The organism is Pseudomonas sp. JQ170C (assembly GCF_035581345.1).
Lineage (GTDB): Bacteria > Pseudomonadota > Gammaproteobacteria > Pseudomonadales > Pseudomonadaceae > Aquipseudomonas.
Window position 1 is genome coordinate 2,807,759 of the sequence record NZ_CP141608.1, and the last position, 115,343, is coordinate 2,923,101.

Sequence of the window (115,343 nt, forward strand, 5' to 3'; positions counted from 1 at the left end):
GAAAGGTACTACATGTTTTCGTAGGCGCATTAAATGGGGCGCCACGTCTTGCGTTGAGCGGCTTCCTGGGGGAGGTCGTTGTTGTGCTTAATGTAATCGGTAAGTTGAGGTGGTTGGCTTGTTTACTATCAATGCCGTACTTGCTTTGCCTACAGCGTTTTTCGGTTAGTGTGAATAATGAAGTTTGCAACCTGATCGACCATGGCGTTAATTCTCAGATGAATGAAGGTGTTTAAGGGACTCCTGCAGGGTTGGTAACAGCCCTGCTGTGCACAGGACGCCACTACGTTTGGCACCCCTGATCTTTCCCTTCCCACCACCGAAAACCCCGTGCGTTTCGCCAAAGCTTGAGTACAATCATCGGCTTTTTCCCGGGCCCGCGCAGTGCCCGGTTTCAAGGGTTGTGGAAGGCCTTATGCTGAACGGTAGTTACTCTTCTTCGCTGGTGTTGATTTCCCTCTTCGTGGCCATTCTTGCCTCCTATACCGCACTCGACCTCACCGGTCGCATCGCCACGGCCAAGGGCCGTGCGGTGTATTTGTGGATGACCGGCGGGGCGCTGGCGATGGGGGTGGGGATCTGGTCGATGCACTTTATCGGCATGCTCGCTTTCAGTTTGCCGATCCAGCTGGGGTATGACCTGGGCCTGACCTTGTTGTCGCTGCTCATCGCCGGCCTGTCTTCGGGCTTTGCCTTGTGGCTGGTCAGTCAGCCAAGCCTGCCCTGGATGCAATTGGCGCTGGGGTCGCTGGTGATGGGGACCGGTATCAGCAGCATGCATTACACCGGGATGGCCGCGTTACTGATGCAACCCGGTATCGACTACGACCCGCAATTGTTTGCGTTGTCGCTGGTGATTGCAGTGGGGGCTTCGGCCGCGGCGTTGTGGATCGCCTTCCGGCTGCGCCAGCAAACCCTCTATGTGCGGCAGATCCGCGGTGTTGCTGCCGTGGTGATGGGGGTGGCGATTGTCGGGATGCACTACACCGGCATGGCGGCGGCGAATTTCCCCGAAGGCAGTTTCTGCGGTGCGCTGGGCAGCGGCCTGAGCGGTGATGGCCTGGATTACCTGGTGTTGATCACCACCCTGTCGGTGCTGGCGGTGGCGTTGCTGACCTCGGTGCTCGATGCGCGCCTGGAGGCGCGCACGGCGGCGCTGGCGCAGTCGTTGACCCTGGCCAACCAGGAGCTGACCCAGTTGGCCCTGCACGACACCCTGACCGGATTGCCCAATCGCACGTTGCTGGCCGATCGCATCGAGCAGGCAATCAGCAAGGTGGCGGAGCAGGGCGGTTACTTTGCGATGATGTTCATCGACCTGGACGGCTTCAAGCCGGTCAACGATGCCTTCGGCCACCACATGGGCGACCTGCTGCTCAAGGAAGTGGCGTTGCGCTTGCGCGGTCACCTGCACAGCCAGGACACCCTGGCCCGTATCGGTGGCGATGAGTTCGTGTTGCTGGTGGAGTTGCAGGAGCCCGACGACGCCGTGGGGGTCGCGGCCAAGCAGGTCAACCTGATCTCCCGCGCGTTTCGCGTGGCCGAGCAGAACCTGCAGATTTCCGCGAGCATCGGCATTGTCCTGTACCCGGGTAACGGCACAGACCAACATGAGCTGTTGCGCAATGCCGATGCGGCGATGTATCACGCCAAAAGCGCGGGCAAGAACGGCTACAGCTTCTTCGATGTGTCGATGAACAGCAACGCGCGCCTGCAACTGCAACTGCTCCAGGACCTGCGCGTGGCGTTGGAGCAGGGCCAGTTCCGCCTCTATTACCAACCCAAGTTCGATGCCCAGAACTGCCAGCCCATCGGTGCCGAGGCGCTGCTGCGCTGGGAGCATCCCCAGCATGGCTTGCTGCTGCCGGATCGCTTTATCGTGCTGGCAGAGAAGACTGGCTTGATCATCCCCATCGGCGAATGGGTACTCGACGAAGCCTGCCGGCAGATGCGTGCCTGGATTGACCAGGGGCATGCCGACTGGCGCATCGCGGTCAACCTCTCGGCCATTCAGTTCTGTCATGCCGGGCTGGTGGAGAGCGTGGCGCGGGTGTTGGCGCGGCATCAATTGCCGGCCAACAGCCTGACCCTGGAAATCACCGAAACCACGGCCATGCGCGATGCCGATGCGAGCATGGCGGTGTTGCAGCAGCTGTCGGACATGGGCGTGGACCTGTCGATCGACGATTTCGGCACCGGCTATTCCAGCCTGATGTACCTCAAGCGCTTGCCGGCCAACGAGTTGAAGATCGACCGTGGCTTTGTGCGTGATCTTGAGCAGGACAGCGACGATGCCGCGATTGTCTCGGCGATTGTCGCGCTGGGGCAGGCCCTGGGCTTGCGGATCGTGGCCGAGGGTGTGGAGACCGACCGTCAACAGAACTTCCTGACGCGCCTGGGTTGCGACTCATTGCAGGGGTATTTGCTCGGCCAGCCCATGCCGGCCGAGCGCTTTATTGTCGATGTCGAGCGTGCGCGCACAGCAATGGCGGTGAGTTGATCGCTCAGCCGGCCGCGCGCAGGTTGCAGGAAGGCTCGAAGGCATCGAGTTCGGCTTCGACCGCCTCGATGATGCGTTCGACATCGGCTGCCGGCATGACGGTGGCGCAGGGGATGCCGGCGATGGCGAGCAGCGTTTCGCCGGTGGCACGGTCGAACAGGCGGGCGACCATGCTGCGCGGGGCGTCCATGCTGGCCTCGAAACCCAGCGGGTGAAAATGCCAGCGCATTACCTGGCAAGCGTTGGGAAACGTAAGCTTGTTCATGCCGGCCTCCTTGTAGGGTGAACAACAGGGTGATCGGGTCGAGGTGGTGCAGGCCGTCGGGCCTTGCGAGAACCCTAAACATAGCACCGCTGACGTCAGTGTCTGCCCGCGACAATGACGGTTTTGCGATTCTTTGAACCAGGTCTCGGTCACGGTGCAGCAGGCTCGGATCACCGCTCGGCAACGGCAAACGTTTGCCGGCAAAGTTTCCCCCCGTAGGCCTGGGCCGCTCTGCTACTTTTACCGGCAGTCGGCTGGGATGCTTGCCTGGGAGACTTTTAGACCAACGGCCAAACACACGGCCAGACAACCGCTCAGTCCATCGGCGCACCAGGTTCAGTCAAGGAGACCCGCCATGCGTTATTCCGCGCTCACCCATCGTATCGCCGGTGACGGCGCTGCTGCCTGGAACATTCACTACCGCGCGGTCGAGCTGCAAAGCCAGGGGCGCGAGATCTTTCTGCTGTCGATTGGCGACCCGGATTTCGACACCCCGCAGCCGATTGTCCAGGCGGCCATCGACAGCCTGCGTGCCGGTCATACCCATTACGCCGACGTGCGTGGCAGCCAGGGGTTGCGCCAGGCCATCGCCAGCCACCAGACCCGCCACAGCGGCCAGCCGGTCGATGCGCAGAACGTGGTGGTACTGGCGGGGGCGCAATGTGCGCTGTACGGCGTGGCGCAGTGCCTGTTCGATCCGGGTGACGAAGTGATTGTGGCCGAACCGATGTATGTCACCTACGAGGCGGTGTTCGGCGCCTGTGGTGCCCGGGTGGTGCCGGTGGCGGTCAAGCCCGAGCAGGGTTTTCGCGTAGACCCGGCCGATGTCGCCGCACGGGTTACGCCGCGCACCCGCGCGCTGTTGTTCAACAGCCCGCACAACCCCACGGGGGCCAGCCTGCCTCGGGCCACCTGGGAGCGCCTGGCACAGATCTGCATCGACCATGACCTGTGGCTGATCAGCGACGAGGTCTACAGCGAACTGCTCTACGAAGGCGAACACTTCAGCCCCGCCAGCCTGCCGGGCATGGCCGAACGCACGGCGACCATCAACAGCCTTTCCAAGTCCCACGCCATGTCGGGCTGGCGGGTGGGTTGGGTGATCGGACCCCAGGTGCTGGGCGAACACTTGAGCAACCTTGCGCTGTGCATGCTGTATGGGCTGCCGGACTTTATCCAGAATGCGGCCCAGCTGGCGCTGGAGCAGGACCTGCCCCAGGTGCGGCAGATGCGCGACACCTACCGCGAGCGACGCGACCGGGTCTGTGCGAGCCTGGCCGATTGCCCCGGCGTGCGGGTACACACGCCAGACGGCGGCATGTTCGTGATGATCGATATTCGCGAAACGGGGATGGGCGCCCAGGCGTTTGCCGAGCGCCTGCTGGAGGAGCATGGGGTGTCGGTACTGGCGGGCGATGCCTTTGGGCCCAGCGCGGCCGGGCACCTGCGCCTGGGCCTGGTGCTCGACAGCGAGCGCCTGGAGCAGGCCTGCCGTCGCATCGCCCGGTGCGCCATGCAGGCGCTCGAAGGTCAGGCGTCAGTTGAGCAAGGCCGCCGCCATGTTGATGGTAAAGCCCAGTATCGCGGTGTTGAACACAAAGCCTACCAGTGAATGGGCCAACACCACCCGGCGCATCTCGCGCCCGGCAACCCCCACATCGGAGGTCTGCACCGCCACGCTCAAGGTGAAGGAGAAGTAGTGGAAATCCCAGTAGTCGGGGTGGCGTTCACCGTCAGTGAAACGCAGCAGCGGCGCCTGCGCGGTGGCGGTGTAAAACAGGTGGGCGTAGTGCAGGCTGAAGATGGTGCCGATCAGCAGCCAGGAACCGGCCACGGTGAAACCGGTAAAGGCGTAGTGCGCCAGGGTAGGGCCGTCGTTCAGCTTGGCGCCGGCCACCAGTTGCAGGGTGACCGCCGCCAGGCTCGCTATCGCGGCAATGCTCACGGTAAACAGCACCAGGCCGGCGTTCTCATCCTCGATGCTGGCGACCTTGCGTACCTTGTCGGGGGTGGCGGTCAGGCTCAGCCACAGGATCAGCAGCAGGTAAAGCCACACCCCGAGGTTCCAGCCCACCAGCAAGTGTTCGATCCAGTCGTTCGCCGGTATCAGCCAACCGCCCAGCACGCCGGCGAGGGCGGCGAGACTCAGGCGTGGGTGGCTGCGGGACAGGCGGTGAAATGCCATGGGGCCTCTGCGCAAAAGGGACTCCGGCAACTGTAGCCCATCCGGCTGCGCACCGGCTCAACCCGGCTGGCCATCGACCCGCGCCGCGCAGAGGATCGGCGCGTAATGGCGCACGAACAGCGCGAACGCCAGCACCCAGCACAGTGCCGACAGGCTCAGCCCCCAGTGACTGAAGGGCGCCACGCCGATCCGCAGCATGGCCGCCAGTTGCACCAGGACAAAGGCGCTCACAATCGCCCCGGGCACCTGCAGCGGCCTGCCGGTATGGCCCAGGCTCACCCGCGCCATCATCGCCACGATCATCGCGCTCATGGCGCCGACACTCAGGGCATGGCTGGCCAGGCTCTGGCTCAGGCCCAGCTCCAGGTGCCAGGCCGCCATGCCCAGGCTTGCCAGCAGCAACCACAAGTAGGCCAGGTGCAGCGACCACAGCAGCGGTACCTTGCGTACCCCCGGTGTGTACCAGCGCCACAGCCGCAGCCCATGCAGAACGCACAGCAGCACAAAGACGCCGGCCATCGGCAGCGAGGGCGCATCACTCAGCCCGGCTGCCGTCAGTACCGCCACGCCAAGGCTGCTGACCAGTGTCAGGCGTTCAAGCCAGGGGTTGGCCGCCGGCTGTGCGGCCAGGCCGAGCCCGCGCTGGGTGAAAAACGGAATGACCCGCCCGCCCAGCACGGTCATCAACGCCCCGATCAACCACAGCGCCGCCAGCGCACCGCGCCGCTGCAGCGCCTCATCGCCCTTCACCAGCCCCGCCAGGGCGAGCCACTGGCAACCGGCAAGCAGCAGCACCATGACGACAATCGGGTAATTGTTGCGCAGCTTGCGGCGGATGATCGGCCTGGCCAGTGCCAGCGCCACCAGCGGCAGAAACGCCGCCTGCACGACCACCAGGGCGGGCAGGGGCAGGGGGCTGAACCACGCCAGGCGGCCCAGCAACCACAGCAGCACCAGCGCCAGCAGCGGCCGGCCCTTGAGCCCTGGCAGGCCGCTCCAGTTCTGCACCGCCGTCAGCAGGAAACCGGCAATGATCGCCGCGCCAAAGCCGAACAGCATTTCATGCCGATGCCAGGCGAGCATGCCGCCCGTGGGTTCAAGACGAATCGCGCCCGCCAGCCACAGGGCCCAGAGCAGGATGGCCAGCAAGGCAAAAGCGCTGCCAGCCAGAAAGAACGGGCGAAAGCCCAGTCGCCAGAGTGGCAATTGTTCAAGCCAACGCATGGGCGCACTCCTTGTGCAGTTGATGGTGAGCCACCAGGCGCAGCACGTAACCCACTTTGAGCAGGGTCGGGCCGAGGATCACCAGGCTGTGGCCCAGTACCTGAGTGGCGATAGTCAGACGCGCCTGCAAGCCGTAGGCAAGCAACAGACCAACGGTCAACAGGGCAAGCCCGCCCAACAGCAGGTAGCTAGACAGCAGCAACAGGTGACGGGGGTGACTGAACAGGGTGGCCATGATTTTGCCCTCATTCGATTCCGGTAGGACTGATGAGGTACCATCACGAAACGTGCCAGGTATAAACCGCTTGCCTATCAAGGGCCTGGTCATGATGTGGGTCATATTGACCCTGGTTGATTCGAGTCAAAATGACCTTATGCAGTCATTTTGACTCAGCGCTACAGGATGTCCGGTTTGTCCGATTCACTGCACAACCCCTTGCTGCAATACCTCGCCCGCCTGGCGCCTTCCAGCCAGCTGACCATGAAGTACATCCTCCAGGATGCCGCCGACCGGCTGGGCTTCGAGGATTGCGACATCGCCGAGGTGCCCTGGCACCAACTCGAACCGGGTCATGTCACCGCCCTGGTGGCGGCCTTGCGCGCCGACGGCTATGCCCCCAACACCTCGTCGCTGTATGTCAACGCCGTGCGCGGGGTGATGAACGAAGCCTGGCGACTGGGCCTGATCGACCAGGAACAGTTGCTGCGCATTCGCACGGTCAAGCCGACCCAGGGCACACGCCTGCCCACCGGGCGCAACCTCAAGCGCAGCCTGATCCGCGAACTGATGGATGCCTGCGCCGCCGATCCCCGGCCGCAGGGATTGCGCGATGCCGCCGTGATCGCCTTGCTCTATGGCACCGGCATGCGCAAGTCCGAGTCGGTCAACCTGAGCCTGGCCCAGGTCGATTTCAACGAGCGCAGCCTGCAGGTGCTCGGCAAGGGCAACAAGCAACTGATCAAGTACGCCCCCACCTGGGCTTTCGACAAGCTCAATGCCTGGCTGGCCTTTCGTCGCGAGCACCTGCCAGAAGGCCAAGCCGACGACGACTTCCTGTTCAACCGGATTCGCCGCGGCAGCCACATCACCCGCGAGCGCATCACCAAGCATGCGATCTACTACATTGCCCGCCAGCGTGGCACCCAGGTGGGCGTCAAGATCATGCCCCACGACTTTCGCCGCTCCTTCATCACCCGGGTGATCGAGGAGCATGACCTGTCGATTGCCCAGAAGCTGGCCCACCACACCAACATCCAGACCACCGCCAACTACGACATGCGTGATGACAACGAACGGCGTCGCGCCGTAGACCGCTACGACTACTAGGGGTTGTGAACGCAATTAGCGCATCTGCACGCCGTGCTGGGCCCGCCAGCTGGCCGGCGGCATGCCGAACTGGGCGATGAACCAGCGGGTGAAGGAACTGGGCATCGAATAGCCGAGCATGTCGGCAATGCGCCCCAGTGAATAGTTGGGGTTCTCCAGGTAACGGATCACCAGGTCGCGGCGCACGCCGTTGACCAGGTCGCTGAAGGTCACGCCAATTTCCTCCAGGCGCCGTTGCAAGGTGCGCACATTCATGCCCTGGGTCTGGGCCACCTGTTCGATGGTGGCGCGGCCCATGGGCAGCAGCAGGTAGATGGTCTTGCGCATCTCCAGTTCCAGCGACAGCTTGCCGCCAGCCTGCAGGGTGTCCAGGTAGCGCTGCGCCAGCCGTGCCATGGCCTGGTTGGCCAGTGGGTTGGCGGTGTCGAGGTCGGCCGCCGGGCAGACGATGCCGTTGAACTCACTGCCAAACACCAGCTTGCAGCCAAAGATGCGCCGGTGAATCGACAAGTCGGCCGGGGCGGTATGGGTGAAGTTGGCGCTGATCGGATGCCAGTGGGCCCCCAGCAGGGCAGCGCACAGGCGCAGCATCACGCCGATGGCCAGTTCGATGGACTGGCGCCCCCGGTGAGGCAGGTCGCTGACCACCTCTTCGCGAATGATTACGGTCTTGCCGGCTTCTTCTATATGAATGGCCAGGGCGTCGTTGAGTAAATGGCGGTACTGGACGATGACTTGAAGCGCATCGCGCAGGGTGCGCTGGTGGCTGAGCAACAGGCTGATTTCACCGAAGTCCGACAGTTGGCGCAGCTCGGCCATGCGCAGGCCGAAGGTCTCGCAGCCACTGGCCTGGGCCGATTCTTCCAGCAGGGTAATTACGCTGGCCACCGGCAGGCGCTGGTTGGGGTCGTCCAGGAGTGCGGCGCTCAGGCCTACATGGGCCAGCAGGGCATGGGGGTTGAGCCCCAGGTGACGGGATACTTCGAGGTAGTTGGTCAAGCTTGCAGCACGTACGAGGGCGGTCATTTTATTGTTTTCCACGTAGTCTCATCAGGTGACCCGCTGGTGCGGCGGATTACTTTTGTTCTTCTCGGATTTACGGGTTTTGATGTTCTTTGTGGCTTGTGGCTTGTGGCTTGTGGCTTGTGGCTTGTGGCTTGTGGCTTGTGGCTTGTGGCTTTCTGGCTTGTGGCTTTGAGCGCTGGGGGCTTATCCATTTGCCAAGGCGGCGCCGAGTCACCTTTGCGCCCTTACGGCGCCTTACTTTTTTTCAGTCGAAAAAAAAAGTAAGCAAAAAATTCTCGCCCCACCAGGGGCCCTACGCTCCGCTCCGGGTCCCCTCACTCCGGTGTCGCTACGGGGTATCGCGGCCTACGAGTTGCAAGCAACTCTACGTCTCGCGACTTCGGCTAACGCCGAAGGTGCTTCGCACTCACCCCTCCACGACACCTCCGCTCGGCCCTTCTGGTTAACGGGGCAGGTAGATCAAAAGCAAGATCAAAAGCAAAAAAGCAAAAGCAAAAGCAAAAGCAAAAGCAAAAGCAAAAGCAAAAGCTGTGTTTACTGACCCACCGGGGTCCAAAAGCAAGAGCGCAGCGAATTGTGCTCTTGATCTTGATCCACCCGCCCCGTTACCAGAAGGGCCGAGCGTAGGTGTCGTGTAGGGGCTAGCGCGAAGCGCCTTCGGCCGTGGCCGAAGTTGCGAAGCGTAGACTTGGCGAAGCAAGTCGTAGCTCGCAATGCCCCGTAGCGACACCGTAGCGAGGGGACCCGGAGCGAAGCGCAGGGCCCCTGGTGGGGCAAGAATTTTTTGGCTTACTTTTTTTTTCGACTGAAAAAAAGTAAGCCGCCGTAAGGGCGGAAGGGGCCAGTGGCGTCACCACACAAAATGGATAAGCTCCCCGCTGCCACAGCCACAGCCACAGCCACAGCCACCACCACAGCCACCACAGCCACCGCTCAATCCAAACTTCCCCGACAACCCATGAAGAACCTTTTTATAGCTGGTGTGTCGTGAAATGAAAAGTCATTTTCTGCCCCGTGGTACGGCCAAAATGACGTGTGCCCTGGCGGTTCGGTCGCCTGCTCTGACCCTTGTCACCAAATGAAAAGTCACTGACGCGCAATGTGAAGCTTCCCGCAGGAGGGGTGATTACTGTGGCCTCACAAACGCTCGACCTCACTCGCGAGCGGACTGTCCTGAAGCATAGGTGTCGACGTGGAAAAACTGCATACCGCCGCTACTGTCCTGATCGTTCCCGGCCTGCGTGATCATGTTGCCGAACACTGGCAGACCCTGCTCCAGGCGCGCCTGGCCAAAGTCCGCTCAGTGCCACCGCTGCAGGTCAACGGCCTCGACTGCACAGCACGGGTCGAAGCGATCCAGCACGAAATCGAACAGATCGAGGGCGATGTACTGTTGGTCGCGCACAGCGCCGGTGTACTGATGGTCGCCCATTGGGCCGCGCGTTATCAGCGACCGATCAAGGGCGCACTGCTGGCGGCACCGCCGGACCTCGAGGCGCAGTGGCCCGCCCACTACCCAAGCCCCGACAGCCTGCGCGCCAATGGCTGGAGCCCGCTGCCGATGACGCCGCTGCCGTTCCCGAGCATTGTCGCCGCCAGCAGCAACGATCACCTGGCAAGTCTTGAAGCCGCCAGCGCCATGGCCCGTGGCTGGGGCAGCCAGCTACTGGAGCTGGGCGAAGTCGGTCATCTCAATCCTGCCGCGGGGTTCGGTCCCTGGCCCAAGGCCGAAGCCCTGATTCACATGCTCGACCGCTAACGCCGGCCTTACCGCACGGATGCTCGACTAACACCCGCACACGACGGGTGTAGCAAAAAAACAATAACAATATGTGGAGTCATCGCAATGTCAAAACATCGCACCCACCGTGCTGTGAAGCCACAGCGCTGTCTGCTGGCCTGCGCCATCAGCCTGCTCGCACTGCCAGGTGCCCAGGCGTTTGAAGTCGATACCGGCAGTGAAGACTGGGCCGTGCGCCTGGACAACACCGTCAAGTACAACTACGGCGTTCGCACTGAAAGCGCCGACAAGCGCATGCTCGCCACGCCGAACAACAACGATGGCGACTACAACTTTCGCAAGGCCGGTACCAACATCACCAACCGGGTAGACCTGCTCACCGAGCTGGACGTGATCTACCAGGGCAATATGGGCTTTCGTGTCAGTGCCGCCAGTTGGTACGACAAGGCCTATGACAACACCGGCTCCAATTCCAACCCGTTCGTCAACGGCAACGGTGACACCTCCGGCATCAACCCGAGCCTCAATGGCCTGCCAGGCACCGGCACGCCACTGGGCAGCCCGCACCTGAGCAACTACGCCCAGCGCTACTACAGCGGCCCGTCCGGCGAAGTGCTCGATGCATTCGTGTTCATGCGCACCGACATCGGCGAGAACTCGCAACTGAGCGGCAAGCTGGGCCAGCACAACCTGTTCTGGGGTGAGACCCTGCTCAACCCGGTGCACTCGCTCAGCTATGGCCAGTCGGGCCTGGACCTGGCCAAGCTCGCGGCCTCGCCCGGCACCGAAGCCAAAGAGTTGTTCGTACCGCGCAATCAGCTGTCCACCTCGTTCCTGGTGAACTCGGAACTGACCGTCGGCGCCCAGTACTTCCTGGACTGGGACGCAGCCCGCTTGCCTGAAGCCGGCACCTACTATGGCGGCTCGGACCTGGTGGGCGAGGGCGCCCAGAGCTTCCTCCTCGGCCATACCGGTACCCCCGGGCTGATCCCGGTGCGAGGGGCATTGACCACCATTCGCCGTGGCCATGACCTGACCCCGGACAAGCGCGGCGACTGGGGCGTAATGGCCAAGTGGTCGCCCGAGTGGCTGGGCGGAACCCTGGGCTTCTACTACCGCAAGACCTCCGAAATCCTCCCCCAGGCCTGGCTCGACGCCCGCGGCCTGACGGTATCGCGCGGCCCGTTCGGCGCGCCGCCCGCCAGCTTCCAGGGCGCGGTCGGCAACCTCTACAACTCGCTGCAAACCCCGACCTATCAGTTCGCCTACGCCGACAACATCGACGTGTATGGCCTGAGCCTGTCCAAGGACGTGGCCGGCGTCAGCGTCGGCAGCGACCTGAACATCCGCCATAACATGCCGCTGGCGAGCATTCCGGCGATTGTCAGTGCACCGGGTACCGGCGGCCTGGGCGGCGGTTTCGGCCTGTTGCCGCCGCGCCTGGCCAGCAGTGGCGTGGTCTACGACGTGCCCGAGGACGGCGACGGCATGGGCGCCACGGGCCAGACCCTGCACTGGACCCTCAACGGCCTGATGACCATCGGCGATACGCCGGTGTTCGACAGCGCCACCCTGCTGGGCGAGCTGTTCTACAGCAACCTGCTCAAGCTCGATGGCCACAACGAGGCCTTGTACAAGGGCAAGAGCAGCTACCGCGGCATCGACAAGCCCACCCGTGACAACTGGGGCATCGCCGTCAACTTCACCCCGACCTGGTACCAGGTGGTACCCGGCGTCGACATGAGCATGCCGCTGTCGATCAACGTGGGCCTGGACGGTGTGTCACCCGTGCAGGGCGGCGGCGCCGAGGACACCGGCAACTACGCCGTGGGCGTCAGCGCCGCGGTGTTCAACCAGTATTTTGTCGACCTCAAGTACGTCGACGGCTTTGGCAAGACCCAGTCGTGCAACAACGGCCAGACCGATGGCACGACTCCCAATGCCCTGGACGGCGAGCAGGACTACACCTGCTACGGCGGCGGGTACGCGTCTTTCTCTGGCGGCGCAGCCACTACCGAAGACCGTGGCGCGCTTTATCTGACCCTTAAGACCACATTCTGAGCCCGTCTTCCACAGACCTAACAGGAAACCAATCATCATGAACTACGTGCACACACTGTTGGCCACGTGCCTGTCGCTGGCTGCCCTCAATACCGCCCAGGCGGCCGTTTCCACCGAACAGGCCGCGCGCCTGGGCACCAGCCTGACCGCCATCGGCGCCGAAAAGGCGGCTAACGCCGACGGCTCGATTCCGGCCTACCAGGGCGGCCTGGTGACCCCACCGGCCAGCTACAAAAGCGGCGAAAGCATGCGCCCCGACCCGTTTGCCGGCGAAAAGCCGCTGCTGGTCATCGACGGCAAGAATGCCGACCAGTACAAGGGCCAGTTGACCGCCACCACCCTTGAACTGCTCAAGCGCTACCCCAGCTTTCGCGTCGACGTCTACCCGACCCACCGCACCGTCGCCTTGCCGCAACCGGTGCTGGACAACACCCGCAAGAACGCCGTCGGTGCGCGCAGCCAGGAGGGCGGCACCGCCGTCGACAACGTGCTGCCGGGCATTCCGTTCCCGATTCCGCAAACCGGCGCCGAAGCCATGTGGAACTTCCTGCTGCGCTACCAGGGCGTGAGCATGACCGCCAAGTACGACTCCTGGAACGTCGACGCCAGTGGCCGGCCAACCCTGTCTACCACCGGCCAGGCCAACATCAGTTACCCAATCTACGAGGACATGAACAAGCTGATCGGCGCCAAGGACACCTACTACCAGATGAAGCTGAGCTACACCGGGCCTGCCCGCCGTGCCGGCGAAGCGATGATGCTGCGCGATGCCGCCAACCCGCTGGTGCAGCCACGCAGCGCCTGGCAGTACCTGCCAGGGCAGCGCCGGGTCAAGCTGGCACCGAACCTTGCCTACGACACGCCCAACCCGGGTACCTCCGGCTCCGGCACCTACGATGACGTGTTCGTCTTCAACGGCGCGCTGGATCGCTACGACTGGACCCTGGTGGGCAAGCAGGAAATGTACGTGCCGTACAACACCTACCAGCTCACCTACCACACCGACGTCAAGCAACTGACCACGCCCAACCACCTGGCGCCGCAGTTCGTGCGCTGGGAGAAACACCGGGTGTGGGTGGTGGAAGGCAAGCTCAAGGACGGCGCCCGCCACATCTACCACAAGCGCCGCTTCTACCTGGACGAAGACAGCTGGATCGCTCTGGCATCGGACCAATACGACGCCCGTGATCAACTGTACCGCGGCTCGTTCGCCTTCCTCAGCCAGAGCTACGACAAGCAGACCCCGGATGCCACGCCCTTCATGATCTACGACCTGATCGGCGGCACCTACAACCTCAACGGCGTGGTCGGTGCCTATGGCGGCATCCGCTACATCGAGCCGCTGTCGCGTACCCAGTGGTCGCCCGAGTCGCTGGCCGGTGCCGGCATTCGTTAAGCCCATGAACGGCCCGGCGTCGATACCCGACGCCGGGCCCCTGGTTGAGCGATCCGGAGGATCGGGTATGTATTGTTTGAAGCGATGGACCACGCTGATGGTGGCGTTGCTGGCCCTGCACGGCACGGCCCAGGCAGCCACTTATGTAGACGTGCTGGACCTGCCGGCCATGCCCAGTGCCCTGGCCAGCAACAGCGCCTTGCGCGATGTGACCACGGCCGGGGCACGGCTGGTGGCGGTAGGACCGCGCGGGCACATTCTGTATTCCGATGACCTGGGCAGCCGCTGGCAACAAGCGCGGGTGCCGGTCAGTGCCGACCTCAATGCCGTCACGTTCCCGACCCCGGAGCTGGGTTGGGCAGTGGGCAATGACGGGGTGATCCTGCACAGCCGCGATGGCGGCCTGAGCTGGCAAAAGCAGTTGGACGGACGAGTGCTGGGCGAGCAGGTCGTAGCCTGGTACCGCGCCCAGGCCCAGGCCGCGCCGGCTGACGAACGCTGGACAACCTGGGTGGCGGAAGGCGAGCGGCTGGTGGCCGAAGGCGCCGACAAGCCGCTGCTGGACGTGTGGTTTCGCGATGCCGACAACGGCTTTGCCGTCGGCGTGTTCAACCTGCTGCTGCACACCACCGATGGCGGCCAGCACTGGACGCCGTGGCTTGATCGCACCGACAACCCGCAAGCCTTGCACCTGACCAGCCTGAATGAAGTCGACAACACGCTGTACATCACCGGCGAGCAGGGCCTGCTGCTCAAGCTCGGCGCCGATGGCCAGCACTTCGAGCGCCTGGTCACTCCTTACGCCGGCACCTACTTTGGCGCGCTTGGCAAACCGGGCGTGCTGCTGGCCTACGGCCTGCGCGGGCATGTGTACCGCAGCAACGATGGCGGTCAGCAGTGGCAAGCGGTGCCCACCGGATTGTCCACCAGCATTACCGCCGCCGGCCTGGACCGTGCCGGGCAACTGTGGCTGTCGAGCCAGGCCGGTGACGTACTGGTCAGCCGTGATGACGGCGCAAGCTTTACGCCGGTGACGCAAACGGCCCGTACCCCGGTCAGCGGGGCGACCTTCGATGCCGCGTCCGACCTGGTACTGGTAGGCGACCGTGGTGTGCGCACCCTGGCCCACGAATAACGCTGCAGCCATAACAAGAGAACAACCTGATGGCCAACATCCAACAAGACACCCTGCCGGTGATCCGCAACCTCAGCGACTTCGATGCACGCTCCGGCAACCTGCTCGAACGCCTGGTGTTCAACCATCGGCTGCCGTTCGTGGTGTGCATGCTGCTGGTTACCCTGGTGCTGGGCTTCATGGCCCTGACGCGCCTGGAGTTGCGCCCAAGCTTCGAGAAGATGATTCCCCAGAGTCATCCCTATATTCAGAACTACCTGAACAACCGTGAGTCGCTGCGCGGCCTGGGCAACTCGCTGCGCATCGTGGTGGAGAACACCCAGGGCGATATTTTCGACCCGGCTTACCTGCAGACCCTGCGCCATATCAACGACGAGCTGTTCCTCGCCCAGGGCGTGGACCGCGCCTGGATGAAGTCGCTGTGGAGCCCGGCGGTGCGCTGGACCGAAGTCACCGAAGAGGGCTTCCAGGGCGGGCCGGTGATGCCCGACAGCTACCAGGGCTCGCCCGAGGATATCCAGCAACTGCGCCAGAACATCGAGCGCGCCAACATTGTCGGCAGCCTGGTGGCCCGCGATTTCAAGTCGAGCATGCTCATCGTGCCGCTGTTCGACCGCGACTCGGCCACCGGCCGCGGCATCGACTACCACGCGTTTTCGCAAAAGCTTGAACAGCTGCGCAGCCAGTACGAAGCCATCGGTGCCGAAAACGGCGAGGGCCACTACAAGATCCATGTGATCGGCTTTGCCAAGCTGATGGGCGACCTGATCGACGGGCTGATCCAGGTCATGCTGTTCTTCGCCCTGGCCGTGGTGACCACCCTGGTGATCATCTACCTCTATACCCGCTGCGTGCGCAGCACCTTGCTGGTGGTGGTGTGCTCGCTGACCGCCGTGGTGTGGCAGTTGGGCATCGTCGCCTGGCTGGGGTATGCCATTGACCCGTATTCGATCCTGGTGCCGTTCCTGATCTTCGCCATTGGCGTGTCCCACGCCGCGCAGAAAATGAACGGCATCATGCAGGACATCGGCCGTGGCACCCACCGCCAGATCGCCGCGCGCTACACCTTCCGCCGCCTGTTCGTGGCCGGTGTCACGGCGCTGCTGGCCGACGCCGTGGGCTTTGCCGTGCTGATGCTGATCGACATCCCGGTGATCCAGGACCTGGCCGTGACCGCCAGCATCGGCGTCGCGGTGCTGATCTTTACCTCGCTGCTGCTGATGCCGGTGGCGCTGTCGTACATCGGTGTCGGTCGCAAGGCGGCCGAGCGGGCGCTGCGCATCGACTCGCGGGCGGCCGACCATCGCGGCTTCGGCAAGCTCTGGGACCTGCTCGACCGCTTTACCACACGCAAATGGGCCACCGCCGCCGTGGTGATCGCCGCGCTGATGGGGGCAGGGGGCTTCTGGGTCAGCCTGCAACTGAAGATCGGCGACCTCGACAGCGGCGCCCCCGAGCTGCATGCCGACTCGCGCTACAACCGCGACAACGCCTACATCACCGGGCACTACGCGCTGTCCAGCGACACCTTCGCGGTGATGATCAAGACCGCCCCCGAAGGCTGCCTGCGCTACCAGACCCTGGTACTGGCCGACCGCCTGGCCTGGGAGCTGCAACAGTACCCGGGGGTGCAGACCACCCTGTCGCTGACCAACGCGGTGCGCCAGATCACCGCCGGCACCTACGAGGGCAACCCCAAGCTCAACAGCATCCAGCGCAACCAGGACGTGCTCAACTACGCGGCGCAGCAGGCCTCGGTCAATGCCCCGGAGCTGTTCAACAACGATTGCTCGCTGATGCCGGTGATCGCCTACCTCAAGGACCACAAGGCCGACACCCTCAATGAAGTGGTGGCCATTGCCGAGCGCTTCGCCCAGGCCAACAGCAGCGACGACCGTCAATTCCTGCTGGCCGCCGGCAGCGCCGGTATCGAGGCCGCCACCAACATCGTGGTGCACGAGGCCAACCGCACCATGCTGTTGCTGGTGTACCTGGCCGTCACGGTGTTCTGCCTGATCACCTTCCGCAGCTGGCGCGCCACCCTGGTGGCGGTACTGCCACTGATGCTCACCTCGGTGCTGTGTGAAGCGCTGATGGTGATGATGGGCATCGGCGTGAAAGTCGCCACCTTGCCGGTGATCGCCCTGGGCGTGGGCATTGGCGTGGACTACGCCTTGTACCTGCTCAGTGTGCAGCTGCATTACCAGCGCAAGGGCATGTCGCTGTCCCAGGCCTATGAAAACGCCGTGGCCTTCACCGGCCGGGTCGTGGGCCTGGTCGGTATCACCCTGGCCGCCGGTGTGGTGGGCTGGGCCTGGTCGCCGATCAAGTTCCAGGCCGACATGGGCATCCTGCTGACCTTCATGTTCCTGTGGAACATGCTCGGCGCGCTGATCCTGATCCCGGCGCTGTCGTATTTCCTCTTGCCCGACCACAAGGCCCGGGCCACTGCCGCAAGCCCCGCACCTGCCAAGGGGCAGCCTCTAACCACTAAAGCAGTCGAGTGTTCGCAACATGTCTGATTACCGTCCACCTTTGCGCGACATGGAATTTCTGTTCAACGAAGTTTTCGACATCCCGTCCCAGTGGGCGCAGATGCCGGCCCTGGCCGAGCAGATAGATGCCGACACCGCCCGGGCGGTGCTGGAGCAGGCGGGCAAGGTCATTGCCCAGGTGGTGGCGCCGCTCAACCGCAGTGGCGATGAGCAGGGCTGCCGCTTCGACGCCGGGCAGGTGACTACCCCCGACGGTTTTGTCCAGGCCTACCGTACCTACGCCGCCGATGGCTGGGTGGGTGTGGCCGGCGCGCCGGAATTCGGCGGCATGGGCATGCCCAAGGTGATCGGCGCCCAGGTCGAAGAGATGCTCAACGCCGCGAACCTGTCGTTTGCCCTGTACCCGATGCTCACTGCGGGCGCCTGCCTGTCGCTGCTCAACCATGCCAGTGAAGCGCTCAAGGCCCGCTACCTGCCGGCCATGTACGAAGGGCGCTGGACCGGCTCCATGTGCCTGACCGAGCCACACGCCGGCACCGACCTGGGGCTGATCCGTACCCGCGCCGAACCCCAGGCCGATGGCAGCTACCGGGTCAGCGGCACGAAGATCTTCATCACCGGCGGCGAGCAGGACCTGAGCGAGAACATCATTCACCTGGTGCTGGCCAAGCTGCCCGATGCGCCCGCCGGGGCCAAGGGCATCTCACTGTTCCTGGTGCCCAAGGTGATGGTCGGCGACGACGGCGCGCTGGGCGAGGCCAACGCGGTGAGCTGCGGCTCCATCGAACACAAGATGGGCATCAAGGCCTCGGCCACCTGCGTGATGAACTTCGACGGCGCCACCGGCTACCTGGTCGGCGAGCTGAACAAGGGCCTCAACGCCATGTTCACCATGATGAACTACGAGCGCCTGGGCGTCGGCATCCAGGGCCTGGCCCTGGGCGAACGCTCGTACCAGAACGCCATCGAGTATGCCCGCGAGCGCCTGCAGAGCCGCGCGCCCACCGGCCCGCAAGCGACCGAGCAGGCGGCCGACCCGATCATCGTGCACCCGGACGTGCGCCGCATGCTGCTGACCATGAAGGCGCTGAACGAAGGCGGGCGAGCGTTTTCCACCTACGTGGCGCAGCAACTGGACCTGGCCAAGTACAGCGAAGCCGCCGAGGCGCGTCGCCAGGCCGAAGCCCAGGTGGCGTTGCTGACACCCGTGGCCAAGGCGTTCCTGACCGACATGGGCCTGGAAACCACCGTGCATGGCCAGCAGGTGTTCGGCGGCCACGGCTACATTCGCGAATGGGGCCAGGAGCAGTTGATCCGCGACTGCCGCATCACCCAGATCTACGAAGGCACCAACGGCATCCAGGCCCTGGACCTGATGGGGCGCAAGCTGGTGGCCGATGGCGGCCGAACCTATGCGCTGCTGTCCGAGCAGATCAAGGCTTACGCCGCCGGGCTGCCAGCGTCGCGTGCAGAGTTCAGCGCGCCGCTGCTGGCCGCCGTGGCCAACCTGGACGAATTGACCGCCTGGGTGCTTGACCGCGCTCAGGGCGAGCCGAGGGAAATCGGCGCGGCGGCCGTCGAGTACCTGCACGTGCTGGGCTACACCCTGTATGCCTGGTTCTGGGCACAAATGGCCGACGTGGCCCTGGCCAAGCAGGAGCAGGGCGCCTACTACCAGAGCAAGCTGGGCACCGCGCGCTTCTACTTTGCCCGTCTGTTGCCGCGCATCCACTCCCTGAGCGCCAGCGTCAAGGCCGGCAGCCACAGCCTGTACCTGCTCGACGCCGAGCAACTGTGAAGGACACGCACATGATCAACACCCGCGTCATACCGCCAGCCCCCGGGGCCTATAGCTACCCGTTACTGATCAAGCGCCTGCTGCTGTCGGGCGTGCGCTACCAGCCCGGCCAGGAAATCGTCTACGCCGACAAGCTGCGCTACACCTACACCACCCTGAACGAGCGCATCCAGCGCCTGGCCAATGTCCTGACCGAGGCCGGGGTCAAGCCCGGCGACACCGTGGCCTTGCTCGACTGGGACAGCCATCGCGCCCTGGAGTGCTTCTTTGCCGTGCCGATGCTGGGCGCGGTGCTGCACACCGTGAACGTGCGGCTGTCGGCGGAACAGATCCGCTACACCATGAACCACGCCGAAGACCGCCTGGTGCTGGTACATGACGACTTCCTGCCGCTGATGGAGCAGATCAAGGGCGAGCTGAACACGGTCGAACGCTTTATCCGCTTGAGTGACGGCGGCACCTGCACCGCCGACCTGCCCGTACTGGGCGAGTACGAGGCGTTGCTGGCCGATGCCCCTGTCGGGTACGAATTCCCTGACTTCGACGAAAACTCACTGGCGACCCTGTTCTACACCACCGGCACCACCGGCAACCCCAAAGGGGTGTACTTCACCCACCGGCAACTGGTGCTGCACACCCTCAACGAACTGGGCACCTTCGCCGCCTGCGCAGCGGAGCCGTTGCTGCGTTCGGGCGATGTGTACATGCCGATCACCCCGATGTTCCATGTGCATGCCTGGGGCGTGCCTTACGTCGCCACGGCGTTGGGGATCAAGCAGGTGTACCCCGGCCGCTACGAGCCTAACCAGCTGGTGCGCCTGTTCCGAGAAGAGCAGGTGACCTTCTCCCACTGCGTGCCGACCCTGCTGCAAATGATGCTCGACTGCGAGGAAGGCCGGCGCACCGACCTGGTCGGCTGGAAAATGCTCCTGGGCGGCAGCGCCCTGACCCAGGGCCTGGCGGCGCGCGCCAATGCCCGGGGCATCCGGGTGCACTGTGGCTACGGCATGTCCGAGAGCTGCCCGCTGCTGAGCCTGACCTGCCTGAGCGCGGAAGACCTTGCGCTGTCCATGGAGCAGCAACTGCCCCTGCGCATCAACGCCGGCGTGCCGGTGCCCCTGGTCGACCTGCGCATCGTCGACGGCCAGGGCAAGGACGTTGCCCATGACGGCGAAAGCCTGGGCGAAATCGTCGTACGTGCGCCCTGGCTGACCCAGGGCTACCTCAATGCACCGGAGCAGGGCGCCGAGCTTTGGGCCGGTGGCTGGATGCACACGGGTGACATGGCCTGCATCAACGATCGTGGCGTGGTGCAGATTCGCGACCGGATCAAGGACGTGATCAAGACCGGTGGCGAATGGATCAGCTCGGTGGAGCTGGAAAGCCTGATCAGCCAGCACCGCGATGTCGACGCCGTAGCCGTCGTCGGCATTGCCGACGCGCAATGGGGCGAACAACCCTTGGCGCTGGTGGTGTGCGTGGCCGGAGCGCGGATGGAGCAACCGGACCTGGCGCGGCACCTGCAGCAGTTCGTCGACAGCGGCCGCCTGAACAAATGGGCGATACCCCGCCAGGTACGTTTTGTGAGCGAGATACCCAAGACCAGCGTGGGCAAGATCAACAAGAAATTGATCCGCGAACAACTTGGCACCGTGTAGCCGCTGATGCTGTGTAAGCGTAATCACGACCGCTACGCGGCCGATCGCAGGCTGTCGCCAGCGGCTACGGGTCTGGCTTGCAACCGTAGCCGCTGCCGAGGTACGAGGCTGCGATCGACTGCGCAGCAGTCGCCATGGTGTCAGGCATATCGCATCGCGGGGCAAGCCCGCTCCTACCTACCCGGTAGGAGCGGGCTTGCCCCGCGAGAGGGCGGCCTTGTCGCTCAGAGCGTACGCGCCGTCAACCCCGCCCAGAACCCTTCGCTGCCCGCCGCAATCGCCGCCTGGCCCAGTACCTGGGCCCAGTGCGCATCGCTGCCGAATTCATCGCGCCACGACCACAAGCGGCGGGTCGCGAAGTGGAGGCGGTGCTCCTGGGTAAAGCCAATGGCACCATGCACCTGGTGCGCCACCGAGGTCGCTAGGCTGGCGGCTTCGCCCGCGCATACCTTGGCCACGGCCACATCGAACGCCAGGCTGCTGGTGCTGCCAGGCTCGGCCTGCATGACCTGGCTGGCGCTGTACAGGGCCACTTCGGTGGCGGTACGGGCCGCGCTGATGGCGCCGGCCATGTGTGCCAGTTGCTGCTGGATGGCCTGGAAGGCGCCGATGGCCTTGCCGAACTGCACCCGCTCGTTGGCGTACGCCACCGCCTGGTCGAGGCACGACTCCAGCGCGCCGACCAACATGCACGCGCGCACCAGGGCGCCGAACACCCACACCGGCTGGCGCACATCGGCCAGTTGCAAGCTACCCAGCGCATCCACGGGCGCCGCGCTGAACTGCAGCGCATCGCGTTCCTCACCGGCAAAGTTGCTGCCCGCTTCGACGCTGACCTGGGCCTGCCGCAGATCCACCAGGGCAACACGCCCATTGTCGTCGGCCACTGCCGCCCAGCGGCAACTGCGCGCCCACGGCACATTGGCACAGCGGCCATTGAGCACCCCGGCTGCGGTCAGTTCCAGCTCCGTCGCGGCACCGGCCTGCAGCACCGTCAGGGCACCCTCGGGCACCTCGATACCGGCCCGGGACAACAGCAGCCCGGCCAGCAGGGTTTCGTTCAGCGGCACCGGTGCCTGCCAGTAACCCACGCCCCGCAGCACCGGGCTGACATCGAGCCAGGTGGCGGCGTTGTCGTCGGATACCGGTGCCACCAGGGCCTGGGGCAAGCCGTGCTCGACCAGCTGTCGCCAGAGCACATGAGCCGGCACACCGGCATCGAATTGCGACAGCACCTGGGGTGTCACGTGGTCGTTGAACAGACGCTCGACGCTGTCGGCGATCAGTCGTTGCAGTGACGAAGGCGCGCTGTCGTGCCCTTCGTTGTGATGGAGTGCCTGGTTCATCGCAGTCCTAATCCTCTGGCAATGATTCCACGAAGAATTTCGCGTGTGCCGCCGCGCAGGGAAAACGACGGGGCAGTCTGGGTCAGGTAGCGCATTACCTGGTCGAGTCGGGAGCCGGGCGTGCGCGTATCGCCGAACAGTGTGTGGGCAAGGTCGGGCATGGCCTGTTCGAGCAGCGCGCCCTGGTCCTTGACCAGCGCCGCCGGGGTTGCCGGGTTCTCGCCCCGGGCAAGCATCCCGGCGACCCCCAGCGACATTTGCCGCAAGGCGGCATAGCGCGCTGCCACGCGGCCCAGGCTCACGGTATGGTGCGGGTTGCCGGCGTCGGCGGCGTCGAGCATTTCCAGGTACAGCTGGGTGCAGCTGAGGTAGCGTTCCGGGCCGCTGCGTTCCAGGGCCAGCTCAGCGCCGACCTGCTTCCAGCCATCGCCGGGCTGGCCGATGAGAAAATCGTCGGCAACGAAGACATCCTCCAGGAACACCTCGTTGAAATCATGCTCGCCAAGCATGTTGTGGATCGGGCGCACGGTGACGCCGGGGGCTTTCAGGTCGATCAGCAATTGCGACAGGCCGCCATGACGATTGCCGGGCTCCTTGGGCCCGGTACGCAGCAGGGTGACCATGTAGTCGCAGCGCTGGGCGCCGGTGGTCCACACCTTGCTGCCGTTGACGACCCAGCCGCCCTCGGTCTTCACCGCACGGGTGCGCACCGAGGCGAGGTCGGAGCCGACATCCGGTTCGCTCATGCCGATGCAGAACAGCAGCTCACCCCGGGCAATGGCCGGCAGCAGGCGCGGGGCGAGCACCTCAGGGGAAAACTTCATCAGCAACGGGCCCGACTGACGCTCGGCAATCCAGTGGGCGTTGACCGGGGCGCCGGCCGCCAGCAGCTCTTCCAGCACCACATAGCGCTCCAGCGCACTGCGCTCATGGCCGCCGTAGCGCTTGGGCCAGGTCATGCCCAGCCAGCCGCGCTCGCCGAGCTGGCGGCTGAAGGCGCTGTCGGCCCCGTTCCAGTTTTTGGCCCGCTCGGCGGCGGGAAGGTCTTTGAGGGCCTGGGCAAGAAAGCGGCGGACCTCGACGCGCAAGGCCTCGGCCTTGGCGTCCAGGTGACAGGGTCGAATATCGAGTGCCTGCATAACAATGTGCTCATGTGATTGAAGGGGCAGGGCTCTTGTTTTTAACTTGCTGAACGCCCAACAAGTAAATACGCTAGCAGCATCCCGGGCCGTGAAGCAATAGCCGCCCACTTACCCCCTGTGATCTTTTGGAGCCTGCATGTCGATCCCGAGCACGTTTACTCCAGGCCGCGGCCTGACCCTGGAACTTCAAGGGCATGTCGCCACCTTGAGCTTCAGCCGCCCGCCGCTGAATTTCTTCGATGCCGAGCTGATCAACGACCTGGCCGAGACCCTGGACTACCTCGATCAGTTGCCCGCCTGCCGGGTGACGGTACTGGTGGCTGAAGGCAAGGTGTTCTGCGCCGGGGCCGATTTTTCCGGGGCCGACCAGCGCGACCCGCAGTACCCGCGGCGGGTCTACAAGTCGGCGGTGCGCCTGTTTCGTACCCGCAAGCCGCTGATCTGTGTCGTCGAGGGGGCCGCGATAGGCGGCGGCCTGGGCCTGGCGCTGGTCGCCGATTTTCGCGTTACCAGCGAAAAAGCGCGCCTTTCGGCCAACTTCAACCGCCTGGGGATTCATCAAGGCTTCGGCATTTCGGTTACCATGCCGCGCCTGGTGGGCCCGCAGATGGCCGCCTTGCTGATTGCCACTGGCCGCCGTATCGATGGCCGCGAGGCCGTGCGTATCGGCCTTGCCGATGTGCTGGCCGAGCCCGGCCAGGAGCGTCAGGCGGCCCGGGCCCTGGCCGAGGAAATTGCCGCCAGCGCGCCCCGCGCGGTGATGTCCAGCCGCGAGACGTTGCGCATGGGCCTGGCCGACGCCGTCGACACGGTCATCGACCGCGAGGCCAGCGAGCAGGAGTGGCAGATCGTCAGCGCCGACTTTGCCGAGGGCACCCGCGCCATGGCCGAGCGGCGCCAACCCGTCTTTACAGGTGACTAAGGAACGACCCGATGGAACCGGCAGAAAAAACACTCCACGGCGGTTCGCGCCGCACCCAGGCCGAGCGTCGAGGCGAGGCTGAACAGCGCTTGTTGCAGGCGGCGCGGCAGATTGTTGCGCGCAAGGGCTGGGTCGGCATGACCCTGTCCGAGGTCGGCGAGGAGGCGGGCTACAGCCGGGGCCTGGCGACTCACCATTTTGGCAGCAAGGCCGGGCTGCTGCGGGCCCTGGCGGCGTACGTCAACAGCAACTTCATGAGCCTGGTGCAGGTCGAGGCGCCCAAGTGGCGCCCTGGCCTGGATGCGCTCAAGGGCTTTGTCAGTGTTTACCTGGGGCGCAACGACAGCGACTGGGTCAACAGCCGCGCGCTGTTGTCGCTGATGGCCGAGGCAGTCACCCAGGATTCGGAAACCGCGCCGATCCTGGCGCAGTACAACCGCACGGTGCAGCAGCACCTGGCCGATTGCATCGAGGCGGGCATTGCCAACGGCGAGATCCGCGCCGATGTGCAGCCCCAGGCCAGCGCCGTGCTGATCCTGGGCACCTTGCGCGGTTCGATGCTGCAGTACCTGCTTGACCCCAGCGGCATCGACCTGGCGGCGTTGCACCGCCAGTTGCTCGATCTGATCGACGCGGCGCTGGCGGCCTGAGCCGGCGCCTCAGTCGAGCAGGCCCTGGGTCCTGGCAATCGACACCGCTTCGGTGCGCCCACCGGCGCCGAGCTTGGTGTTGATCTTGCGCAAATGCGACTTCACCGTCAGCTCGGACAAAAACATCTTCTCGGCGATTTCGCGGTTGCGATACCCCAGGGCCAGCATGCGCAGCACCTGCAGCTCGCGGTTGGACAACGCATTGGCCGGGATGTCCTGAGCCTTGGCCTCCTGCGCCGGGCTGCTGTGGCAGCGCTGCAGTAAATGGGCGACGAAGCGCGGTTCGATACCCAGGGCGCTCTCCTGGCCGTGGAAGGTCACCGACCAGCGCTCCAGCAACGCCGCCAGCGGTGCCCCCTCATCCAGGAAGGTACGAATGAAGCCGACCGGGCTGGCGATGCCCAGGGCCAGGGTCAGTTGCTCCAGCGCCTGCTTGGGTTGCCTGCAGGCCTCGAGGGCCATGGCCAGCAGCAGGCGCAGCTTCAGGGCACGGCGGTGTTGGTGAAGTGCCAGGGCCTGGTTCATGGCCTGCAGCAGGTCATCCGGGTCGACAGCACCCTGGGCAATCGCCAGGCGCTGGCGGGCAATGTAGGGGGTGTCGACATCGTTGGCGGTCAGCAGAATGCCCGGCCGGTCCCAGTCATTGTGTTGCTCGGCCGAACGCATGGCATGGTCGGCGGTGTCCAGGCGGTTTTCCAGGGTGGCCACCCGCGCCCGTTCCAGCCAGCTGGAACACAGGATGCGCGACGAGCCCGACACCCGGCCCAGCTGATCAAGCTCGGCCAGGTAGCGCATCCAGCCCTGGCGATCGCCATGAAGGTAGGTGATGCGCGCCAGCAGCACGTGGGTGGTGATCAGTGAGTCGGGGGCGGCATGTTCGCGGGCATAGGGCAGCAGCTCGGTGAGCCGGTGCTGCGCCTGCTCCAGTGCATCGGATTCGTACATCACCAGGCACAGTGCGGTCTGCAGCACCGGGAAGCCCACCGGCGGTGTGCCGGTCAGGGTCTCGCGGCTGCGCCGGTTGGCGGCGAGCAAGCGGCTCATGCCGCTGTCCAGTTGGCCCTGGGTGATGTCCAGCAGCGCTTCCAGGCTGTCGGTGACATCGCGCAGGTAAGGCGACTCGCTCTGCACCTGGCGCAAGCGGTCGCTGCCCAGCAACTGCCGGGCTTCGTCGTAGCGACCGCTGTAGTACAGGCACGTGGCGCGCACGTAGGCGGTCACCCGGTAGGGCGATCTGCTGTCGTCCGCCAGGCGCGGCAGCAGGTCCTCGCTGCTGCGCAGCGCTTCGTCGACGCGGTCGTTGATCAACAGCAGCAGGCAGTGCAGGTGATGCTGCAGGCCCGCCAGCGTCGGGCTTTGCATCACCTGTAGCGCCTCCTTGTAGCGCCGCGCGTGGATCAGTGCCCAGGCATAGGCCACGCCCAGGCCCGGATGCAACTCGCGCACCGACTCGGGGATGCGCGACAGCCAGCGCATCATCAGGCTGGCATGGCCGTTTTCCACCAGGCGATCAACCTGCGACACCAGCTGGCTGGCCGCCTCGTCGATGGCATTGGCGGCGAACAGATGCTCCAGGGCCTCTTCGCTATGGTCGGCGGCGGTGTACCACTGGGCGGCCGCGCGGTTCAGCTGCGCGACCCAGTCCGGGTGGCGCCGTGCCAGGCTGTGGCGCAGGAAGTCGGCAAACAGGCTGTGGTAGCGGAACTGCTGGCGTTGTTCATCGGTGGCAGTGATGAACAGGTTGGCCTGTTCCAGGGCCTGGATCATCGCCGCGCTGTCGGTGCGCCCGGTGACCGCGTCGCACAGGGCTGGGCAGAACTGCGTCAGTACGCAGGTCTGCAGCACAAATCGCTGGCTCGGCTCGTCAAGCCTGGCCAGGACATCCTCGGCCAGGTACTCGCTCAACGCCGGCGTGGCGCCGCTGAAGGCGTTGATGAATGCCGGCGGGTCGTCATGGCGCTTGAGCGACAAGGTGGCCAGGTACAGCCCAGTCAGCCAGCCTTCGGTGCCGTGGTAGAGGCGGGCGATGTCATCCTGGGTGAGCGTCAGCTGATGGCACTGGCGCAGGTAGTGGCTGGTTTCGTCGAGGCTCAGGCGCAGGCCTTCGCTGTCCACTTCATGCAGTTGGCCCAGGGCGCGCAAGCGACCGAGATTGAGCGCGGGCAGGGTGCGGCTGGCGAGGCCCAGGGTGGCCTGGGCGGGCAAGGCCTTGAGCAGTTGCTGGATGAACGCCAGCGCGTCGGGGTGGGTGATGATCTCGAATTCGTCGCACAGCAGGGCGAAGGTTTCGCTGCACCCGGCAAGCTGTTCGAGCAGCCATTGCGGCAGCTGCCCGAAGGCGGGGGCGTCGGCGCTGATGATGCCCCGCTCCCGGAGCCCGCTGAACAGCGTGGCGGCCAGTTGCCGGGGATCGTTGTCGGCAGGGTCCAGGTTGCACCACAACACCCGCCGGCCCTGTTCCAGGCACTGCGCCTGGTAGTGCGCCAGCAGAGTGGTCTTGCCGGCACCGGCACAGGCGCTGATCAACAGCAGGCGCAGCCCGGGGTGGTGCTCGCCGGGGGGGAGCAGTGCGCTACGGTCCAGCAATCCGGGGAGGGTGGCTGGCACCAGGAATTTTCCTGGGCGTACAGGCGGGGCTACTCCCTGCTCTGGTCCGTTGGAACTACGCAAGAAACCTTCCATGCATCCTACCTTTGGTTGTCGTCGGGTGGTCCCGTCCTTCTTAGTATCGGCTCACTGGAATACCGCTCCAATCGTGGCACGTGCCCTGAGTGTAACGGCCTGCCGGCCGATTGGAAGCTCCCCAACAGCCACTTGAAAGGAAGACCCAACCACATGAGTGCCAATGAAAACCTGCGGGGTGCCGAAGTGCGTGTCGTGCTGGAGAAGCAACGTGCGGCGTGGCTGGCCAGTGCGCCCTGGACCGCCGAGCAGCGCTGCGAGCTGATCGACCGCGCCATCGGCCTGCTGGTGGATTATCAGGACGATATCGTCGCGGCCCTGGCCGCCGACTTCGGTCATCGCAGCGCTGACTTCTCGCGCCTGTTCGACGTGCTCAGCCCCTTGGCGTCGATGAAGTACACCAAGAGCCAGGTCGCCACCTGGATGCGCGACGAACCCCGCCATACCGACCGCGGCGAAGCCTGGGTGCGCTACCAGCCATTGGGCGTAGTGGGCATCCTCACCGCCTGGAACTTCCCCGGCAACATGATCTTCAACGGCCTGGCCGGCGCCCTGGCAGCCGGTAACCGGGTGATGATCAAACTGTCGGAGTTCAACCCGCACACCAGCGCGCTGATCGCGCGCATCTTCCCCACGGTGTTTGCCGACGATGAAGTGGCCATCGTCACCGGCGGCGCCGAGGTCGGCCAGGCCTTCTGTGCATTGCCGTTCGACCACCTGCTGTTCACCGGCGCCAGCAGCATCGGCAAGCACGTCATGCGCGCGGCCGCCGAGAACCTGGTACCGGTGACCCTGGAGCTGGGCGGCAAGTCGCCGACCATCATTTCGCGCTCTGCCGACCTGGCGGCGGCGGTGAGCAAGATCATCACCGGCAAGCTGCACAACGCCGGGCAGATCTGCCTGGCCCCGGACTACGTGTTCGTGCCCGAAGAGCACATGGCCGAATTCATCAGCCTGGCCAAGGCGACGGTGGCCAAGCTGTACCCGACCCTCAAGGACAACCCCGACTACACCTCGGTGATCAACGCCCGTCACTTCGAGCGCCTGCACGACTACCTGGCGCAAGCGCGCGACGCCGGCGTACACACCGTCGAGCTGAACCCGGCCAATGAAGACTTCAGCGGCCAGCCCCACCACAAGATCGCCCCGACCTTGCTGCTCAACCCCGATGACAGCCTCAAGGTCATGCAGGACGAGATCTTCGGCCCACTGTTGCCGGTCAAGCCGTACAGCGACATCCAGGCGGTGGTGGCCTACATCAACAGCCATCCGCGTCCGTTGGGCCTGTACTACTTCGGCAGCCACGCCGAAGAGGAAGCCTTCGTGCTCGAGCGCACCACCTCCGGCGGCGTGTGCGTGAACGATGTGCTGCGCCATGGCGGCGTCGAGACCCTGCCGTTCGGCGGTGTCGGTGCCAGCGGCATGGGTGCCTACCACGGCTTCGATGGCTTTCGCACCTTCAGCCACGCCCGGGCCGTGCTGCGCGCAGCCGATGGCCCTGACCTGATGCGCCCGCCCTACAGCGACCCGGTCCGCCAGCTGGTGGGGTCGCTGATCAAGCGCTGAACCACCCTCGCACTTGTCCGGCTCACTCAATAAAGAGAACAAGAAGATGAAAGCTGCCGTATTCCATACCCCAGGTTCCCCGTTGACCATCGAGGACGTGGGCATCAGCAAACCCGGCCCGCACGAAGTGCTGGTGCGCACCGTCGCGGTCGGCGTGTGCCATTCGGACCTGCACTTTGTCGACGGCCTGTACCCGCACCCGGCCCCCGTGGTGCTGGGCCATGAGGCCTCCGGTATTGTCGAGCAGGTGGGCGAGCTGGTGCGCACGGTCAAGCCGGGCGACCACGTCGTCACTTGCCTGTCGGCCTATTGCGGCCACTGCGCACACTGCGTCACCGGTCACCTGTCGCTGTGCGTGTCGCCCGACACCAAGCGTGGCAAGGATGAAGAGCCACGCCTGACCTATGTACAAAAGCCGATGACCCAGTTCATCAACCTGTCGGCCTACGCCGAGCAGATGCTGGTGCATGAGCACGCGCTGGTCGCCATCCGCCGCGACATGCCGCTGGACCGTGCGGCGCTGCTGGGCTGCGCGGTCACTACCGGCACCGGTGCGGTGTTCAACACCGCCAAGGTGCGCCCCGGCGAGACGGTGGCCGTGATCGGCTGCGGCGGCATCGGCCTTGCCACCATCAACGGTGCAGCACTGGCAGGCGCCGGGCGCATCATCGCCATCGACATGCAGGACTCGAAGCTGGAACTGGCCAGGCAGTTCGGTGCCACCGATGTCATCAACCCCAAGCACGGCGACCCGGTGCAGCAGGTACAGGAGCTGACCCGTGGCGGCGTACACCATTCGTTCGAGTGCATCGGCCTCAAGCAAACCGCCGAACAGGCCTTCACCATGCTCGCCCGTGGCGGTTGCGCGACCATCATCGGCATGATCAAGCCGGGCCTGAAGCTGGACATCGACCCGCTACTGCTACTGCACGAGCGTCGCATCCAGGGTTCGTTCATGGGCTCGAACCGCTTCCCGGTCGACCTGCCGCGCCTGACCGACTTCTACATGCAGGGCCGCCTCAAGCTCGACGAAATGATTTCCCAGCGCATCAAGCTCGAGCAGATCAACGACGCCTTCGACGAACTGCGTCGCGGCGAGCTGGCCCGCTCGGTCATCGTCTTCGATCAATAACTGCCTCAAGCCGCCGCAGTGCTCAGGCCTGCGGCGGTCTCCCCCTGCCTGTATCAAGCAAAAAAACTGAACGAGGTATCAAATGGATATCCATTTCACGCGCGACGAACTCGCGTTTCGTGACGAGGTGCGCGCGTTTCTCGAGCTGAACCTGCCCAAGGACCTGGCCGAACGCGTGCGCCATGGCAAAAGCGTCTCCAAGGCCGACAGCGTGGCCTGGATGCGCACCCTGAACAACCAGGGCTGGCTGGCGGCCAGCTGGCCGGTGGAGCATGGCGGCACCGGCTGGAGCGCCGTGCAAAAGCACATCTTCGACGAAGAGTACGCCCGGGCCGGTGCGCCGCGGATCATTCCGTTCGGCGTCAATATGGTCGGCCCGGTGATCATCAAGTTCGGCACGCCCGAGCAGAAGGCCCACTACCTGCCGCGTATCCTCAACTGCGAAGACTGGTGGTGCCAGGGGTACTCCGAGCCCGGTGCCGGCTCTGACCTTGCCAGCCTGCAGACCCGCGCGGTGCGCGAGGGCGACACGTACGTGGTCAGCGGCCAGAAAACCTGGACCTCCACCGCCCACCAGGCCGACTGGATGTTCTGCCTGGTGCGCACCGACCCCCAGGCCCAGGCCCAGCGCGGCATCTCGTTCCTGTTGATCGACATGAAATCGCCGGGCATCACCGTGCGGCCGATCATCACCCTCGATGGCGGCCACCACGTTAACGAGGTGTTCCTGGATAACGTCCGGGTGCCGGTTGGCAACCTGGTGGGCCGCGAGCACGAAGGCTGGACCTGCGCCAAGTACCTGCTGACCCATGAACGCACCACCATCGCCGGCATCGGCAGCGCCAAGGCCATGCTCCAGCGCCTCAAGCAGGCGGCGAACATCGAGCTGCGCAACGGCAAACCCCTGATCGAGGACGCGCAGTTTCGTGCCCAGATCGCCGAAGTCGAGATGCAGCTGATGGCCGTGGACATGAGCAACCTGCGCATTCTGGCCGCTGCCCGCGACGGCGGTGTGCCGGACGCGGAAAGCTCGATCCTGAAGATCAAGGGCACCGAGATCCGCCAGGCCATCACCTACCTGCAATCCAAGGCGGTCGGGGCCTACGCCGTGCCGTTCCTGGAAAACGAACTGGGGTACGGGCATGCCGGTGATCAACTGCACAACGACTACAGCGCCACCGCCACCTGCCAGTACCTGGATATGCGCAAGGCCTCGGTTTATGGCGGTTCCAACGAAATCCAGAAGAACATCATCGCCAAGATGATTCTCGAACTCTAAGGGGCAGGCCATGGACTTCAAATTGACTGAAGAGCAGCAGATGCTGCAAGACACCGCTGCCCGCCTGGTACGCGATACCTATGGCTTCGAGCAGCGCGAACAGCACCTGCACAGCGCGCGCGGCTTCAGCTATGCCTTCTGGCAGCAGCTGGGGGAACTGGGCCTGACCTCGGTGCCTTTCGACCCTGCCTACGGCGGCTTTGGCGGCAACGGCGTGGACCTGATGCTGGTGGCCCAGGAGCTGGGTCGCGGCCTGTGCCTGGAGCCGTTCCTGTACTCCGTGGTGTTCGGCGGTGGCCTGGTCGAGCAACTGGGCAGCCAGGCGCAAAAAAGCGAACTGCTGCCCCAGGTGGCCGCGGCCTCGCTGCAACTGGCCGTGGCCCTCGAAGAGCCGCAAAGCCATTACCAGCTGCACGATGTACAGACCCGCGCCAGCACCACACAGGGCGGCTGGACCCTCGATGGACGCAAGGCCGTGGTGGTGGGAGGGCACAGCGCCAACCTGCTGCTGGTGTCGGCACGCACAAGCGGCGAGAGCCGTGACCGAACCGGCATCAGCCTGTTCCTGGTCGACCCGAAAAGCCCGGGTGTGTCCCTGCGCGAGTACGCGACCCTGGATGGGCGCAAAGCCTGTGACGTACTGCTCGAGCAGGTGCACATCAGCGCTGGCGCCTTGCTCGGCGAGCCGGGCGCAGCGCTGCCGGCGCTGCAGTACCAGCAGGGGCGGGCCATTGCAGCGCAATGCGCGGAAGCGGTGGGCAGCATGAGCGCCGCCTGCGACCTGACCCTGGACTACCTCAAGACCCGCAAGCAGTTCGGCCAGCCGATCGGCAAGTTCCAGGTGCTGCAGCACCGCATGGTCGACATGCACATCGAACTCGACCAGGCCACCTCCATGTCGATGCTCGCGGCCTGCCTTGCCGACGCCCCCGACAGCGACGAGCGCAGCCGCGCGCTGACCGCCGCCAAGTTCATCGTCAGCAGGGCGGCGCGCTACATCGCCGACCAGGGTATCCAGCTGCACGGCGGCATCGGCCTGACCTGGGAATACGTGCTGTCGCACCACGCCAAGCACCTGTTGATGGTCGCCCGGCAACTGGGTGACGACGACCACCACCTGCACGCCTACAGCGAACGGATGCAGTCCCTGTAGGCGCGGGCTTGCCCCGCGACCGCCCCCTGAGTCGTGCACATCCAGGTGCAGATTCACGATCCATCGCGGGGCAAGCCCGCTCCCACAGGCGCCCCAGGGGCCGGTAGGAGCGGGCTTGCCCCGCGATCCCGCACCGTCCCCCCCGATCGCCCCCCGCCGGGCCCTGCAGCCGGCCAAGGAGAGCACCATGAACGACGCCGTTGCGATACCCGCCACAACCGACGCAGACGCCCTGGAAACCCGCGAGGTGTTTCGCAAGGTCATCCTGCGCCTGCTGCCGTACCTGTTCCTGGCCTACGGCCTGAACACCATCGACCGCCTCAATGTGTCGTTCGCCAAGCTGCGCATGGCCGAGGACATTGTCCTCACCGATGCCGCCTATGGCATTGGCGCCGGAATTTTCTACCTGGGCTACATCCTCTTCGAGGTGCCGAGCAACATGTACCTGCAACGCATCGGCGCCCGCGCGACGCTGACGCGGATCATGGTGCTGTGGGGGCTGGTGACCGTGGCCACGGCCTTCGTCACCACGGCCAACCAGCTTATCGTCGCGCGGTTCTTCCTCGGGGTGGCCGAGGCCGGGTTTTTCCCGGGCGTGATCCTCTACCTCACCTACTGGTTTCCACCGGCCCTGCGCGCCCGCATCACCGCCGTGTTCCTGATGGCGGCGATGATCGCCGGGGTCGTCAGTGGCCCGCTGGCCGGCTGGATCATGACCCACCTGCATGGCTGGATGGGGCTGCGCGACTGGCAAGTGCTGTTTGTGGTCGAAGGCATTCCGGCAATACTGCTGGGGGTGTTCGGCTGGTTCTGGCTGGTCGACAAACCGGCGGATGCACGCTGGCTCACGCCCCGGCAGAAGCAGCTGCTGAGCAACGCCCTGGCGCAGGGGCAGGGCGCCGACACGGCCCGGGCGACCCTCGGTGAAGTGTTGCGCAACCCTCGTGTGTACATCGCCGGCCTGGTGTTCTTCTGCCTCTACAGCGGCTCGAACACCGTGTCGTACTGGATGCCGACGCTGATCCGCGGCTTTGGCGTCGACGACCTCAAGACCATCGGTTCGCTGGCCAGCCTGCCGTACCTGCTGGCGCTGGTGGGCATGTATCTGTTGGCGCGCAGCTCCGACAAGCGCCTGGAGCGACGCTGGCATGTGGCGGTGCCGGTCCTGGTCAGCGCCGGCTGCTTTGCGCTGTTGGGCCCGGCCCAGGGGCACCTGGGGTTCTCGGTGGCGCTGATGACCTTGGGAGCGGCGTCGGCGCTGGCCTCGCTGTCACTGTTCTGGACCATCCCCCCGGCGCTGCTGACGCCGTCGGCCGCTGCGGTGGGCATTGCCGTGATCAGTTGCATCGGCGGCCTGGCGGGGGTGATCAGCCAGGTGGTGGTGGGGGCGATCAAGTCGGCGACCGGCAGTTTGTACCTGGCCTTCGACGTCATCGCCGTTGTGCTGGTGATGGGGGCGGTGCTGTTGCTGGTGGCAATTCCGGCCAGTCAGTTACAGGAGCGGCACGGCCACTGAAGGCCGTGCGGGGTGGCTCGTTGAGCGACCCCGCACGGCGCCGGTCAGGCGATCCAGCCTTTGCTCCGGGCGATGGCCAGGGTCTCGGTGCGGCCCTTGGTATCGAGCTTGGCGTAGATCTTTTGCAGGTGCGATTTGACCGTGAACTCGGACAGGAAGACTTTCTCGGCGATATCGCGGTTCTTGAGACCCACGGCCAGTAACTGAAGGATCTGGTATTCGCGTGCGGTCAGTACCTTCTGGGCGCCGTTGTCGTCGTGCACCGCTGCGCTTTCCCCGGCCTCTGCTCCCAGGTACTGCAGCAACTCCTCGACAAAGTTGGGCTCGATGCCCAGTTCCTTGCAGCGCGGCCTGCCGCTGACGGCCCAGCGCTGCACCAGGCCGGCCAGGCGCTCGCCTTCCTCGATGAAGGTCGCCAGGAAACCCTCGTGGCTGGCCAGGCGCAAGGCATCGTTGAGCGCCTGGAAGGCCTCCTGCGCGTGCTGCTGGCTGTCCAGGGCCATGGCCAGCAGGATGTGCAGCTTCAGTTCGCGGCGCACATGCTGCCAGTGCCGCGCTTGTTCGATGGCCGTACGCAAGGCCTGGGCCGCCTGCGCGCCTTCACCCTGGACGATGCGCAGGCGCTGGCGAGCGATGCTGGGGGTATCGACCTCGTTGGCAAAGCGGATGAAATCGGGGCGGTCCCAGTCACCGTTCTGGTCGGCGGCGTGCAGCGCCTGGCTGGCGACATCCAGGCGCTGCTCGAGCATCGCCACCCGCGCGCGTTCGAGCCAGGCCGAGCACTGCAGGCGACGTGAGCCGACCTGCTGGCCGATCTGCTCCAGCTCCACCAGGCAGCGCATCCAGGTGGTGCGATCGCCCTTGTTGTAGGCAATGCGCGCCGTGAGCACATGGGTGACGATCTGGTTTTCCGGCGAGATCACCTGCTTGGCGAAGTACAGGCAGCGCGTCAGGGTCTTTTCGGCCTGGTCGAAGGCAGCGACTTCGTACATCAGCAGGCCGTAGAAAATATCCAGCGACAGCTTGGCTTCATGGGACTTGCGCTGACTGCTGCCCAGCGGTGCATCGACGGTGCCTTGCATGCGCACCAGGGCGTTGCTCAAACGCCCCTGGATCAAGTCGAGGATGCTTTCGTTGACGCTGAACGTATGACGCAAAAAACTGACGTTGATGTGCGGATTGCGCTGCAGCGCCGTCGACAACAGGCTGCGGGCTTCATCGTAGCGGCCGTTGGCGACCAGGTTCTGGGCCACCGAGCTGGCCAGCACCATGTACAGGTTGACCTCATCGGCGGGCATCTGGCCGAGCAGTTCGAGGCCCAGGGTGCAACAGGCTTCGGCGTGATCGGTCGCCCCCAGTTGCAGGCAATGCAGCACCCGGGTCACATAGGCGTACTGTGGCCCGCAGACCCGCTCCAGGCGTTGGGCGACCAGCAGGGCGTCTTTCATGCGCGTGGTGGTAGCCAGCAACCAGGCATAGGACTTGGTCAGGTAGGGGTAGCCATCGCGGGTTTCCTGGTCGATGCGGTCGAGCCAGCGCAGCAACAGGCGGGTGCGGCCGCTGTTGATGAGGGTGTCCATGTGCTGGTTCAGGCGCCTGGCGGCTTCGTCGTGCAAACCGGCGCTGAACAGGTGCTCGATGGCCGGGATCGGTTGCTCGTTGGCGAAAAACCACTGGGCGGCGGTTTCGTGCAAGCCCTTGGCCATGGTCGGGTGCAGGCGCTCCAGGGCATGGCGCAGGAAACTGGCGAACAGGTGGTGGTAGCGAAACCACTGCTGCTGGCTGTCGACCGGCACCAGGAACAGGTTGCTGCGATCCAGGTGCTCAAGCATCGCGCCGCTGTCGCTGCGTCCGGTCACGGCCTGGCACAGCGGCACGCAGAACTGGTCGAGGATGCTGGTCTGCATCAGGAACAGGCGACAGTCCTCGCTCTGGCGCATGAGGATGTCTTCGGTCAGGTATTCGGCCAGCTCCAGGTTCGAGCCCGAGAACGAAGCAATGAACGCGCCATGGTCCTCGCGATCCTTGAGCGACAGGCTGGCCAGGTACAGGCCGGCGATCCAGCCCTCGGTGCAGCGGTACAAGGTGGCCAGTTCGTTGTCGCGCAGGGGGATCTGGCGCTTGTCGCGAATGAACGCCATGGACTCTTCAGGGGTGAAGCGCAAATCGGCGGGCTTGATTTCCAGCAACTGGCCCCGGGCCCGGATGCGCCCCAGGCCAATGGCCGGGGCGGCGCGAGAGGCCATGACCAGCACGCAGCCTGCGGGCAACTGTTCAATCAACTGCTGGAAAAACTCCAGGACTTCGCTGTTCTGGATCACCTCGACTTCATCGAGCAGCAGGGCAAAGGGCTGCGTGCAGGCGGCAATCTGCTCCAGCAGCGCGTCGACGCCGCAGACGAGGGCGTCTTCGATGCTGGCCGGCAGGCACGCGGCAAGGCCGCTGGCCAGGATGCGAAGAAAACGCGGCAGGTCGTTGTCGGCAGGCTCGAGGTTGACCCACAGCACCTGCTTGCCGGCAGCCAGGCTGCGCTCGCGGTACTGCTGCAGCAGGGTGGTCTTGCCAAACCCTGCGGCGGCGCGGATGAGGATCAGGCGGGTGGTGTCGGTATTGGCCATCTGCTCGAGCAGGCGCAGGCGCGGCAAATGGCTGTCGGCGGATTTTGGGCTGGCGTACTTGGTCGAGGTGGTTTTGGGAATGGCAACCTCGTCCCGCTGAACTGGCATTGAAAACCTCCGCTGCTGCCGCCTGCCGCGCGAGGAGCCCGGCGCAGGCGATCAAATTATTATTCTGCTGGGGCCGCATACTGCCACGGGTGGCAGATGAGCGGTGGGGCACGCGACCATCGTCTGCACCCCAGGTCGAGCCCGATTATTGTTCGCGCCGCAGGGCATTGGATACCGGCCCACCCGGTGAGGGTGGCTCTCGCTCACCCAACCCCCATGCAACGATTGCTGCAACACATTGAAACGGGTTTTTACCGTTTCGTTCTTGCAATCTTGTGGCGGGCAAAGGTTTTCGTATGGATGCACAGCGCACGCTCTACCGCGAAGATCACGAGCTGTTTCGCACCGCCGTGCGGCGCTTTGTGCAGCGTGATTACCTGCCGCACCAGGGCAACGGCGCGCCGGACCGCCCACTGTGGTTGAAGGCCGGTCACCAGGGCTTGCTGTGCGTGACCTTGCCGGCCCAGTACGGCGGTGGCGGTGACTTCGGCCATGCCGCGATCATCCGCGAAGAATTCGCCCGTGCAGGTCTGCATGACCAGGCCTTGTCGCTGCACTCGGACATCGTCGCCCCCTGCATCGCCCGCCTTGCGACCGATGAGCAGCAGCAGCGCTGGCTGCCGGGCATCTGCAGCGGTGAGCTGGTCCTCGCCCTGGCCTGGGCCGATCCCGACAGCGCCGATGGCGAAGTCCGGACCCGCGCCCACCACGAACATGATCATTACCGCATCCACGGCAGCGCCTGCGTCGTTGGCAATGGCGATGACTTTGACCTGTTGCTGCTGGCCTGCCAGATCGACGGCGAAGGCGGCGACACAGGCCTGAGCCTGATCGTCGTCGAACGCGACCGTCCGGGCCTGGACGCTGGCGGCACGGCTATCGGCCTTGCCGACGTGCGAGTGCCCCGCGCCAATCTTCTGGGGCAGGCGGGCAGGGGCCAGGCCTGCCTGGACCAGGCCCTGCAGCAACAGCACTTGCTGAGCGTGATTTTTGCCACCAGCCAGCTTGAGCAACGGCTTGAGCCGGTGTTGGGCAGCGCGCAGCAGCGCTGGGACCCGAACGACGCGCGCCTGGCCCTCGCCGCCATCAAGACCCGGGCCTTGAGACTGGGCCTTGAGCTTGGTTCGTGAGCCGGGCCGCGCTTTCCAACCTCCTTTTTCACCCGTCAGGACACACCACCATGAGCGAAAACGTAATCGTAGCCGGGGTCGGCATGATCCCCTTCAGCAAGCCCGGCGCCAGCCCCAGCTACATCGACATGGGCGCCGAAGCCGTGCGCCTGGCGCTGGCCGATGCCGGCCTTGACTACCACCAGGTACAGATGGCCTTTGCCGGCTACGTCTATGGCGACACCACGTGCGGCCAGGCCGTGCTGTACCGGGTAGGCCGCACCGCTATTCCGGTGTTCAACGTCAACAATGCCTGCGCCACCGGCTCCAGTGCCCTGTACCTGGCCCGCGCGGCGGTGCAGAGCGGTCAGGTCGAGTGCGCCCTGGCCGTCGGTTTCGAGCAGATGCGCCCGGGGCCGACCCGCTCCAACTTCGACGACCGCCCGTTGCCACGGGGCGACTACCTGCCGATCCAGGATGAACTGTGTGCTGATGCCGGTGATATTCCGCGCAACCTGATCACCTTCGGTGGCGCCGGGCGCGAGCACATGCGCAAGTACGGCACGCAGATGAGCACCTTTGCCGCGATCCGCGCCAAGGCCAGCCGCCACGCGGCCAACAACCCCCTGGCGCTGTTCAAGAAAGTGGTCAGCACCGAAGAGGTGATGAACGACCAACTGATGTGGGAAGGGGTCATGACCCGCATGATGGCCTGCCCACCCACCTGCGGCGCGGCGGCGGCGATCGTCTGTTCCCCGGCCTTTGCCCGCAAGCACGGCCTGCGTCGTGACGTGGCGATCCTCGGTCAGTCGCTGGTGACCGACCCGGTGGAGTCCTTCGAGCCCAAGACCATGACCGGTTTTGTCGGCGCCTACATGGCCGAGCGCGCCGCCGGGGCGGTGTACGAGCAAGCCGGCGTGGGGCCGCAGGACATCCGCGTGGTCGAGCTGCACGACTGCTTCGCCCACAACGAACTGCTCACCTATGAAGCCCTGGGCCTGTGCCCGCAGGGCGGCGCCGAAAAATTCATCCTCGACGGCGACAACACCTATGGCGGTCGCGTGGTCACCAACCCGTCCGGCGGCCTGCTGTGCAAGGGCCACCCCCTGGGTGCCACGGGCCTGGCCCAGTGCTACGAGCTGACCCATCAACTGCGCGGCAGCGCCGGCGCGCGCCAGGTCGAAGGCCTGCAGCACGGCCTGCAACACAACCTCGGCCTGGGTGGCGCCTGCGTGGTCACCCTGTACGGCAAGCAGTAATCACCCCCTCCCGTTCAACGAAAACAAGAGACAGGCTCCATGGAACAGACACTTGCAGGAAAAGTTGCCATCGTCACCGGCTCCGGCCGTGGTATCGGCCGTTGCGTGGCACTGAAATTCGCCAGCAAAGGCGCCAAGGTCATCATCAACGACCTGGACCAGGGCCCGGCCGATGAAGTGATCGCCGAAATCCGCGCCCTGGGCAGCGATGCCGTGGCCTGCATCGGCAACGTCTCGGCCCCCGACTTCGGCGAGCGCATCGTGCAGACCGCGCTGCAAGCGTTCGGGCGCATCGACATCATCGTCAACAACGCCGGTTTCACCTGGGACAACGTCATCCAGAAAATGGGCGACGAGCAGTGGGACGCGATCCTCGACTGCCACCTCAAGGCGCCGTTCCGCATCCTGCGCGCGGCCTACCCGTACTTTCGCGAAGCCAGCAAGGCTGAAGCCGAAGCCGGCCAGGAAGTGTTCCGCAAGGTGGTCAACATCTCCTCGGTGTCGGGCACCCAGGGCAACGCCGGCCAGGTCAACTACTCCTCGGCCAAGGCCGGCATCATGGGCATGACCAAGACCCTGGCCAAGGAGTGGGGACGCATGAAGGTCAACGTCAACTGCGTGGCGTTCGGCTTTATCGAAACCCGCCTGACCCAGCCCACCACCGAAGAAAAGACCGTGCAGGTCGAGGGCCGCGACATCAAGGTCGGCGTGCACCCGGACCGCATCGCCGCCGCCAGCCGCGAAATTGCCCTGGGTCGCCCCGGCACCGCTGAAGAGGCTGCGGGCTCGGTGTACATGTTCTGCATTCCCGAGTCCGACTACGTCACCGGCCAGACCCTCATCTGTGGTGGCGGTCGCGGCGGCTTCTGAGCCCTCGCGTTATCGCGCCGGGAACGCAGGCTCGTTCCCGGCGCATTCCATTGTGCGACCCGGCCCAAAGAGAAGCAGTCCATGACGACTACCCCGCCAGCGCTCACCCGTACCTTGCTGCACACCCGTGAAATCATCTGCCGAGGCTACCAGCGCAGCGACGGCCTCTTCGACATCGAAGGGCGGCTGCAGGACCTGACCAACGCGCCCACCGACCTGCCGTTTCACACGGTCGGCGAGGGCGGCACCATCCATGACATGCGCCTGGTCATGACCATTGATGCCGACATGGTCATCCAACACATCGCCGCCACCACCGAAGTGGGGGCCAGCCCGTTCTGCGCTCAGATCAGCAGCGCCTATTCGGGCCTGCTGGGGCTCAAGATCGCCGCAGGCTTCAAACGCAAGATGAAAGACATCGTCGGCGGTGCCAATGGCTGCACCCACCTGACCGAACTGCTTGAACGCATGGCCACCACGGCCATGCAAACCCTGTTTTCCACCTACCGGTCGCAGGCCAGCCTGCGCGCCGCCGGCGGCCAGCCACGCGAAGTCGCCGTGCGCCCCTGGGTGATCGGCACCTGCCATGCCTACCGCGAAGACGGCGAGGCCGTGCGATTGCTGTGGCCCCAGGGGCTGCCCAAGGCCTGACTTCAATCACTACCGGAGCCGTTTATGCTGCCATTGCAATCCACCGCTTCGAGCCTGTTAGCGGAGCATCAGGAAATACGCCAGGCGATCCTGAAAATCTGCGAACGCTTCGACGCCGACTATTGGCTGGAAAAAGACAAGCACGGTGGCTTTCCCGTCGAATTTCACCAGGCCCTGGCCCGGGACGGCTGGCTGGGTATCTGCATCCCCGAGGCCTATGGCGGTTCGGGGCTGGGCATTACCGAAGCGACGATCATGATGCAGGCCATCGCCGAGTCAGGCGCAGGCATGAGCGGCGCCTCGGCGGTACACATGAACATTTTCGGCCTGAACCCGGTGGTCGAGTTCGGCAGCGAGGAACAGAAGCTGCGCATGTTGCCGCCGCTGATTGCCGGCGAGCACCGCACCTGCTTCATGGTCACCGAGCCCAACACCGGCTTGAACACCACCCAACTCAAGACCCGCGCCATTCGCGAGGGCGACCACTACGTGCTGCATGGAGTCAAGACCTTCATCTCCACGGCCAGCATCGCCGAAAAGATGTTGATCCTGGCGCGCACCACGCCGCTGGAAGAGGTCAAGAACAAGAGCGATGGCCTGAGCCTGTTCTACACCGACTTCGACCGCAGCTGCATCGACGTGCATGAGATCGACAAGATGGGCCGCAAGGCCATCGACACCAACCAGGTGTTCATCGATGGCTTGCGGGTACCGGTGGCCGACCGCATTGGCGAGGAGGGCAAGGGCTTCAAGTACATCCTCCACGGCATGAACGCCGAGCGCATTCTGGTGGCCGGCGAAGCCGTGGGCCTGGGCCGCGCCGCGTTGGCCAGGGCGGCGAACTATGCGCTGGAGCGCGAAGTGTTCAACCGCCCGATCGGCTTGAACCAGGGCATCCAGCATCCGCTGGCCAAATGCTGGATGGAGCTGGAAGCGGCCAATCTGATGGCCTTTCATGCCGCTGGCCGCTTTGATCGCGGCGAAGAATGCGGTGTCGAGGCCGGTGCCGCCAAGTTCCTGGGCGCCGAAGCCGGCTACCAGGCCTGCGAAACCGCGGTGATGACCCATGGCGGCTACGGCTACGCCAAGGAGTACCACGTGGAGCGCTACCTGCGCGAGGCCATGATCCCGCGCATTGCCCCGGTCAGCCGGGAGATGATCCTGTGCTTCATTGCCGAGAAAGTCCTCGGCATGCCCAAGTCGTATTGAGGTGTGTGCATGAGCCACGTTGAACCTGGGCAGGTGTCGCTGGAGGTCGGGATCTACTGCGACGACCTGCCGGTGGGTACCCGCTTCCACAGCAAGAAACGCACGGTGACCGAAACCGACCTGGTCAACTTCGCCAACCTGACCTGGCTCACCGAAGAGCTGTTCACCAATGCCGAGCCTGCCGATCGGGCCCGCATGGGCATCAGCGGCAGGGTGGTGCCGGGCGGGCTGGTGTACACCTTCGCCGAAGGCCTGGTTGCGCCGTCGTTCCAGGCCTCGGGCATGGCGTTTCTCAATGCCGAGCTGAACATGCAGGGCCCGACCTTTGTCGGTGACACCCTGCAGGTGCGCTGCGAAGTGATCGAGCAGCGCATCAGTTCCAGGCCCGATCGCGGGCTGGTGCGCACGCGCAACGAGGTGGTCAACCAGCGGGGGGAGACGGTGATGGTGTACACGCCGCTGCGCATGATGCGGGTGCGACCTGAGCGCTGAGGTGAGGGCGCGGGCAACCTTGGTTGCCCGCGCCGTTGTTTATTGCGGGTTGTCGCCCATCACGTCCTTGCTGGCCCATTGCGCGATGCGCGCGGCCGGCAGCCAGCCCGAGAGCGCTTCCTGCGCACCGGCAACCGTGGCGGCCCTGGGTGGGGTGGGTGTTGCGGACGGGGTACGGCTGAAGCGCGGCGCCGGCGCCGGCTGCACCACGCCATCGACTTCGACAAAGGTGCCACGGGCCTTGAGGTGTGCATGCTCCGGCGCCTCGCTGAACGACAGCACCGGGGCAAAGCACACGTCGGTGCCTTCGAGCAGTTCACACCACTGCGCCCGGGTACGCCGGGCGAAGGCTTGGGCAAACAGCGTGCGGGCGGCGGGCCAGTTGCGCGGATCGTTCTGTTCGCCAATCTGCTGCGGATCGATTTCCAGGTGGCGCAGCAGCTCGGCATGAAAGCGGCCCTCGATGGGGCCGATGGATATCAACTGGTCATCGGCACAGGGGTACACATCATAAAAGTGCGCACCGGAATCCAGCACATTGCTGCCGCGCCGGGGGGTCCAGCTACCCGCCGCGACCAGGCCGTAGAACACCGTGGCCATGGAGGCCGCGCCATCGACAATGGCGGCGTCCACCACCTGGCCCCGGCCAGAGCCACGGGCTTCGAGTATCGCGGCCAGCATGCCGATGGTCAGGTACAGGGCGCCACCGCTCATGTCGCCCAGCAGCGCCAGGGGCACGGCGGGCAACTGGTCTTTGCGGCCGAGGGCGTTGAGTACGCCGGTCAGGGCGATGTAGTTGATGTCATGGCCGGCCGCCTTGGCCAGCGGGCCGGTCTGGCCCCAGCCGGTGATCCGCCCGTACACCAGGCGCGGGTTGATCGCCAGGCACTGCTCCGGGCCCAGGCCCAGGCGCTCGGTGACGCCGGGGCGAAAGCCTTCGATCAGGCCGTCGGCGTCGGCCAGCAGTTCCTTGACCAGCGCCACCGCCTGCGGGTCCTTGAGGTCCAGGGCAATGGCCTGGCGGTTGCGCAACAGCAGGTTGTACTTGAGGGGCTTCTTCACCCCCAGCTCCACCGCCTCGCGTCGCTCAATGCGCAGCACCGTCGCGCCCAGGTCGGCGAGCATCATGGCCGCCATGGGGCCGGGGCCGATGCCGGCCAGCTCGATGATCTTCACGCCTGCAAGTGGGCCCATGAGTGTTTCCCGTCAACGTAGTCAGTGTCACCTCATCATTCTCCCGCCGGACGCGGGCGTCCAATACCGGATCCGGATCGACCGATACACAGGGCTGATGGCCCGACAGAGGCAGTATGGAACTACGTCAACTCAAGCAAATGCTGGTGCTGGCCCAGACCCTCAATTTTCATCGTGCCGCCGAGCAACTGCACATGGCCCAGCCGCCGTTGTCGACTTCGATCAAGAAGCTGGAGGGCGAACTTGGCGTGTTGTTGTTCGAGCGCTTGCCCTCGGGCTTGAAGCTGACCCCGGCGGGCGAAGCGGTGCTGGGGCATGCACGGCGGTCGTTGTTCTTCGCCGATGAAATTCGTCGCGCTGCCCGCGAGGGCCAAAGCGGCGAGCAGGGGCGCTTGCGGGTCGGTTTTGTCGGCTCGGCGGCGTTCTCGCTGATGCCCGGGATCATCCGCCGTTACCGTGCCCGTTTCCCGGCGGTGGCGTTGCAGATCGAGGAGTCGACCACCAGCGACTTGCTGCGCAGGCTTGGCGAGCACTCCCTGGATGTGGCGTTGGTGCGGTTTCCGGTGTTGGAGCCGACTGCGGCGAAAGTCACCCTGTTGCAACGCGAGCGCATGGTGCTGGCGGTGAGTGCAGACTCGCCGCTGGCTGGGCGGGTGGGGTTGCGGCTTGCCGACCTGGGTGAGGAACCCTTTATCGTCCATTCTCGCAGCCGGGTGCCGGGTATGTATGCGTTGACGCAGTATGCCTTCCAGGCGGCCGGTATCCAGCCGCCCGTTGTTCAGGAAGCGGTGCAGGTGCAGACCATTCTGGGGTTGGTCGAGGGTGGGCTGGGGGTGGCGTTGCTGCCGGATGCGGTGTGTCGCTACAGCGGTACCGGGGTGGCGTTCGTGCCGCTCGATGAGCTGGATGAGCGCCTGGTGGTCGGGACGGCGGTGGCGGTGCTGGAGGATGCCGTCACGCCCACGGCCCGGCATTTTCTAGAGCTTTGCAGGAGCGGGCTTGCCCCGCGATCGTGAGCATATCCATTTGCCAAGGTGATGCTGAATCACCTTGGCGCCCTTACGGCGCCCTCACTGCGGTTAACGGGGTGGGTGGATCAAGATCAAAAGCACAATTCGATGCGCTCTTGCTGGCCCGTGGCGTTCTTTCAAGCTGCGGTAGGAGCGGTGGCGCCCACGGCCCGGTATTTTGTCGAGCGCTGTGGGAGCGGGCTTGCCCCGCGATGGCGCTTGAGTCGTGCACTCCAGCCGTAACGGCGAAGCGGGATCACTGGCAGGCATGGAGCTATCGGCAAGATTCAAGATCCCTCGCGGGGCAAGCCCGCTCCTACAGGCGGGTGATGCCTTTGGCGGCCAGTGTGTCGATGTCTTCGGGGGTGTAGCCCGCGGCGGCGAGGATCTGGGCGCTGTGTTCGCCCAGTTGCGGCGCAGGGCGGGTAAGGCTCGGTTGGGTCGCAGACCAGGTGGAGGGAATGCCTAGCGTGCGAATCCGCCCCTCGCTGGGATGCTCCTGGTAGTCGAAGAAGCCCACCGCCTGCAGGTGCGGGTCCTCCAGCAGGGATTCCACCGTGTGCATGGGCATCACCGGTATGTCTGCAGCCTCAAGCAGCGCGATCCATTCGGCGCTGGTGCGGGTGGCTATGATCCCGGCGACCATCCGGTACAGCGCTTGGATATGTTCGGTGCGCCGGCCGATGGAGCCCAGGCGTTCATCGGCGTCGAATTCGTCAGCCCTGCCGATGACGTCGTAGAAGCTGCGCCATTGTTTGTCGCTGTAGATCATCACGCACAAAAAGCCATCCAGGGTGGGGTAGGGCTTGCGGTGTTCGCTGAGCAGACGCGCATACCCCGACGGCCCCTGGGGCGGGTCGAAGGTCAGGCCGCCGAGGTGATCGCCCAACACGAATTGGGCCATGGTCTCGAACATGGGGATTTCGATCGACTGGCCTTGTCCGCTGCGCTGGCGATGGTACAACGCAGCCGTGATGGCATTGACGGCGCTCATGCCGACGATGCGATCGGCCATGGCGCTGGGCACGTAGCGCGGGGCATCGGCACCCGCAGCCAGGGCCAGCGCCGGCAAGGCCGCGGCGCCCTGAATCAGGTCATCGTAGGCCGGCTTGGCGGCGTAGGGGCCCGCCTGGCCGTAACCGTAGACGCCCACATAGATAATCGTCGGGTTGACCGCCGCCAGTGCGGCATAGTCCAGGCCCAGGCGGGCCATGGCCTGGGGCCGCACGTTGTACACCAGCACATCGACATCGGCGGCCAGGCGCATCAGGGCTTCACGGCCCTCGGGCTGCTTGAGGTCAAGCACGATGCTGCGCTTGTTGCGGTTGGCCTGGAGGAAAATGCCGGCCATCCCCGGGTTTCGCCGTGGGCCGATATCACGCACGGTATCCCCTGCGGGCGCTTCGACCTTGATCACGTCGGCACCCATGTCACCGAGTATCTGCGTGGCGTAGGGGCCCATCAGCACGGCAGTGATATCAAGGACCCGGACCCCGGCAAGCGGCCCTTTTGCTGTGTTCATCGAACGCTCCTATGGCTGGTGCTTCGATGGTAGGCAGTACGAGGGCGTGGCGGACAATACTTTTGCCGTCTTGGCCGATACCCATTCTGTATCGGCTCTGTAGGAGCGGGCTTGCCCCGCGATGGATCTTGAATTGTGCACGACTCTAGGGCCATCGCGGGGCAAGCCCGCTCCTACATCTGTCGCTATCCAGTTACACTGGTGCCTCGCGCTGTCCGCCATTCTGGATGCTTTCGCTCATGCCGCTATTGCCCGATTCAGCCACCGACACTGATCCCTCCAATGTCCAGACCAAGGTCGTGCCGCCACGCGGGGCGCGCTTGCTGTTGGCCCGCGAGGGCTTGCTTGCGCGTTTGATGGAGGCTCGCCGACAGCGCTGCGTGGTGATCCAGGGCCCGGCCGGGAGCGGCAAGACCAGCACGCTGCTGGCCTGGCGGCGCGAGTTGCTGGCACTGCATTTCGATGTGGCCTGGTTGTCGCTGTCCGCCGATGACAATGACCCGGAACGCTTCTGTCATTGCCTGCAGGCCAGCCTGGCGGAAATCGACCCCACGCTGGTGCGCGAGGCCGGGTTCCTGCTGGGGCGCGACAATGGCGAGTTGGCCCTGGAACATTGGGTCATTACCCTGGTGCAGAGCATTGCCAGCCACGGGCGCGAGTTGGTGCTGATGCTGGACGACCTGCACCATGTGCAGGACCCGCACATTATCCAGGTGCTGCACTGGTTGCTCGATTACGCACCCGCCCGGCTGCACCTGGTGTTCTGTTCGCGGGAGGCCCCGCCGGTGGTCCTCGCACGCTTTCGTGGACGCGGCCAGGTCAGTGATTTCGACCTGCGCGACCTGCGCTTCAGCGCCGATGAATCGGAACGCTTTCTGCGCGAGCAACTGGGCAGCATCGACCCTCGCGATGCGGCGGTGCTGCATGAGCTGACCGATGGCTGGGTCGCGGGGCTGCAGCTGTTTGCCGTGGACCTCAAGGCCAAGCAGGGCGGTCGCTTCGACCGGGTGCAGGTGCGCGATCCCGGTGCCTTTGCCAGTTACTTCGAGCGTGAAGTGCTGGTGCGCCTGGCGCCTGACGACCTGCGCCTGCTGACCCGGGTGTCGATCTGCGAACGCTTTTGCGCCTCGCTGTGCGCAACCCTGCTGGGCCAACCCCATGCCATCGCCCGGATGCTCACCCAGCTGACCCGCCTGGACAGCGACAACCTGTTCATCACCCAGGTCAAGAGCCATGATCAGGAGACCTGGTATCGCCTGCACCCGTTGCTGGGCAAGGTCCTGCTCAGTCGCCTGGAGGCCGAGGCCGATACCCGCGCGACGGACCTGCACGCCGCCGCCCGGGGCTGGTTCAGTGCCCATGGGCATCTCGACGAGGCCGTGCGCCATGCGGTGAAGGCCGGCGATGCCGAAGCCGCTGCCGACATCATCGAAGCCTGCGCCTATGACTTGCTGAACAAGGGCAACCTCAGCCAGGTGTCGGGGTTGTTGCGCAGCCTGCCAGCCGAGCAGACCGCCAGCCGTATCGGCCTGCAACTGGTGATGGCGCACCTGTCGCTGTACGCCCGCAATTACCCCGCCGTCGAGCAGAGCATGGCCGAGCTGCGCCGCCAGCACGCCGTGCTCGATCGCAATCAACAGCATGTGTTTACCGTGCTGCAAGGCAGCCTGGCGTTGTTCCAGGACGACACCGAGGCGCTGTTGGCATTGCTGCCCGCGCTGCTCGCCATACCTGAGGATGCCGACGATTTTGCCTATGCCGGGCGTTGCAACACCCTGGCCTGGCTGTACATGTACCAGGGCGAATTCGAGCAGGCCCGGGCGGTGCTCAAGGAGGGTGAACGCTTGCAGGGCTCACCACGGCGCAGCCTGGTGGGGCGCTGCTTCACGGGCATGAGCCTGGCGCTTGAAGGGCGCAGCACCGAAGCCGAGCACCTGTACCGCGAGGTGCTCGAACAGGCAGAAAGCCAGGGCGTGGCCTATCTGATCGTCAGCAGCATGGCAGCCGCGCTGCTGGGCATGGCGTTGTACGAACAGGGCGACTACGAGGCCGCGTGCCAGTTGCTGGAGCCGCGCATGAAGCTGCTGCAGCGGGTGGCGATTCCCGACAGTGTGCTGCAGGCCATGCAGACCCTGGCCATGGCCCACTGGCTGGCGGGCCGGCACACCGAGGCCTGGAGCTGGGTCGAGCGTCTGGAGCAGTTTGCCAGCAGCTACAACCTGGACCGCCTGCTGGCAGCGGCATTGGTGTTGCGCATGCGCTGGGCCCAGCAGGGGGGGGATGAACAGCAGGCGGATGCGGCGCTGCAGCGTATCGAACAACTTGCCCGGGGTCATGACCCGCAAGGCCCGGGGACTGCCCATGAAGTGCAGGTCATCGCCCGTCGCGCCGCCAGCGAGCGGGATCTGCATGAGGGCAAGCTGAGGGACGCCGGGCAGCAGTTGCAGGCACTGATCGACACCTCGCGCCGTCACCGACGCTGGCGCCGGGTGGTGCCGATGCTGCTGCAAGTGGCGGTCAGCGAGCAGGGCCAGCAGCGGCCTGAAGCCGCCCGAGAATTGATCATCGAAGCCCTGCGCCAGGGCCATCGCCTGGGCCTGGTGCGCAGCCTGCTCGATGCCTGGCCCAGCGTGGCGGCCATGCTCCAGGCCTTGCTCGCCGAGGCTGAGCCGGACCCGGTGCTGGCGTTCTACACCCGCCGGTTGCTTGAGGTGGCGCGAAGCACTGCGGCCAGCCAGGAACATGCCGACGATGCCGACAGCCGCAAAGTGCTCAGCGCCCGTGAACTGGAGGTGCTGAGCCTGGTGGCCCGGACACTGCCGAACAAGAAGATTGCCAGGGTGTTGAACCTGTCACCGGAAACGGTGAAGTGGCACATGAAGAACATCTTCTACAAGCTGGGGGTCACCGGTCGCGACGAGGCGATTGCCAAGGCTCGCGACCTGGACCTGAAACTGCCCGACAACACCGCGCTGTGATCAGCGCGGGGTCACCGCATTGCCGATAAAGGTCGCCTTGCCCCGGGCGACCAGACGCTCGCCATCGAGCAGGTCGAGGCTGGCGTGGTACAGGGTGCGCCCCAGGCGGTGGATCTGCACTTGCGCTTCGACCCAGGCCCCCAGGGGCGCCGGGCACAGGTAATCCATGCTCAGGTTGATGGTTGCCGGTGGCATGTCGCTGCCGGCGGCGTACTTGAGTGCACGGCCGAACGCGGTATCGGCCAGGGTGGCGAGAAAGCCGCCGTGGGCGATCCCCAGCGGGTTCAGGTGCTCGGGGCGGATTCTCGCGGCCATCACGACGCGCTGCGGATGGAAGTACAAGCCGGTGCATTGCGCCACGAAACCGCTGGGTGACATGGGCACAAAGCCGTCCGGCGGTGCATCGTCGGTACCCGGCACAGCGGCCTGGGAAAGGGTGGTGTCCTTGAAGTCGTTACCGCGCATGGGAAATCTCCATTCCAGCAACAAAAACGCCCCGGCTTTGGCAGCCGGGGCGTGTCGGGTGGGTCAGAAAGTGCGCGCGATCAGCTCTTTCATGACTTCGTTGGAGCCGCCGTAGATCCGCATGGGGCGGGTGTTGATGTACAGCCGGGCAATCGGGTATTCGAGCATGTAGCCGTAGCCGCCGTGCAGTTGCAGGCACTCGTCGATGATCTGGCAGGCCTGGGTCGAGGTCCACCACTTGGCCTTGGCCGCGGTGGCTGGGTCCAGTTCGTGGCGAATCATCTTGCCCATGCAGGCGTCGACAAAGGTTTGGGCGATGGTCACGGTGGTCTGCATCTCCGCCAGCTTGAAGCGGGTGTTCTGCATGTCCAGCAGTGGCTTGCCGAAGACCTTGCGGTCCTGGGTGTACTTGATGGTTTCTTCGACGGCACGCTCCATCGAACCCAAGGCGTTCATGGTGATGAACATGCGCTCTTCGGGCAGTTGCTGCATCAGTTGCACAAAACCCTGGCCTTCCTGCGGGCCCAGCAGGTTTTCCACGGGCACGCGCACGTCGTCGAAGAACAGCTCGGAGGTGTCCTGGCCTTTCTGGCCGAGCTTGTCGAGGATGCGGCCGCGACGAAAGCCCGGCAGGTCCTTGGTTTCCAGGACGATGATGGACATGCCCTTGGCACCCAGGCTCGGGTCGGTCTTGCACACCAGCAGCACCAGGTCGGCAAGGTAGCCGTTGGTGATGAAGGTCTTGGAGCCGTTGATGACGTAGTGGTCGCCGTCGCGGATGGCCTTGGTCTTGACGTTCTGCAGATCGGTGCCGGCGCCGGGCTCGGTCATGGCGATGGCGGCGACCAGCTCGCCGCTGGCCATGCGCGGCAGCCAGCGTTGTTTCTGGGCCTCGCTGGCGTAGCGCAGGAGGTAGTGGGCGCAGATGGCGCTGTGCACGTTGGTGCCCAGGCTGGTGGCGACGGCGCGCGCCAGTTCGTAGCCGATGATGGCGTTGTGGGCGTGGCTGCCGCCGCCACCGCCGTATTCCTCGGGGATACCGGGGCAGAGCATGCCCATTTCACCGGCCCTGTTCCAGGTCTGGCGGTCGACGTGCTGTTGCTTGGCCCAGCGTTCTTCGTGGGGCACCAATTCTTCCGCGGCGAAGCGGCGTACCGATTGCTGGAAGATGGCCATGTCTTCGGTGAGCCAGGAGGGTCTGTAGTCGCTCATTGGGGTCCTTGGGTCGGTTGGGGGCTGTGCTGTCATGCTAGGTGGCCGCCGGCGCGGCCAGGGAGCGCCGAAGGGATGATGCTGCGGACGATGCGCGCCATCGTTCAAAGGAACGCCCCAAGGTAGGAACAGGCTTGCTCCCCCAGGATTACCCCCGGTAGGAGCGGGCTTGCCCCGCGATGCGCAGGATGCTGAATGCGGAGGTAGATCCCGCTTCGTAGCCGCTGGCGCCAGCCTGCGATCGGCCGCGCAGCGGTCGTTGTTCAGGCAGCATCATCTGTGCAAGCTGCAATGGCCTCTCGCGGGGCAAGCCCGCTCCTACAGACATACACCCGGTAGGAGCGGGCTTGCCCCGCGATGCGCAGGATGCTGAATGCGGAGGTAGATCCCGCTTTCGTAGCCGCTGGCGCCAGCCTGCGATCGGCCGCGCAGCGGTCGTGGTTCTGGCAACATCATCTGTGCAAGCCGAGATGGCCTCTCGCGGGGCAAGCCCGCTCCTACAGACATACACCCGGTAGGAGCGGGCTTGCCCCGCGATGCTCAGGATGCTGAATGCGGGGGTAGATCCCGCTTCGTAGCCGCTGGCGCCAGCCTGCGATCGGCCGCGTAGCGGTCGTGGTTCTGGCAGCATCATCTGTGCAAGCTGCAATAGCCTCTCGCGGGGCAAGCCCGCTCCCACCGCACCACCTCACTACTCCTGCCCCTCGTTCCTTTGAACGCCTCCCTGGTTGATCCGCAACTTCATCCCTTCAGCGGTCGTAGCACCGCCTTGCCACTCCTACGATGGGCACCAACAACTACCGGCCGGCCGGGCAGGTACCCCTCTGAAAGTGCATGGCAAAGGACACGATTCGATGAACGACAAAGTGGTGGTAGCCGGAGTTGGCATGATCCCGTTCGCCAAACCCGGTGCAAGCCCCAGCTATACCGACATGGGCGCACAGGCCACACGCCTGGCGCTCAAGGACGCCGGCATCGACTACGACAAGATCCAGATGGCCTTCACCGGTTATGTCTACGGTGACTCCACCTGCGGCCAGACCGCCCTGTATGAAGTCGGCCGCACCGGTATCCCGATCGTCAACGTCAACAACAATTGCTCTACCGGCTCCACCGCGCTGTACCTGGCCCGCGCTGCGGTGCAAAGCGGCCAGGCCGAGTGCGTGCTGGCCCTGGGCTTCGAGCAGATGCAGGCCGGTGCGCTGAAGTCGCACTGGGACGACCGTCCGCAGACCCGCGCCAGTGTCGTGCATGTGATGGAAGAGCTGACCCGCGATGTCGACCTGCCACGCGCCTTGAAAACCTTCGGCGGTGCCGGCCGCGAGCACATGCAGAAGTACGGCACCCGCATGGAAACCTTCGCCGCCATCCGCGCCAAGGCCAGCCGCCATGCCGCCAACAACCCGCTGGCGCTGTTCAAGAACATTGTCAGCACCGAAGAGGTGATGAACGACAAGGTCATGTGGCCCGGTGTCATGACCCGCCTGATGGCCTGCCCACCCACCTGCGGCGCCGCTGCCGCGGTGGTCTGCTCGCCAGCCTTCGCCAAAAAGCACGGCCTGCGCAGCGATGTGGTGATCCTGGCCCAGTCGATGGTCACCGACCCGGTCGAGTCGTTCGATCCGCCGTCGATGATCGCCTACGCCGGTTTCCATATGGCCCAGCGCGCCGCCTACCAGGTGTACGAGCAGTCCGGCTTTGGCCCGCAGGATGTGCGCGCCGTGGAGCTGCATGACTGCTTCGCTCAGAACGAGTTGCTGACCTACGAAGCCCTGGGCCTGTGCCCGGTGGGCGGTGGCGAGCAGTTCGTGCTCGACGGCGACAACACCTACGGCGGCCAGGTGGTGACCAACCCCTCCGGCGGCCTGCTTTCCAAGGGCCACCCCCTGGGTGCCACGGGCCTGGCCCAGTGCTACGAGCTGACCCATCAGCTGCGTGGCAACGCCGACAAGCGCCAGGTCGACGAACTGAACATTGCCTTGCAACACAACCTGGGTCTGGGCGGCGCCTGTGTGGTGACGATGTTCGGCCGCAACTGAACCCGCCAGCCCCTTACAACAACAAGAGGAACCATGCACATGGCTGACAAGAACCTGATCGGGCACAAGCTCGGGACATTCAGCACCGAGGTCGAAAAGGGCCGCTTGCGCTTCTTCGCCAAGGCCATCGGTGAAACCGACCCGGTCTACACCGACGAAGCCGTTGCCAAGGCCGCAGGCCACAAATCGCTGCCGCTTGCGCCGACCTTTCTCAAATGCCTGGAAGGCGAGGGGCGCGAGCTGACAGCGTTCCTCAAGCTGGTGGACTTCGACCTGGGCCGCATCCTGCACGCCGAGCAGTCGTTCGTGTACCACAAGATGGCCTACGCCGGGGACGTGCTGACCTTCGACGCGACGATCACCGATGTCTACGAGAAGAAGGGCGGGGCCCTGCAGTTCGTGGTCACCGAGTCGCGGGTGACCAACCAGGACGGCGAGCACATCGCCGATGTCCGCTCGTCTCTTGTCCAGCGCTGAGGAATTGCCGATGTCCCTTGCCAACCACGTTCAGTTTTCCGATATCCAGGTCGGTGACCAAGTGCCGCTGCTCACGCTGCAGCCCGTCAATCGCACCACCCTGGCCCTGTACTGCGGCGCCTCGGGCGACCACAACCCGATCCACGTCGACATCGACTTCGCCCGCAAGTCGCGCATGCCCGACGTCTTTGCCCACGGCATGCTCTCGGCCGCCTATCTGGGTCGCCTACTGACCCAGTGGGTTCCCCAGCAGCAAGTGCGCTCGCTGTCGGTGCGCTTCACCGGCATCACCCAGCTGGGCCATGTGCCGAGCTGCAGCGGCACGGTCACGGAAAAATTCCAAGAGAACGGCGAGCAGCGCGTACGCCTGGCCATCCGCTGCGCCAATCAGTACGGCGAAGACAAGCTGCTCGGCGAAGCCGTGGTTGCCCTGGCCTGACCCCAAACCCCAGCATTTAAGGAACGGATTGATGAAAAAGCTTGAAGGCAAAGTCGCCCTGGTGACCGGTTCCGGTCGTGGTATCGGTCGTGAAGTGGCGCTGCAACTGGCCGCCTACGGCGCGCGCGTAGTGGTCAACGACCTTGACGCAGAACCGGCCGAAGAAGTGGTCGCCACCATCCGCGGCGCCGGTGGCGAAGCAGTCGCCTGCGTGGGCAGCGTCACCGCGCCGGACTTCGCCGAGCGTCTGGTCAAGACCGCCGTCGACAACTACGGCGCCATCGACATCATCATCAACAACGCCGGTTTCACCTGGGACAACGTGATCCAGAAGATGAGCGACGAGCAGTGGTACGCCATCATGGACTGCCACTTGACTGCGCCGTTCCGCATCCTGCGCGCCGCCCAACCGGTGATCAGTGCCGCGGCCAAGAAAGAAGCCGCCGAAGGCCGCGAAGTGCTGCGCAAAGTCGTCAACATCTCGTCCGGCGCCGCCGGTGGCAACGTCGGCCAGAGCAACTACTCCTCGGCCAAGGCCGGCATGCTGGGCCTGACCAAGACCCTGGCCAAGGAGTGGGGCCGCCTGAAGGTCAACGTCAACGCCGTGGCCTTCGGCCTGGTCGACACCCGTCTGACCCAGGCCCTGGCCGGTGAAGACAGCAAGACCGTGAACATCGAAGGCCGCGAAATCAAGGTCGGCGTGCAGCAGTCGCGCCTGGACAGCGCCAGCCAGACCATCCCCCTCGGACGTCCCGGCAAGCCCGAAGAAGCGGCCGGTGCGGTGGTGATGTTCTGCCTGCCCGAGTCCGACTACTGCTCCGGCCAGGTCATCTACTGCGGTGGTGGCCCAGGTTCCAATTTCTGATTGCTCCTTGCCCTGCAGCCCCTGGCGTTACGGACGCCAGGGGCGCTTCGACCTAGAGGTTCACGCAATGCTGGAAAACTACCGCTCACCCTGGATGACCGAAGACCTGGAGCAGTTTCGCGACATGGTCCAGCGTTTTGCCAAGGAGTACATGGAGCCCAACGAGCTGCACTGGCGCGAGCAGCACTGTGCCGACCGCGCCGCCTGGCTCAAGGCCGGCGAGCTTGGCCTGATCCTGCCGGACGTGGGTGAAGAGTACGGTGGCGCCGGCGGCACCATCGGCCACTACGCCTGTGTGGTGCAGACCATGAGCGCCTTCGGCGGCGGCCTGGGCCTGGGCCTGAGCCATATCGTTGCGCACTACATCCTCGAGTCCGGCACCGAGGCGCAGAAAAAGCACTGGCTGCCGAAAATCGGCTCCGGCGAAGTGATCTGCGCCATCGCCATGACCGAGCCGGGCGCCGGCTCCGACCTGCAATCGGTACGCACCCGTGCGGTGAAGCAGGGTGACACGTACGTCATCAACGGCGCCAAGACCTTCATCAGCAACGGCCAGACCTGCGACATGGTGCTGGTGATTGCCAAGACCGACACCAGCCAGGGCGCCAAGGGCGTTTCGCTGTTCATGGTCGACACCAACACCCCGGGTTTCCGTCGCGGCAAGCTGCTGAGCAAGATCGGCATGCACGCCCAGGACACCTCGGAGATGTTCTTCGACGACGTCGAAGTGCCGGCCGATTGCCTGCTCGGCGAAGTGGAGGGCAGGGGCTTCTACACCCTGATGAGCCAGTTGCCCTACGAGCGCGCGCAGATTGGCGTTGGCGCCGTGGCAGTGATGGAGCGCGCCCTGCGCCTGACCGTGGAGTACACCAAGGACCGCAAGGCCTTCGGCAAGCCGGTGATCGACTTCCAGAACAGCCGCTTTGTGCTGGCCGACGTCAAGGCCACCGTGCTGGCGGCCAAGACCTTTGTCGACCTGATCGTGCAGCGCTGGATCGACGGCAGCCTGGACACCACCCTGGCCTCGATGGGCAAGTTCTGGCTGACCGAGCGCCAGGGCGAAGTGCTCGACCGTTGCCTGCAGTTGTTTGGCGGCTACGGCTACATGAACGAGTACCCGATCGGGCGGATGTGGGCCGATGCCCGGGTGGCGCGCATCTACGGCGGCTCCAACGAAATCCAGCGCGAAGTGGTTGCCCGCTCGCTTTGACCTGAAGCCGATTGCCGGCCCCTGATCACTTCAACAATAAAAACAAACTGGAGTTCAGTATGTACATCACTCAAGGGCTGCACCGCCAGTTGCAGCGTCGCCCACACGCGGTGGCCATCCGCGACCAGGGTCGCAGCACCACCTACGCCGAGTACGGCGAGCGCGTCGCGCGCCTGGCCGGTGCGCTCAAGGGCCTGGGCCTGGGCAGTGGCGATCGTGTCGCCATGCTGGCGTTCAACTGCCAACGCTACCTGGAATACTACCTGGCGGTACCCTGGGCCGACGGTGTGGTCAATCCGGTCAATTTTCGCTGGAGCGCAGCAGAGATCCTCTACTCGCTCGATGATTCGCAAACCTCGATCCTGATTGTCGATGACCACCACAAGGACTTGGGCCGCAAGATCCTCGAGCAGGCCAGCACCGTGCGCCAGGTGATCTATGCGGGCAACGGCCCTGTGCCCGAGGGCATGCTCGACTATGAAACCCTGGTCGCCAACAGCCAGGCGGTGGAAGACGCCCGCCGTGGCGGTGACAACTTGCTCGGCATCTTCTACACCGGCGGCACCACCGGCTTTCCCAAGGGGGTCATGCTCAGCCATACCAACGTCGCGTTCTCGGCGCTGAACTCGCTGACCATGGGGCGTTGCGGCATCGACTCGATCTACCTGCACGCCATGCCCATGTTCCACCTGGCCGATTTCGCCGCAATGACTTCGCTGTTCATTTCCGGTGGCACCCATGTGGTCCTGCAGAACTTCACGCCCCAGGGTGTGCTGCAAGCGGTCGATCGGGAAAAGGCCAACGAGATTCTGCTGGCGCCGACCATGCTGCAGATGCTGCTGGACTGGCACCAGCAACATGGCCAGGCGCTGGATGTCAGTGGCCTGACACGCATCAGCTACGGTGCCTCGACCATTACCCCAGTGCTGCTCGACCGCGCGCGCAGCGTGTTCGTCAATGCCGAGTTCACCCAGGGCTATGGCATGACCGAGCTTGCACCCGTGGCCACGACCCTGGGCGCCGAGTACCACACGGCCGAGTACCAGGCCAACGGCAAGATGTATTCGGCGGGGTTCCCGGCGGTGTGTGTGGAAGTGCGCATCGTCGATGGCGACGACAACGAAGTGCCGCGTGGCACCACGGGCGAGATCATCGTGCGTGGCCCCAACGTGATGCTCGGTTACTGGAACAACCCGCAAGCCACCGCGCAAGCCCTGCGTGGCGGCTGGATGCACACCGGTGACGGCGGCTACATGGACGAGGACGGGTTCATCTACGTCTGCGACCGGCTCAAGGACATGGTCGTCAGTGGTGGCGAGAACATCTACAGCGCCGAGGTCGAGACCGCCATTGCCAGCCACCCGGCGGTGGTGCAAAGCGCCGTGATCGGCATCCCGTGCAACAAGTGGGGCGAGACCGTGCACGCGGTGATCATTCTCAAGCCCGGGGTGACGGTCAGCGGCGAAGAGATCATCGGCCACTGCCGCGAACGCATCGCTGGCTACAAGGTGCCGCGCAGCATCGAGTTCCGTGATTCGTTGCCGCTGAGCAGTGTCGGCAAGGTCTTGAAGACCGAGCTGCGCAAGCCGTTCTGGGAAAACCAGAAGCGCGGCGTCGCCTGATTGCCTGAACCTTGCGCGGCCAGGGAAGGCCGCGCGTTTCTTTCGCTTTCGCAGAGACCAGAACCGCACCCTGAGTGCGGCATGCCTTCCTGGCGCACCTGTATACCGGAGTCATCATGAACCTGACGAGAATGCGTGGAGCCCGCGCTCCGCACCTGTTGGCCGTCGCCGTTGCCCTTGCCGTGCAGTCCCAGGCCAATGCCAAGGACTTCAGCATTGGCGAAATCGAAGGCAGTTTCGATTCATCGCTGTCCATCGGCGCCAGCTGGGCCGTGCGCGGCCCGGACCCGGATTTCATCTCCAACTTCAACTCGCAAGGGACCCGCGGCAACGCGTCCTCGCGTACCAACGACGACAACCGCCTGAACTTCAAGAAGGGCGAGACCTTCTCGAAGATCTTCAAGGGCGTGCACGACCTGGAACTCAAATACGGACAGAGCGGCGTGTTTGTGCGCGGCAAGTACTGGTACGACTTCGAGCTCAAGGATGAAAGCCGGCTGTTCTACGACATCGACGACAGCGGCCGTGACCGTGCCGCCAAGTCGTCGGGGGCGATGTTTCTCGACAGTTTCGTCTACCACAACTACAACCTGGGCTCGCTGCCGGGCAACGTGCGGGTCGGCAAGCAGGTGGTGAGTTGGGGCGAGAGCACCTTCATCGGCAACTCGATCAACAGCATCAACCCCATCGACGTCGCCGCCTTGCGCCGCCCGGGCGCCGAGGTCAAGGAAGGCCTGATCCCGGTCAACATGTTCTACCTGTCCCAGGGCCTGACCGACAGCCTGACCGCCGAGATGTTCTACCAGATCGAATGGGAGAGCTCGGTGATCGACAACTGCGGCACCTTCTTCGGCAACGACGTCACCCCCCAGGGCTGCAACGATCGTGTCGTACTGGCCGGCCTAGACCTGCCGCCGGGCGTGGCCAACAACACCGGCACCCCGGGGGTGACCGACGATGCCTACGTTCCGCGCACCAAGACCCGCGACGCCCGCGACAGCGGCCAGTACGGCCTGGCGCTGCGCTGGTACGTACCGGAGCTGAACGAAACCGAGTTCGGCTTCTATGCCATGAACTACCACAGCCGCAACCCGAGCCTGGACTTCACCCGCGCCACCAACGCCAGCAACGCGGTCGCCGCCATCCGCACCGCCAGCTACAACGTGGTCTACCCCGAAGACGTGCGCCTGTACGGCGTGAGCTTCGCCACCAACGTCGACGGCACCTCGCTGGGTGGTGAGATCAGCTACCGGCCGAACATGCCGCTGAACCTCAACGGCGCCGACCTCAACCTGGCGGCGCTGGGCAATGCGGCCTCGCCGCTGTTCCAGAGCGGCAATTCGGTGAACGTTGCCGGTGCCGACATCGACGGCTACAAGCGCATGCCGGTGCTGCAGGCGCAGGTCAGCGCCACGCACTTCTTCGACCAGGTGATGGGCAGCGACCGCCTGACCCTGGTGGGCGAGGTGGGCTACAACCACATCAACGGCCTGGGCTCGAGCGACGGCAGCGACCTGCGCTTTGGCCGCAACACCGTGTTTGGCGCCGGTGAACTGGTGAACCAGGCAGTGTGCGTGGGCGCCAACCAGCCCGTGCCGGGCCAGCCGGGCGTGACGGCGCCGAGCAACCCACAGCAGGAATGCAACAGCCACGGCTTCTACACCAGCAGCTCCTGGGGCTACCGCCTGCGTGGCAAGTTCGACTACCCCAACGTGATCGCCGGCATCAACCTGTCACCCAACATCGCCTGGTCCCATGACGTGGACGGTGTCGGCCCCAACTTCGAGGAAGGCACCAAGGCCGTGAGCCTGGGGCTGGATGCCGAGTACCTGAACACTTACACCGCCAGCCTGAGTTACACCGACTACTTCGGCGGCAAGTGGAACACCAACACTGATCGCGACTACGTCGCCCTCAGCTTCGGCGTGAACTTCTGACCCCCATCAGAGAGGAAAAACAACAATGAAACCTGCACGTCTTCTGCTCACCGCCTGCACCCTGTCGCTGTCCCTGGTGGCCGCGAGCGTAATGGCCGCCGTTTCCCCGGAAGAAGCGGCCAAGCTTGGCACCAGCCTCACCCCGGTAGGCGCGGAAAAAGCCGGCAACGCCGATGGCAGCATCCCGGCCTGGACCGGCGGCCTCAAGGCCGACGCCGCCCCGGTGCAAAACGGCTTCATGGGTAACCCCTACGCCAGTGAAAAGCCGCTGTTCGTCATCACCGCCGCCACCGCCGAGCAGTACAAGGACAAGCTGACCCCGGGCCAGCAAGCCTTGTTCAAACGCTACCCCGACACCTACAAGATGCCGGTGTACCAGACCCAGCGCAGCGCGGTGCTGCCGCAAACGGCCTATGACGCGGCGAAAAAAAGCGCGGTGACCACCGAAGCGATCAACGACGGCTATTCGCTGAAAAACTTTGAACAGATCCATTACTTTGCCTTCCCGATCCCCAAGAACGGCCTGGAAGTGGTGTGGAACCACCTGACCCGCTACCGCGGCCATAGCTACATCAACTCCCAGGTCCAGGCCACGCCGCAGGTCAACGGCAGCTTCACCCCGGTGCAGATCGAAATGGCCAGTGGGTTCCCCTGGCTGATGGCCGATGCCAAGTCCAAGGACATCAACAACATCCTGTTCTTCGTCAAGCAGACCGTGACCGCACCGGCGCGCATGGCCGGTAACGTCACCCTGATCCACGAAACCCTCGACCAGGTTGCCGAGCCGCGCATGGCCTGGGCCTACAACGCCGGGCAGCGCCGGGTTCGCCGTGCACCGCAAGTGGCCTACGACGGCCCGGGTACCGCAGCCGACGGCCTGCGCACCGCCGACAACTCTGACATGTACAACGGCGCGCCGGACCGTTACGACTGGAAACTGGTGGGCAAGAAGGAAATCTACATTCCCTACAACAGCTACAAGCTGCAGTCGCCGTCGCTCAAGTATGACGAGATCATCAAGCCAGGCCACATCAACCAGGACCTGACCCGCTACGAGCTGCACCGGGTGTGGGAAGTGGTGGGCACGCTCAAGTCCGGCTCGCGGCACATCTATGCCAAGCGCCACATGTTCTTTGACGAAGACACCTGGACCGCTGTCGAAGTTGACCACTACGACGGCCGCGGCCAACTGTGGCGGGTCAGTGAAGGGCACAGCTACACCGACTACGTACAGAAGCTGACCGCCTTTGCTGCCGTGGGTACCTATGACCTGATTGCCGGGCGCTACGTGGTGTCGAACCTGGGCAACGAGAACAAGGCCGGCATCAACTATGCCTACCAGCCGAGCGTCAACGATTTCACCCCGGCAGCGCTGCGCAACGCCGGTATCCGCTAGAACTGTCTGTATCGGCTGTTCGCCCTGTGCGGGCGGACAGCATCGTTATTCCCTTTGAGACTGTCTGATACTGGAGATCTGTGATGTCGCAAAAACCTTATGTCGTGGGCGTGGGGATGATCCCGTTCGTCAAGCCGGGCACCAGCGGTACCTACATCGAGATGGGTGCGCAGGCCATTCGCCTGGCGCTGCAAGACGCCGGCCTGGACTTCGGCCTGGTGCAACAGGCCTATGCCGGTTATGTGTACGGTGACTCCACCAGCGGCCAGGCGGCGCTGTATGAAGTGGGCATGAGCGGCATTGCGGTGGTCAACGTCAACAACAACTGCTCCACCGGCTCCAGCGCCCTGTTCCTGGCGCGCCAGGCGGTGGAGAGCGGGGCGGTGGACTGCGCCCTGGCCTTCGGTTTCGAGCAGATGCAGCCCGGTGCGCTGAAATCGGTGTGGACTGATCGCCCGGGTGCCACTTCGCACAAGACCGGGCCGGTGATCGAGGAACTGACCGCCGATGTGGGCGATATGCCCAGTGCCTTGCGCATGTTCGGCGGTGCCGGGCGTGAGCATATGCACACATACGGCACGCAGATGAGCACCTTCGCGGCCATTCGCGCCAAGGCCAGCCGCCATGCGTCCAACAACCCGCTGGCCTTGTTCCGCAAGGTCGTCACCACCGAAGACGTGATGAACGACCAGGTGATCTGGCCGGGCGTCATGACCCGTCTGATGGCCTGCCCACCGACGTGCGGCGCGGCGGCGGCGATCATCTGCTCCGAAGCCTTTGCCAAGAAGCATGGCCTGAACACCGATGTGGTGATCCTGGCCCAGGCTTTGACCACCGATACACCGATTTGCTTTGAGAGCAAGTCAATGATCGAAGTGGTCGGTTTCAACATGGCGCAGCGGGCGGCCCAGGCGGTCTACGAGAAGGCCGGTGTGGATCCGCTGGACATCCGTGTGGTGGAACTGCACGACTGCTTCGCCCACAACGAACTGCTGACCTACGAATCGCTGGGGCTGTGTCCGGTGGGTGGGGCCGAGCGCTTTGTGCTCGATGGTGACAACAGCTATGGCGGGCAAGTGGTGACCAACCCGTCGGGTGGTTTGTTGTCGAAGGGGCATCCGCTGGGGGCTACGGGGCTTGCGCAATGTTATGAGCTGACGCATCAGCTGCGCGGCACTGCTGACAAACGTCAGGTGGAAGGTACCAGCCTTGCACTGCAGCACAACCTGGGTCTGGGTGGTGCGTGTGTGGTGACGTTGTACGGACGGGGCTGAGCGTAGGCGGTAATGTTTGCCGGGCCTTGTGCCCGGCTTTTTTTGGGTTTTTCACTGAGTTCTGTTGGTGTTGGTGTTGGTGTTGGTGTTGGTGTTGGTGTTGCGGCTGGGGGCTTATCCATTTCATGGGGTGACGCTGATGGCCCCTTCCGCCCTTACGGCGGGTCCCTTTTGTCTTGGCAAAAGGAACCAAAACCGCTCGCTCCTGCATCCGGCCCTACGCTGCGCTCCGGGTTCCCTCCCTCCGGTGCCCTCCAGGGGCCTCGCGGCCTACGACTTGCTGCGCCAAGTCTACGGCTCGCGACTTCGGCTACGCCGAAGGGTGCTGCGCACCTGCCCCTTCCAGACACCTCCACTCGGCCTCCTGAAGTCGCGAAGTTACGGGCGGCGCCTGGGAGGACGCATCTTCGAGATCAACATCCACTGCCAACAGCCAGGTAGGAGCAGGCTCGGTGGGAGCGGGCTTGCCCCGCGATAGGCCCCTGAGCCGTGCACATCCAGCTGCAACACTGAAGCGGGATCATCGGCAGGCATGAATCTATCGGCAAAATTCAAAATCCATCGCGGGGCAAGCCCGCTCCCACAGCAGGCATTCGGTAGGAGCGGGCTTGCCCCGCGATTAGGCCCCTGAGCCGTGCACATCCAGCTGCAACGCCGAAGCGTGATCACCGGCAGGCATGAATCTATCGGCAAAATTCAAAATCCATCGCGGGGCAAGCCCGCTCCCACAGCAGGCATTCTGTAGGAGCGGGCTTGCCCCGCGATAGGCCCCTGAGTCGTGCACATCCAGCTGCAAGGGTAAAGCGGGATCAGCGGCAGGCATGGATCTGTCGGCAAGATTCAAAATCCATCGCGGGGCAAGCCCGCTCCCACGGCAGGCATTCTGTAGGAGCGGGCTTGCCCCGCGATAGGCCCCTGAGCCGTGCACATCCAGCTGCAACGCTGAAGCGGGATCATCGGCAGGCATGAATCTGTCGGCAAAATTCAAAATCCATCGCGGGGCAAGCCCGCTCCCACAGCAGGCATTCGGTAGGAGCGGGCTTGCCCCGCGATTAGGCCCCTGAGTCGTGCACATCCAGTTGCAACGCTGAAGCGGGATCACCGGCAGGCATGAATCTATCGGCAAAATTCAAGATCCATCGCGGGGCAAGCCCGCTCCCACGGCAGGCATTCGGTAGGAGCGGGCTTGCCCCGCGATAGGCCCCTGAGCCGTGCACATCCAGGCGCAACGGTGAAGCGGGATCACCGGCAGGCATGGATTTGTCGGCAAAATTCAAAATCCATCGCGGGGCAAGCCCGCTCCTACAGAGGGACAGAACGCCCGGTGTGGGGCACCGGGCGCTTGGTCTTACTGGCTTTTGGCAATCGGTTCGACTTTCTGCATACGGCTGGTATCCATCAACACCAGGCCAAAGGCCATGCCATACATCAGGCGCCCCTGGGCATCGACCTTGATCGGCGCATACATGCCGTTGAACACCGGATCGCTGCCGGTGGCGATTTCGAGGACAGTCTTGCCCGTGTCCAGGTCCATGCCGATGTGATAACCCTCGCCCTGGCGCGCGGTGTACACGCCGTTGATCACAGCCATGCGGCTGCCACCGCTGATCATCGGCACCACCGAGACCGAACCGACATCAGTACGGGTCCACAGGGTGTTCCACTGGTCCTTGGCGCTGTCCCACTTGAGCATCGCCACGCCCTTGGCCGCCGGACGGGTCATGCCGTTGAGCATGGTGACGTAATAGCCCGACTTGGCCAGTGCCGGTTTGTCTTGCGCCGGGATGTTGTTGACCACAAAGGCATGGCCGTCATACACCGCCACCGATTGTTCCGACTGCACGGTCGGCACCGCATCACCCAGGTCAACCTGGCGCTGGTCGGCAACCCGCGGCGACAGGGTGCCCGGCTTCTGCTTCCAGCCCGCCGGGATCTGGTCGCGCCACATGGCCACCAGGTTCATTTTTTTGGAACCGTCGGTGAACACCACCAGCTTGTCTTCGTCCGGGCCATAGCCCATCAGGGTCGGGGTGGAGCCGGTACCGTCGCCGATTTTGACCGCAGCGAAACGCACGCCACGTTCATACGGTGCTTTCCAGGCGCCGCTGGCCTCGTCGGCGTGGAGCTTGCCGTGCTTGTCGACCACCAGGCGGTACATGTTCTGGTTGGAGGCGACATACACCGCACCGCCATTCACTTCAGGGCCGGTGGCGAAGGAGTTGAGGAACACCTCGTCTGCGCCTTCGATGCGGTAGCTGTCGACCAGTGCCAGGGTGGTACGGTCCAGGGTGGCCACGGTGCCCCCCATGGTGTTGACCACCAGGTAGCCGTTCAGGGTCATGCCCATGCCGAAGGTGGTGTCCACCGGGATACCCACGCTGCGCTGGGTTTTCTGGTTATCGAACAGCGCGTCGGGCAGTTGCACTTCGTGGCTCAGCTTCATGCCCGAGGCCGGGTCTTTGGGGTCGTTCTGGTCGATGCGGAACACCCGGCGGGCACTGGCGCCAATGAACGCGTTGTCGCGGGTCAGCAGCGAGTAGATGGCGCCGCCCAGCAACTGGTCGGTAGTGGCCGTCAGCATGCGGTTGGGTTGCGCCTGCATGTAGTCGAGCAGGCCTTTCTCATCCTTGGCGTCGAGGAATTTGTGCGCCTGGGCGGCCTGCTGCAATCGCTGCTCGGGGGTAACGGCGCTGAAGTTGGGCAGTTTGACTGGCAGGTCGACGCGGGCGATTTCCTTGAAGTTGAAGTCGTCCTCGATCTTCAGCTTGCGCAGGGAAAACCCGGCCCAGTACCAGTAGATATCCGTGCCCCCGACCTTGTCGGTGTACTGCATCAGGCTGCCCGATTCGTTGGGCACCACCCGGTAGGCATCCGGGGTCATCTTGTACGACCCGCGTGCCACGCTGATGCTGGTGCTGTCCGAGGCGCCATCGTTCCAGTGGGTCTGGTTGTTGTACGACTGGGCCAGGTACGGGTTGGGCGGTGCGACCTGGGTTTGCGCCGTGGCCGCAGCCGGTACGGCGAGGCAGCAGGTAGCCCACAGGGCCCAGTGGGGAGGTAACTCGAACATACGCTCTTTCCTTCCTTTTGTTGTTATTGCCAGCGGTGGCGGGCCCAGAGTAGTCCGCTGCCCCGCCAGCCATAGCCACCCGTGGCGGGGGGCAGGTTTTCAGCGCGCTCATCTGCTAGCGTGAAGCCACAACAACAAGGTCAATCAGGAGGAGCACACATGCTGTCAGGCATCAAAGTTGTCGAGATCTGCGGTATCGGCCCGGGGCCGTTCTGCGCCATGCACCTGGCGGACCTGGGTGCTGATGTGATTGCGGTGGAGCGGGGCGCATCGACCTCGATCACCGGCGAGGCCAATGCCGCCAGCAACCCGCTCAACCGAGGCAAGCGCTCGATGGTGGCCGACCTCAAGACCGCCGAAGGCCGTGAGCAGGTGCTCAAGTTGATCGAAAGAGCCGACGTGCTGATCGAGGGCATGCGCCCCGGTGTGATGGAGCGCCTGGGCCTGGGCCCGGAGCAGTGCCAGGCGCGCAACCCGGCGCTGGTATACGGGCGCATGACCGGCTGGGGCCAACACGGGCCGCTGGCCAACGCTGCCGGCCACGACAATAACTACATCGCCTTGTCGGGCGCGCTGTACCACAGCGGTACGGCCGGGGAGGCGCCGTCGTCGCCCATCACCCTGATCGGCGATATCGGCGGTGGCGCGCTGTACCTGGCCATCGGTGTGCTGGCCGGGGTCCTCAAGGCGCGCCAGACCGGGCAGGGCAGTGTGGTAGATGCCGCCATCGTCGATGGCTCGGCGCACATGATGCAACTGATGATGTCGCTGGGCAGCCGCGGCCTGCTCGATGAGCAACGTGGCAAGAGCGTCCACGATGGCTCGCATTTCTACGCCACCTACCGCTGCGCCGATGACCGCTACGTCGCTGTGGGCTCGATGGAGCCGCAGTTCTACGCGCTGCTGCTGAACAAACTCGGCCTGCAGGATGACCCGCGTTTCGCCCGCCAATGGGATGCCAAGCAGTGGCCGGTCATGCGCGAAGCCTTTGCCGAACTGTTCGCCAGCCAGCCGCGCCAGCACTGGTGCGACCTGCTCGAAGGCACCGACGCCTGCTTTGCCCCGGTGCTCAGCCCCCGTGAAGCGGCCCGGCACCCGCACATGGTCGAGCGCGACGTCTACTTCGAGCGCGACGGCCTGCTGCAGGCGCACCCGGCCCCGCGCTTTGACGGGCAGGTGGTTACCCCAGGGCCGATTCCCACCCGGGGTGCGCATACTGATGAGGTATTGAACGCACTCCAGAGCGGCAACCTGGCCAGGCTCTGGGCGCGCTGACAGGCAGGCGCGGGCTTGCCCTGCGATAGCGGTCTGTCTGCCAGATTGTCTCGCGGGGCAAGCCCGCTCCCACAGGCCCTGTAGCCGCTGGCGACAGCCTGCGATATTCGGTAGGCGCGGGCTTGCCCTGCGATTGCGGTCTGTCTGCCAGATTGTCTCGCGGGGCAAGCCCGCTCCCACAGGCCCTGTAGCCGCTGGCGACAGCCTGCGATATTCGGTAGGAGCGGGCTTGCCCCGCGATTGCGGTCTGGCTGTGAGATTGATTCGCGGGGCAAGCCCGCTCCTACATTAGAGCCAACTAGTAGATCCCCATCATCCCTTCGATGCTGCGCACCATCGACACCAGCCGTGGCCCCACGTCTTTGATCAATTGCCCCTCGCTGAGCATGAATGAGGGAATACCGCAGTTGAACACCAGGATCTCGCCATCACCCATGGCCCGCATGGGTACGGCCACGGCGTGGATTTCTTTGCGCAGGTCGCCGTATGACACGCAAAACCCCCGCGTTTGAAACTCCTGGATGCTTTCTTCGATCCGGACGTGGAAGGCGCTCCAGTCCTCAGGGGTCCTGACTTTGATTTCATTGAGTAATGCCGTGCGTTCCTCACGCCCGGCGGCGGCGATGATCGCCCGGCCCATGGCTGTGCGCACGATGGGGTAGCTCAGGCCGACGTCCGGCGGATGGCTCATGGGCGCGGCGCTGCGGCTGCTTTCCAGGTACACCACGCTGAGGCGGTCGCGCATGCCCAGCGACACCGACCCGCGAATGTAGTCGGCCAGTTCCTTCATGAAGGGCCTGGCGATCTGGCGGATGTTGAGGCTGGCCAGCAACGGGTAGCCCAGGGCGAGGACCGCCGAGCCCAGTTGGTATTTGTTGTTCATGCGGTTGATGCGCAGGTAGCCCAGGCGCACCAGGGTGTAGGTGAAGCGCGAGATGGTCGCCTTGGGCATGCCGGTGCGGGCGACCAGCTCGGCGTTGCCCAGTTGGGTATCGCGTGCGGTGAAGCAGTGCAGGATTTCAAGGCCACGGGCCAGGGTGGAGGCAAACTGTCGGTCATCGGCGAATTCGTCGGCCAGGTAGTGCTTGGCCGGGGTGTGCCAGTCGCCCTTCGATACCGGTGTGTGTTTATCGTTCATGTCTGTGGCCCGTTCTCGGATTCAACCGCTCATGGGCAAATAGTGCGACGCTTGTTCCGACTATTCAAACGCTGTTCGGCATAGCGGAACAATTATTGTGAGTCGGCTGATTTGAATGCCATATGTTGCCCAACAACTATAAAAACGCGGGAGGCAACAATGGTACGCAATCAGCAGGCGTTCGACGCTTTCTTGAGCGACGTGCGCACATTTGTACGTAATGAGGTATTTGCCCGGGAAGCCGAGATCGAGCGCCTGGACGAGGTGCCGGCCGACCTGGTGCAGACGCTGCGCGAGAAAGGCTATTTCGGCTGGAGCATCCCGCAGGATTACGGCGGCGCAGGCCTGAGCACCGAAGAGCTGGTGTTGGGGGCGCTGGAGCTGTCCCAGGCGGCGGTGGCGGTGCGGGCGCGAGTCGGCACCAACACCGGGATCGGTGCCGAAGGCATCGTGGTCGACGGTACCGAGGCGCAAAAGCAGCAGTACCTGCCGCGCCTGGCCAGCGGTGAATGGACCGGTTGCCTGGCGGTCACCGAGCCTGAAGCCGGTTCCGAAGCCACCAACGTGCAAACCACTGCCCGGCGCGAGGGCGACAGCTACATCCTCAATGGCAGCAAGTGCTACATCACCAACGCTCCCCTAGCCGACGTGTTCACCGTGACCGCCCGTACCGAGCCAGGCAGCAAGGGTGCCAAGGGGGTGTCGGCGTTCATTGTCGAGCGCGGCATGCCCGGGCTCAGCACCGGTGCGCCGTATCGCAAGATGGGCCAGGCCGGCTCCCCGGTCGGCGAAGTCCATTTCAATGAATGCCGGGTGCCGGCGGCCAACCTGATTGGCGGTGTCGAAGGCAACGGCTTCAGGACCGTGATGAAAACCCTCAACAAACAACGTATCCACCTGGCCGCCCTGTCCACGGGGCCGGCCATGCGGATGCTGGAGATGGCGGTCGCGCACACCACCGCGCGCGCCCAGTTTGGCCAGCCGGTGGCGAATTTCCAGTTGGTCCAGGCCTTGATCGCCGACTGCCGCACCGAGATCTTTGCCGCCCGCAGCATGATTCTGGAAACCGCCCGCAAGCGTGATCGGGGCGAAGACGTGGTGCTTGAAGCCTCGATGTGCAAGTACTTCGCCACCGAGATGTGTGGGCGGGTCGCCGACCGCTGTGTGCAGATGTTCGGGGGCGCAGGTTATGTGGCTAACCACAGTGAGATCGAGCGCTGGTATCGCGATGTACGGCTGTTCCGCCTGTACGAGGGCACCAGCCAGATCCACCAGCTGAACATCGCCAAGCAGGTGCTTGCCGCGCACCGCTGAGGCGGGCGCCGGCCATTCTCCTCTGTTGCAGGAAATTGTCATGTCTACGTTCGATTTGTTCTTCACGCCGCGTTCGGTTGCCGTGATCGGTGCCTCGCAAGACCTTGCATCCATCAGCGGCCAACCCATTGCCCACCTCAAGGCCAAGGGCTTTGCGGGCCAGGTATTGCCGGTCAACCCTCGCTACGACGAGGTCGCCGGGTATCGTTGCTACCCCGACGTCGCCTCGCTGCCCGTCACCCCCGACGTGGCGGTGATTGCCGTTGGCGCCAAGCGCGTGCCCGACGCCTTGCAGGCCCTGGGCAGCAAGGGCTGCCGCTTTGCGGTGATTCTGTCATCCGGTTTTGCCGAGGCAGGCGAGCAGGGCGCCGAGGCACAACGTGCCCTCACCGCCATCGCCCGCTCGTACGGCATGCAGGTGATCGGCCCCAACTGCCAGGGCTACATGAACATCAGCGCGGGTATTCATGTGGGCTTTGGCGCGCCGTATGGGCTGACCTACCCCAAGGGCCACCTGAGCCTTACGTCGCAAAGCGGGGCATTCGGCAACTCCATCGTCATGCTGGCCAGTCAGGAAGGCATAGGGTTCAGGCACTACGTGTCCACCGGCAACGAATCGGTGACCACCTCGCTGGACTTCATGGACGCCATGATCGACGACCCCGAGACCCGCGTGATCGCCGGCTACGTGGAGGGCTTCCAGGACGCCCGACGCTTGCTGGGGATTGGCCGCCGTGCCTTGATCGCGGGCAAGCCGATGCTGATCTGGAAGGTTGGCACCTCGGAAGCCGGTGCCCGCGCGGCGGCGTCGCACACGGCCAACCTGGGTGGCTCGATGGCGCTGTACCGCGCCGCCTTCCGGCAAAGCGGCATTATCGAAGTCAATGACGTGGGCGACCTGGCCGATTGTGCCAAGGCGCTGCTGCCGGGCCGCTTGCCCAAGGGCAAGCGTCTGGCAGTGGTCACTATCTCTGGCGGTGCCGGTATTGCCATGGCCGACGGCGCGGCCCACGGGGGCCTGGTGTTGCCTGAGCTGGCGCCAGCGACGGTGACGGCACTCAAGGAGGTGCTGCCGTCGTTCGCTGCGGTCGCCAACCCGCTGGATGTGACGGCAAGCCTGTTGACCGATGCAAGCCTGCTGCGGGTGACCCTGGAGCAACTGGCCGATGACCCCAACGTCGACATGATCGGCCTGGCCCTGGCGGCGGCCAGCGGTGCGCTGGCCACCGAGCTTGCCAACGAGATTGTGCGCATTCGCGACGAGCGCGGCATACCGGTGCTGGTGGCCTGGAACGCCGACCCTGCCACGGTGCAGGCGGCGTACGACATTCTCGATGCCGCAGGCATTCCCCGCTATCAGTCGCCGGTACGCTGCGCACGTGGCGCCAGTGCCTTGTGGGCGTTTGCCGAGGCCCGCGGGCGCGTGGCGCAGGTCATGGACGAGTCGCCTTTGCAACTGACGGCCGCGCCGATGCGTGCTCTGCTCGGCGCACGCCGCAGCGACCTCACCGAGTTTGAAGCCAAGAAAGTAGTGGCGGCCTATGGCATCGGCGTGACTCAGGAGGCGCTGGCCAGCAATGCCGATGAGGCCTCGCGCATTGCCCAGGCCATGCAGCGGCCAGTGGTGATGAAGATCCAGTCGGCCGACATCCCGCACAAGACCGAAGCCGGTGGCGTGCGCGTCGGTGTCCAGGGCAGCGCGCAGGTGAGGGCAGCGTTTGCAGAAATCCTCGGCAACGCCCGCTCTTATGCCCCTGAGGCGCGTATCGACGGCGTACTGGTGCAGGAAATGGTCAGCGGCGGCACCGAACTGATCCTTGGGATCAACAACGATCCCTTGTTCGGGCCGGCGGTGATGGTAGGGTTTGGCGGCATTTTTGCGGAGGTGATGAAGGATGTCAGCTTCCGCCTGGCGCCGATCACCCGCAGTGAGGCGCACGCGATGCTGCGCGAGTTGCGTTCGTTCCCGATCCTGGATGGCGCCCGTGGCCGGCCCAAGGCCGATGTCGAGGCTGTGGTCGATACCTTGATGCGCGTATCGGCCATGGCCGTAGACTTGGCCGGGGTGCTGCAGGAATTCGACATCAATCCATTGTTCGTGCTCAAGCAAGGCGAGGGCGTGAGGGCAGGGGACGCGTTGGCCAAGCCGCTGTTGCCTGCTGGCGAAGCGTCTGCCCATCACCAGCCGAGCGAGGACGCACTCGCCCACCCGTGACGAGGCGTTTTCTGCAATTCTGGCGGTCGGCGTGGTGCCGGCCGCTCCTTGGTATCGACTACACCTTTGCAGTCATCGAGGGTCACATGACTATCACCCAACAGCACCCCGCATTTGTAGAGACGTACTCGGCCGACGAGGTTGAGCACACTTACCGCAAGATTGCGCTGCGACTCATGCCGTTCTTGATCATCTGCTACATCGTGTCCTACCTGGACCGCGCCAATATCAGTTTTGCCAAGCTCCAGTTCATGAGCGACCTGGGCTTTTCGGAAACTGCCTATGGCCTGGGAGCAGGTCTGTTTTTTGTCGGTTATGTACTGTTCGAGGTACCGAGCAACCTGTGGATGCAGCGTATCGGCGCACGCCGCACCTTGTTGCGGATCATGATCCTGTGGGGCTTGATCTCCAGTGCCATGATGTTCGTCAACACACCGACACAGTTCTACGTCATGCGCTTTTTCCTGGGCGCTGCGGAGGCGGGTTTCTTTCCGGGCGTGATCTTTTACCTCACCTACTGGTTTCCGGCTTCGCGCCGGGGCCGGGTGACCGGCTTCTTCATGATGGGCGCCGCCACCGCGGGCATCATCGGCGGGCCGCTGTCGACCTGGATCATGGTGCACATGGCCGACCTGCACGGGCTGCGCGGCTGGCAATGGCTGTTCCTGCTCGAAGGCCTGCCGGCGGTGTTCCTTGGGGTGATTGCCTTCTATTACCTGTGCGACAAGCCCGGCGACGCCACCTGGCTGAGCGCGCGCGAAAAAGCCATCGTGCGGGGCGACCTGGCCGCCGAGGAACAGGGTGAGCCCAAAGGCCGTGGTCACGGCCTGGGCCAAGCCTTGCGCAACCCCAAACTGTACGTTGGCATGGTCGGCTACTTCTGTGTGCTGGTGTCGTTCAATGCCATCGGTTTCTGGGCGCCGACCATCATTCGCGATGTCGGCGTGACCGACCTGGTGCAAGTCGGCCTGCTGTCGAGCGTGGTGTTCCTGGCCGGTGCGGCGGGTACCTATGTGGTCGGCTACAGCTCCGATATCCGGATGGAACGGCGCTGGCACCTGCTGGCGTGCGGTGCGGTCATTGCCCTGTGCTTTGCCTTGCTGCCACTGATCGCACACAACATCACCTACGCCATTACGCTGTTGTCGCTTGCGGCGGCGGCTTCCTACGGCGGCTTCGTGGTGTTCTGGACGATTCCGGCGACCTTCCTCACTGGCAACACCAAGGCCAGCGGCATTGCCTTGATCACCAGCCTGGGCGGCATCGGCGCGTTTGTCAGCCCGACCCTGGTGGGCTGGATGAAGTCCACTACCGGCAGCATTTACGCGGGGCTTGGGATTCTGGGGGTTATCACACTGATTGGCGCGGTGATCATCCTGGTTGCCATTCCGGCGAACAAGGGAGCCCGACATGCGTGAGCCGCACTGGCGCCAACAAGGGGAAGAGCCGGACTACCGGTTCTCGCTGGCCAACGAACGCACCTTCCTGGCCTGGATTCGCACAGCCCTGGGGTTGTTGGCCGGTGGCGTGGTGCTGGACCAGTTCTCCAGCAAGCTGGGCCCTCATGCGGTGGTGATCGGCCTGGCTGTCGCCTTTGGTGTGCTGGCGGCGGTGTTGTGTTCGTTGGCCTACGTGCGCTGGCGTGCCAATGAAATCGCCATGCGCCATGCCCGGCGCTTGCCCTCGACCTTGGCCATCCCGCTGGTTTCGCTGGCCACGGTCGCATTGGCGGCGGCGATGGTGCTGTTGTTCGTGGTCAAGCTGACGTGAAGGACCCGGGCCTGCAGGCGGAGCGTACCGCCCTGGCTTGGAACCGCACGGGTTGGGCGGTGCTGGTCAATGCCTTGTTGGCGCTGCGTTCGGGTTGGCTGCACCAGCACCTGTTGGTGACGTTGCTGGCGTTGGCGTTGCTGGTAGCGTCGGGGGCGATGATTTACCTGGGCGCCTGGCGCCGTCGGCAGTTGATTGATGGCCGGGGGGTGTTGGCGCCCTCCAGCCCTATGGTTATTGCGGCAACGGCAGTGACATTGATTGCCTGTGTGACTGCCGTGATATCGGTTTTCCACTGAACCCGCCCCGGCCCGGCAACTCGATGATCATTGCCGGTAGGAGCGGGCTTGCCCCGCGATAGTGGTCTGTCTGTGGGATTGATTCGCGGGGCAAGCCCGCTCCTACAGGCCCTGTAGCCGCTGGCGACAGCCTGCGATCGGCCGCGCAGCGGTCGTAATACCTTGAAGGCGACTGCTACGTGATTCGGTAGGCGCGGGCTTGCCCCGCGATTGCGGTCTGTCTGCCAGATTGTCTCGCGGGGCAAGCCCGCTCCCACAGGTCCTGTAGCCGCTGGCGACAGCCTGCGATCGGCCGCGCAGCGGTCGTAACGCGTTGGAGGCGACGCGATTCGGTAGGAGCGGGCTTGCCCCGCGATAGCGGTCTGGCTGTGAGATTGTGTCGCGGGGCAAGCCCGCTCCCACAGGCCCTGTAGCCGCTGGCGACAGCCTGCGATCGGCCGCGCAGCGGTCGTAATACCTTGAAGGCGACTGCTGCACGATTCGGTAGGCGCGGGCTTGCCCTGCGATTGCGGTCTGTCTGCCAGATTGTTTCGCGGGGCAAGCCCGCTCCTGCAGGCCGCTCCAGGCGTTGCGTCATTGCCGGTTGGTCGGGTCGTGCAGTTGCATGACCCAGGCCAGGCTCCTGGCGTGTTCTTCTTCCTGGGCGGCAATCAGTGCAGCGCTGCCGTCCGCGGCGGCCCGGCGGTTTTTCAGCGTGCCGCAGCAGGCATGTATGACGCTGTGCCAGATCACGCGAATTCGTGCACCCATGATGGCTCTCCTCAACCCAGCTGTATTACGCACCATGGTCGGGGCAAGGCAGGGCGGCGCGGTATCAGGGATGCACGAAAACGGTGTAGTGGACGCACTACATTAGTCTTGAACCTGCGCAACGGCCTTCGCGCGCCCAGCCTTGAGCAATACCACGACGCCCAGTACGGCGCACAGGAATGAGCCCATCAGCACGCCCACTTTTACCGCATCGACCAGGTGCGGCGCCTGCGGGAAGGCCAGCGCACCGATGAACAGGCTCATGGTAAAGCCGATACCGCACAGCAGTGCCACGCCATATAGCTGCATCCAGTTGCAACCCTCTGGCAGCCTGGCCAGGCCTGTGCGGATCGCCAGGGCGGCCAGGCCGAATACGCCAATCTGTTTGCCCAGCAACAGGCCCAGGGCCACACCCAGCGGTACCGGCTCAAGCAGGTGGCTGGGGGTCATGCCGGCCAGCGAAACACCGGCGTTGGCAAAGCCGAAGATCGGCACCACGGCGAAGGCAACCCAGGGGTGCATCTTCTCTTCAAGGTAAAGCAGCGGCGACTGCCGGGTGTTGTCGGCATCACCCAGCGGAATGCACAGGGCCAGGATCACACCCGCCAGCGTCGCATGCACCCCCGACTGCAGCATGAAGAACCACAGCAGGCCGCCGGCCAGCAGGTAAGGCCACAGCCGTTTCACGCCGCAGCGGTTGAGCACCACCAGCAACACGATGATCGCCAGCGAGGCCAGCAGCATGCTCACCGACAGGCCGCTGGTGTAGAACAGGGCGATGATCACCACCGCCCCCAGGTCATCGAGAATCGCCAGGGCCGACAAGAAGATTTTCAACGACAGCGGTGCGCGCTTGCCCAGCAGGGCCAGCACGCCCAGGGCAAAGGCAATATCGGTGGCCGCCGGAATGGCCCAGCCGTTGCTGGTCTCGGCACTGCCACCGTTGACCGCAAGGTAAATCAGCGCGGGCACCAACATGCCACCCAGGGCGGCAAAGCCGGGCAGGGCGCGCTGGCTCCAGGTCGACAACTGTCCGGCGAGGATTTCGCGCTTGATCTCAAGGCCCACCAGCATGAAGAAGATCGCCATCAGGCCATCGTTGACCCAATGGGCGATCGACAGCCCGGCAACTTTGACCTGGAGGGTCGAGAAATACACCGCGGCCAACGGCGAATTGGCCACGATCAGCGCCGCCAGTGCAGCGGCCATGAGGATGACGCCACTGGCGGATTCAGCGGCGAAAAAACGGGTGAGAAAGGCCAGGGAGGAGGGCGATTGGCCCAACGGGCGGGTGTGCTGTGGGCGCGAGGAATCAAGGCTCATAGGCATGGCAACTCCGCGCGGCGGCCCGACCTGCGCTGAATTTAACCTGCCCTGCCGCGGTGTTGCGGTGGCACCCAGGGGCGGCATTCTACACAAAAGCTGCGCGGGCAGGTAACGGCTGCTGCAACGTTCAATGCCTTTGATCAGAGGCGCAGGGAAACTTCCAGAACTGCCATAAGGCATATGGGAATTTTCTTACAAAATGCATAAATTCCTAAACATTTGAGATCACTGTTCAGCGATAAAGCAAATGCGGTTAATGAATCTAGGAGTATTCCGATTCGCGACGGCCAAGGGGTTCGGTAGGCTGCACGCATTCGCCGATGGTCAACTTAACGAGACGAAGCGAATAAAGCGTTACTACCCAACGCTCATTGAGCCAACCCCTAGTTACGAATATGGAACACAACATGACTTCCCTGAAAAAAATCATCCTCGCCCCCTTCGCTCTTGCTGCTCTGGCTGTATCGGCTCAGACCATGGCTGCTACTCAAGAGCGTCACACCGTTCAACTGGAAGCCACCATTCCAAGCCAGGTCTTCCATGTTCAGCCGGTAGATGGTAGCTGGTTGCCTAACAAGCAAGTGCTGAACTACAACCCTGTGGCCGAAGCCCTGGAAACCCTGCGTAAGCAATTCGTTGCCAAGCACACTGCCGGCACCATCGAAGGTAGCGTACTGGTCACCCCTGAACTGCAAGACATCGCCGGCACCGAGAAAATCGCGCTGCAAGTTTCCTTCAACAACAAGCCACTGACCACCACTCCGGTCGAAGTGGCGACTGCAAGTGAAGCCGCCGCGGGCGCAACCGTATGGCTGGAAATCAAACCTACCAAACCAGCCGGCGGTTACAAAGCTGGCACTTACGAGGGTAACGTCCAGTTGTCCTTTGATGCAGTAGTAAAACCATAAGTCCTGCGCGGATCTTATTGGCTGCTGTATATCCAGCGACTCTTTAGCGTCGCTGGATACTTAATACATTCTTAGTCTGGTTTAATTATGTTTCGATCTGTCCTCGGGCCAGCCGCTATTGCGTGGACGCTGTTGGCTGTTCTACCCGTGCACGCGGCGAGCCCAACTCAGCCGAACTTAAGCCTTATTGACCAGGCGCAGGGATTGCCCAAAGACTTTCATGAGCATTTCTTCGATGTGCCCCTGGTCGTGCGCCTGTCGCTGGACGGCGAAGCGCTGGGCGAGGCCATCATTATTCTGAGTCGCGACGAGCGAATCGAGCTTGTCGAGTTCACCGATATTCGCGACAGCCGCATTGATGCGAGCGAGCGCGAAACCTGGCACGCACTGCTGCAGCAAGGCATTTCCCTGGGGCCCTGCAAGGCGGCGTGCGCCAATGACCTGGTGGCTGTGCACTACAGCCTGGCCAACTCCGAAGTGTCGATCCTGACCAGTGGCGCCGAGCGTGATCTTGACGCCAAGCAGCATTTCGACCTGCCCGTTGGCGGCAGCACCGGGATCATTGTCAATAACCAGCTGAACATCTCCGGTGGCCAGCAGCAGGACCTCAGTGGCCGTTATGGCCTGGAGGCCATCAGCAGCCTGGGCGCCTGGACGCAAACCTTCAACGCGCAACTCACCAAGTCGGGTGGCGACGAAGGCATCCTGCATTCGGTCAACGAACTGCACAGCCAGACCGAGTGGCAGGATCATTTCTTCCGACTGGGCTATTTCACCCCGAACTCCCTGGGCCTGACCCGCCAGTTGCGTAACTTCGGCGGCAGCCCCGATACCGCGCTGGGCCTGATGTTCGGCAGTTCGGACAGCCTGGCGATGGATGTTTCTCGGCCTTCGGCGTACCCCATCTATGTGACCGCCAACCGCGAAGCGGTGGTGGAGGTGTACCGCAACGGCGCATTGATCAACACCCAGCAAGTGCAGGCCGGCCTGCATGCCCTCGACACCCGGCCACTGCCAGGCGGCATCTACGAGATCGAGGTGCGTTTGCTCGAAGACGGCCAGGTGACCTCCACCACCGAGGAGCTGGTCTACAAGCCGGTCAACTGGAAAGACCCGAACAAGCGCTGGCGCTACAACACCTTTGTCGGCCGCGAGAGCAAGCTGCTGAGCAACTGGGACCAGCAGACCGACGGTGGCATCACCGCCGGCGCGGCCGTCAACTACCTGCTGCACCCGCGTGCCGTGGTCGGCCTGTCGGCCCGCCAGATCAAAGGCCAGAACCAGCTGGGCAGCTCCGTGGACCTTGGCCTGGGGGATCGCACCACCGCCTATGCCAACGTCTACCAGACCCAGGACCACGGCGCGGGCATGGACCTGCATGCCCTGCACAGCTATGGTGCGGGCAGCCTGATCTTCAGCCACAGCCGCAGTTGGCTGGACAACCGCGATACCTGGGAAACCCTCGCCGATGGCACCCGCGTGCGCCAGCGCAGCCCCTATGTAGGGCAGGTCAGCAACTCGTCGCTGGGCCTCAACCACCGCCTGGACCACCGCGACAGCTTCAGCGCCCGCCTGTCCCACAGTGACGGCCAGGTCGAAGGCGTGGGCCTGGACCTGGGCTGGATGCGCAACGGCAAACTGTTTGGCAGCGACGCCAACTGGCGCCTGTCGGTGTTTGATCGCCCGGGAAGCAGCAGCAGCGGCAACCAGCGCAACCGCGGCGTCGATTTGAGCGTGAGCATGGCCCTGGGTGGTGAAGGCAAGCGTGTCAACGCCAGTGTGGGGTCGCGTACCGCGCGTGACGGCAACAGCGAGCGCAACGCCAGCATCGGCTACCAACAGGACCTGGACCTGGGGCCGCTGACGTCGGTGTCGGGCACCGCGATGGTCGACAGCTATGGCGTAGGCCTCAGTGGTTCAGCCCGGTTTTCCACTTCTGCCGCCGCTGGCGATGTGTTCATGCAGCAATCGTCGTACAACAGCGCGCTTTCGGGTGGCCTGAACCTGAACAGCACCCTGGTGGTGGGCGGCAGCAAGGCCCTGCTGACCAGTGTGCACAGCCACAACGAGGCCGGCATGATCGTCGACGTGGTTTCCGATATCGACGCCCTCGAGCTGCGCGCCGACGACCTGAGTGGTGTTGGCGCGGTGCTCAAGCCCGGTCGCAACTTCGTGCCGGTCACGGCGTACCGCAACGGCATCGTGCGCTTCGACTTCGAGGGCGTGGATGCACCGCCTGCCACGATCCAGCCGCCCAGTGCCCGCTACCACCTGAACAAGGGCGGCGTGGACTATCGCCAGGTGCATGTGATGAAGACCGTCACGGTGCTGGGTCGCCTGCTCGATGGCAACGACGAGCCGTTGGGGGGGCACCACGTGATCAACCACGCCTCCCGTGGGGTGACCGAAGTGGACGGGTTCTTCTCCATGGAGCTGAGTGAAGGCACACCGACCCTGGAAGTGCGGCGCAATGACCAGGTCAAATGCCGATTTGTGCTGGATGCTGCCAGCCTGCGCCGTGAGGGCGATGTGCTGATGGCGGGGGATTTGCGCTGTGTAGAAGGCAGTGCACTGGACCAGATCGCCAGTACCGATACCCTTAAGCGGTAAAAGCAGCAAGGAACAGTATATGAAAGGATTTTTGAGTTTAAGGTCGAAAGTTTTAGCGTGCCTGGCGATCCTGGTATCGCAACAAGTGGGTGCGGCTGACAAAACGTTGACGTTTGTGTATTCCCCTAATCCTGCTAATCCAGGGTCTAACCAGTTTATAAATACAACGCCCAACCAAGGGTTTTGCGTCACGAGACCTGGCGCTTGTAGGGGCGAAGAAAAAAGTATCGATACAAATGTTCATCGCTACTCTAACGCAACCATTGTGAAGGGCTCTACGCCTGAACAGGGGGTTTCGATCAAAGCGCCCGCTGGCTGGCATGATGTTGAAGTCTCTAATGGAAGTGAGCGTGCAACAGTAAGGTTTCGCATAACCGGGTTTTCCGGGCGTCATAACTTTAATAGGAGTGTCCAACAGATAACCGGGGCACCCAACTACCAACAAGCGCATAATGATTTGTGGGTAGGGGAATCTTGGGTTCTTGCGCCATCTCCATGTGCTAAAGCTGGAAGTGGTTTGGCATCTAGTACTGAATATACTTTTTTCTGGGAGATTCCAGCGTCTGGGGACTTTAGGTGTGGGAAAGTAAATAATTTCGATCTTGAAAGTTTCAGGTTTTTTGGACACTCCCTCAGGTATGTGGTGGAAATGCCCAACCCTCAGTCACTGCCGTCGGGTCGATACACCGGGACAAAAACCTTCCGCTATGGGTCTGGATTGGACTTTGAGTTCGGTGCGACCATGAATCAGCCGGATGTGTTGAATCTGAACTTTGATATTGTTGTCAACCATGTGCTTGAGGCCAGTTTTCCACCAGGTTCCAGCACTGCAGCACTTCAACCCCAGGGCGGTTGGTTGCAGTGGCTCCAGCGCGGCAGACGGCCGGAGAAGTTGAGTATCGATCAGCACTTCCGCTTCTCGACCAACAATGCGTTCAAAATGCATATCGAGTGCCAGTACACCGTGGGTAATCAATGCGGGATACAAAACGGCAGCGGCCATCAAGTGCCGGTAGAATCCCGCGTCACGCTGCCCGCCGGCATCAACAACGCCAGCGGCCAGCCGGCCAACCGCCAGTTGTTGAGCCCTGTTGACAAGCACGTGTTCACGCCGACGCGGCTGGTGAACGATAGTCGCGCCCAGCTGCACTTTGAAGTGGGCCGTGATGATGTAAAAGACATGATCGACCATCATTCCGGCAGCAAGTATTCGGGCAATGTCACGGTTGTTTGGGATTCCGATATTGCAGCGCCGTAGCCGCTGCCGAGGAATGAGGCTGCGATCGACTGCTCATCCGTCGCCAGACGGTTGCCTCTGGGGCCAGGGTGTTGTGTGAATGGCGGCCGCATTGCGGCCGATCGCAGGCTGTCGCCAGCGGCTATGGGGGGAGGTCGCTTTCGCGGGGCAAGCCCGCTCCTACAGGCGAGCGGTACTGCGAGATATTTGTAGACCCACTAGACCATTTATCCGCCAAATCAAGCTCCGCCTCCGTATCTCGGAGTATTCCTATTTCTGCCGTCCGGGGCCTCCATTACATTGCCTGCATGCCCCATTGGTACAAGGGCGTCTGGCTGGCATTGGATGCTTACTCTCTGCGCGCGAGGGCGATGTGCGGATGGTCCTGGATTTACGCTGTGCAGTGCACACGATCAGATCCCCCCATAGCCTTCTGCGGAAAAAACAGCAAGGTAGGACGTATGAAGTTTTTTATTGGTTTAACGTCGAAAGTTTTAGCGTGCCTGGCGATTCTGGTATCGCAACAAGTGGGTGCGGCTGACAGAACGTTGACGTTTGTGTATTCCCCTAATCCTGCTAACCCAGGTTCCAACCAGTTCATAAATACAACACCCAATTCGGGGTATTGCAGCGACCGGCCTTCCTCTTGTTCCTCTGGAGAAAAAAGTATAACGGCAGGTATCACTTCTATTCGTACACTCATTCCGACGCCTCCTCCTTCGCTCGAGCAGGGGGGGTCGTTCAAATTACCCGGCGGCTGGCATGACATCGAGGTCTCTAACGGGAGTGAGCATGCACCACTAAGGTTTCGCATCACCGGGATCAAGGCGACTCATCAGTTCGGTCAAAATGTATTGGATCTAACTGGTATGGGCTCGTTGGAGCAGGCTCATAACGCACTATGGCAAGGAGGTCACTGGGCGAACGCGGCCTCTCCATGTAGTTTCGGCGGAACCGCCTATATAACCGTTACTTTTCAAAATTTTTATTGGAATATTCCAGCGTCTGGCACTTCCCGGTGTGGGAAGATTAATAATTTCAATCTTGTCAATTTTTGGATCAACAATTTCGGCTTTAAGTATGTGGTGGAAATGCCCGACCCTCAGTCACTGCCATCTGGTCGATACACTGGGACTAAAACATTCAGCTTTGGCCCTGGGGGGGATTTTGATTTCGGTGGGGTAGCAATGGCGCCTCAAGTGTTGAATTTGAATTTTGATGTTACTGTCAACCATGTGCTTGAGGCCAGTTTTCCACCAGGTTCCAGCACTGCAGCACTTCAACCCCAGGGCGGTTGGCTGCAGTGGCTCCAGCGCGGCAGACGGCCGGAGAAGTTGAGTATCGATCAGCACTTCCGCTTCTCGACCAACAATGCGTTCAAAATGCATATCGAGTGCCAGTACACCGTGGGTAATCAATGCGGGATACAAAACGGCAGCGGCCATCAAGTGCCGGTAGAATCCCGCGTCACGCTGCCCGCCGGCATCAACAACGCCAGCGGCCAGCCGGCCAACCGCCAGTTGTTGAGCCCTGTTGACAAGCACGTGTTCACGCCGACGCGGCTGGTGAACGATAGTCGCGCCCAGCTGCACTTTGAAGTGGGCCGTGATGATGTAAAAGACATGATCGACCATCATTCCGGCAGCAAGTATTCGGGCAATGTCACGGTTGTTTGGGATTCCGATATTGCAGCGCCGTAGCCGCTGCCGAGGAATGAGGCTGCGATCGACTGCTCATCCATCGCCAGACGGCTGCCTCTGGGGCCAGGGTGTTGTGTGAATGGCGGCCGCATTGCGGCCGATCGCAGGCTGTCGCCAGCGGCTACGGGGGGAGGTCGCTTTCGCGGGGCAAGCCCGCTCCTACAGTGAAGGTGTTTTATCGCAGTCGGTTTGTTTAGGAAGTGGCGGGCTTGTTTTTAGGAGCATTCTTATTTTTGCGCGCCACTGCCTGGGTTAAATTGGTGAAATCCTTCGCGCGTTAAGTTCGGCGTGGTGGGTGTGCGCCTGACTATTATTTTGCGGTCTACGCGCTCCGGGCTCGACCTCGGCAATATTGAGTGTTGGCAGAGTCTTGCTGCTATTTTTCCGTGTGTCGAATGTGAGCTTGATCTCTCAGTATCAAATAGGATTGGTTTTGAAAAAGTTTATTGTTTTCGTATTGTTCAACCTGTCTGCCGCTACGGCATTCGCCGGCCCCAATATCAATGTCGGCACTATTTATGACTACCTCGACGGGGACAAAAGCACCTACCTCAAACGGGTTTATAACGGTGGCGACAGTACCGCCTTCGTGCGGGTGAGTATCCATGAAATGGTCTTCGATGCCGATGGCAAGTCCCGTGAGCTGCCCATGGTGGAGAAGGGCGCTGCGGCCAACCCCGAAGGCCTGATTGCCAGCCCCGCGCGCCTGATCGTGCCTTCCCAGGGGATGCAGGGCACGCGTCTGCTGTATATGGGCAAGCGTGACAAGGAGCGCTACTACCGCGTGCGTTTCGTGCCCGTGGTGCCGGAAAAAGAAGACCAGTTCGCCATGACCGACGAAGAGCGTAAAGACTACAAGCAGAGCATGTCGGCCGGGGTCAATGTGTTGACGGCCTACGGCATCATCTTCTTTGTTCGCCCGCAGGACAGCCGCTTCGATACTAAAATCGAGAACACCACGGCGAAGTACAAAGTCACCAATGCTGGCAACAGCACCATTGTGCTGGATGAGTTCAAAAGTTGCGTGGTGGGCAAGCCCGGTGAGTGTTACCCGACCACGAAACATCATGTACTGCCAGGAAAAACCTTCAGCGTTGATAAAGAAGCGGGTCGTGAATACACCTTTGACCTGATCGAAGGCGGCGCGCCCAAGCGGATGAAGGTTGCCAAGGGTTAATCACCACTCATGCAGTTCTAACGTGTTAGTTAATTATAACTATAAGTCGGTGGCGCACTACGCTCAACCGGGCCTGTGGGTGAGTTGTTAATAAAGTTGGACTATCCTTGTATTTATTAAATGTCGGCCTGGAAGCCGCACGCTCGCATCAAGCCCGTTCGCGTATTCGCTTGGCTGGACGCCTGTCCGTTCACTCAACGGTTCAGAGGTTATCGGAGGCTTTTGATGTACGCTAAGCGGCTGATTCGCATCATGATTTTGGACGACCACCCGGTCGTGTTGCATGGAATAGAACTGATCCTGGGGCGCGAGGCCGACCTGCAAGTGGTGGGCTCGTTCAGTACCAGCCAGCAGTTGATGGACGCCTTGCACAAGCAAGAGGTCGATCTGATCTTGATGGACTACCTGCTCGGGCCTGGCGAGATCGACGGCCTGAACCTGATGCGCGGCTTGCGTGTACGCTTCCCCGGCGTGCGCCTGCTGGTGATGTCTGCGCTGCATACGCCGGCTGTGGTGGCGCTGGTGATGCGCCGCGGCGCCCATGGCTTTATCGGCAAGGACCTGGAAACCGCCCGGTTGCCGGAGGCCATTCGCAAGGTGGCCAGTGGAAACCATGCTGCGCATTCACCTGCTGCAGAACGGGTTCTCGTTGAGCGACCCAGCCATGGAAGAAGCGCTGTACGAAATCACTTTGATGCGCCAGTTTGCTCGCCTGACGCTCAGCGCTACTATCCCCGAAGACACCACATTCATTAGTTTCCGGCACCCGCTGGAGAAGCACCAACTGGCTTCGGGGATTCTGGAAACCATCAACAATTACCTGCGGTTATACCGGCGTGGATAAACGGCCGGAGCATGACGGACGGCCTGTGATCTGGCAGATTGCGGCTAGTCGTAGCACCTACAAGCACTTGAGCAAATGCAGCGTGCTCCACAAAGCCAGACGCAAGATCGAGAAGGTCGAAGCGGAGATGCGAGCGAAGGTCGAACATCCATTTCGTGTGATCAAGCGCCGGTTCGATTATGTGAAAACCCGCTTCCGTGGCTTGGCCAAGAACATGGCGCAATTGACCACGCTATTTGCCCTGTCGATTCTGTGGATGGTGCCCCGGCAATTACTGCCTTGTGTGGGACAGGTGCGCCCATGAGGGCAGATAACCTAGGCTTTGCCTTGGTTATCCAATAATCAGCGGCTGAAAATCGGGCTTTTCGACATCCCCAAGCCGCCCATTTACGGTTGATGAGCAACTTGCTCGGAGTTTCCCTAACTAGGAGTAATCCGATCCCGCTGGCAAGAGGGATCCAATAATATTGGGTGACGTACGGCATGGCCACCGGCAATTCATTCGGTGGCCTCTTTACTTGTAATGCCAGGGAGTTTGCAGCATGGCGAGAAAAAGACCTGTGGGTCGTGAGTTGTATTTGTTCCAAGATGATGCTGGCAAGTCCGTCGATAATCTGGTGATTTCATCGCATGGCGAATATATGCCACGTCCAGAGTTTGGCCGGCACACCGGCCTGGCGCGAAACATACCCGGGTTAGGCGGTTGGATTGAGGTCCCTGCCGGCGTGACGCTATATTTATATGGCCCGCACAAAAGTGCCCTGAGTGTTCCAGGCATGGCTACGGTTATGTCGAGCAAGTTGAACCACCTGGAAACCCTGCGCAGCCCGCAGAAAATCCGAAACTATCGCCTTTCCAAGTTTCAAGATGGCTATAGTTCCGAAACGTACGGCAGCATAGAAGAGGATATCGATCAAAATCGTAGATGCGTCGACATACGCGAGAGAGCCGTGAGCATGCGTGATCAAACCACCTTGGCCATGATTGCAGAAAATTTCCCTGTGCCGTTTCCTCGATTCGATATCTTGACCATTCGCAATCGCGCATGGATGTACTCCATAACGCTTCATGATGTGCTCAAGGCGTTGCGTCAAGAGGGGTATCGGTATTCCAACATACACTGTGTTTTTTGTCGTAGTCCTATCGTAGGGCCCAAGCCCTTATTCAAACCTAACGTGATTTGATCGACGTTACGCCGTCGGCATTGCGTAACCGGCGTTACGCAATGCCGACGTCGTGAAGTGGGTCACCAGTGCTCGGGTGTGTAGACAGGCTCGGTCCCAATGATTCGACTGCGGCAGAAAACACAATGAATATTGGAATACCGAAACCCCCAACGCTCCAGCGCCTTGAACACATCCTGAAGCGATACGGTGTACATCCATGCGCGATTGCGAATGGTCAAGATATCGAATCGCGGAATAGTGCCGGGGAAGTTTGCTGCAATCATCTGCAAGATGGTATTACCACCGTAACTCATGGCCTGCCCGCGCCCGCCGGCGCTGCGACGATTCAGGTCAATCTCTTTTTTAATGCTCCCGTACGTGTCGCTGTCGGCTTGAAACTTGGAAAGGCGATAGTTTCGGATTTTCTGCGGACTGCGCAGGGTTTCAAAGTGCTTCGCTTCGCCATCCAGAACCTCGGTGATCATTGAGCCATAAATGGCACTTTTGTGAGGCCCATACAAGTACAGCGTCACGCCGGCAGGGACCTCGATCCATCCGCCTAACCCGGGTATATTTCGCGCCAGGCCGGTTTGCCTGCCAAATTCTGGACGTGGCATATAGCGACCATGCGATACAATCATCAGATTTTCGACGGACCTCCCGGAGTCATCCTGAAACAGATAAATCTCGCGACCCAAAGGTCTGATTATCGCCATGGTGCAAACTCCCTGTTATTACGAATCAAGAGGCCACCGAATGACATACCGGTGGCGATGCCGTACGCCACGCAATAATATTTGATCGCTATTGTCCGCGAATTAGGATTATTCCTAGTTTGAGCGACTGCGCTGTTGTGTAACTCACGGGGCGCAATGCTCGTACGGGTATCCGCCCGGGCGCCCGGAGTGCTCAGTGCAAGCCGCAATGGCCTCTCGCGGGGCAAGCCCGCTCCCACCGGATTGCGCGGGGTAGGAGCGGGCTTGCCCCGCGATGGTTTTACCTAGCCCATCGTTGCCGCCACATCACCCCCAGCTTCCTGCGCCGTTTGGCGCACCAGACGATGCATCCGGCTGGCCACCACAAAGCCGATCACCGCCAGCACCATCATGCTGATGAAGACGTAGTTGTAGCCCTGTTGCCCGGGAAACCGGTCAAGGATGGCGCCGTAACCCACATAGGCGAACATCCCCGGCGCATAGCCGATCAGGCAGCCGATACCAAAGGCTGAGCCGGTGATGTGCGGGGCGATGCCCACTTCGCCCATGGGCGCCCAGAACACGCCACGCATGGAGAATACGATGAAGGCAAACGACAGGGTGGCCGCCATGCCGGCATAGATGAAGCCCGGGCTCTTGGGCACCAGGAGGATGATCGCCATCATTGGCAGCAACGCCAGGAACGCCCATTTCAGATAACGGCTGGGGCTTTTGAATTGCTTGTCTGCCAGGAAACCGCCTGCCGGGCCCCCGAGGATCTTGAGCATGTACTGGTTGATGATGCCGTAGGCCCCCACCAGCGCGACCGGCAGCCCGTAGACTTCCTTGAGGTACGGAATGAAGTAGGTCAGCCCGCAGTACACGATGTAGACCATGAACACGTTGAAGCTCACCAGCCAGATGGCCGGCACCTTGACTGCCTGCATCAGGTTGGTCAGCGGGTTTTTCCGGGGGTTGGCCTGGGCAGGCCGGGCGCCCTTGAGCAAGAACCAGGTCAGTACCCCGGCAGCAATGTCGATGACCGAGTAAAAGACGATGGCCGCCTTGAGTCCCGCTTCGGCAGCACCCATGGCAATGAACACACCCAGGGCCGAGAATGCCACCAGGGTGTCGACCACCCCGCGCCCGCCTTCAAGCAGCCCGAACAGGCGGCCTTGTTCCTTGTCGTCGCCCAGGCCGCGGATAGCCTTGAGCAGCGCCGGCCAGTAGATGCAGTCGGCGCATACCGCCAGCAGGCAAAACACGATCATCAGGCTGTTGAAGGGCGGGAAGGTGGCCAGGTAAAGGCCCAGCGCGCCGGTGCCGAGCAGGCCCAGGGGGATCAGTCTGCGGGTGTCGAAGCGGTCGGCCAGCACACCGCCGACCACGAACAGTCCGGTGGCGATGATGGCGTTGGCGCTGAGCAGCAGGCCGATTTCAGTGTGCGACAGCCCCATGAATTCCTGCATGGGTACATAGAACGCGTCCTTGAGGTTAGCGAGCTTGTAGATGGTGCCGCCGCCGAGGATCAGTATCAGGAATTTGAACCATTTAGCCTTGTCTTGAGTGCTCATTGTTGTTCTCCAGGCGTGATGGGGAAGGCGCTCAGGCCTTGTCGGGGGTGGCCAGGGCCAGTTCGGCGAGGGTGCGCAATTCGGCCAGCAGGCCTTTCACGTAGCACACCTGGTTGTTGGCCCAGCGCTGTTCGCCGGCCAGCATCTGCTCGAGGGTGAAGCCTTCGGGCAAGGGCGTGTCGCTCATCTCCCGGTAGGCAATGAATGGGTCGGCAGGCTCCTGCAGTTGGCGAAACGCCGGGGCGATGTAGTGGTTTTCCTGTTCGAGGATGAAAGCGATCACTTGCGGCTCGCGTTCCCCGAGCATCAGCAGCTCGAACAGCATGCGTGGGCTGGGCAGGTCATCTTCGTCGCTGCCCTGGAGCACGCCGTAGTGGCCAAAGCCCTGGGCCTCGGCAACCACGCGAACACCCTTGAGGTGGCTCTGGCGAATGTGCGGGGCCAGGTGCGCCAGGGCCTGGAGAGGTTGCTCGCAGGCGTTGATCATGTTGCCGAAGTCGAACAGGGCATGCAGGCGCGGGTGGTTGGCCTGGCGCAGTAGCTGGGCGATTTCGTCGCTCTTGAGTTCTTCGTGTTGCTCGAAGTCGAAGTACAGGTCGTGGGCATCGGCCTGGTGGGCGAGGTACTGAAGGTCAGTGGCGATCCTGTCCATCACCTGCGACAGCTGGCCTTCGTAGCGTGAGTAAACGCGGATGTTGCGGGTACCGATGGCCTTGGCCACGGCGATCGCGGCGTCGACGTCAGCCTTGAGGGTGCTGCTGATCTCAAGGTGAACATCCAGTTGCAACGCCTGGGCCTTTGCAGCAAAGGCGTCCAGCTGCACGGCGTTCATTTGCGACAGGCTGTTGTGCTCGCCATCGAGCATATGCAGGCTCAGCCCCGCCAGTTCGTGACGATAGGCAAAGTCGAGGAGGTCAAAGGGCGTCAGGCGGCCATGGGTGAGGTTGGTCAACAAGGGGTAGGCATGGGCGTACAGGCGCGCCTGATCGAGGCGTTCGAGCAGGCGTGCGGCCAGTTCGCGGGTCAGAAGCACCGGCGCTGCGGCGCCTTTGGTCTTGTTATCGAGCAACCGGGTGAAGCGTTCTTGGATAGCATTCATTCGAGTCGTTCCTGGTGCGGGCACCGGTTCTACCGGCGCGTTCTTTATCGCGCCGGCGAGGATCGCTCGATAGATCCATTACGAATCGAATGTTAAGGCCACTGTGAAACGGGCTACGGGTTCAGATGGCCGAGGGCACGCAGTGCCTGAGCCAGGGCCTGGACTTTCGCCGGGGCCTCGCCCTGCGGGGTACCGGCAAAGCCGATCAGCAGGGCTGGCGGCAGGTAACGTTGCAGGCAGTAATCGCTCAGGGCATAGGTGTGCACGCCCTGTTCAGCCAGTTGCCGGGCGACCTGTTGATCGTCCAGGTGGGGCGGTAGCCAGGCGATCAAGTGCATGCCGGCGTCCACGGGGGTTATGTTGAAGAAACCGCCCAGCACGCGTTCGAGCGTGTCCACCAGGCACTGCTGGCGCGCCTGGTACAGCACGCGCATTCGCCGAATGTGGCCGATGAAGTGGCCTTCGCGCATGAAGTCGGCCGTCACCGCCTGCAGCAGGGTCGGCGGGCTGCGGTCCATGACCGCGCGGATGGTGCAGAAGGGCTCGACCAGGGGCTTGGGCAGAATCACATAGCCCAGGCGCAGGGACGGGAACAGCACCTTGCTGAACGTGCCGACATAAATCACCCGGTCGCTCTGGTCCATGGCATACAGCGCCGGCAATTGGCGACCGCTGTAGCGCAGTTCGCTGTCGCAGTCGTCCTCGATGATCCAGCGCTCATGGCGGGCCGCCCAATCGATCAACTCCAGGCGCCGGCCGTGGCTCAGGGTCACGCCCAGTGGGTGCTGGCGCGATGGGGTGGTGAAGGCAAGGCGGGCATCGGCGCAGTCGGCGATGCCTTGCTGCACGTCGATGCCCTGATCGTCGATCCGTACCGGTATCACCCGGCAGCCATGTGCCTGAAAAGCAATGCGCGCAGCGATATGCCCGGGGTCTTCCATCCACACCGCATTGTCCGGGTCGAGTAGCAGCATCGCCAGCAGATTGAAGGCCTGCTGAGCGCCGGAGACGATCACCACCTGCTCGGCACTGCAGTCGATGCCACGGGCATCGAACACGTATTCGGCGATGGCCTGGCGCAACTCCGGCAGCCCCTGCAGTTCGCCATAGCCCAGCAGCGCTTTGCTCGGCTTTTGCGCGTGGCGGCTGAGCAGGCGCTTCCACACCGCCTGGGGAAAGGCCTCAAAGGCCCCGTGGCTGGGCAGGAACGAGGTGGGGGTGCCGGTGCCACAGTGGGCATAGGACACCCCGCGAAAGTGATCGCTGCGCAGCGACAGCATCGACTGGCTCAACGCCGACAGCTTGGGTGGCGCCGGCGGCTGCGGTTCGGCGCCGCCGGCACGCTCCCATTCATCGCCCACATAGGTACCGGCACCGGTGCGCGACACCAGGAAGCCCTCGGCAATCAGTTGGTCGAAGGCATTGAGCAGGGTGATGCGCGAAAGGTTCAGTTCCTGGCTCAAGGTGCGCGTGGACGGTAGGCGGATACCCCCTTGCAGGCGCCCGGTGAGGATCTGCTTGCGGATCTGCAGGTACAGCTGGCGATAAAGCGGGGTGGTACTGTCGCGATCGAGCTCAATACCTGAAAGCAGTAAACCGGCGGGGGACTTCATGCGGGGCTCGATAGCAAGGTGAAGAGGGCCTGGTCATCGTACGAGAAAGCCTTGCGGGCGGCCACTGGCGGCGGGGTTGTCATCAAATGAAAACAGTGTGTCGTCCGATGCGAAGCACCCTGCAAGCGTAGGGCTTAGAGTCCAATCAACCTGAACTGACGCACTGCGTCCAGATCGATGATTGGAGTGACATGCATGGCCAAAGTCGTACGCTTTTATGAAACCGGTGGTCCCGAGGTGCTGCGCTATGAGGACGCCGAGGTCGGCGAACCCGGCCCGGGCCAGGTGCGGCTGCGCCAGGTGGCGGTGGGCCTGAACTACGCCGACACCTACTTTCGCAATGGCACCTACCCGATTCCGATGCCCAACGGCATGGGTGTCGAAGCCTCGGGTGTGGTGCAGGCCGTGGGCGAGGGCGTGACCCAGGTGGCGGTCGGTGATCGCGTGACCTACACCGGTTTTCTCAACACCCTGGGTGCCTATTGCACCGAGCGCCTGATCCCTGCCGCCGCGCTGATCAAGCTGCCCGAAACCATCGCCTTCGAGACCGCCGCGGCCATGACCATGCGCGGCCTGACCTCGGCCTACCTGATGCGCCGCCTGTACGACTTCAAGCCCGGCGACACGGTGCTGCTGCACGCCGCCGCCGGCGGTGTCGGCCTGATCGTTTCGCAGTGGGCCAAGCTGCTGGGCGTGAATGTGATCGGTACCGTCTCCACCGAAGCCAAGGCCGAAGTGGCCAAGGCCCACGGTTGCACCCACACCATCAACTACAGCCATGAAGACGTGGCCAGCCGCGTGCGCGAGCTGACGGACGGGGTGGGCGTCAACGTGGTGTTCGACAGCGTCGGCAAAAGCACGTTCATGGCCTCGCTCGACTCGCTCAAGCGCCGCGGCCTGATGGTCTGCGTGGGCACTGCATCGGGCACCATCCCGCCGTTCGACCCACAGATCCTGGCGATGAAGGGCTCCCTGCACCTGACCCGCCCGGCCCTGGCCGACTACATCGCCGACCCTGCCGAGAAGGCCGACCTTGCCGGCGAGCTGTTCGATCACGTCAGCAGCGGCCGGATCAAGATCGAGATCAACCAGCACTACGCCCTCCAGGACGCCGTCCAGGCGCACCGTGATCTGGAAGCGCGCAAAACCACCGGCTCCTCGATCTTCGTCATTTGAAGAGGGCAACACATGCACATCGAACAACTGACTTGCGCCATCGGTGCTGAAGTGACCGGTGTAAACCTGGCTGATGCGGTCCACGACGATGGCCTGTTCGGCCAGTTGCGTGAACAACTGCTCAAGCACCGCGTGCTGTTCTTGCGCGACCAGCACATCAGCCGTGCCGAGCATGTGGCCTTCGCCCGGCGCTTTGGCGAGCTGGAGGACCACCCGGTGGCCGGCAGCGATCCGGAGCACCCGGGCCTGGTGCAGATCTACAAGCGTCCCGACCAGCCAGCCGACCGCTACGAGAACGCCTGGCACACCGACGCCACCTGGCGCGATGCACCGCCCATGGGCTGCGTATTGCGCTGCGTGGAATGCCCGCCGGTGGGCGGTGACACCATGTGGGCGAACATGGTCCTGGCCTACCAGAACCTGCCCGACGAGGTAAAACAGAAGATCGAAGGCCTGCGCGCCCGCCACAGCATCGAGGCCAGCTTCGGCGCCGCGATGCCGATGGAAAAGCGCCTGGCGCTCAAGGCCCAGTTCCCCGATGCCGAGCACCCGGTGGTACGCACCCACCCTGAAACCGGTGAACAGGTGCTGTTCGTCAACGCCTTCACCACCCATTTCAGCAACTACCACACCCCGCAGCGGGTGCGCTTCGGCCAGGACGCCAACCCCGGTGCCTCGGACCTGTTGCGCTACCTGATCAGCCAGGCCTACCTGCCCGAGTACCAGGTGCGCTGGCGCTGGAAGCCCAACAGCATCGCCATCTGGGACAACCGCAGCACCCAGCATTACGCGGTCATGGACTACCCGCCATGCCACCGCAAGATGGAACGCGCCGGGATCAAGGGCGACCGCACTTTCTAAGCATTACCGATCCGCCCCACGGCGGACAGAAGACAATAACAAGACTGAGGATGACAGCATGCAATTCTTCGATGATTCGTTGCACCCGGAAAACATGGAAAAGGTGGTGATCACCGTCGCGCCGTATGGCCCGGAATGGATGCCTGAGGACTTTCCCGAAGACATTCCGCTGACCATGGATGAGCAGGTACAAAAAGCGGTCGACTGCTACGAGGCCGGTGCCACCGTACTCCACCTGCACGTACGCGAGCTCGACGGCAAGGGCTCCAAGCGCCTGTCCAAATTCAACGAACTGATTGCCGGTGTGCGTGAAGCGGTACCTGAGATGATCATCCAGGTGGGTGGTTCGATCTCCTTCGCCCCCGAGAGCGATGGCGAAGCCGCCAAGTGGCTGTCCGACGATACCCGTCACATGCTCGCCGAACTGACGCCCAAGCCCGACCAGGTCACGGTGGCGATCAACACCACGCAAATGAACATCATGGAGCTGCTGTACCCGGAGTACCTGGAGGGCACCTCGCTGTCCCATCCGGCGATCCAGGCCGCCTACAGCGAAATGACCGTGCCGGCCGGCCCTGCCTGGGTGCGTGAACACCTGCGCCGCCTGACCGCGAGCAACATTCAGCCGCACTTCCAGCTCACCGGCATGCATGCCCTGGAAACCCTTGAGCGCATCGTGCGCCGGGGCGACTACATGGGCCCGATGAACCTGACCTGGATCGGCATCGGCGGCGGCTTTGACGGCCCCAACCCGTTCAACTTCTTAAACTTCATCCACCGCGCGCCGAACGGCTGCACCTTGACCGCCGAATCGCTGCTCAAGAACGTGCTGCCGTTCAACACCATGGCCCTGGCCATGGGCCTGCACCCGCGCTGTGGCAACGAAGACACCATCATCGACCAGCACGGCAAGCGCTTTGGCTCGGTGCAGCAGATCCAGCAGACCGTGCGCGTCGCTCACGAGCTGGGCCGCGAAATCGCCAACGGCAAGGAAGCCCGCGCCATTTACCGCATCGGCGAGCAGTACAGCAGCATCGAGGAAACCCTCAAGGCCAACGGCATGGCGCCTAACCGCCAGCCAGGGCAGAAGGGCGTACCCCAACGCGCCTGATGGGCCGGGGTCGGCGCGCCCCAGGCGTTGTATGAAGAATATTGCAACGGCAGTCACTGTAGGAGCGGGCTTGCCCCGCGATTGCGGCATTACTGAAACACCGCAATCGCGGGACAAGCCCGCTCCCACAGGGGGCCCTACAAGATTTTCGTAAAGAGCCTGGGCGCCGACCCGCCCGTTACCGCGCAATCAGTCAGGCTTTTCAATAACAACAAGATTTACGCCAGACAACCGGAGGAGGCAGCATGGCCGCCTATATCGCCAGCGCCACAGATGATGATGGTGCCGACACTTCACGTGGCATTCCGCGGCGTTATGCCTGGATTGTCTTTGCCTTGACCTTCGGCCTGCTGATTTCCGACTACATGTCGCGTCAGGTATTGAACGCCGTTTTCCCGCTGCTCAAGAGCGAATGGGCCCTGACGGACAGTCAGTTGGGCTTGCTCAGCGGCATTGTCGCCCTGATGGTGGGGCTTTTGACCTTTCCGCTGTCGTTGCTGGCCGACCGCTTTGGCCGGATCAGGAGCCTGGTGCTGATGGCCGTGCTCTGGAGCCTGGCGACCCTGGGCTGCGCCCTGGCGGAAAACTACCAACAAATGTTCATTGCCCGCTTCCTGGTGGGTGTCGGTGAAGCGGCCTATGGCAGCGTCGGCATCGCCGTGGTGGTGGCGGTGTTCCCCCGCGACATGCGCGCAACGCTGGCCGGCGCCTTCATGGCCGGCGGCATGTTCGGCTCGGTGCTGGGCATGGCCCTGGGCGGAGTGATGGCCCAGCATCTGGGCTGGCGCTGGGCCTTTGCCGGCATGGCGCTGTTCGGGCTCCTGCTGGCCGTGTTGTACCCACTGATCGTCAAGGAAGCCAAGATCGCCCCCAAGCGCGCTGCCGCAGTCGCCTGCAAGGTCGCGCGCCCCCTGCATACCCTGTATGGCAGCCGTTCGGTGATTGCCGCTTATGTCGCCAGCGGTTTGCAACTGTTCGTGGGCGGCACGGTGATCGTCTGGATGCCCAGCTACCTGAACCGCTACTACGACATGGGCACTGACAAGGCCGGTGCCGTGGCCGCCATCATCGTGCTGTGCAGCGGCATTGGCATCATTCTGTGCGGCATGCTCTGCGACCGCCTGGGGCGTCAGCGCCCGGACCGCAAGATCAGCCTGGCCATCGGTTATTGCCTGGGCAGTTGCCTGTTGCTGTCGCTGGCCTTTGCCTTGCCGTCGGGCACCGCGCAACTGGTGCTGATCTGCCTGGGGATGATGATTGCCGCCGGCACCAACGGGCCCTCCAGCGCGATGGTCGCCAACCTGACCCATTACTCGGTGCATGGCACCGCGTTCGCCACCCTGACCCTGGCCAACAACCTGCTCGGTCTGGCCACAGGGCCTTTGATTACCGGTCGCGTCTCCGACGTGATTGGTCTGCATGCGGCCTTCCAGCTGGTGCCGCTGATCAGCATCGGCGCGGCTGCCGTGTTCTTTATTGCTAAACGCCACTACCACAACGACATGGCTCGCCTGCAGGACCTTGCGGTGGCTGAGCCTGGCGTGGCCCAGGAGTTGAAACCGTGAACCCCGTGTTGTCCATTGATGTTTTTTTCGACTTTATCTGCCCCTGGTGCCTGATCGGCCAGCGCCACCTTGAGCGTGCGCTGGAGCAACTGCGCGCCGAGCAACCCCAGCTACAGGTCCACCTGCGCTGGCGGGGCGTGCAACTGCTGCCGCAGGTACCGGTGGAGGGCCTGCCGTTCGAGGCGTTTTACCTTGAGCGGCTGGGCAGCGAGCAGGCGGTGCGCCATCGCCAGGCCCAGGTGCGGGTAGCGGCCAGTGCGGCAGGTGCGCACATAGACTTTTCCCGTATCAGCCGCATGCCCAACACCGCCGATGCCCACCGCTTGCTGGAGCGCGCCGTGGCCCTGGGCAACCCGACCCAGGCCGAGGCACTGCTCGATCAGCTGTTCGCCGCCTACTTTCACCAGGGCAAGGACCTTGGCGATCGCGCCACCTTGCTGAACATCGCCGAGGGCTGCGGGCTGATGCCGGCACAGGTCGCCGACTGCCTGCGCGGTGACGGTACGCCGTTCACCAGCGCAAGCCCGGCACCGGCCAGCGGTGTGCCGTGCTTGCGGTTCAACCAGCGCCAAGTGGTGTCAGGCGCGCAGCCGGTCGAGGTGTTGCTCGAGGTGATGCGCGAGTGCCTGCAAGAGGCGGCAGCATGACGCTTCGATACCCCGTACCCGCCCACAAGGTGCCTGCGCGCGACAGCCGTGCGCTGGTGGAATTCGAGGGCAGGAGCCTGGCGCTGTTCAACGTCGCCGACACCCTGTACGCCATCGACGACAGTTGCCCGCACCAGGGCGCCTCGTTGTGCGGTGGGCGTCTGGATGGGCGGGTGATCCAGTGCTGCGCCCATGGCCTGCGCTTCGATCTGGCCAGCGGCTACCTGCTCAATTCCACGGCGCTCAAGGTGCCGAGCTACCCGGTCGAACGCCAGGGCGAGCAGGTGTACATCGTGTTGGATGCCCAGGAGCCTGGCCAATGACCACAATCGCAATTGCCACCGTCAACCACCGTGCGCGGGAGCTGGCACCCGGTTTTATCGTCAGCCTGATCGCGGCGGCGGCGGCGAGTTTTTTGAGTGAGCACTACGACGCGCCGGTGATGCTGTTTGCCCTGTTACTGGGGATGGCCCTGAACTTTCTCTCGGTCGACGGGCGCTGCAAGGCCGGTATCGAGTTCACCGCGCGCACGGTGCTGCGCATCGGGGTCGCGCTGCTGGGCATGCGCATTACCCTGGAGCAGATAGCCAGCCTTGGCTGGAAGCCGGTGGCGCTGGTCATCATCATTGTGGTGGTGACCATTGGCGTGTCGATGGTGGTTGCCAAGGCAATGGGCTTCAACCGCCTGTTCGGCATGTTGACCGGCGGGGCGACGGCCATCTGCGGGGCGTCGGCGGCACTGGCCCTGGCGGCGGCGTTGCCGGCGCACAAGCAGAAGGAACACGCCACGCTGTTTACGGTGATTGGTGTGTCGGCGCTGTCGACCCTGGCGATGATCCTCTACCCGATGATTGCCGACTGGCTGCAGTTGTCGCCGCCGCAGGCCGGGGTGTTCCTGGGCGCCACCATCCACGATGTGGCGCAGGTGGTGGGGGCGGGCTACAGCATGGGCACCGAGACCGGCGATGTGGCCACCGTAGTGAAACTGATGCGGGTGGCGATGTTGCTGCCGGTGATCGTGGTGGCGGCGATGATTACCCGGCGCGCCGGGGACGACGCCAGTGGGCAGCGGCCGCCGCTGTTGCCGTGGTTCGCGGTGGGGTTTGTGCTGCTGGCGTGCCTGAACAGTACCGGTTGGGTTCCTGCGCTGGTGCAGGGTGGGGTCAACGACCTGTCGCGCTGGTGCCTGGTGGTGGCGATCAGTGCGTTGGGGATGAAGACCCAGCTCAAGGAGCTGGCCAAGGTCGGGATCAAGCCCATTGCCTTGATGGTGGGGGAGACGGTGTTCCTGGTCTTGCTGGTGCTGGCCTTGATGCATTGGGGGTTGTAGCCCCCAGTGGGAGCGGGCTGGCCCCGCGAGAGGCCCCAGGGTCGTACACATCCGGATCTATCGGCAAGGTTCAAGATCCATCGCGGGGCAAGGCCGCTCCTACAGTGGCCGTTGGGCGTCCAGGCCCATCTGCCAGAAGTCGGCTTCCAGCCGTGAGGCCTGGGCGAAGACCTTCACCAGCTCCTCGAACCGACGTTCGGTCATGGCCCGTGAAGCCAGGTCGTCCAGGTGGGCCCGGGCCGCTGTCGCTACCGCCTGGTAGCCGGCACCGGCGTATTCGCCGATCCACTCGCGGTACGGGTGATCGGCCAGGGCTTCGATCCCCTCGGGGCTCAGGTTGCGACCGATTTCGGCATAGCCGATGACGCAGGGCGCCAGGGCCACATGCAGGTCAAGCAGGTCGCCTGCCGCACCGCAGTCCAGGACGAAACGGGTATAGGCCACGGTCGCCTGGTGTTCCGGCGTGGCCGCCAGCGCTTCAGGCGACAGGCCCCAACGCTGGCACAGGCGCACGTGCAGTTCGGTCTCGTCGAGGATGGCCGCCAGCCCCGCCTGGGCCGAGCGGATGTCGGCCAGGGTACGGCTCTTGTAGGCGGCCAGCGCCCAGGAGCGGGCAAACTGGATCAGGAACAGGTAGTCCTGCACCAGGTATTTGCGAAAGGCCGGCTGGGGCAGGGTGCCGGCGCCCATCTGGCGAACGAAGTCGTGGTCGACGTAGCTGTTCCAGTCGGCGGCTGCGGCCTGCTTGAGGCGCTCGAAGATGTCCATGGATTACCCCTTGAGGTCGTAGGCGGCGTCGAAAAAGGCATGTTCCAGCGCGACGGCGCGCAGGAAGAAGTCGGTACTGATCTGCGCCTGGGCAGGGCCTACCCGGTCTAGCTCGGCGCGCAGGAAGGCGACAAAGGCCTGGAAGTCCGGGTTGTCGTGCAGGGTGATCCACTCGGCGTGTTCAAAGCGTGGCGGCAGTGCCTTGGGCGCGCGCAGTGCCCAGTCCAGGTACAGGCCTTCGGCCACGTTGAGCACTGCCAGGGCAGCAGCGTAGGAGCGGGTGGCCGCCGCTTCCTGCATGATCGCCTTGAAGCCTGCGGTGGGCAGCGAATCCGGTGCTTGCAGGCGTTGCGCCTCGCTCACGCCCAGCGCCTCGAAGGCCCGCAGGAAATAGGTGTTCTCTTCCCCCGAAATCACCCCGGTAAAGCGCCCCAGGCGAAGGCGCGCCTCGAAGGTGTCGGCCGTGGCAATGGCGGCGCCCAGCAGGGTCAGAAAGCTGTCGATGAAGCGATGGTCCTGGATCAGGTAATTGACCATGACGGTATCGTCCAGGGTGCCGGCCATCAGTTCGTTGACGAAGCGATGTTCGATGCACTGGGTCCAGCGTGGTTCGCTCTGGCGGCGAAGGGTGTCGGTAAAGCGTTCGGTCATCCTGCTGTCCTCATTGATGGCGACAGCGAGACCGGTTGTTGCAGACATGGGCGGCCTCGCAGTGAGACCGGCAAAAAGGCAGGTTGGCTATTCCCATCCCTTCGCCGGCATGATCCGGATCAGGTGTTAAGGGTCACCGCGCTGCGTGTGCCAGCGGTTTCTCAGCCCGTTGCCGGGCTCCCCTTGGTGGGCCGAATCTATACAGCAAGCGCACAGGAATGTCACGTTGCCCGCCAGGCTCGGTACGAAAAGCCTTGATACTCGGTGAGGCTGCGTTGAAAACAGCCTTGCCTGACCTTCGTCTCAAACCTTTTCATACAGAGCCTAGGCAGCCTAGTGGATGCTCGAGGCCAGCTCGAAAATCGGCATGTACATCAAGATCACGATAAAGCCGATCAACAGCCCGATGAAGGTCATCAGCAACGGCTCGAACAGGCGCACGAACCACTCGATCCAGCGGCCGATCTCTTCGTCGTAGAAGTCGGCGCTGCGTTCCATCATCTGCCCCAGGTTGCCCGACTGCTCACCGGCGCGCAGCAAGCGCAGCGACACCGGCGTAACCAGCTGCCCGGCCTCCAGCGCCGCCGACAGCGACAAGCCCTCGCGCACCCGTTCGCAGGCGTGCTCCAGGCGCTGGCTGGCAGCAGCCCCCAGCAGGCCGCGGGCCATCTGCATGGCCGTCAGGATCGGGATGCCGCCCTGAAGCAGAATCCCCAGCGAGCGGTAGAACCGTGCCAGTTCATACATCACCAGCCGCCGGTGCAGGGCCGGCAAGCGTTCGAGTTGACGGTTGAGCCAGCGCCGTACGCGCGGGTCGCGGCGCAGCACGAACATTGCCACCATCGTTGCGACAAAGCCGATGCCCAGGGGTGCCTGGTGGGCATGCAGGAACATACCGGCCTGCATCAACAACCGCGACAGCCAGGGCAGTTCCGTGCCCAGGCCCTCGAACACCAGGCTGAAACGCGGCACCACATAGCCGAGCAGGAACAGCACCACGCCGCCGCCGACCAACAACAGCAACAGCGGGTAAATCGAGGCGCTGATGATCTTCTGGCGGACTTCGTCCATGCGCTGGCGATAGGCAACATAGCGGCCCAGGGCATCCCCCAGGGCACCGGTCTTTTCGCTGGACTGCACCAGGGCGACGTAGAGCGGCGGGAACACACTCGGCAACTGGGCTAGCGACTGGGAGAACGACTTGCCTTCGTACAACAGGCGCACCAGCTCGCCCAGGGTCTTGCGGGCCTGGGGCGCCGACTCTTTCTCGGCCAGGCTTTCCAGGGCGTCGATCAGCGGCAGGCCGGCGTTGAGCAGGGTGGTCAGTTCCTGGCTGAACAGCACCAGGTCGAACACCTCGCCACGCCGCCAGCGCAGCTTGGCGAAGCGCTCGCAACTGCGCACGCTGACCACCCGCAGGCCTTGCTGCTCGGCCTGCTGGCGGGCTTGTCCGGCATCCTGGGCGTCCAGCGTCAGCAGGACCACGCCAGCCTTGCCCAGAGCCTTGAGCTCATAGCGCATGGGTCGTTCCTCCACTTACTGCCAGCTGGTGATCTCGGCGTTTTCACCGTCACCACCGGGTTGGCCGTCCTTGCCCATCGACAGCAGGTCGTACTCACCGTTCTCGCCAGGCTGGCGGTAGATGTAGTTGCGGCCCCACGGGTCCTGGGGGACTTTTTTCTGCAAGTACGGCCCGGACCAGCGGGTTTCGTCGCTGGGGGCCACGACCAGTGCGTTCAGGCCTTGCTCGGAATTGGGGTAATGCCCTACCTCCAGCCGATACAGGTCCAGGGCCTTGCTCAGGCCTTCGATTTGCGCCCGTGCCACCTTGGCTTCGGAGCGCCCCAACTGGCTGAAATACTTGGGCGCGACGATCCCCGCCAACAACCCCAGCACCACCAGCACCACCAGCAGTTCGAGCAGGGTGAACCCCTGTTGTGCGCGTTTCTTGTTGTACATGACCAGCCCTCCATTGTGCGTCTGCAAGGCCTCATGCAAATGCCGTGCGCGTCTGCGCCAAGCCTTTGCGCCACGGGCATGGCAAGGCGGCACAGTGCTTGCGTCAGTGAATGAAAGCCTCGGCAATCGGGGCATATGCCCCACTTTTCGGGGGACGCAACGGGGAGGGCGGCATTATGCGCTGGCTCACTGCAGGAATGTTTGTATGGCTGGCCTCGACCAGCCCGGCCCAGGCCGATGTCTACATCTCGATCAAGGCCGACGGCAGCTACGTGCTGTCCAACGTCCATCGACCCGGGCGCGCGTACCAGCGCGTGATCAGCGAGCCGGGGGCGAGTCTGGCCAGCAGCGGCCAGGCGCAACTGATCACCGGCATGCCCTATGCCAAGGTGGTTGCGGCGGCGGCCAAGGCCAACGATTTGCCCGAAGCCCTGCTGCATGCGGTGATCCAGGCCGAATCGCGCTACGACCCCAATGCCCGCTCGGCCAGTGGCGCGGTGGGCCTGATGCAACTGATGCCCGACACCGCCAAGGAGCTGGGCGTCAAGAACGCGTTGGACCCGGCCTCCAACGTGCAGGGCGGGGCGCGCTACTTGAAACGCATGCTCACCCTCTTTGACAACGACATCACCCTGGCGGTGGCCGCGTACAACGCCGGGCCCGATGCCGTGATGCGCCGCGGACGGGTGGTGCCGCCGTATGCCGAGACCCAGCGCTACGTGCCCAAGGTGCTGCGCCAGTACCGGCGGTTGCAGGGCTTGGCCGTGGATGCGCCGCTGTGAGGGCTTATCGCGGGGCAAGCCCGCTCCCACAGGTGCTGCGTCAGTACCGGCGGTTGCAAGGCTTGGCCGTGGATGCGCCGCTGTGAGGGCTTATCGCGGGGCAAGCCCGCTCCCACAGGTGCTGCGCCAGTACCGGCGGTTGCAGGGCCTGGCCGTGGATGCGCCGCTGTGAGGGCTTATCGCGGGGCAAGCCCGCTCCCACAGGTGCTGCGCCAGTACCGGCGGTTGCAGGGCTTGGCCGTGGATGCGCCGCTGTGAGGGCTTATCGCTTTCGTAGCCGCTGCCGCCAGGCTGCGATCGACTGCGTAGCAGTCGCCAGAGGGCACTACGACCGCTTCGCGGCCGATCGCAGCCTGACGGCAGCGGCTACACCCGCGTATCCCCGTTCAGTGGGGAATGCCGGGGAATCCAAAGTGCAGGGCGGGGCCCGATGCCGTGATGCCCCGCGATAAGGGCTTCCCCCGTTTAGTGGGGAATACCGGGGAATCCCCCCCAATCAAGATTCAGTACCCGCTCCAAGCTTCTGATAAATAACTAAAAAACCATCTGGCACGGGGCTTGCTCAAGCCTTCTCAGAGAACCCAAGGCACCAGCGGAGGTGCACGATGACCCCCCTTAAAGGCTCTGTCCTTACCTCATTGCTGCTGGCCGCTGCCACTTTGGGTTGGCAGGACGTCAGCGAGGCTGCGGTGCGTTGCGAACGCAACCTGGTGGCCAACGTGGTTGCCCTCGATCAGCCGCTGATGTTCAACCGGCTGGGGGCGCAGAACGCCAATGGCATGATGTTCGCCCTGCGCCGCGACGTGGTCGACGAGCACAATGTCTCCCTGGCCCATGGCGGGGCCGCGGTGCCGGGCAAGGTGACGCTGCGGCCCGACAAGCGGCCACGGCCCATTGTGCTGCGGGTGGCCGCCGGTGACTGCCTGACCGTGAATCTGCAGAACCTCCTGGCCTATCAGGCCAACCCGAACAAACACGGTATCGATCACGAAGAAGAAAACGAAGGCGAAGAAAACGAGGCCGAAGAGAACGAGTTCGAGAACGAAGGCAACGAACAAGGTGACGAGAGCTTTGTGGTCGATGACCAGGTCACCGACCGCCATGTGGGCTTCCAGGTCAACGGTATGCAGGCGGTCAACAGCATCGGTGACATCGCCGCCAACACCGGCCGCAACGGCAACTTCCTGATCGCCCCCGGCGCCACCCGTACCTACACCTTGTATGCCGAGCGCGAAGGCGCCTTCGCCGCCACCAGCCAGGGTGCCACCTTCGGCGGCCAGGGCGGCGCCGGCAACGTCGCCAACGGCCTGTTCGGCCAGGTGGTGGTGCTGCCCAAGTATGCCCGCACCTACCGCAATACCCTGACCGAGGAAGAGATGCGCCTGGCCACCACCGGCCGGGCACCGACCGGCCAGCCGATCGTCGATTACCAGGCGCGCTATCCGCAGCGCGAACCCTGGATCCGCGAAGGCAAGGCCGGCTCGCCGATCATCGCCATGGTCGATGGCAGCGAGATCATTTCCAGTGAATCCGATGCCGTGGTCATGGGCCCCAACACCGATGGCAGCTTCCCGCCGTCCACCTACCCGCTGGAGAGCATCGGCAAGCGCAACCCGGCGGTGCCCAACCGCCTGGAGCCGTTCCGCGACTTCGCCGCCCAGTTCACCGATGAAGCGGCCGCCACCCAGGCCTTCCCCGGCTACTGGGCCGACCCGGTCATGGGCCATGTGCTGGAGCCGACCCGCGACTCGTTCATGATCAACTACGGTTCCGGCGGCATGGGCGCCGAAGTGGTGGCCAACCGCCTGGGCGTGGGGCCGATGCACGACTGCCTGTCGTGCTCCTATGAAGAGTTTTTCCTGAGCTCGCACACCGTCGGTGACGTGGCGATGCTGGTCGATGTGCCCGCCAACATCGGCCTTGAAAACATTCGCCCGGGGCAGACCCCGAGCGCCGAGCAGATCGGCGTCAAGGCCACCATGGCCCTGTACCCGGCAGAGCCTGCCAACGTCAACCACAGCTACATTGGTGACTTCGTCAAGTTCCGCAACACCCACAACGGCCACGAGCAGCACATTTTCCACCTGCACGGGCACCAGTGGCTGTTCAACCCCAATGACGACAACTCCGACTATGTCGACGCCCAGGGCATTGGCCCGGGGGTGGGCTACACCTATGAAATCGCCAACGGCGGTTCGGGCAACCGGAACCGGGTCGCGGGCGATGCGATCTACCACTGCCACTTCTATCCGCACTTTGCCCAAGGCATGTGGAGCATGTGGCGGGTACATGATGTGTTCGAGGAAGGCACCCGCCTTGAGGTGTCCAACCAGGGCGAAGACGGCTATCACAGCCAACCCTATGCCTTGCGCAGTGGCAAACCGGCTGCCGGTGCCCGGGCCCTGCCCGACGGCGAGATTGTCGCCGGCACGCCTATTCCGGCCATTGTGCCGCTGCCAGGCAAGGCCATGGCGCCGATGCCGGGCAAAGTGGCGGTGATTCCAAAACTGGCGCCGACCCTGGTGGCCGAAAACGATGACGATGACGACGAAGAGGAAGCCGGCGATGACGACTCCGGTCACCACGACCAGGCCCCCCGTGCCATTGGCTCGCTGGTACTGGTAGACCGCAGTGACCTCAACGCCGACGGCAGCCTGAAGAACCCTGGCTATCCATTCTGGATCGGCGGCATGGAAAGTACCGTCGGCCAACGTCCGCCAACCCCACCGCTGGACATGCTCGACCCCGACAAGGCCACCGCGCTGAAAAACACCGGCAAAGCCCTGTGGGCCAACCTGGACCCGAATCAGGTCGGCGGTTGGGACGGTGGTTTGCCTCGCCATTCCCTCGACGGCATGGCCGCCGGTGGCGAAGCAATCACTACCACCACCGCGCTGGACTTCACCAAGTCGATCACCAAGGCCAAGGCGGTGTTCCTGCCGGAGGAGGGCACCGACGTCGAGCAGGCGGCGATGAGCTTCCATTCCAAGCTTGAACACCCCAGCTACGCCGTGCTGCCCGACAGCCAGATGGTGCCGCGCAACTTCCGCACCAATGGTGCCGCCCCCACGGCAGGCGCACCGTTCTTCGAGCCCTGCATGGACGACCGCGCCAAGCGCCTGACCCTGGCGGCCGGCACCGGTGAGTTCAACAGCGGCGAACGCCTGGACGCCATGACGTTTACCGGCTCCTCGACCTTTACCGCCGACCGTCCGCGTATCTACAAGGGCGCCAACATCCAGTTCGACGCGGTGTACAACAAGGTCGGCTACCACTTCCCGCAGGCGCGCATCATTGCCCTGTGGGAAGACGCCTGGCCGGTGATCAACAAACAGCGCCCACCAGAGCCGCTGGTGATGCGCATGAACACCTTCGATTGCGTGATGTACCAGCACACCAACCTGATCCCGTCGTACTACGAGATGGACGACTACCAGGTGCGTACCCCCACCGACGTGATCGGCCAGCACATCCACCTGCCCAAGTGGGACCTGACCGCCGCCGACGGCTCGGCCAACGGCTGGAACTACGAAGACGGCATTCTCTCGCCCGGCACTGTCGTCGAGCGTATCCATGCCATTCGCGAGTTCAACCAGTGCCAGAGCAGCGGTGACCCGCGCGAAGGCACCGCCGAGTGCCCGGTGGCCAGGCCCCACCCGTTCTTCGGCCGCTACGGGCGGGCCGACTGGATGGGCGCGCGCACGGCCATGCAACGCTGGTTCGCCGACCCTGTGGTCAACGTGCATAACGTCGACCGGGGCCTGGGCACCATCTTCACCCACGACCACCTCGGCCCATCGACTCACCAGCAACTGGGCCTGTATGCCACCGTCCTGGCGGAACCGGCAGGTTCCACCTGGTACCACGCGGAAACCGGCGAGCAGTTGTACAACCCGGCGGTACGCGAGGACGGTGGCCCGACTTCCTGGCAGGCGGTGGTCAAGACCGGCGACCTGGACGGCGACGGGCGCAATGACAGCTATCGGGAGTTCTTCCTGGAGTACAGCGACTTCCAGCATGCCTATGAAGCCGGTGTGTATGTAGGCGCAGGCCCCGACGGCATCCCCAATGGCCAGGCGTACCCGGCCACCGCCGACAGCTTCCGTTTTGCGATCAACCCGCCTGTGCGGCAAAAAGCCTCGAACCTGCTCGAGGCGGTGGTGGAGTCCCGTGGCGGCCTGTCGCCGGGATGCCCATCGCGGCCTTGCCCGCAAGCCATCTCGGTGGATGACCCAGGCATGTTCGTCGTCAACTACCGCAACGAGCCCCTGGCCCTGCGGGTCTACGACCCCTACAAAGTGGCGCCCGATGGCAAGCGTGGCATGCAGGCCGACGGCATGGGTGGCGACCTCGCGTTCGCCATGCAAAGCCGCACCGACCGTGCCATCCCGGCGATGAACCTGTCGCCGGCGGCGATCACCTCGGCCGTGGGCCCAACCGGTGGCACCACGCTGTTCCCACCGCACATCAACAAGGCCGGTGCCGAGCCGGGCGACCCCTTCACCCCGATGCTGCGGACCTACTCCGGTGACAACGTGCGCCTGCGCATGCACGCCGGTGGTCATGAAGAGGAACACAACGTGACCCTGCACGGCGTCAAGTGGCTGCAGAACGGCTCGGGCTTCGGCAATAGCTCGAACTCCGGGTGGAAGGCCTCGCAGATGGTGGGTATCTCCGAGCAACTGGGCTTCATGGCGCCGGTGTCGATGATCTCCAGCTCCTCGGCGCCCAACGGCGACTACCTGTACTCGCTCGATGCCGCCCACGAAGGCTACTGGAACGGTATCTGGGGGGTAATGCGCAACTACACCGCCAACCGTCCCGACCTGTTCCCGCTGCCCAACAACCCCTTGCCGATGGCCGCGCGCAACACCGTGGCGTTCGACGGTATCTGCCCGCGCTACACCGCCAACGCCACCGGCATTGGCACCCGGCCAACCGTGCAGCGCAGCTATGAGATTGTCGCGGCCCTGGCCAACGACATTCTCGGCAACCCGCTGGCGGTGAGCATCAATGACCCAAGCGGCGTCGGCCAGCATGTCGGCGGCCCGTTGAAGGCCAATGGCGGCACGCTGGTCTACAACAGCCGGCGCACCAGTATCCCGCAGGTGACCGTGACCGATCCGGAGGACGGCGAGACCTTCACCGTGGGTGGCCACAGCGGGCCGCTGCATGACCCGACCGCCATCCTCTATGTACGCAAGGCCGACCTCGACCCTGTGACCGGCAAGCTCAAGCCCGGTGTACCGATCGAGCCCCTGGTGCTGCGTGCAGCGGCCGGTGACTGCCTGAAAATCACCCTGGAGAACCGCCTGCCCATGGTGATGCCAGACTTGCCGAGCACCGCGGTGATGCAGAACGTGGTCAAGCGCGACCGTCAGGGCAGCGAAGGCTCCACCGCCTTCAACAACAACTTGATGCGGCCGTCGAGCCATGTCGGTCTGCACGCGCAGCTGCTGGCCTACGACATCACCAAGTCGGACGGCGCCAACGTCGGCCAGAACCCGGTGCAGACCGTACCGCCGCGCGCCGGCAACAGCGGCGCCTACCCGAGCAAGGTGTACCAGTACTACGCCGGGCACCTGGAGCGTGAAGGCAAGCCGGTGATGCAGCTGGGCCGTGCGGTGGACAACATCAACACCACTGCCATCGAGTTCGGCGGCCTGAACATCACCCCGGCCGATGTCATCAAGCAGGGGCAGAAAGGCCTGGTGGGCGCCATGAGCATCCTGCCGCAGACCGCCACCTGGACCGAAGACACCGCCAGCCGCGCCTCGGCCACGGTGCAGGTTCCCGGGCAGCCGGCCTACCGTGACTTTGCCACCGTGTGGCAGCGGGCGCTGAACATGCGCTGGTCCGACGGCCGTCCGGTGGAAGGCATCGCCACTGAAGGCAATGGCGTACCGGGGGATCCGAAAGACAACTCCAATATGGCCATCAACTACAAGACCGAGCCGCTGTGGTTCCGCTTCGGCCTGGCCCCGGATGCGCCGTTCGGCCATGCCGACGGCTACGGCTGGGCGGATGTCCCCAACGCGCACATGGCCTACAGCAACGCCCTGGTGGGCAGCGACCCGCAAACGCCGGTGCTGTGGGCAAGGCCGGGCCAGCCGTTCCGTAACCACGTACTGATGCCTACCGGCGGCAGCCGCGGTATCACCTACCAGCTCGATGGGCACATCTGGCCGCTGCATAACTACCAGGCCGAGAAATCCGACGTCAGCGGCTACCCCTTGAACCTGCCGGGCATTGGTTCGGTGCGCTTTGGCTACAACCCGCAGGCGATGTTCATCGGTGCCCAGGAAAGCGTGCTGCCAGCGGCGCACTTCAGCTTCATGGTGCCCAGTGCCGGGGGGGCCAATGCGGTGCCGGGCGACTACCTGTTCCGCGACTACGCTGCATACGGTAATGCCTCGGGGTTGTGGGGCATCCTGCGGGTAACGCAAGAGACACCACCAGCCACGCCACCAGCGCAGTAAGGAAAGGGGAAGAGGTCATGATCAATAAAAAAGGACCGTTGTACCTGGGACTGCTGACCGGATTGACCCTGATGGGCTTGGGGGTCGCCTATGAAAGTCTCTGGTGCGACCCGCGCAGCGAGCTGGCCAAGGTCGAGGCCGACGCCAAGGCCGACCCGCTGGCCTTGCACCGGCTCAGTCGCGACGGTGTCACCGTCGAGTTCGAGGCCCGGCCGCTGGGCAGCGGCGGGGTGCTGACCGAGGGGGCCTTTGCCAACGTGCGCTTCAAGATCACTGACCAGAACAGCGGCCAGCCACTGTCGGGGGTATCCCCCGGCGCCTGGCTGGACCCGGCGCTGACCGGCGAGGCCGCCAAGGACCGCAGCAACAGTTGCAAGGCGCGGGTGGCGCTGTTTCTCAAAAGCAGTATCGGTGCCCGGCCGTTGCTTGACCTCAACAGCTACTTCCTGCTGGTACTGAACAAGGACGCCAGCCTCACCGTGATCGACCCCTCGGTGTCGGTGGGCGGTGTCACCAGTACCCTGGCGCGTATCGAGTTGCCCGGCCAGCCGATGGACTGGACCCCCAGCGGCGATGACAAGCTGGTGTTCGTGTCGATCCCCGAACGTGGGGAAGTGGCACTGATCGACACCGAGACCTTCCAGCGCATCGGTAGCATTCCCGCCGGCAAGCAACCGCTGCGCGTAGCCCTGCAGCCCGACCAGCGCCTGCTGTGGGTCGGCAACAATGCCAGCGATCCGGCCCAGAGTGGCGTCACCGTGATTGACGTCCCCAGCCGCAAGGCCATGAAGTTTTTCGCCACCGGCGCCGGCCACCACGAAATCGCCTTTAGTGCCGACTCGCGCTACGCCTTTGTCAGCAACCGCGACAGCGGCACCTTGAGCGTGATCGACGCCAGCGACATGCGCCTGGTCAAGACCGTCGACGTCGGCTCGCACCCGTTGTCGGTGGCTTACTCGGCGCTGTCCCAGGCGGTGTACGTGGCCGACGGGCGTGACGGCACCATCAGCGTGATCGACGCGCGCAACCACACCCAGCGCCACCTGATCCAAGGCAAGCAAGGGCTGGGGCCGATGCGCTTCAGCCGGGACGGGCGCTTTGGCATCGTCCTCAACACCCTGGAAAACCAGGCACTGGTGATCGATGCCAGTACCGACCGGCTGATCCACAGCCTGCCGGTGGCGGCCGAACCCTACCAACTGACCTTTACCCAGGCCTATGCCTATGTCCGTGGCCTGGCGTCCTCCAAAGTCAGCATGATCAACCTGAGCAGCCTCGGCGAAGGGCGCCAGCCCATTGTTCAGGGCTTCGACGCCGGCGCCGCGGCCCCGCGCCAGGCCGGCGACCTGCCGCTGGCCCAGGGCCTGACCGTGGCCCGGGACGAAAACTCGGTGTTCGTGGTCAACCCGGCCGACAACACCACCTACTTCTACGCCGAAGGCATGAACGCACCGATGTCCGGCTACCCCAACCGTGGCCACAACGCCCGGGCGGCGTTGGTGATCGACCGCAGCCTGCGTGAAGTGGCGCCGGGGGTGTACAGCTCGACGGTGAAGCTGCCGGCCGCAGGCACCTTTGACGTGGCGTTCCTGCTCAACCAGCCACAGATCATTCACTGCTTCAGTACCGAAGTGGCCGCTTCGCCCACCGCCCCGCATCGGCAAACACCGCAGATCGAGTTCATGCTCGAACCCGCCGTGGTGGTCCAGGGCACTCCTTTCACGGCGCGCTTTCGCATCGTCGAAGGCAACGGTGCGCCGCGCAACGGCATCAAGGACCTGAGCGTGCGCTACTTCCTCGCGCCGTCGTCGCGGGCCCGCAACAGCCAGGTCACCGAGGTGGGTGACGGGGTGTACGAGGCCGCCCTGGACCTGGCTGAAAGCGGCGCCTGGTACCTGCATGTCCAGGCCCCGTCGCTAGGCGATGCCTTTGCCGAGAAAAACTATGCCAGCCTGCGGGTGCTGCCCGCGGAGGCTCAACAAGCGTCTGACACCGGTTCAACAAGGAGTTCGCGATGAAAAAGCTCGCTCGCTGCAGACTGTTCAGCCTGTGCCTGTTGGCCGCCAGTTGTGGCCTGGCCCAGGCCCACAACGGCGTCGACCACAGCGCCCACGGTACGCCCGCTGCCCACCAGGAAAAAACCTCGGTGCGCTTTGCCGATGTACAACTGCTGGACCAGAACGGCATGCCGGTTCGCCTTGAAAAGGACCTGGTGGCCGATCGCCTGGTGGTCATGGGCTTTATCTACACCAGCTGCACCACGGTGTGCCCGGTGGTGTCCTCGATCATGGCCAAGGTGCAAAAGCAATTGGGCGGCAGGGTGGGCAGCGAGGTGCAGTTGGTTTCGATCAGCGTCGACCCCCAGCGCGACGACTCCAAGCGCCTGCTCGACTACGCCAAGACCTTCCAGGCCGGCCCCGGCTGGAGCTGGTTGACCGGCACACCGTATGCGGTCAACGAAACCCTCAAGGGTCTGGGCAGCTTCAGCGCCAACCTGGGTGAGCATCCGCCGCTGATCCTGGTGGGCGATGGCCGCAGCGGCAAATGGACCCGCTTCTATGGCTTTACCGACCCCGCCTTGCTGGTCACTGAAATCGACCGGCTCAGCGCCCGGCGGGTGCATGCCAAGCACACCGCCATTGCACAGGAGGTGCAGCCATGAGCGCCGCCAGCCACCGTGCGGGGAGAATGCGCAGTGTCGACTGGCTGGCCCTGGGGGCCTGCCTGTGGATTCTGAGCAGCGTGGCCTTTGCCCATGAAGGCCACCAGGCCGGGCCTGACTGCGGCAGGAGCGGGCTTGACCCGCGATGCGATTTGCCTGATACGACGCAATCGCGGGTCAAGCCCGCTCCTACGGCGTCCACCCACGACGCCCAGGCGTACTTCACCGACAGCCTGGTGCAGGATCAGAACGGCCGCACCCTGCGCTTCTACAGCGATGTATTGAAGGACAAGGTGGTGATGCTCAATGTGATCTTCACCCACTGCAACGACGCCTGCCCACTGATCACCCGCAAGCTGCGCGAAGTCCGCGAGGCCATGGGCGAGGAGCAGGCCAGCAAGGTGACCTTCATCTCCCTGAGCAGTGACCCGACCAACGACACCCCGCAGGTGCTCAAGGAGTTTGCCCAGAAGCAAGGGGTGGACGGGCCCAACTGGCTGTTCCTGACCGGTGACAAAGCGCAGATGGACCTGGTGCTGGCACGCCTGGGGCACCTGATTCCCAGCCCTGAACAGCATTCCACCCAATTGATTGCCGGTGACGTGGCCAACAAACGCTGGAGCAAGATCCGCCCCGACGCGCCTGCCCAGGCCATCGCCCAGCGCCTGCAACTGCTGTCGCAACCGCTGGCCGGACGTTGAACAGCATGAACGTCGTACTGCGTGCAGGGGCCCTGGTGCTGATGCTGGCTGCCAGCGTCCAGGCCCTGGCCCTGGACCTGAGCCCGGCCGAGCTTGCCGGCAAGCGCCTGTACCGTGAGGGCCTGTCGAGCAGCGATGCCCAGGTGTCGGCGCGGGTGGGCGCTGCCGACATGCTGGTGCCGGCCAGCGTGGTGCCGTGCGCCAGTTGCCATGGCGCCGACGGCCTGGGCCGCGCCGAGGGCGGCGTACGCCCGCCGGTGTTGAGTTGGCAGCGCCTGGCGATGGGGCAGCAGCTGCGCCAGGCGAACGGCAGGTACTACCCGGCCTATACCGAGGCCTCGCTGGCCCGGGCTATCCAGGAAGGTCGCGACCCGGGTGGCAATCAACTGGACCCGGCGATGCCACGGTTCGTGTTGAGCATGGCCGACCAGCGCAACCTCAATGCCTACCTCAAGCGCCTGGCCGATGACCGCGACCCGGGTGTGGAAGAACAGACCTTGCGCCTGGGCACCTTGCTGCCTACCCAGGGCCCGCTGGCCGGGTCGGCGAAAGTGATTGCGGCGGTGCTTGCGGACCGCATCGCCCACATTAACCAGCAGGGGGGGATTCATGGCCGCCAGCTTGAACTGGTGAGCCTGGACCCCGGTCCCGACCAGGACAGTGCCGAGAAGGCCTTGAGGCAATTGCTGGTGCAGGACCCGGTGTTCGCCATGATTGCCCCCCTGGCCCCGGCACTGGAGTCGACCCTGGCCACACGCCTTGAACAGGCCAAAGTACCGTTGGTGGGGACCGCACCGGCATTGGCTGACAGTGTGCAGATCTTCGACCCCTTGCCGGGCTTGCGTGAACAGCTGCTGAGCCTGGCCGACTACGCCCAGGCCAACCTGGCCCTGGAGCAGGCCGACACACGGATTGTGTATGCCGACGAGGCGCAGGCAAGCCTGGCCCGCCACCTGGAGCATGCACTGCAGGATCGCGGCTGGAGCGATGTCCGGGCGCAGCCGCTCAATGCCTGGGGCGGGGAAGGGCAGGCGATTTTCTTCCTCGGCCAGGGCGACAGTTTTACCCGGCTGACCGCCGCGTTGAAGCAGGCCGGCCACACGCCGTACCTGTTCGCCGTTTCAAGCCAGGTGGCCGGGCAGCTGCCGCAGGTGCCCGATGCCTGGTCGCGGCGGGTCTTCCTGGCCTATCCCTTTGTACCCGGCGATTGGACGGCGACCGGTCGCGAAGCGCTGAGCGCCCTGCGCCAGCGCCAGGGCCTGGATGGGCGCCAGGGTGTGTTGCAGGTGAGCACCTGGTGCGCCATGCAGCTGCTCAGCGATGCGCTCAAACGCATCGGTCGCGATGCCAGCCGGGAGAAGCTGGTACTGGCGCTCGAAAGCCTGCATGACGTGCAGACCGGCCTCACTCCACCTTTGGGCTTCGGCCCGGGGCGCCGCCAGGGTCTGGCGGGCGCTCACGTTGTCACCCTGGAAATGCCCGGCCCGGTATTCCGCCCGGTTGCCGCCTATCGGCCCGTCGTCGAGGTGAATTCGCCATGAAACTGCTCGGTCTGTTGTTGTGCCTGTTGGCCTTGCCGCTGCAGGCGCAGGAAGGGCCGCCCGCGGCCCTGGTCAATGGCGTGGCCATCAGTCAGTTGCGCCTTGATCGCTATTTCACCGAATACCTCGAAGACCGCGGGCGGGCGCTGACCAGCATTCGCAACCCCAGCGTGTACAAGCGTCTGCGCGACCAGGCCCTGAACGACCTGATCGACAAGGAACTGCTCTGGCAGGAAGCCCAGCGCCAGGGCGTGACGGTCAGCGACGCCGAGGTCAACGCACAGGTCGAGCAACTGCGCCAGGCCTTCGGCTCGTCCCAGACTTTTGAACAGCGCCTGGCCGATGCCGGGTTCGATACCACCAGCTTTGCCGCCTACACCCGCCATGAACTGGCCGCACAACGGGTCTTCCTGGCCGCCACGCAGGTGCCCGAGCCCGATGCTGCACAGGTAAAAGCTTTTTATCTGGCGAACGAGAATTCTTTTCAAGCACAGCAGAACCAAAGCGCCAGCAACCCTGTCGAAGCTGAGCAGGGACTGGCACTGGCAAAATCCATCCTGATCGATCAGCAACAGGCGCAGGCGCGCCACGCCTTGCTACAGCGTCTACGAGACGCCGGGCAGGTGCAGAAACTTGACTGACGACTGACTTGACCCCCAATGTTGGGGACATCAGTAGGGCAAAGTGCCAGCCGGTCCCCGGCATTGGGGGGAGGGCGCGGGGTACATTTGCGTCTACGCTTAAAGAATCAACGACATAGCACAGTTAATAGCGCCGTCTCATGTCTGGCACGAAGCATGCGTAAGCCTGTATAAGGTCGCACTTCGCCAGACCGGGAAACCGGGCCTGTGGTGCTTCGAGGAGTCGACCTTGGTTAACACAGTATTGGTAGTCGATGACGAACAGACCCTTGCGGGCAATATCCAGGCGTACCTGGAAGCGCAAGGCCTGAACGTCCATGTTGCCTACGACGGGGAAACGGCCATCGGCGAAGCCGAACGCACCCAACCCGACGTGATAGTGCTCGATTATCGCTTGCCCGACATGGAGGGGTTTCAGGTACTGGAGACCGTGCGTCAACGCAGGGACTGTCATTTCGTGCTGATCACCGCCCATCCGACCGCCGAGGTCCGTGAGCGTGCAACCCAGCTAGGCGTCAGTCATATCCTGTTCAAGCCTTTTCCACTGACGGAACTGGCCCGCGCAGTCTTCGACCTGATGGGCATCAAGCGTGAAGAGAAGGGCACCGGCAACACGGACACAGGGTTTGTCGAACGACGCCAGAGCAGGAGTGAAAGTTTCCCCCTGCAGTTGTTCGATGGTAGTTGGGTGCTGGCAGACCGCCGCCGTAACGGCGCAAGGCCTCCAGAACCGGACGAGGACCAACTGCTCACCGGGGAGTAATGCGCGAGCAAACCTGAACCTGGCTTGCCGCGCTCCGCGCTGGAGAGCAAGCCATGGAAACCTTGTCGCTCGCTGTAGTCCCCGCCCAGGCTTCGCTGCCTGTGCCCCTGGGGCGCGAGTTACTGGCTCAAGCCCGAGCCACCGCTGAGCAGAGTGCCGAACGCCTGATCGACACCCTGCAACGCTTGAGCGGTCTGGCCCCTGCCGACTTTGTCGCCGCCCTCGGCACCACCCTGCATTACCCGGTACTGGACGGCCAGGCGCTGTTCGCCGCCACCCCGCTGTTCGACCGCGTCAGCCTGGCCCAGTGCCTGAAGCGCGAATTCATCTTCCTGGAACACGACGGCCAGGCGCTGGGCGTGTTCGCCGACCCCTTCGACACCGCCCGTCTTGCCTGGATCGACGAATGCCTGCAAGGCGCGCCGCTGTACCTGGTGCAAGCAGCCGAGCTGACCGGCTTTCTGGCCCGCCACGAAGAAAGCTTCCATGCCGTCGACTCGCTGGATAACGACAGCGAGGCGGTCGCCGAGCTGGACACCGTGCAAAGCCTGTCGCTGGCCAGCATCAGCGAAGACCAGAGCCGGGTGGTCAAACTGGTCAACTCCACCCTCTACGACGCCCTGAAGATGCACGCCAGCGACATCCACCTGGGCGTGACCGGCAGCGGCCTGGTGATCAAGTACCGTATCGACGGCGTGCTCAACAGCATCAGCAAGGTCAGCGGCAGCGAGTTCGCCGAGCAGGTGATCTCGCGGATCAAGGTCATGGCCGAGCTGGATATCGGTGAAAAGCGCGTCCCCCAGGACGGTCGCTTCAAGATCGGCATCAGCGCCCGGCAGATCGACTTTCGTGTGTCGATCATGCCGAGCATCTTCGGCGAGGACGCGGTGCTGCGGGTGCTCGACAAACAGGACCTGGCCGACCGCGTCAGCGGCGTGCAGCTCCAGGCCCTGGGTTTTGAAGACCATACCCTGCGCAGCCTGCGCCGGCTGGCCAACGAACCCTATGGCATGATCCTGGTCACCGGCCCCACCGGCAGCGGCAAGACCACCACCCTCTACGCCATGATCAGCGAGATCAACCACGGCGTAGACAAGATCATCACCATCGAAGACCCGGTCGAGTACCAGTTGCCGGGCGTGCTGCAGATCCCGGTCAACGAAAAGAAGGGCCTGACCTTCGCCCGTGGCCTGCGCTCGATCCTGCGTCACGACCCCGACAAGATCATGGTCGGTGAGATCCGCGACCCGGATACCGCGCAGATCGCCGTGCAATCGGCCCTGACCGGCCACCTGGTGTTCACCACCATCCACGCCAACAACGTGTTCGATGTGATCGGCCGCTTCAGCCAGATGCAGGTCGACCCCTACAGCTTTGTTTCCGCCCTCAACGCCGTGCTGGCCCAACGCCTGATCCGCCTGGTGTGCCCGCACTGCGCCGCGCCCCATCACCCCGACGACGAGGAACTGAGCCTCTCGGGGCTCGAAGCCGGGCAGGTCGGTGACTACCACTTCGTCCACGGCAAAGGCTGCGGCCAGTGCCGGGGCAGCGGCTATCGCGGCCGTACCGCCATCGCCGAACTGCTGCACCTGGACGACGAACTGCGGCAAATGATCGTTGAACGTCGCCCCCTGGCCCAGATCCGCACCCTGGCCTGCCAGCGCGGGCTGCGCCTGCTGCGCAGCTCGGCACTGGAGCTGGTGCGCGATGGCCGGACCACCTTGGAGGAGATCAATCGTGTCACATTTGTCGCCTGATCGTTTCGTCGCCG

The 115,343-nt window shown here is 63.8% G+C and carries 88 protein-coding genes, 2 pseudogenes and 1 riboswitch (1 of these 91 cut by a window edge); of the genes and pseudogenes, 65 read left to right on the top strand and 25 right to left on the bottom strand.

Annotated features, from left to right (window positions below; translation table 11 throughout):
- Positions 1-415: 415 nt before the first annotated feature.
- A complete protein-coding gene (locus U9R80_RS13010; RefSeq protein WP_301837940.1) occupies positions 416-2,500 on the top strand; it encodes a putative bifunctional diguanylate cyclase/phosphodiesterase in 2,085 nt (694 codons plus the stop codon).
- Between the two features lie 4 nt (positions 2,501-2,504).
- Here the strand turns inward: U9R80_RS13010 and U9R80_RS13015 are convergent, their stop codons facing one another.
- Complete coding sequence (locus U9R80_RS13015) at positions 2,505-2,765, bottom strand: DUF1652 domain-containing protein (RefSeq protein WP_301837939.1); 261 nt, start codon at positions 2,763-2,765, stop codon at positions 2,505-2,507.
- Positions 2,766-3,120: 355 nt separating this feature from the next.
- Between U9R80_RS13015 and U9R80_RS13020 the strand changes: the two genes are divergently transcribed.
- Positions 3,121-4,377 carry a pyridoxal phosphate-dependent aminotransferase gene (locus tag U9R80_RS13020; protein WP_301837938.1) on the top strand — a complete coding sequence of 419 codons (1,257 nt, stop codon included), beginning with the start codon at positions 3,121-3,123 and terminating at the stop codon, positions 4,375-4,377.
- Here U9R80_RS13020 and U9R80_RS13025 read toward each other — a convergent pair.
- Genes U9R80_RS13025 through U9R80_RS13035 form a run of 3 tightly spaced genes read right to left on the bottom strand, consistent with a single transcriptional unit; the run spans position 4,303 to position 6,409 of the window.
- Positions 4,303-4,950: a DUF1345 domain-containing protein gene (locus U9R80_RS13025; protein ID WP_301837936.1), complete on the bottom strand. Its 648-nt coding sequence runs from the start codon at positions 4,948-4,950 to the stop codon at positions 4,303-4,305. The two genes, U9R80_RS13020 and U9R80_RS13025, sit on opposite strands and share 75 nt — an antisense overlap.
- Positions 4,951-5,007: 57 nt before the next feature.
- Positions 5,008-6,174, bottom strand: coding sequence for an NnrS family protein (locus U9R80_RS13030; RefSeq protein WP_301837935.1), 1,167 nt, complete (start codon positions 6,172-6,174; stop codon positions 5,008-5,010).
- A complete protein-coding gene (locus U9R80_RS13035; RefSeq protein ID WP_301837934.1) occupies positions 6,161-6,409 on the bottom strand; it encodes a transmembrane sensor/regulator PpyR in 249 nt (82 codons plus the stop codon). The genes U9R80_RS13030 and U9R80_RS13035 overlap by 14 nt, the downstream gene beginning before the upstream one ends.
- Before the next feature lie 168 nt (positions 6,410-6,577).
- On the opposite strand from U9R80_RS13035, the gene U9R80_RS13040 reads away from it, so the two are divergent.
- The gene (locus U9R80_RS13040) at positions 6,578-7,501 is read left to right on the top strand and encodes a site-specific integrase (protein WP_442964951.1); all 924 of its coding nucleotides are present in this window, start codon (positions 6,578-6,580) and stop codon (positions 7,499-7,501) included.
- Positions 7,502-7,516: 15 nt separating this feature from the next.
- On the opposite strand, the gene U9R80_RS13045 is transcribed toward U9R80_RS13040, so the two are convergent.
- The gene (locus U9R80_RS13045; RefSeq protein WP_301837933.1) at positions 7,517-8,527 is read right to left on the bottom strand and encodes an AraC family transcriptional regulator; all 1,011 of its coding nucleotides are present in this window, start codon (positions 8,525-8,527) and stop codon (positions 7,517-7,519) included.
- A gap of 1,192 nt (positions 8,528-9,719) precedes the next feature.
- On the opposite strand from U9R80_RS13045, the gene U9R80_RS13050 reads away from it, so the two are divergent.
- From U9R80_RS13050 to U9R80_RS13080, 7 genes are all read left to right on the top strand, one after another.
- Positions 9,720-10,286, top strand: coding sequence for an RBBP9/YdeN family alpha/beta hydrolase (locus tag U9R80_RS13050; RefSeq protein ID WP_301837932.1), 567 nt, complete (start codon positions 9,720-9,722; stop codon positions 10,284-10,286).
- Positions 10,287-10,373: 87 nt separating this feature from the next.
- The gene (locus U9R80_RS13055) at positions 10,374-12,329 is read left to right on the top strand and encodes a DUF1302 domain-containing protein (protein ID WP_301837931.1); all 1,956 of its coding nucleotides are present in this window, start codon (positions 10,374-10,376) and stop codon (positions 12,327-12,329) included.
- A 37-nt stretch (positions 12,330-12,366) separates the two neighbouring features.
- Complete coding sequence (locus U9R80_RS13060; RefSeq protein ID WP_301837930.1) at positions 12,367-13,725, top strand: DUF1329 domain-containing protein; 1,359 nt, start codon at positions 12,367-12,369, stop codon at positions 13,723-13,725.
- A 67-nt stretch (positions 13,726-13,792) separates the two neighbouring features.
- Entirely contained in the window at positions 13,793-14,860 is a 1,068-nt protein-coding gene (locus U9R80_RS13065; protein ID WP_301837929.1) for a WD40/YVTN/BNR-like repeat-containing protein, read from the top strand.
- Positions 14,861-14,889: 29 nt separating this feature from the next.
- Positions 14,890-17,382 (top strand): efflux RND transporter permease subunit, encoded by a 2,493-nt coding sequence (locus U9R80_RS13070; protein ID WP_324805111.1) that lies wholly within the window; start codon positions 14,890-14,892, stop codon positions 17,380-17,382.
- Positions 17,375-19,153: an acyl-CoA dehydrogenase C-terminal domain-containing protein gene (locus U9R80_RS13075; protein WP_301837928.1), complete on the top strand. Its 1,779-nt coding sequence runs from the start codon at positions 17,375-17,377 to the stop codon at positions 19,151-19,153. The genes U9R80_RS13070 and U9R80_RS13075 overlap by 8 nt, the downstream gene beginning before the upstream one ends.
- Positions 19,154-19,164: 11 nt before the next feature.
- On the top strand, positions 19,165-20,811 hold the full coding sequence (locus U9R80_RS13080) for a fatty acid--CoA ligase (RefSeq protein ID WP_301837927.1): 1,647 nt from the start codon (positions 19,165-19,167) through the stop codon (positions 20,809-20,811).
- A gap of 224 nt (positions 20,812-21,035) precedes the next feature.
- On the opposite strand, the gene U9R80_RS13085 is transcribed toward U9R80_RS13080, so the two are convergent.
- Both U9R80_RS13085 and U9R80_RS13090 read right to left on the bottom strand, forming a co-directional pair.
- Positions 21,036-22,157 carry an acyl-CoA dehydrogenase family protein gene (locus U9R80_RS13085; RefSeq protein ID WP_301837926.1) on the bottom strand — a complete coding sequence of 374 codons (1,122 nt, stop codon included), beginning with the start codon at positions 22,155-22,157 and terminating at the stop codon, positions 21,036-21,038.
- Positions 22,154-23,296, bottom strand: a complete 1,143-nt coding sequence (locus tag U9R80_RS13090; RefSeq protein ID WP_301837925.1) for an acyl-CoA dehydrogenase family protein — start codon at positions 23,294-23,296, stop codon at positions 22,154-22,156. The genes U9R80_RS13085 and U9R80_RS13090 overlap by 4 nt, the downstream gene beginning before the upstream one ends.
- Before the next feature lie 139 nt (positions 23,297-23,435).
- Between U9R80_RS13090 and U9R80_RS13095 the strand changes: the two genes are divergently transcribed.
- Together U9R80_RS13095 and U9R80_RS13100 are read left to right on the top strand one after the other, a co-directional pair.
- Positions 23,436-24,221 carry an enoyl-CoA hydratase/isomerase family protein gene (locus U9R80_RS13095; RefSeq protein WP_301837924.1) on the top strand — a complete coding sequence of 262 codons (786 nt, stop codon included), beginning with the start codon at positions 23,436-23,438 and terminating at the stop codon, positions 24,219-24,221.
- Between the two features lie 11 nt (positions 24,222-24,232).
- Entirely contained in the window at positions 24,233-24,871 is a 639-nt protein-coding gene (locus tag U9R80_RS13100; RefSeq protein WP_301837922.1) for a TetR/AcrR family transcriptional regulator, read from the top strand.
- A 9-nt stretch (positions 24,872-24,880) separates the two neighbouring features.
- On the opposite strand, the gene U9R80_RS13105 is transcribed toward U9R80_RS13100, so the two are convergent.
- On the bottom strand, positions 24,881-27,478 hold the full coding sequence (locus U9R80_RS13105) for a LuxR C-terminal-related transcriptional regulator (RefSeq protein ID WP_301837921.1): 2,598 nt from the start codon (positions 27,476-27,478) through the stop codon (positions 24,881-24,883).
- A 228-nt stretch (positions 27,479-27,706) separates the two neighbouring features.
- Between U9R80_RS13105 and U9R80_RS13110 the strand changes: the two genes are divergently transcribed.
- From U9R80_RS13110 to U9R80_RS13130, 5 genes are all read left to right on the top strand, one after another.
- Entirely contained in the window at positions 27,707-29,119 is a 1,413-nt protein-coding gene (locus U9R80_RS13110; RefSeq protein ID WP_301837920.1) for a coniferyl aldehyde dehydrogenase, read from the top strand.
- A 46-nt stretch (positions 29,120-29,165) separates the two neighbouring features.
- Positions 29,166-30,251, top strand: a complete 1,086-nt coding sequence (locus U9R80_RS13115; RefSeq protein ID WP_301837919.1) for a Zn-dependent alcohol dehydrogenase — start codon at positions 29,166-29,168, stop codon at positions 30,249-30,251.
- 82 nt (positions 30,252-30,333) lie between these two features.
- Positions 30,334-31,530: an acyl-CoA dehydrogenase family protein gene (locus tag U9R80_RS13120; protein ID WP_301837918.1), complete on the top strand. Its 1,197-nt coding sequence runs from the start codon at positions 30,334-30,336 to the stop codon at positions 31,528-31,530.
- Between the two features lie 10 nt (positions 31,531-31,540).
- Positions 31,541-32,683, top strand: a complete 1,143-nt coding sequence (locus U9R80_RS13125; protein WP_301837916.1) for an acyl-CoA dehydrogenase family protein — start codon at positions 31,541-31,543, stop codon at positions 32,681-32,683.
- A 187-nt stretch (positions 32,684-32,870) separates the two neighbouring features.
- Positions 32,871-34,199 (top strand): MFS transporter, encoded by a 1,329-nt coding sequence (locus U9R80_RS13130; RefSeq protein WP_301837914.1) that lies wholly within the window; start codon positions 32,871-32,873, stop codon positions 34,197-34,199.
- 44 nt (positions 34,200-34,243) lie between these two features.
- Here the strand turns inward: U9R80_RS13130 and U9R80_RS13135 are convergent, their stop codons facing one another.
- Positions 34,244-36,925 carry a LuxR C-terminal-related transcriptional regulator gene (locus U9R80_RS13135; RefSeq protein WP_301837912.1) on the bottom strand — a complete coding sequence of 894 codons (2,682 nt, stop codon included), beginning with the start codon at positions 36,923-36,925 and terminating at the stop codon, positions 34,244-34,246.
- 296 nt (positions 36,926-37,221) lie between these two features.
- On the opposite strand from U9R80_RS13135, the gene U9R80_RS13140 reads away from it, so the two are divergent.
- The 6 genes from U9R80_RS13140 to U9R80_RS13165 all read left to right on the top strand — a co-directional run bounded on the left by U9R80_RS13140 (position 37,222) and on the right by U9R80_RS13165 (position 42,515).
- Positions 37,222-38,055: an acyl-CoA dehydrogenase family protein gene (locus U9R80_RS13140; protein WP_301837908.1), complete on the top strand. Its 834-nt coding sequence runs from the start codon at positions 37,222-37,224 to the stop codon at positions 38,053-38,055.
- A gap of 50 nt (positions 38,056-38,105) precedes the next feature.
- Positions 38,106-39,293, top strand: a complete 1,188-nt coding sequence (locus tag U9R80_RS13145; protein ID WP_301837906.1) for a lipid-transfer protein — start codon at positions 38,106-38,108, stop codon at positions 39,291-39,293.
- A 39-nt stretch (positions 39,294-39,332) separates the two neighbouring features.
- Positions 39,333-40,163 (top strand): SDR family NAD(P)-dependent oxidoreductase, encoded by an 831-nt coding sequence (locus U9R80_RS13150; protein ID WP_301837905.1) that lies wholly within the window; start codon positions 39,333-39,335, stop codon positions 40,161-40,163.
- 81 nt (positions 40,164-40,244) lie between these two features.
- A complete protein-coding gene (locus tag U9R80_RS13155; RefSeq protein ID WP_301837904.1) occupies positions 40,245-40,814 on the top strand; it encodes a DUF2889 domain-containing protein in 570 nt (189 codons plus the stop codon).
- A 24-nt stretch (positions 40,815-40,838) separates the two neighbouring features.
- A complete protein-coding gene (locus tag U9R80_RS13160; protein WP_301837903.1) occupies positions 40,839-42,023 on the top strand; it encodes an acyl-CoA dehydrogenase family protein in 1,185 nt (394 codons plus the stop codon).
- Between the two features lie 9 nt (positions 42,024-42,032).
- The gene (locus U9R80_RS13165; protein WP_301837902.1) at positions 42,033-42,515 is read left to right on the top strand and encodes an FAS1-like dehydratase domain-containing protein; all 483 of its coding nucleotides are present in this window, start codon (positions 42,033-42,035) and stop codon (positions 42,513-42,515) included.
- A gap of 39 nt (positions 42,516-42,554) precedes the next feature.
- Here the strand turns inward: U9R80_RS13165 and U9R80_RS13170 are convergent, their stop codons facing one another.
- On the bottom strand, positions 42,555-43,709 hold the full coding sequence (locus U9R80_RS13170) for a CaiB/BaiF CoA transferase family protein (RefSeq protein ID WP_301837901.1): 1,155 nt from the start codon (positions 43,707-43,709) through the stop codon (positions 42,555-42,557).
- 116 nt (positions 43,710-43,825) lie between these two features.
- Here U9R80_RS13170 and U9R80_RS13175 point away from each other — a divergent pair, with 116 nt between their 5' ends.
- Complete coding sequence (locus tag U9R80_RS13175; RefSeq protein WP_301837899.1) at positions 43,826-44,725, top strand: LysR family transcriptional regulator; 900 nt, start codon at positions 43,826-43,828, stop codon at positions 44,723-44,725.
- Between the two features lie 310 nt (positions 44,726-45,035).
- Here U9R80_RS13175 and U9R80_RS13180 read toward each other — a convergent pair whose 3' ends face one another.
- A complete protein-coding gene (locus tag U9R80_RS13180; protein WP_301837897.1) occupies positions 45,036-46,241 on the bottom strand; it encodes a CaiB/BaiF CoA transferase family protein in 1,206 nt (401 codons plus the stop codon).
- A 239-nt stretch (positions 46,242-46,480) separates the two neighbouring features.
- Between U9R80_RS13180 and U9R80_RS13185 the strand changes: the two genes are divergently transcribed.
- Positions 46,481-49,219: a LuxR C-terminal-related transcriptional regulator gene (locus tag U9R80_RS13185; RefSeq protein ID WP_301837896.1), complete on the top strand. Its 2,739-nt coding sequence runs from the start codon at positions 46,481-46,483 to the stop codon at positions 49,217-49,219.
- Here the strand turns inward: U9R80_RS13185 and U9R80_RS13190 are convergent, their stop codons facing one another.
- Positions 49,220-49,684, bottom strand: a complete 465-nt coding sequence (locus U9R80_RS13190) for a PaaI family thioesterase (RefSeq protein ID WP_301837895.1) — start codon at positions 49,682-49,684, stop codon at positions 49,220-49,222.
- A gap of 63 nt (positions 49,685-49,747) precedes the next feature.
- The gene (locus tag U9R80_RS13195) at positions 49,748-50,896 is read right to left on the bottom strand and encodes an acyl-CoA dehydrogenase family protein (protein ID WP_301837894.1); all 1,149 of its coding nucleotides are present in this window, start codon (positions 50,894-50,896) and stop codon (positions 49,748-49,750) included.
- A gap of 854 nt (positions 50,897-51,750) precedes the next feature.
- Between U9R80_RS13195 and U9R80_RS13200 the strand changes: the two genes are divergently transcribed.
- From U9R80_RS13200 to U9R80_RS13240, 9 genes are all read left to right on the top strand, one after another.
- Positions 51,751-52,935, top strand: a complete 1,185-nt coding sequence (locus U9R80_RS13200; RefSeq protein ID WP_301837893.1) for a lipid-transfer protein — start codon at positions 51,751-51,753, stop codon at positions 52,933-52,935.
- Between the two features lie 39 nt (positions 52,936-52,974).
- Positions 52,975-53,412, top strand: coding sequence for a MaoC family dehydratase N-terminal domain-containing protein (locus tag U9R80_RS13205; RefSeq protein WP_301837892.1), 438 nt, complete (start codon positions 52,975-52,977; stop codon positions 53,410-53,412).
- A gap of 10 nt (positions 53,413-53,422) precedes the next feature.
- The gene (locus U9R80_RS13210; RefSeq protein ID WP_301837890.1) at positions 53,423-53,851 is read left to right on the top strand and encodes a MaoC family dehydratase; all 429 of its coding nucleotides are present in this window, start codon (positions 53,423-53,425) and stop codon (positions 53,849-53,851) included.
- 31 nt (positions 53,852-53,882) lie between these two features.
- Positions 53,883-54,716: an SDR family NAD(P)-dependent oxidoreductase gene (locus tag U9R80_RS13215; RefSeq protein ID WP_301837889.1), complete on the top strand. Its 834-nt coding sequence runs from the start codon at positions 53,883-53,885 to the stop codon at positions 54,714-54,716.
- Positions 54,717-54,783: 67 nt separating this feature from the next.
- A complete protein-coding gene (locus U9R80_RS13220) occupies positions 54,784-55,926 on the top strand; it encodes an acyl-CoA dehydrogenase family protein (RefSeq protein ID WP_301837888.1) in 1,143 nt (380 codons plus the stop codon).
- A gap of 59 nt (positions 55,927-55,985) precedes the next feature.
- Entirely contained in the window at positions 55,986-57,548 is a 1,563-nt protein-coding gene (locus U9R80_RS13225; protein ID WP_301837887.1) for a long-chain-fatty-acid--CoA ligase, read from the top strand.
- Positions 57,549-57,664: 116 nt separating this feature from the next.
- The gene (locus U9R80_RS13230) at positions 57,665-59,485 is read left to right on the top strand and encodes a DUF1302 domain-containing protein (protein ID WP_301837884.1); all 1,821 of its coding nucleotides are present in this window, start codon (positions 57,665-57,667) and stop codon (positions 59,483-59,485) included.
- A 25-nt stretch (positions 59,486-59,510) separates the two neighbouring features.
- Entirely contained in the window at positions 59,511-60,881 is a 1,371-nt protein-coding gene (locus tag U9R80_RS13235) for a DUF1329 domain-containing protein (RefSeq protein ID WP_301837882.1), read from the top strand.
- A gap of 83 nt (positions 60,882-60,964) precedes the next feature.
- A complete protein-coding gene (locus U9R80_RS13240; protein ID WP_301837880.1) occupies positions 60,965-62,155 on the top strand; it encodes a lipid-transfer protein in 1,191 nt (396 codons plus the stop codon).
- A gap of 1,348 nt (positions 62,156-63,503) precedes the next feature.
- Here U9R80_RS13240 and U9R80_RS13245 read toward each other — a convergent pair.
- Positions 63,504-65,225 (bottom strand): hypothetical protein, encoded by a 1,722-nt coding sequence (locus U9R80_RS13245; RefSeq protein WP_301837877.1) that lies wholly within the window; start codon positions 65,223-65,225, stop codon positions 63,504-63,506.
- Between the two features lie 159 nt (positions 65,226-65,384).
- On the opposite strand from U9R80_RS13245, the gene U9R80_RS13250 reads away from it, so the two are divergent.
- Entirely contained in the window at positions 65,385-66,500 is a 1,116-nt protein-coding gene (locus U9R80_RS13250) for a CaiB/BaiF CoA transferase family protein (protein WP_301837876.1), read from the top strand.
- A 298-nt stretch (positions 66,501-66,798) separates the two neighbouring features.
- Here the strand turns inward: U9R80_RS13250 and U9R80_RS13255 are convergent, their stop codons facing one another.
- Entirely contained in the window at positions 66,799-67,638 is an 840-nt protein-coding gene (locus U9R80_RS13255) for an IclR family transcriptional regulator (protein ID WP_301837875.1), read from the bottom strand.
- A 159-nt stretch (positions 67,639-67,797) separates the two neighbouring features.
- Between U9R80_RS13255 and U9R80_RS13260 the strand changes: the two genes are divergently transcribed.
- The 5 genes from U9R80_RS13260 to U9R80_RS13280 all read left to right on the top strand — a co-directional run bounded on the left by U9R80_RS13260 (position 67,798) and on the right by U9R80_RS13280 (position 73,236).
- Positions 67,798-68,952, top strand: a complete 1,155-nt coding sequence (locus tag U9R80_RS13260; protein ID WP_301837874.1) for an acyl-CoA dehydrogenase family protein — start codon at positions 67,798-67,800, stop codon at positions 68,950-68,952.
- 40 nt (positions 68,953-68,992) lie between these two features.
- Complete coding sequence (locus U9R80_RS13265) at positions 68,993-71,167, top strand: acetate--CoA ligase family protein (RefSeq protein ID WP_301837871.1); 2,175 nt, start codon at positions 68,993-68,995, stop codon at positions 71,165-71,167.
- Positions 71,168-71,253: 86 nt separating this feature from the next.
- Positions 71,254-72,585, top strand: a complete 1,332-nt coding sequence (locus U9R80_RS13270; protein ID WP_301837868.1) for an MFS transporter — start codon at positions 71,254-71,256, stop codon at positions 72,583-72,585.
- On the top strand, positions 72,578-72,937 hold the full coding sequence (locus U9R80_RS13275; RefSeq protein WP_301837865.1) for a YidH family protein: 360 nt from the start codon (positions 72,578-72,580) through the stop codon (positions 72,935-72,937). Before U9R80_RS13270 ends, U9R80_RS13275 begins: the two co-directional genes overlap by 8 nt.
- Entirely contained in the window at positions 72,934-73,236 is a 303-nt protein-coding gene (locus U9R80_RS13280) for a DUF202 domain-containing protein (protein WP_301837864.1), read from the top strand. The genes U9R80_RS13275 and U9R80_RS13280 overlap by 4 nt, the downstream gene beginning before the upstream one ends.
- Positions 73,237-73,809: 573 nt before the next feature.
- On the opposite strand, the gene U9R80_RS13285 is transcribed toward U9R80_RS13280, so the two are convergent.
- Positions 73,810-73,986, bottom strand: coding sequence for a hypothetical protein (locus tag U9R80_RS13285; protein ID WP_301837863.1), 177 nt, complete (start codon positions 73,984-73,986; stop codon positions 73,810-73,812).
- A gap of 102 nt (positions 73,987-74,088) precedes the next feature.
- Positions 74,089-75,309 carry a Na+/H+ antiporter NhaA gene (gene nhaA / locus U9R80_RS13290; RefSeq protein WP_301838004.1) on the bottom strand — a complete coding sequence of 407 codons (1,221 nt, stop codon included), beginning with the start codon at positions 75,307-75,309 and terminating at the stop codon, positions 74,089-74,091.
- A 410-nt stretch (positions 75,310-75,719) separates the two neighbouring features.
- Here nhaA and U9R80_RS13295 point away from each other — a divergent pair, with 410 nt between their 5' ends.
- The 8 genes and pseudogenes from U9R80_RS13295 to U9R80_RS13330 all read left to right on the top strand — a co-directional run bounded on the left by U9R80_RS13295 (position 75,720) and on the right by U9R80_RS13330 (position 84,972).
- Positions 75,720-76,220: a CS1 type fimbrial major subunit gene (locus U9R80_RS13295; RefSeq protein ID WP_301837862.1), complete on the top strand. Its 501-nt coding sequence runs from the start codon at positions 75,720-75,722 to the stop codon at positions 76,218-76,220.
- 87 nt (positions 76,221-76,307) lie between these two features.
- Positions 76,308-78,830, top strand: coding sequence for a TcfC E-set like domain-containing protein (locus tag U9R80_RS13300; protein WP_442964952.1), 2,523 nt, complete (start codon positions 76,308-76,310; stop codon positions 78,828-78,830).
- A gap of 19 nt (positions 78,831-78,849) precedes the next feature.
- Positions 78,850-80,088, top strand: coding sequence for a hypothetical protein (locus U9R80_RS13305; protein ID WP_301837860.1), 1,239 nt, complete (start codon positions 78,850-78,852; stop codon positions 80,086-80,088).
- 440 nt (positions 80,089-80,528) lie between these two features.
- A complete protein-coding gene (locus tag U9R80_RS13310; protein WP_301837859.1) occupies positions 80,529-81,767 on the top strand; it encodes a hypothetical protein in 1,239 nt (412 codons plus the stop codon).
- A 433-nt stretch (positions 81,768-82,200) separates the two neighbouring features.
- A complete protein-coding gene (locus U9R80_RS13315) occupies positions 82,201-82,944 on the top strand; it encodes a molecular chaperone (RefSeq protein ID WP_301838003.1) in 744 nt (247 codons plus the stop codon).
- Between the two features lie 252 nt (positions 82,945-83,196).
- Positions 83,197-83,478: pseudogene (locus U9R80_RS13320) on the top strand (response regulator); the annotation flags it as partial.
- 64 nt (positions 83,479-83,542) lie between these two features.
- Positions 83,543-84,092 (top strand): annotated as a pseudogene (locus tag U9R80_RS13325) (transposase); the annotation flags it as partial.
- A 238-nt stretch (positions 84,093-84,330) separates the two neighbouring features.
- Positions 84,331-84,972: a putative adhesin gene (locus tag U9R80_RS13330; RefSeq protein WP_301837858.1), complete on the top strand. Its 642-nt coding sequence runs from the start codon at positions 84,331-84,333 to the stop codon at positions 84,970-84,972.
- Positions 84,973-85,034: 62 nt separating this feature from the next.
- Here U9R80_RS13330 and U9R80_RS13335 read toward each other — a convergent pair whose 3' ends face one another.
- The 4 genes from U9R80_RS13335 to pdxR form a co-directional block, all read right to left on the bottom strand.
- Complete coding sequence (locus U9R80_RS13335) at positions 85,035-85,670, bottom strand: putative adhesin (RefSeq protein WP_301837856.1); 636 nt, start codon at positions 85,668-85,670, stop codon at positions 85,035-85,037.
- A 284-nt stretch (positions 85,671-85,954) separates the two neighbouring features.
- Positions 85,955-87,223: an MFS transporter gene (locus tag U9R80_RS13340; protein ID WP_301837854.1), complete on the bottom strand. Its 1,269-nt coding sequence runs from the start codon at positions 87,221-87,223 to the stop codon at positions 85,955-85,957.
- A 31-nt stretch (positions 87,224-87,254) separates the two neighbouring features.
- Entirely contained in the window at positions 87,255-88,322 is a 1,068-nt protein-coding gene (locus U9R80_RS13345) for a sugar phosphate isomerase/epimerase family protein (protein ID WP_301837852.1), read from the bottom strand.
- A 113-nt stretch (positions 88,323-88,435) separates the two neighbouring features.
- Positions 88,436-89,935: a MocR-like pyridoxine biosynthesis transcription factor PdxR gene (pdxR, locus tag U9R80_RS13350; protein WP_301837851.1), complete on the bottom strand. Its 1,500-nt coding sequence runs from the start codon at positions 89,933-89,935 to the stop codon at positions 88,436-88,438.
- A gap of 195 nt (positions 89,936-90,130) precedes the next feature.
- On the opposite strand from pdxR, the gene U9R80_RS13355 reads away from it, so the two are divergent.
- From U9R80_RS13355 to U9R80_RS13385, 7 genes are all read left to right on the top strand, one after another.
- Positions 90,131-91,111, top strand: coding sequence for a quinone oxidoreductase family protein (locus U9R80_RS13355; RefSeq protein ID WP_301837850.1), 981 nt, complete (start codon positions 90,131-90,133; stop codon positions 91,109-91,111).
- A 12-nt stretch (positions 91,112-91,123) separates the two neighbouring features.
- Positions 91,124-91,972, top strand: a complete 849-nt coding sequence (locus U9R80_RS13360; protein WP_301837849.1) for a TauD/TfdA dioxygenase family protein — start codon at positions 91,124-91,126, stop codon at positions 91,970-91,972.
- 58 nt (positions 91,973-92,030) lie between these two features.
- Positions 92,031-93,083 carry a 3-keto-5-aminohexanoate cleavage protein gene (locus tag U9R80_RS13365; protein WP_301837847.1) on the top strand — a complete coding sequence of 351 codons (1,053 nt, stop codon included), beginning with the start codon at positions 92,031-92,033 and terminating at the stop codon, positions 93,081-93,083.
- A 245-nt stretch (positions 93,084-93,328) separates the two neighbouring features.
- Positions 93,329-94,648, top strand: a complete 1,320-nt coding sequence (locus U9R80_RS13370; RefSeq protein WP_301837846.1) for an MFS transporter — start codon at positions 93,329-93,331, stop codon at positions 94,646-94,648.
- Positions 94,645-95,295 (top strand): DsbA family oxidoreductase, encoded by a 651-nt coding sequence (locus tag U9R80_RS13375; RefSeq protein ID WP_301837845.1) that lies wholly within the window; start codon positions 94,645-94,647, stop codon positions 95,293-95,295. Before U9R80_RS13370 ends, U9R80_RS13375 begins: the two co-directional genes overlap by 4 nt.
- Positions 95,292-95,618 carry a Rieske (2Fe-2S) protein gene (locus U9R80_RS13380; protein WP_301837844.1) on the top strand — a complete coding sequence of 109 codons (327 nt, stop codon included), beginning with the start codon at positions 95,292-95,294 and terminating at the stop codon, positions 95,616-95,618. Before U9R80_RS13375 ends, U9R80_RS13380 begins: the two co-directional genes overlap by 4 nt.
- The gene (locus U9R80_RS13385) at positions 95,615-96,625 is read left to right on the top strand and encodes a YeiH family protein (protein WP_301837843.1); all 1,011 of its coding nucleotides are present in this window, start codon (positions 95,615-95,617) and stop codon (positions 96,623-96,625) included. Before U9R80_RS13380 ends, U9R80_RS13385 begins: the two co-directional genes overlap by 4 nt.
- A gap of 99 nt (positions 96,626-96,724) precedes the next feature.
- Here the strand turns inward: U9R80_RS13385 and U9R80_RS13390 are convergent, their stop codons facing one another.
- The 4 genes from U9R80_RS13390 to gspG all read right to left on the bottom strand — a co-directional run bounded on the left by U9R80_RS13390 (position 96,725) and on the right by gspG (position 100,003).
- Positions 96,725-97,393 (bottom strand): TenA family protein, encoded by a 669-nt coding sequence (locus U9R80_RS13390; protein WP_301837842.1) that lies wholly within the window; start codon positions 97,391-97,393, stop codon positions 96,725-96,727.
- Positions 97,394-97,396: 3 nt separating this feature from the next.
- Positions 97,397-98,044: a TenA family protein gene (locus tag U9R80_RS13395; RefSeq protein ID WP_301837841.1), complete on the bottom strand. Its 648-nt coding sequence runs from the start codon at positions 98,042-98,044 to the stop codon at positions 97,397-97,399.
- Between the two features lie 79 nt (positions 98,045-98,123).
- Positions 98,124-98,238, bottom strand: a riboswitch (TPP riboswitch).
- Positions 98,239-98,377: 139 nt separating this feature from the next.
- Positions 98,378-99,565, bottom strand: a complete 1,188-nt coding sequence (locus tag U9R80_RS13400) for a type II secretion system F family protein (protein WP_301837840.1) — start codon at positions 99,563-99,565, stop codon at positions 98,378-98,380.
- Positions 99,566-99,580: 15 nt separating this feature from the next.
- On the bottom strand, positions 99,581-100,003 hold the full coding sequence (gene gspG / locus U9R80_RS13405; RefSeq protein WP_301837839.1) for a type II secretion system major pseudopilin GspG: 423 nt from the start codon (positions 100,001-100,003) through the stop codon (positions 99,581-99,583).
- A gap of 176 nt (positions 100,004-100,179) precedes the next feature.
- Between gspG and U9R80_RS13410 the strand changes: the two genes are divergently transcribed.
- From U9R80_RS13410 to U9R80_RS13455, 10 genes are all read left to right on the top strand, one after another.
- A complete protein-coding gene (locus U9R80_RS13410; protein ID WP_301837838.1) occupies positions 100,180-100,785 on the top strand; it encodes a lytic transglycosylase domain-containing protein in 606 nt (201 codons plus the stop codon).
- Positions 100,786-101,390: 605 nt separating this feature from the next.
- Positions 101,391-107,264: a manganese-oxidizing multicopper oxidase MnxG gene (gene mnxG, locus U9R80_RS13415; protein WP_301837837.1), complete on the top strand. Its 5,874-nt coding sequence runs from the start codon at positions 101,391-101,393 to the stop codon at positions 107,262-107,264.
- 17 nt (positions 107,265-107,281) lie between these two features.
- Positions 107,282-109,282, top strand: a complete 2,001-nt coding sequence (locus tag U9R80_RS13420; RefSeq protein ID WP_301837836.1) for a YncE family protein — start codon at positions 107,282-107,284, stop codon at positions 109,280-109,282.
- Entirely contained in the window at positions 109,279-109,926 is a 648-nt protein-coding gene (locus U9R80_RS13425) for an SCO family protein (RefSeq protein WP_301837834.1), read from the top strand. Before U9R80_RS13420 ends, U9R80_RS13425 begins: the two co-directional genes overlap by 4 nt.
- 26 nt (positions 109,927-109,952) lie before the next feature.
- Complete coding sequence (locus tag U9R80_RS13430) at positions 109,953-110,627, top strand: SCO family protein (protein ID WP_301838001.1); 675 nt, start codon at positions 109,953-109,955, stop codon at positions 110,625-110,627.
- Between the two features lie 5 nt (positions 110,628-110,632).
- Positions 110,633-112,168, top strand: coding sequence for a cytochrome c/ABC transporter substrate-binding protein (locus U9R80_RS13435; protein WP_301837833.1), 1,536 nt, complete (start codon positions 110,633-110,635; stop codon positions 112,166-112,168).
- The gene (locus U9R80_RS13440) at positions 112,165-112,809 is read left to right on the top strand and encodes a SurA N-terminal domain-containing protein (protein WP_301837832.1); all 645 of its coding nucleotides are present in this window, start codon (positions 112,165-112,167) and stop codon (positions 112,807-112,809) included. Before U9R80_RS13435 ends, U9R80_RS13440 begins: the two co-directional genes overlap by 4 nt.
- Positions 112,810-113,038: 229 nt before the next feature.
- Positions 113,039-113,572, top strand: coding sequence for a response regulator (locus U9R80_RS13445; protein WP_301837831.1), 534 nt, complete (start codon positions 113,039-113,041; stop codon positions 113,570-113,572).
- Positions 113,573-113,625: 53 nt separating this feature from the next.
- Complete coding sequence (locus U9R80_RS13450) at positions 113,626-115,329, top strand: GspE/PulE family protein (RefSeq protein ID WP_301837830.1); 1,704 nt, start codon at positions 113,626-113,628, stop codon at positions 115,327-115,329.
- Positions 115,310-115,343, top strand: partial view of a hypothetical protein gene (locus U9R80_RS13455; RefSeq protein WP_301837829.1) — the start only. It continues 755 nt past the right edge of the window; the window shows 34 of its 789 coding nt (coding positions 1-34); its start codon is at positions 115,310-115,312; its stop codon lies beyond the right edge, outside the window. The genes U9R80_RS13450 and U9R80_RS13455 overlap by 20 nt, the downstream gene beginning before the upstream one ends.

Coding starts and splice junctions, on each gene's coding strand:
- U9R80_RS13010 (WP_301837940.1), top strand. CDS start 416: ATGCTGAACGGTAGTTACTCTTCTTCGCTGGTGTTGATTTCCCTCTTC.
- U9R80_RS13015 (WP_301837939.1), bottom strand. CDS start 2,765: ATGAACAAGCTTACGTTTCCCAACGCTTGCCAGGTAATGCGCTGGCAT.
- U9R80_RS13020 (WP_301837938.1), top strand. CDS start 3,121: ATGCGTTATTCCGCGCTCACCCATCGTATCGCCGGTGACGGCGCTGCT.
- U9R80_RS13025 (WP_301837936.1), bottom strand. CDS start 4,950: ATGGCATTTCACCGCCTGTCCCGCAGCCACCCACGCCTGAGTCTCGCC.
- U9R80_RS13030 (WP_301837935.1), bottom strand. CDS start 6,174: ATGCGTTGGCTTGAACAATTGCCACTCTGGCGACTGGGCTTTCGCCCG.
- U9R80_RS13035 (WP_301837934.1), bottom strand. CDS start 6,409: ATGGCCACCCTGTTCAGTCACCCCCGTCACCTGTTGCTGCTGTCTAGC.
- U9R80_RS13040 (WP_442964951.1), top strand. CDS start 6,578: ATGTCCGGTTTGTCCGATTCACTGCACAACCCCTTGCTGCAATACCTC.
- U9R80_RS13045 (WP_301837933.1), bottom strand. CDS start 8,527: ATGACCGCCCTCGTACGTGCTGCAAGCTTGACCAACTACCTCGAAGTA.
- U9R80_RS13055 (WP_301837931.1), top strand. CDS start 10,374: ATGTCAAAACATCGCACCCACCGTGCTGTGAAGCCACAGCGCTGTCTG.
- U9R80_RS13060 (WP_301837930.1), top strand. CDS start 12,367: ATGAACTACGTGCACACACTGTTGGCCACGTGCCTGTCGCTGGCTGCC.
- U9R80_RS13065 (WP_301837929.1), top strand. CDS start 13,793: ATGTATTGTTTGAAGCGATGGACCACGCTGATGGTGGCGTTGCTGGCC.
- U9R80_RS13070 (WP_324805111.1), top strand. CDS start 14,890: ATGGCCAACATCCAACAAGACACCCTGCCGGTGATCCGCAACCTCAGC.
- U9R80_RS13075 (WP_301837928.1), top strand. CDS start 17,375: ATGTCTGATTACCGTCCACCTTTGCGCGACATGGAATTTCTGTTCAAC.
- U9R80_RS13080 (WP_301837927.1), top strand. CDS start 19,165: ATGATCAACACCCGCGTCATACCGCCAGCCCCCGGGGCCTATAGCTAC.
- U9R80_RS13085 (WP_301837926.1), bottom strand. CDS start 22,157: ATGAACCAGGCACTCCATCACAACGAAGGGCACGACAGCGCGCCTTCG.
- U9R80_RS13090 (WP_301837925.1), bottom strand. CDS start 23,296: ATGCAGGCACTCGATATTCGACCCTGTCACCTGGACGCCAAGGCCGAG.
- U9R80_RS13095 (WP_301837924.1), top strand. CDS start 23,436: ATGTCGATCCCGAGCACGTTTACTCCAGGCCGCGGCCTGACCCTGGAA.
- U9R80_RS13100 (WP_301837922.1), top strand. CDS start 24,233: ATGGAACCGGCAGAAAAAACACTCCACGGCGGTTCGCGCCGCACCCAG.
- U9R80_RS13110 (WP_301837920.1), top strand. CDS start 27,707: ATGAGTGCCAATGAAAACCTGCGGGGTGCCGAAGTGCGTGTCGTGCTG.
- U9R80_RS13115 (WP_301837919.1), top strand. CDS start 29,166: ATGAAAGCTGCCGTATTCCATACCCCAGGTTCCCCGTTGACCATCGAG.
- U9R80_RS13120 (WP_301837918.1), top strand. CDS start 30,334: ATGGATATCCATTTCACGCGCGACGAACTCGCGTTTCGTGACGAGGTG.
- U9R80_RS13125 (WP_301837916.1), top strand. CDS start 31,541: ATGGACTTCAAATTGACTGAAGAGCAGCAGATGCTGCAAGACACCGCT.
- U9R80_RS13130 (WP_301837914.1), top strand. CDS start 32,871: ATGAACGACGCCGTTGCGATACCCGCCACAACCGACGCAGACGCCCTG.
- U9R80_RS13135 (WP_301837912.1), bottom strand. CDS start 36,925: ATGCCAGTTCAGCGGGACGAGGTTGCCATTCCCAAAACCACCTCGACC.
- U9R80_RS13140 (WP_301837908.1), top strand. CDS start 37,222: ATGGATGCACAGCGCACGCTCTACCGCGAAGATCACGAGCTGTTTCGC.
- U9R80_RS13145 (WP_301837906.1), top strand. CDS start 38,106: ATGAGCGAAAACGTAATCGTAGCCGGGGTCGGCATGATCCCCTTCAGC.
- U9R80_RS13150 (WP_301837905.1), top strand. CDS start 39,333: ATGGAACAGACACTTGCAGGAAAAGTTGCCATCGTCACCGGCTCCGGC.
- U9R80_RS13155 (WP_301837904.1), top strand. CDS start 40,245: ATGACGACTACCCCGCCAGCGCTCACCCGTACCTTGCTGCACACCCGT.
- U9R80_RS13160 (WP_301837903.1), top strand. CDS start 40,839: ATGCTGCCATTGCAATCCACCGCTTCGAGCCTGTTAGCGGAGCATCAG.
- U9R80_RS13165 (WP_301837902.1), top strand. CDS start 42,033: ATGAGCCACGTTGAACCTGGGCAGGTGTCGCTGGAGGTCGGGATCTAC.
- U9R80_RS13170 (WP_301837901.1), bottom strand. CDS start 43,709: ATGGGCCCACTTGCAGGCGTGAAGATCATCGAGCTGGCCGGCATCGGC.
- U9R80_RS13175 (WP_301837899.1), top strand. CDS start 43,826: ATGGAACTACGTCAACTCAAGCAAATGCTGGTGCTGGCCCAGACCCTC.
- U9R80_RS13180 (WP_301837897.1), bottom strand. CDS start 46,241: ATGAACACAGCAAAAGGGCCGCTTGCCGGGGTCCGGGTCCTTGATATC.
- U9R80_RS13185 (WP_301837896.1), top strand. CDS start 46,481: ATGCCGCTATTGCCCGATTCAGCCACCGACACTGATCCCTCCAATGTC.
- U9R80_RS13190 (WP_301837895.1), bottom strand. CDS start 49,684: ATGCGCGGTAACGACTTCAAGGACACCACCCTTTCCCAGGCCGCTGTG.
- U9R80_RS13195 (WP_301837894.1), bottom strand. CDS start 50,896: ATGAGCGACTACAGACCCTCCTGGCTCACCGAAGACATGGCCATCTTC.
- U9R80_RS13200 (WP_301837893.1), top strand. CDS start 51,751: ATGAACGACAAAGTGGTGGTAGCCGGAGTTGGCATGATCCCGTTCGCC.
- U9R80_RS13205 (WP_301837892.1), top strand. CDS start 52,975: ATGGCTGACAAGAACCTGATCGGGCACAAGCTCGGGACATTCAGCACC.
- U9R80_RS13210 (WP_301837890.1), top strand. CDS start 53,423: ATGTCCCTTGCCAACCACGTTCAGTTTTCCGATATCCAGGTCGGTGAC.
- U9R80_RS13215 (WP_301837889.1), top strand. CDS start 53,883: ATGAAAAAGCTTGAAGGCAAAGTCGCCCTGGTGACCGGTTCCGGTCGT.
- U9R80_RS13220 (WP_301837888.1), top strand. CDS start 54,784: ATGCTGGAAAACTACCGCTCACCCTGGATGACCGAAGACCTGGAGCAG.
- U9R80_RS13225 (WP_301837887.1), top strand. CDS start 55,986: ATGTACATCACTCAAGGGCTGCACCGCCAGTTGCAGCGTCGCCCACAC.
- U9R80_RS13230 (WP_301837884.1), top strand. CDS start 57,665: ATGAACCTGACGAGAATGCGTGGAGCCCGCGCTCCGCACCTGTTGGCC.
- U9R80_RS13235 (WP_301837882.1), top strand. CDS start 59,511: ATGAAACCTGCACGTCTTCTGCTCACCGCCTGCACCCTGTCGCTGTCC.
- U9R80_RS13240 (WP_301837880.1), top strand. CDS start 60,965: ATGTCGCAAAAACCTTATGTCGTGGGCGTGGGGATGATCCCGTTCGTC.
- U9R80_RS13245 (WP_301837877.1), bottom strand. CDS start 65,225: ATGTTCGAGTTACCTCCCCACTGGGCCCTGTGGGCTACCTGCTGCCTC.
- U9R80_RS13250 (WP_301837876.1), top strand. CDS start 65,385: ATGCTGTCAGGCATCAAAGTTGTCGAGATCTGCGGTATCGGCCCGGGG.
- U9R80_RS13255 (WP_301837875.1), bottom strand. CDS start 67,638: ATGAACGATAAACACACACCGGTATCGAAGGGCGACTGGCACACCCCG.
- U9R80_RS13260 (WP_301837874.1), top strand. CDS start 67,798: ATGGTACGCAATCAGCAGGCGTTCGACGCTTTCTTGAGCGACGTGCGC.
- U9R80_RS13265 (WP_301837871.1), top strand. CDS start 68,993: ATGTCTACGTTCGATTTGTTCTTCACGCCGCGTTCGGTTGCCGTGATC.
- U9R80_RS13270 (WP_301837868.1), top strand. CDS start 71,254: ATGACTATCACCCAACAGCACCCCGCATTTGTAGAGACGTACTCGGCC.
- U9R80_RS13275 (WP_301837865.1), top strand. CDS start 72,578: ATGCGTGAGCCGCACTGGCGCCAACAAGGGGAAGAGCCGGACTACCGG.
- U9R80_RS13285 (WP_301837863.1), bottom strand. CDS start 73,986: ATGGGTGCACGAATTCGCGTGATCTGGCACAGCGTCATACATGCCTGC.
- nhaA (WP_301838004.1), bottom strand. CDS start 75,309: ATGAGCCTTGATTCCTCGCGCCCACAGCACACCCGCCCGTTGGGCCAA.
- U9R80_RS13295 (WP_301837862.1), top strand. CDS start 75,720: ATGACTTCCCTGAAAAAAATCATCCTCGCCCCCTTCGCTCTTGCTGCT.
- U9R80_RS13300 (WP_442964952.1), top strand. CDS start 76,308: ATGTTTCGATCTGTCCTCGGGCCAGCCGCTATTGCGTGGACGCTGTTG.
- U9R80_RS13305 (WP_301837860.1), top strand. CDS start 78,850: ATGAAAGGATTTTTGAGTTTAAGGTCGAAAGTTTTAGCGTGCCTGGCG.
- U9R80_RS13310 (WP_301837859.1), top strand. CDS start 80,529: ATGAAGTTTTTTATTGGTTTAACGTCGAAAGTTTTAGCGTGCCTGGCG.
- U9R80_RS13330 (WP_301837858.1), top strand. CDS start 84,331: ATGGCGAGAAAAAGACCTGTGGGTCGTGAGTTGTATTTGTTCCAAGAT.
- U9R80_RS13335 (WP_301837856.1), bottom strand. CDS start 85,670: ATGGCGATAATCAGACCTTTGGGTCGCGAGATTTATCTGTTTCAGGAT.
- U9R80_RS13340 (WP_301837854.1), bottom strand. CDS start 87,223: ATGAGCACTCAAGACAAGGCTAAATGGTTCAAATTCCTGATACTGATC.
- U9R80_RS13345 (WP_301837852.1), bottom strand. CDS start 88,322: ATGAATGCTATCCAAGAACGCTTCACCCGGTTGCTCGATAACAAGACC.
- pdxR (WP_301837851.1), bottom strand. CDS start 89,935: ATGAAGTCCCCCGCCGGTTTACTGCTTTCAGGTATTGAGCTCGATCGC.
- U9R80_RS13355 (WP_301837850.1), top strand. CDS start 90,131: ATGGCCAAAGTCGTACGCTTTTATGAAACCGGTGGTCCCGAGGTGCTG.
- U9R80_RS13360 (WP_301837849.1), top strand. CDS start 91,124: ATGCACATCGAACAACTGACTTGCGCCATCGGTGCTGAAGTGACCGGT.
- U9R80_RS13365 (WP_301837847.1), top strand. CDS start 92,031: ATGCAATTCTTCGATGATTCGTTGCACCCGGAAAACATGGAAAAGGTG.
- U9R80_RS13370 (WP_301837846.1), top strand. CDS start 93,329: ATGGCCGCCTATATCGCCAGCGCCACAGATGATGATGGTGCCGACACT.
- U9R80_RS13380 (WP_301837844.1), top strand. CDS start 95,292: ATGACGCTTCGATACCCCGTACCCGCCCACAAGGTGCCTGCGCGCGAC.
- U9R80_RS13385 (WP_301837843.1), top strand. CDS start 95,615: ATGACCACAATCGCAATTGCCACCGTCAACCACCGTGCGCGGGAGCTG.
- U9R80_RS13390 (WP_301837842.1), bottom strand. CDS start 97,393: ATGGACATCTTCGAGCGCCTCAAGCAGGCCGCAGCCGCCGACTGGAAC.
- U9R80_RS13395 (WP_301837841.1), bottom strand. CDS start 98,044: ATGACCGAACGCTTTACCGACACCCTTCGCCGCCAGAGCGAACCACGC.
- U9R80_RS13400 (WP_301837840.1), bottom strand. CDS start 99,565: ATGCGCTATGAGCTCAAGGCTCTGGGCAAGGCTGGCGTGGTCCTGCTG.
- gspG (WP_301837839.1), bottom strand. CDS start 100,003: ATGTACAACAAGAAACGCGCACAACAGGGGTTCACCCTGCTCGAACTG.
- U9R80_RS13410 (WP_301837838.1), top strand. CDS start 100,180: ATGCGCTGGCTCACTGCAGGAATGTTTGTATGGCTGGCCTCGACCAGC.
- mnxG (WP_301837837.1), top strand. CDS start 101,391: ATGACCCCCCTTAAAGGCTCTGTCCTTACCTCATTGCTGCTGGCCGCT.
- U9R80_RS13420 (WP_301837836.1), top strand. CDS start 107,282: ATGATCAATAAAAAAGGACCGTTGTACCTGGGACTGCTGACCGGATTG.
- U9R80_RS13425 (WP_301837834.1), top strand. CDS start 109,279: ATGAAAAAGCTCGCTCGCTGCAGACTGTTCAGCCTGTGCCTGTTGGCC.
- U9R80_RS13430 (WP_301838001.1), top strand. CDS start 109,953: ATGCGCAGTGTCGACTGGCTGGCCCTGGGGGCCTGCCTGTGGATTCTG.
- U9R80_RS13435 (WP_301837833.1), top strand. CDS start 110,633: ATGAACGTCGTACTGCGTGCAGGGGCCCTGGTGCTGATGCTGGCTGCC.
- U9R80_RS13440 (WP_301837832.1), top strand. CDS start 112,165: ATGAAACTGCTCGGTCTGTTGTTGTGCCTGTTGGCCTTGCCGCTGCAG.
- U9R80_RS13450 (WP_301837830.1), top strand. CDS start 113,626: ATGGAAACCTTGTCGCTCGCTGTAGTCCCCGCCCAGGCTTCGCTGCCT.